Annotated in this window: 112 protein-coding genes (2 of these 112 running past the window's edge); 42 read left to right on the top strand and 70 right to left on the bottom strand. The window is 68.1% G+C overall.

The window, feature by feature from the left end:
- Positions 1-116, top strand: the 3' portion of a protein-coding gene (locus tag MOM01_RS05515; RefSeq protein WP_241384378.1) for a DUF3093 domain-containing protein. The gene continues 319 nt to the left of window position 1, outside the view; only the last 116 of its 435 coding nucleotides appear in the window; the start codon falls outside the window, past its left edge; the stop codon is at positions 114-116.
- A 179-nt stretch (positions 117-295) separates the two neighbouring features.
- Here MOM01_RS05515 and MOM01_RS05510 read toward each other — a convergent pair whose 3' ends face one another.
- Positions 296-598 (bottom strand): DUF4193 domain-containing protein, encoded by a 303-nt coding sequence (locus MOM01_RS05510; RefSeq protein ID WP_241384377.1) that lies wholly within the window; start codon positions 596-598, stop codon positions 296-298.
- A gap of 365 nt (positions 599-963) precedes the next feature.
- Between MOM01_RS05510 and cei the strand changes: the two genes are divergently transcribed.
- On the top strand, positions 964-1,647 hold the full coding sequence (gene cei / locus MOM01_RS05505; RefSeq protein ID WP_241384376.1) for an envelope integrity protein Cei: 684 nt from the start codon (positions 964-966) through the stop codon (positions 1,645-1,647).
- Positions 1,648-1,734: 87 nt separating this feature from the next.
- Here cei and MOM01_RS05500 read toward each other — a convergent pair whose 3' ends face one another.
- Entirely contained in the window at positions 1,735-2,652 is a 918-nt protein-coding gene (locus tag MOM01_RS05500; protein ID WP_374112260.1) for an inositol monophosphatase family protein, read from the bottom strand.
- A gap of 71 nt (positions 2,653-2,723) precedes the next feature.
- On the opposite strand from MOM01_RS05500, the gene ppgK reads away from it, so the two are divergent.
- Together ppgK and MOM01_RS05490 are read left to right on the top strand one after the other, a co-directional pair.
- Complete coding sequence (gene ppgK, locus MOM01_RS05495) at positions 2,724-3,509, top strand: polyphosphate--glucose phosphotransferase (protein ID WP_241384375.1); 786 nt, start codon at positions 2,724-2,726, stop codon at positions 3,507-3,509.
- 134 nt (positions 3,510-3,643) lie between these two features.
- A complete protein-coding gene (locus MOM01_RS05490) occupies positions 3,644-5,020 on the top strand; it encodes an RNA polymerase sigma factor (RefSeq protein WP_241384374.1) in 1,377 nt (458 codons plus the stop codon).
- Between the two features lie 78 nt (positions 5,021-5,098).
- Here MOM01_RS05490 and MOM01_RS05485 read toward each other — a convergent pair whose 3' ends face one another.
- Genes MOM01_RS05485 through MOM01_RS05475 form a run of 3 tightly spaced genes read right to left on the bottom strand, consistent with a single transcriptional unit; the run spans position 5,099 to position 7,195 of the window.
- Positions 5,099-6,313, bottom strand: a complete 1,215-nt coding sequence (locus tag MOM01_RS05485; RefSeq protein WP_241384373.1) for a cation:proton antiporter — start codon at positions 6,311-6,313, stop codon at positions 5,099-5,101.
- A 9-nt stretch (positions 6,314-6,322) separates the two neighbouring features.
- On the bottom strand, positions 6,323-6,805 hold the full coding sequence (locus MOM01_RS05480) for a cation:proton antiporter regulatory subunit (RefSeq protein ID WP_241384372.1): 483 nt from the start codon (positions 6,803-6,805) through the stop codon (positions 6,323-6,325).
- Positions 6,806-6,814: 9 nt separating this feature from the next.
- Entirely contained in the window at positions 6,815-7,195 is a 381-nt protein-coding gene (locus tag MOM01_RS05475; protein WP_241384371.1) for a DUF952 domain-containing protein, read from the bottom strand.
- A 258-nt stretch (positions 7,196-7,453) separates the two neighbouring features.
- Here MOM01_RS05475 and MOM01_RS05470 point away from each other — a divergent pair, with 258 nt between their 5' ends.
- Positions 7,454-7,648, top strand: coding sequence for a DUF7455 domain-containing protein (locus MOM01_RS05470; RefSeq protein WP_241384370.1), 195 nt, complete (start codon positions 7,454-7,456; stop codon positions 7,646-7,648).
- 116 nt (positions 7,649-7,764) lie between these two features.
- Here the strand turns inward: MOM01_RS05470 and MOM01_RS05465 are convergent, their stop codons facing one another.
- Positions 7,765-9,492, bottom strand: coding sequence for a DEAD/DEAH box helicase (locus MOM01_RS05465; RefSeq protein ID WP_241384369.1), 1,728 nt, complete (start codon positions 9,490-9,492; stop codon positions 7,765-7,767).
- Positions 9,493-9,702: 210 nt separating this feature from the next.
- On the opposite strand from MOM01_RS05465, the gene MOM01_RS05460 reads away from it, so the two are divergent.
- Positions 9,703-10,941 (top strand): YihY/virulence factor BrkB family protein, encoded by a 1,239-nt coding sequence (locus tag MOM01_RS05460; protein WP_241384368.1) that lies wholly within the window; start codon positions 9,703-9,705, stop codon positions 10,939-10,941.
- Here MOM01_RS05460 and MOM01_RS05455 read toward each other — a convergent pair.
- Positions 10,914-11,150: a DUF3039 domain-containing protein gene (locus tag MOM01_RS05455; protein ID WP_241384367.1), complete on the bottom strand. Its 237-nt coding sequence runs from the start codon at positions 11,148-11,150 to the stop codon at positions 10,914-10,916. The genes MOM01_RS05460 and MOM01_RS05455 overlap by 28 nt on opposite strands.
- A 73-nt stretch (positions 11,151-11,223) precedes the next feature.
- On the opposite strand from MOM01_RS05455, the gene MOM01_RS05450 reads away from it, so the two are divergent.
- From MOM01_RS05450 to MOM01_RS05440, 3 genes are all read left to right on the top strand, one after another.
- Positions 11,224-11,589, top strand: a complete 366-nt coding sequence (locus MOM01_RS05450; protein WP_241384366.1) for a DUF3099 domain-containing protein — start codon at positions 11,224-11,226, stop codon at positions 11,587-11,589.
- A 64-nt stretch (positions 11,590-11,653) separates the two neighbouring features.
- Entirely contained in the window at positions 11,654-13,132 is a 1,479-nt protein-coding gene (locus tag MOM01_RS05445) for a DUF7782 domain-containing protein (RefSeq protein ID WP_241384365.1), read from the top strand.
- Between the two features lie 207 nt (positions 13,133-13,339).
- Positions 13,340-14,302 carry a sigma-70 family RNA polymerase sigma factor gene (locus MOM01_RS05440; protein ID WP_241384364.1) on the top strand — a complete coding sequence of 321 codons (963 nt, stop codon included), beginning with the start codon at positions 13,340-13,342 and terminating at the stop codon, positions 14,300-14,302.
- Positions 14,303-14,408: 106 nt separating this feature from the next.
- Here MOM01_RS05440 and MOM01_RS05435 read toward each other — a convergent pair whose 3' ends face one another.
- Positions 14,409-17,159: a bifunctional acetate--CoA ligase family protein/GNAT family N-acetyltransferase gene (locus MOM01_RS05435; RefSeq protein ID WP_374112259.1), complete on the bottom strand. Its 2,751-nt coding sequence runs from the start codon at positions 17,157-17,159 to the stop codon at positions 14,409-14,411.
- Positions 17,152-18,423 carry an acetoin utilization protein AcuC gene (locus MOM01_RS05430; protein ID WP_241384363.1) on the bottom strand — a complete coding sequence of 424 codons (1,272 nt, stop codon included), beginning with the start codon at positions 18,421-18,423 and terminating at the stop codon, positions 17,152-17,154. Before MOM01_RS05430 ends, MOM01_RS05435 begins: the two co-directional genes overlap by 8 nt.
- A 103-nt stretch (positions 18,424-18,526) precedes the next feature.
- On the opposite strand from MOM01_RS05430, the gene MOM01_RS05425 reads away from it, so the two are divergent.
- Entirely contained in the window at positions 18,527-19,213 is a 687-nt protein-coding gene (locus tag MOM01_RS05425) for a metal-dependent transcriptional regulator (protein ID WP_241384362.1), read from the top strand.
- A 54-nt stretch (positions 19,214-19,267) separates the two neighbouring features.
- On the top strand, positions 19,268-20,260 hold the full coding sequence (galE, locus tag MOM01_RS05420; protein ID WP_241384361.1) for a UDP-glucose 4-epimerase GalE: 993 nt from the start codon (positions 19,268-19,270) through the stop codon (positions 20,258-20,260).
- A 41-nt stretch (positions 20,261-20,301) separates the two neighbouring features.
- On the opposite strand, the gene MOM01_RS05415 is transcribed toward galE, so the two are convergent.
- On the bottom strand, positions 20,302-21,438 hold the full coding sequence (locus tag MOM01_RS05415; protein WP_241384360.1) for a DUF4192 domain-containing protein: 1,137 nt from the start codon (positions 21,436-21,438) through the stop codon (positions 20,302-20,304).
- Positions 21,439-21,605: 167 nt separating this feature from the next.
- On the bottom strand, positions 21,606-22,328 hold the full coding sequence (locus MOM01_RS05410; protein ID WP_241384359.1) for a sensor domain-containing protein: 723 nt from the start codon (positions 22,326-22,328) through the stop codon (positions 21,606-21,608).
- 148 nt (positions 22,329-22,476) lie between these two features.
- Here MOM01_RS05410 and MOM01_RS05405 point away from each other — a divergent pair, with 148 nt between their 5' ends.
- From MOM01_RS05405 to MOM01_RS05390, 4 genes are all read left to right on the top strand, one after another.
- A complete protein-coding gene (locus MOM01_RS05405) occupies positions 22,477-23,457 on the top strand; it encodes a proteasome assembly chaperone family protein (RefSeq protein ID WP_241384358.1) in 981 nt (326 codons plus the stop codon).
- Between the two features lie 222 nt (positions 23,458-23,679).
- Positions 23,680-24,717, top strand: coding sequence for an alpha/beta fold hydrolase (locus tag MOM01_RS05400; protein ID WP_241384357.1), 1,038 nt, complete (start codon positions 23,680-23,682; stop codon positions 24,715-24,717).
- Between the two features lie 41 nt (positions 24,718-24,758).
- Positions 24,759-27,263: a DEAD/DEAH box helicase gene (locus MOM01_RS05395; protein ID WP_241384356.1), complete on the top strand. Its 2,505-nt coding sequence runs from the start codon at positions 24,759-24,761 to the stop codon at positions 27,261-27,263.
- A 31-nt stretch (positions 27,264-27,294) separates the two neighbouring features.
- Complete coding sequence (locus MOM01_RS05390) at positions 27,295-28,056, top strand: LysR family substrate-binding domain-containing protein (RefSeq protein ID WP_241384355.1); 762 nt, start codon at positions 27,295-27,297, stop codon at positions 28,054-28,056.
- 12 nt (positions 28,057-28,068) lie between these two features.
- Here the strand turns inward: MOM01_RS05390 and MOM01_RS05385 are convergent, their stop codons facing one another.
- Together MOM01_RS05385 and MOM01_RS05380 are read right to left on the bottom strand one after the other, a co-directional pair.
- Positions 28,069-28,998 carry a hydrogen peroxide-inducible genes activator gene (locus MOM01_RS05385; protein WP_241384354.1) on the bottom strand — a complete coding sequence of 310 codons (930 nt, stop codon included), beginning with the start codon at positions 28,996-28,998 and terminating at the stop codon, positions 28,069-28,071.
- 78 nt (positions 28,999-29,076) lie between these two features.
- Positions 29,077-29,829 (bottom strand): hypothetical protein, encoded by a 753-nt coding sequence (locus MOM01_RS05380; RefSeq protein ID WP_241384353.1) that lies wholly within the window; start codon positions 29,827-29,829, stop codon positions 29,077-29,079.
- A gap of 42 nt (positions 29,830-29,871) precedes the next feature.
- On the opposite strand from MOM01_RS05380, the gene MOM01_RS05375 reads away from it, so the two are divergent.
- Entirely contained in the window at positions 29,872-30,138 is a 267-nt protein-coding gene (locus MOM01_RS05375; protein WP_241384352.1) for a hypothetical protein, read from the top strand.
- On the opposite strand, the gene MOM01_RS05370 is transcribed toward MOM01_RS05375, so the two are convergent.
- On the bottom strand, positions 30,098-31,354 hold the full coding sequence (locus MOM01_RS05370) for an aminotransferase family protein (protein WP_241384351.1): 1,257 nt from the start codon (positions 31,352-31,354) through the stop codon (positions 30,098-30,100). The two genes, MOM01_RS05375 and MOM01_RS05370, sit on opposite strands and share 41 nt — an antisense overlap.
- Positions 31,355-31,415: 61 nt before the next feature.
- Between MOM01_RS05370 and MOM01_RS05365 the strand changes: the two genes are divergently transcribed.
- Together MOM01_RS05365 and hrpA are read left to right on the top strand one after the other, a co-directional pair.
- Positions 31,416-32,366 (top strand): TIGR03621 family F420-dependent LLM class oxidoreductase, encoded by a 951-nt coding sequence (locus MOM01_RS05365; RefSeq protein WP_241384350.1) that lies wholly within the window; start codon positions 31,416-31,418, stop codon positions 32,364-32,366.
- Positions 32,367-32,420: 54 nt separating this feature from the next.
- Complete coding sequence (hrpA, locus tag MOM01_RS05360) at positions 32,421-36,314, top strand: ATP-dependent RNA helicase HrpA (RefSeq protein ID WP_241384349.1); 3,894 nt, start codon at positions 32,421-32,423, stop codon at positions 36,312-36,314.
- Between the two features lie 3 nt (positions 36,315-36,317).
- On the opposite strand, the gene nrdR is transcribed toward hrpA, so the two are convergent.
- Positions 36,318-36,791: a transcriptional regulator NrdR gene (gene nrdR, locus MOM01_RS05355; protein WP_241384348.1), complete on the bottom strand. Its 474-nt coding sequence runs from the start codon at positions 36,789-36,791 to the stop codon at positions 36,318-36,320.
- Positions 36,792-36,984: 193 nt separating this feature from the next.
- A complete protein-coding gene (locus MOM01_RS05350; RefSeq protein ID WP_241384347.1) occupies positions 36,985-37,404 on the bottom strand; it encodes a hypothetical protein in 420 nt (139 codons plus the stop codon).
- 240 nt (positions 37,405-37,644) lie between these two features.
- Here MOM01_RS05350 and lexA point away from each other — a divergent pair, with 240 nt between their 5' ends.
- A complete protein-coding gene (gene lexA / locus MOM01_RS05345) occupies positions 37,645-38,352 on the top strand; it encodes a transcriptional repressor LexA (protein ID WP_241384346.1) in 708 nt (235 codons plus the stop codon).
- A 76-nt stretch (positions 38,353-38,428) separates the two neighbouring features.
- Here lexA and MOM01_RS05340 read toward each other — a convergent pair whose 3' ends face one another.
- From MOM01_RS05340 to MOM01_RS05330, 3 genes are all read right to left on the bottom strand, one after another.
- The gene (locus tag MOM01_RS05340) at positions 38,429-39,571 is read right to left on the bottom strand and encodes an acyl-CoA dehydrogenase family protein (RefSeq protein ID WP_241384345.1); all 1,143 of its coding nucleotides are present in this window, start codon (positions 39,569-39,571) and stop codon (positions 38,429-38,431) included.
- Between the two features lie 119 nt (positions 39,572-39,690).
- Complete coding sequence (locus tag MOM01_RS05335) at positions 39,691-40,983, bottom strand: uracil-xanthine permease family protein (protein ID WP_241384344.1); 1,293 nt, start codon at positions 40,981-40,983, stop codon at positions 39,691-39,693.
- Between the two features lie 39 nt (positions 40,984-41,022).
- Positions 41,023-42,087, bottom strand: a complete 1,065-nt coding sequence (locus MOM01_RS05330) for a DUF2776 family protein (RefSeq protein ID WP_241384343.1) — start codon at positions 42,085-42,087, stop codon at positions 41,023-41,025.
- 641 nt (positions 42,088-42,728) lie between these two features.
- Between MOM01_RS05330 and MOM01_RS05325 the strand changes: the two genes are divergently transcribed.
- Both MOM01_RS05325 and MOM01_RS05320 read left to right on the top strand, forming a co-directional pair.
- The gene (locus MOM01_RS05325; RefSeq protein ID WP_241384342.1) at positions 42,729-43,037 is read left to right on the top strand and encodes a hypothetical protein; all 309 of its coding nucleotides are present in this window, start codon (positions 42,729-42,731) and stop codon (positions 43,035-43,037) included.
- Positions 43,038-43,210: 173 nt separating this feature from the next.
- Positions 43,211-43,933: a YoaK family protein gene (locus MOM01_RS05320; protein ID WP_241384341.1), complete on the top strand. Its 723-nt coding sequence runs from the start codon at positions 43,211-43,213 to the stop codon at positions 43,931-43,933.
- Positions 43,934-44,154: 221 nt separating this feature from the next.
- On the opposite strand, the gene MOM01_RS05315 is transcribed toward MOM01_RS05320, so the two are convergent.
- The 7 genes from MOM01_RS05315 to MOM01_RS05290 form a co-directional block, all read right to left on the bottom strand.
- Positions 44,155-44,463 (bottom strand): ScnB, encoded by a 309-nt coding sequence (locus tag MOM01_RS05315; RefSeq protein ID WP_374112271.1) that lies wholly within the window; start codon positions 44,461-44,463, stop codon positions 44,155-44,157.
- 53 nt (positions 44,464-44,516) lie between these two features.
- Positions 44,517-45,212, bottom strand: coding sequence for a thiocyanate hydrolase subunit gamma (gene scnC, locus MOM01_RS05310; protein ID WP_241384339.1), 696 nt, complete (start codon positions 45,210-45,212; stop codon positions 44,517-44,519).
- A complete protein-coding gene (locus MOM01_RS23010) occupies positions 45,209-45,508 on the bottom strand; it encodes an SH3-like domain-containing protein (RefSeq protein WP_277609228.1) in 300 nt (99 codons plus the stop codon). Before MOM01_RS23010 ends, scnC begins: the two co-directional genes overlap by 4 nt.
- Positions 45,505-45,975: an SH3-like domain-containing protein gene (locus MOM01_RS05305; RefSeq protein WP_277609227.1), complete on the bottom strand. Its 471-nt coding sequence runs from the start codon at positions 45,973-45,975 to the stop codon at positions 45,505-45,507. Before MOM01_RS05305 ends, MOM01_RS23010 begins: the two co-directional genes overlap by 4 nt.
- 72 nt (positions 45,976-46,047) lie before the next feature.
- Positions 46,048-46,830, bottom strand: coding sequence for a CbtA family protein (locus MOM01_RS05300; RefSeq protein ID WP_241384338.1), 783 nt, complete (start codon positions 46,828-46,830; stop codon positions 46,048-46,050).
- The gene (locus MOM01_RS05295) at positions 46,821-47,015 is read right to left on the bottom strand and encodes a CbtB domain-containing protein (protein WP_241384337.1); all 195 of its coding nucleotides are present in this window, start codon (positions 47,013-47,015) and stop codon (positions 46,821-46,823) included. The genes MOM01_RS05300 and MOM01_RS05295 overlap by 10 nt, the downstream gene beginning before the upstream one ends.
- An 825-nt stretch (positions 47,016-47,840) precedes the next feature.
- Entirely contained in the window at positions 47,841-49,547 is a 1,707-nt protein-coding gene (locus MOM01_RS05290; RefSeq protein ID WP_241384336.1) for a phosphoenolpyruvate--protein phosphotransferase, read from the bottom strand.
- A 103-nt stretch (positions 49,548-49,650) separates the two neighbouring features.
- Here MOM01_RS05290 and MOM01_RS05285 point away from each other — a divergent pair, with 103 nt between their 5' ends.
- Genes MOM01_RS05285 through MOM01_RS05270 form a run of 4 tightly spaced genes read left to right on the top strand, consistent with a single transcriptional unit; the run spans position 49,651 to position 53,810 of the window.
- Positions 49,651-50,418: a DeoR/GlpR family DNA-binding transcription regulator gene (locus tag MOM01_RS05285; protein WP_241384335.1), complete on the top strand. Its 768-nt coding sequence runs from the start codon at positions 49,651-49,653 to the stop codon at positions 50,416-50,418.
- The gene (gene pfkB / locus MOM01_RS05280) at positions 50,415-51,404 is read left to right on the top strand and encodes a 1-phosphofructokinase (RefSeq protein WP_241384334.1); all 990 of its coding nucleotides are present in this window, start codon (positions 50,415-50,417) and stop codon (positions 51,402-51,404) included. Before MOM01_RS05285 ends, pfkB begins: the two co-directional genes overlap by 4 nt.
- A gap of 8 nt (positions 51,405-51,412) precedes the next feature.
- Positions 51,413-53,506, top strand: coding sequence for a PTS fructose transporter subunit IIABC (locus tag MOM01_RS05275; RefSeq protein ID WP_241384333.1), 2,094 nt, complete (start codon positions 51,413-51,415; stop codon positions 53,504-53,506).
- 46 nt (positions 53,507-53,552) lie between these two features.
- On the top strand, positions 53,553-53,810 hold the full coding sequence (locus tag MOM01_RS05270) for an HPr family phosphocarrier protein (RefSeq protein ID WP_241384332.1): 258 nt from the start codon (positions 53,553-53,555) through the stop codon (positions 53,808-53,810).
- 2 nt (positions 53,811-53,812) lie between these two features.
- On the opposite strand, the gene MOM01_RS05265 is transcribed toward MOM01_RS05270, so the two are convergent.
- From MOM01_RS05265 to MOM01_RS05245, 5 genes are all read right to left on the bottom strand, one after another.
- Positions 53,813-54,871 carry a hypothetical protein gene (locus tag MOM01_RS05265; protein WP_241384331.1) on the bottom strand — a complete coding sequence of 353 codons (1,059 nt, stop codon included), beginning with the start codon at positions 54,869-54,871 and terminating at the stop codon, positions 53,813-53,815.
- Complete coding sequence (hflX, locus tag MOM01_RS05260; protein WP_241384330.1) at positions 54,871-56,337, bottom strand: GTPase HflX; 1,467 nt, start codon at positions 56,335-56,337, stop codon at positions 54,871-54,873. The genes MOM01_RS05265 and hflX overlap by 1 nt, the downstream gene beginning before the upstream one ends.
- 94 nt (positions 56,338-56,431) lie before the next feature.
- The gene (gene dapF / locus MOM01_RS05255) at positions 56,432-57,298 is read right to left on the bottom strand and encodes a diaminopimelate epimerase (RefSeq protein ID WP_241384329.1); all 867 of its coding nucleotides are present in this window, start codon (positions 57,296-57,298) and stop codon (positions 56,432-56,434) included.
- A 10-nt stretch (positions 57,299-57,308) separates the two neighbouring features.
- Entirely contained in the window at positions 57,309-58,289 is a 981-nt protein-coding gene (gene miaA / locus MOM01_RS05250; RefSeq protein WP_241384328.1) for a tRNA (adenosine(37)-N6)-dimethylallyltransferase MiaA, read from the bottom strand.
- Entirely contained in the window at positions 58,286-58,999 is a 714-nt protein-coding gene (locus tag MOM01_RS05245) for a hypothetical protein (protein WP_241384638.1), read from the bottom strand. The genes miaA and MOM01_RS05245 overlap by 4 nt, the downstream gene beginning before the upstream one ends.
- A 149-nt stretch (positions 59,000-59,148) precedes the next feature.
- Here MOM01_RS05245 and MOM01_RS05240 point away from each other — a divergent pair, with 149 nt between their 5' ends.
- A complete protein-coding gene (locus MOM01_RS05240; protein WP_241384327.1) occupies positions 59,149-60,498 on the top strand; it encodes a DUF349 domain-containing protein in 1,350 nt (449 codons plus the stop codon).
- Between the two features lie 113 nt (positions 60,499-60,611).
- On the opposite strand, the gene MOM01_RS05235 is transcribed toward MOM01_RS05240, so the two are convergent.
- Positions 60,612-61,205, bottom strand: a complete 594-nt coding sequence (locus tag MOM01_RS05235) for an Rv2732c family membrane protein (RefSeq protein ID WP_241384326.1) — start codon at positions 61,203-61,205, stop codon at positions 60,612-60,614.
- Positions 61,193-62,722, bottom strand: a complete 1,530-nt coding sequence (miaB, locus tag MOM01_RS05230; RefSeq protein ID WP_308196965.1) for a tRNA (N6-isopentenyl adenosine(37)-C2)-methylthiotransferase MiaB — start codon at positions 62,720-62,722, stop codon at positions 61,193-61,195. The genes MOM01_RS05235 and miaB overlap by 13 nt, the downstream gene beginning before the upstream one ends.
- A gap of 223 nt (positions 62,723-62,945) precedes the next feature.
- Between miaB and gluA the strand changes: the two genes are divergently transcribed.
- The 4 genes from gluA to MOM01_RS05210 all read left to right on the top strand — a co-directional run bounded on the left by gluA (position 62,946) and on the right by MOM01_RS05210 (position 66,270).
- A complete protein-coding gene (gene gluA, locus MOM01_RS05225) occupies positions 62,946-63,674 on the top strand; it encodes a glutamate ABC transporter ATP-binding protein GluA (protein ID WP_241384636.1) in 729 nt (242 codons plus the stop codon).
- Positions 63,675-63,741: 67 nt separating this feature from the next.
- Positions 63,742-64,575: a glutamate ABC transporter substrate-binding protein gene (locus MOM01_RS05220; protein ID WP_241384325.1), complete on the top strand. Its 834-nt coding sequence runs from the start codon at positions 63,742-63,744 to the stop codon at positions 64,573-64,575.
- 109 nt (positions 64,576-64,684) lie between these two features.
- Positions 64,685-65,365: an amino acid ABC transporter permease gene (locus MOM01_RS05215; RefSeq protein WP_241384324.1), complete on the top strand. Its 681-nt coding sequence runs from the start codon at positions 64,685-64,687 to the stop codon at positions 65,363-65,365.
- Positions 65,362-66,270 (top strand): amino acid ABC transporter permease, encoded by a 909-nt coding sequence (locus MOM01_RS05210; protein WP_241384323.1) that lies wholly within the window; start codon positions 65,362-65,364, stop codon positions 66,268-66,270. Before MOM01_RS05215 ends, MOM01_RS05210 begins: the two co-directional genes overlap by 4 nt.
- A 3-nt stretch (positions 66,271-66,273) precedes the next feature.
- Here the strand turns inward: MOM01_RS05210 and recX are convergent, their stop codons facing one another.
- The 6 genes from recX to MOM01_RS05180 all read right to left on the bottom strand — a co-directional run bounded on the left by recX (position 66,274) and on the right by MOM01_RS05180 (position 70,563).
- Complete coding sequence (gene recX / locus MOM01_RS05205; protein WP_241384322.1) at positions 66,274-66,879, bottom strand: recombination regulator RecX; 606 nt, start codon at positions 66,877-66,879, stop codon at positions 66,274-66,276.
- Between the two features lie 98 nt (positions 66,880-66,977).
- Positions 66,978-68,021 carry a recombinase RecA gene (gene recA, locus MOM01_RS05200; RefSeq protein ID WP_241384321.1) on the bottom strand — a complete coding sequence of 348 codons (1,044 nt, stop codon included), beginning with the start codon at positions 68,019-68,021 and terminating at the stop codon, positions 66,978-66,980.
- Between the two features lie 213 nt (positions 68,022-68,234).
- Complete coding sequence (locus tag MOM01_RS05195) at positions 68,235-68,429, bottom strand: DUF3046 domain-containing protein (protein WP_241384320.1); 195 nt, start codon at positions 68,427-68,429, stop codon at positions 68,235-68,237.
- A 37-nt stretch (positions 68,430-68,466) separates the two neighbouring features.
- Positions 68,467-69,612, bottom strand: coding sequence for a glycosyltransferase (locus tag MOM01_RS05190; protein ID WP_241384319.1), 1,146 nt, complete (start codon positions 69,610-69,612; stop codon positions 68,467-68,469).
- Positions 69,613-69,652: 40 nt separating this feature from the next.
- On the bottom strand, positions 69,653-70,375 hold the full coding sequence (locus tag MOM01_RS05185) for a PIG-L deacetylase family protein (protein ID WP_241384318.1): 723 nt from the start codon (positions 70,373-70,375) through the stop codon (positions 69,653-69,655).
- A gap of 14 nt (positions 70,376-70,389) precedes the next feature.
- On the bottom strand, positions 70,390-70,563 hold the full coding sequence (locus tag MOM01_RS05180; protein ID WP_241384317.1) for a hypothetical protein: 174 nt from the start codon (positions 70,561-70,563) through the stop codon (positions 70,390-70,392).
- A gap of 243 nt (positions 70,564-70,806) precedes the next feature.
- Here MOM01_RS05180 and MOM01_RS05175 point away from each other — a divergent pair, with 243 nt between their 5' ends.
- Genes MOM01_RS05175 through MOM01_RS05165 form a run of 3 tightly spaced genes read left to right on the top strand, consistent with a single transcriptional unit; the run spans position 70,807 to position 72,705 of the window.
- A complete protein-coding gene (locus MOM01_RS05175; protein WP_241384316.1) occupies positions 70,807-71,403 on the top strand; it encodes a biotin transporter BioY in 597 nt (198 codons plus the stop codon).
- Between the two features lie 19 nt (positions 71,404-71,422).
- A complete protein-coding gene (locus MOM01_RS05170; protein ID WP_241384315.1) occupies positions 71,423-72,103 on the top strand; it encodes an energy-coupling factor ABC transporter ATP-binding protein in 681 nt (226 codons plus the stop codon).
- Positions 72,100-72,705 (top strand): energy-coupling factor transporter transmembrane component T family protein, encoded by a 606-nt coding sequence (locus MOM01_RS05165; protein ID WP_241384314.1) that lies wholly within the window; start codon positions 72,100-72,102, stop codon positions 72,703-72,705. Before MOM01_RS05170 ends, MOM01_RS05165 begins: the two co-directional genes overlap by 4 nt.
- A 2-nt stretch (positions 72,706-72,707) precedes the next feature.
- Here MOM01_RS05165 and pspM read toward each other — a convergent pair whose 3' ends face one another.
- The 4 genes from pspM to pgsA all read right to left on the bottom strand — a co-directional run bounded on the left by pspM (position 72,708) and on the right by pgsA (position 75,865).
- Positions 72,708-73,517 (bottom strand): phage shock envelope stress response protein PspM, encoded by an 810-nt coding sequence (gene pspM / locus MOM01_RS05160; protein WP_241384313.1) that lies wholly within the window; start codon positions 73,515-73,517, stop codon positions 72,708-72,710.
- Positions 73,518-73,579: 62 nt separating this feature from the next.
- Entirely contained in the window at positions 73,580-74,386 is an 807-nt protein-coding gene (locus MOM01_RS05155) for a PspA/IM30 family protein (protein ID WP_241384312.1), read from the bottom strand.
- A 200-nt stretch (positions 74,387-74,586) separates the two neighbouring features.
- On the bottom strand, positions 74,587-74,973 hold the full coding sequence (locus MOM01_RS05150) for a helix-turn-helix domain-containing protein (RefSeq protein ID WP_241384311.1): 387 nt from the start codon (positions 74,971-74,973) through the stop codon (positions 74,587-74,589).
- 205 nt (positions 74,974-75,178) lie between these two features.
- Positions 75,179-75,865: a CDP-diacylglycerol--glycerol-3-phosphate 3-phosphatidyltransferase gene (gene pgsA, locus MOM01_RS05145; RefSeq protein WP_241384310.1), complete on the bottom strand. Its 687-nt coding sequence runs from the start codon at positions 75,863-75,865 to the stop codon at positions 75,179-75,181.
- 82 nt (positions 75,866-75,947) lie between these two features.
- On the opposite strand from pgsA, the gene MOM01_RS05140 reads away from it, so the two are divergent.
- Positions 75,948-76,436, top strand: coding sequence for an amino-acid N-acetyltransferase (locus MOM01_RS05140; RefSeq protein ID WP_374112270.1), 489 nt, complete (start codon positions 75,948-75,950; stop codon positions 76,434-76,436).
- A 38-nt stretch (positions 76,437-76,474) separates the two neighbouring features.
- A complete protein-coding gene (locus tag MOM01_RS05135; protein ID WP_241384308.1) occupies positions 76,475-76,759 on the top strand; it encodes a YciI family protein in 285 nt (94 codons plus the stop codon).
- Here MOM01_RS05135 and MOM01_RS05130 read toward each other — a convergent pair.
- From MOM01_RS05130 to thyX, 6 genes are all read right to left on the bottom strand, one after another.
- Positions 76,749-77,735 (bottom strand): TerC family protein, encoded by a 987-nt coding sequence (locus MOM01_RS05130; protein WP_241384307.1) that lies wholly within the window; start codon positions 77,733-77,735, stop codon positions 76,749-76,751. The two genes, MOM01_RS05135 and MOM01_RS05130, sit on opposite strands and share 11 nt — an antisense overlap.
- 175 nt (positions 77,736-77,910) lie before the next feature.
- Positions 77,911-80,694 (bottom strand): DNA translocase FtsK, encoded by a 2,784-nt coding sequence (locus tag MOM01_RS05125; RefSeq protein ID WP_241384306.1) that lies wholly within the window; start codon positions 80,692-80,694, stop codon positions 77,911-77,913.
- A gap of 91 nt (positions 80,695-80,785) precedes the next feature.
- Positions 80,786-81,412, bottom strand: coding sequence for a TIGR03085 family metal-binding protein (locus MOM01_RS05120; RefSeq protein ID WP_241384305.1), 627 nt, complete (start codon positions 81,410-81,412; stop codon positions 80,786-80,788).
- 86 nt (positions 81,413-81,498) lie between these two features.
- Positions 81,499-83,304: a ribonuclease J gene (locus MOM01_RS05115; RefSeq protein WP_241384304.1), complete on the bottom strand. Its 1,806-nt coding sequence runs from the start codon at positions 83,302-83,304 to the stop codon at positions 81,499-81,501.
- Positions 83,304-84,209 carry a 4-hydroxy-tetrahydrodipicolinate synthase gene (gene dapA, locus MOM01_RS05110; protein WP_241384303.1) on the bottom strand — a complete coding sequence of 302 codons (906 nt, stop codon included), beginning with the start codon at positions 84,207-84,209 and terminating at the stop codon, positions 83,304-83,306. Before dapA ends, MOM01_RS05115 begins: the two co-directional genes overlap by 1 nt.
- A 60-nt stretch (positions 84,210-84,269) precedes the next feature.
- Complete coding sequence (thyX, locus tag MOM01_RS05105) at positions 84,270-85,025, bottom strand: FAD-dependent thymidylate synthase (protein ID WP_241384302.1); 756 nt, start codon at positions 85,023-85,025, stop codon at positions 84,270-84,272.
- A gap of 142 nt (positions 85,026-85,167) precedes the next feature.
- Between thyX and MOM01_RS05100 the strand changes: the two genes are divergently transcribed.
- Both MOM01_RS05100 and MOM01_RS05095 read left to right on the top strand, forming a co-directional pair.
- On the top strand, positions 85,168-85,731 hold the full coding sequence (locus MOM01_RS05100) for a hypothetical protein (RefSeq protein ID WP_241384301.1): 564 nt from the start codon (positions 85,168-85,170) through the stop codon (positions 85,729-85,731).
- A gap of 58 nt (positions 85,732-85,789) precedes the next feature.
- Positions 85,790-86,230: an SRPBCC family protein gene (locus MOM01_RS05095; protein ID WP_241384300.1), complete on the top strand. Its 441-nt coding sequence runs from the start codon at positions 85,790-85,792 to the stop codon at positions 86,228-86,230.
- Between the two features lie 28 nt (positions 86,231-86,258).
- Here the strand turns inward: MOM01_RS05095 and MOM01_RS05090 are convergent, their stop codons facing one another.
- From MOM01_RS05090 to MOM01_RS05075, 4 genes are all read right to left on the bottom strand, one after another.
- The gene (locus MOM01_RS05090) at positions 86,259-86,762 is read right to left on the bottom strand and encodes a flavodoxin family protein (RefSeq protein ID WP_241384299.1); all 504 of its coding nucleotides are present in this window, start codon (positions 86,760-86,762) and stop codon (positions 86,259-86,261) included.
- Between the two features lie 48 nt (positions 86,763-86,810).
- Positions 86,811-87,290, bottom strand: coding sequence for a hypothetical protein (locus tag MOM01_RS05085; RefSeq protein ID WP_241384298.1), 480 nt, complete (start codon positions 87,288-87,290; stop codon positions 86,811-86,813).
- 10 nt (positions 87,291-87,300) lie between these two features.
- Positions 87,301-88,035, bottom strand: coding sequence for a 4-hydroxy-tetrahydrodipicolinate reductase (dapB, locus tag MOM01_RS05080; protein ID WP_241384297.1), 735 nt, complete (start codon positions 88,033-88,035; stop codon positions 87,301-87,303).
- 102 nt (positions 88,036-88,137) lie between these two features.
- Positions 88,138-88,743, bottom strand: coding sequence for a TetR/AcrR family transcriptional regulator (locus MOM01_RS05075; protein WP_241384296.1), 606 nt, complete (start codon positions 88,741-88,743; stop codon positions 88,138-88,140).
- A 24-nt stretch (positions 88,744-88,767) separates the two neighbouring features.
- Between MOM01_RS05075 and zapE the strand changes: the two genes are divergently transcribed.
- Entirely contained in the window at positions 88,768-89,832 is a 1,065-nt protein-coding gene (gene zapE, locus MOM01_RS05070; protein WP_241384295.1) for a cell division protein ZapE, read from the top strand.
- Here zapE and MOM01_RS05065 read toward each other — a convergent pair.
- The 9 genes from MOM01_RS05065 to MOM01_RS05025 all read right to left on the bottom strand — a co-directional run bounded on the left by MOM01_RS05065 (position 89,781) and on the right by MOM01_RS05025 (position 103,482).
- On the bottom strand, positions 89,781-91,118 hold the full coding sequence (locus MOM01_RS05065; protein ID WP_241384294.1) for a M16 family metallopeptidase: 1,338 nt from the start codon (positions 91,116-91,118) through the stop codon (positions 89,781-89,783). The genes zapE and MOM01_RS05065 overlap by 52 nt on opposite strands.
- A 96-nt stretch (positions 91,119-91,214) precedes the next feature.
- The gene (gene narI, locus MOM01_RS05060) at positions 91,215-91,946 is read right to left on the bottom strand and encodes a respiratory nitrate reductase subunit gamma (RefSeq protein WP_241384293.1); all 732 of its coding nucleotides are present in this window, start codon (positions 91,944-91,946) and stop codon (positions 91,215-91,217) included.
- On the bottom strand, positions 91,943-92,626 hold the full coding sequence (gene narJ / locus MOM01_RS05055; protein WP_241384292.1) for a nitrate reductase molybdenum cofactor assembly chaperone: 684 nt from the start codon (positions 92,624-92,626) through the stop codon (positions 91,943-91,945). The genes narI and narJ overlap by 4 nt, the downstream gene beginning before the upstream one ends.
- Positions 92,623-94,302, bottom strand: a complete 1,680-nt coding sequence (gene narH, locus MOM01_RS05050; protein ID WP_241384291.1) for a nitrate reductase subunit beta — start codon at positions 94,300-94,302, stop codon at positions 92,623-92,625. Before narH ends, narJ begins: the two co-directional genes overlap by 4 nt.
- 52 nt (positions 94,303-94,354) lie before the next feature.
- Positions 94,355-98,047 carry a nitrate reductase subunit alpha gene (locus MOM01_RS05045; RefSeq protein WP_241384290.1) on the bottom strand — a complete coding sequence of 1,231 codons (3,693 nt, stop codon included), beginning with the start codon at positions 98,045-98,047 and terminating at the stop codon, positions 94,355-94,357.
- Entirely contained in the window at positions 98,044-99,312 is a 1,269-nt protein-coding gene (locus tag MOM01_RS05040; RefSeq protein WP_308196964.1) for a nitrate/nitrite transporter, read from the bottom strand. Before MOM01_RS05040 ends, MOM01_RS05045 begins: the two co-directional genes overlap by 4 nt.
- 194 nt (positions 99,313-99,506) lie before the next feature.
- Positions 99,507-101,792: a polyribonucleotide nucleotidyltransferase gene (locus MOM01_RS05035; protein ID WP_241384289.1), complete on the bottom strand. Its 2,286-nt coding sequence runs from the start codon at positions 101,790-101,792 to the stop codon at positions 99,507-99,509.
- Positions 101,793-102,125: 333 nt separating this feature from the next.
- On the bottom strand, positions 102,126-102,395 hold the full coding sequence (gene rpsO, locus MOM01_RS05030) for a 30S ribosomal protein S15 (RefSeq protein WP_006551263.1): 270 nt from the start codon (positions 102,393-102,395) through the stop codon (positions 102,126-102,128).
- Positions 102,396-102,513: 118 nt separating this feature from the next.
- Positions 102,514-103,482 (bottom strand): bifunctional riboflavin kinase/FAD synthetase, encoded by a 969-nt coding sequence (locus MOM01_RS05025; protein WP_241384288.1) that lies wholly within the window; start codon positions 103,480-103,482, stop codon positions 102,514-102,516.
- Between the two features lie 170 nt (positions 103,483-103,652).
- Here MOM01_RS05025 and MOM01_RS05020 point away from each other — a divergent pair, with 170 nt between their 5' ends.
- The 4 genes from MOM01_RS05020 to MOM01_RS05005 are packed head-to-tail and all read left to right on the top strand — an operon-like array spanning position 103,653 to position 106,911.
- Positions 103,653-104,528, top strand: coding sequence for a metal ABC transporter substrate-binding protein (locus MOM01_RS05020; protein ID WP_241384634.1), 876 nt, complete (start codon positions 103,653-103,655; stop codon positions 104,526-104,528).
- The gene (locus MOM01_RS05015) at positions 104,525-105,310 is read left to right on the top strand and encodes a metal ABC transporter ATP-binding protein (protein WP_241384287.1); all 786 of its coding nucleotides are present in this window, start codon (positions 104,525-104,527) and stop codon (positions 105,308-105,310) included. The genes MOM01_RS05020 and MOM01_RS05015 overlap by 4 nt, the downstream gene beginning before the upstream one ends.
- Entirely contained in the window at positions 105,307-106,209 is a 903-nt protein-coding gene (locus MOM01_RS05010; protein ID WP_241384286.1) for a metal ABC transporter permease, read from the top strand. The genes MOM01_RS05015 and MOM01_RS05010 overlap by 4 nt, the downstream gene beginning before the upstream one ends.
- A 9-nt stretch (positions 106,210-106,218) precedes the next feature.
- The gene (locus MOM01_RS05005; RefSeq protein ID WP_308196963.1) at positions 106,219-106,911 is read left to right on the top strand and encodes a metal-dependent transcriptional regulator; all 693 of its coding nucleotides are present in this window, start codon (positions 106,219-106,221) and stop codon (positions 106,909-106,911) included.
- A gap of 16 nt (positions 106,912-106,927) precedes the next feature.
- Here MOM01_RS05005 and truB read toward each other — a convergent pair whose 3' ends face one another.
- The 8 genes from truB to infB all read right to left on the bottom strand — a co-directional run.
- Positions 106,928-107,857, bottom strand: a complete 930-nt coding sequence (gene truB, locus MOM01_RS05000; protein WP_241384285.1) for a tRNA pseudouridine(55) synthase TruB — start codon at positions 107,855-107,857, stop codon at positions 106,928-106,930.
- On the bottom strand, positions 107,857-108,519 hold the full coding sequence (gene npt, locus MOM01_RS04995) for a 4'-phosphopantetheinyl transferase Npt (protein ID WP_241384632.1): 663 nt from the start codon (positions 108,517-108,519) through the stop codon (positions 107,857-107,859). Before npt ends, truB begins: the two co-directional genes overlap by 1 nt.
- Positions 108,520-108,560: 41 nt before the next feature.
- The gene (locus tag MOM01_RS04990; RefSeq protein ID WP_241384284.1) at positions 108,561-109,499 is read right to left on the bottom strand and encodes a metallophosphoesterase family protein; all 939 of its coding nucleotides are present in this window, start codon (positions 109,497-109,499) and stop codon (positions 108,561-108,563) included.
- Between the two features lie 5 nt (positions 109,500-109,504).
- Positions 109,505-110,836, bottom strand: coding sequence for an MATE family efflux transporter (locus tag MOM01_RS04985; protein ID WP_241384631.1), 1,332 nt, complete (start codon positions 110,834-110,836; stop codon positions 109,505-109,507).
- Positions 110,837-110,895: 59 nt separating this feature from the next.
- Positions 110,896-111,909 carry a DHH family phosphoesterase gene (locus tag MOM01_RS04980; protein WP_241384283.1) on the bottom strand — a complete coding sequence of 338 codons (1,014 nt, stop codon included), beginning with the start codon at positions 111,907-111,909 and terminating at the stop codon, positions 110,896-110,898.
- Positions 111,878-112,336 (bottom strand): 30S ribosome-binding factor RbfA, encoded by a 459-nt coding sequence (rbfA, locus tag MOM01_RS04975; RefSeq protein ID WP_241384282.1) that lies wholly within the window; start codon positions 112,334-112,336, stop codon positions 111,878-111,880. The genes MOM01_RS04980 and rbfA overlap by 32 nt, the downstream gene beginning before the upstream one ends.
- 52 nt (positions 112,337-112,388) lie before the next feature.
- The gene (locus tag MOM01_RS04970; protein ID WP_241384281.1) at positions 112,389-112,679 is read right to left on the bottom strand and encodes a DUF503 domain-containing protein; all 291 of its coding nucleotides are present in this window, start codon (positions 112,677-112,679) and stop codon (positions 112,389-112,391) included.
- 114 nt (positions 112,680-112,793) lie between these two features.
- Positions 112,794-113,978: the 3' portion of a translation initiation factor IF-2 gene (gene infB / locus MOM01_RS04965; protein ID WP_241384280.1), read on the bottom strand. 1,707 nt of this gene lie beyond the right edge of the window; 1,185 of the gene's 2,892 nt are visible here — the last part of the coding sequence; its start codon lies off the right edge, out of view — the gene reads right to left on this strand; its stop codon occupies positions 112,794-112,796.

Here is a 113,978-nt window from a genome sequence, read left to right as displayed (position 1 = left end):
TGGCTTTGATCGTGCTCGACGATCCGGAGGATCCCACGCCGTACTGGCTGGTCAGTACCCGGCGGCCGTCCGAACTGCTCGCTGCGCTCGGCTGCGGCGAGTCACCGGAGAAGTAGACCGCTGCAGACCAAGACACCGGCCCCCGCGTTGCCGGGGGGCCGGTGCATGCCGGAGGCTCCTGCGGAGCCGGTGTATACCTCGGGCACGCCGGGACGGCCTCACGGGCGACCACACCGAGGTGGTCGCCCGATCGCGTATCGAAGGCGTGTTCACGCCGCGCAACCGCGGCAGGAACTCATGCCGCGCAGTCGCGGCAGATCAGGACACCGTTCTCCTCGCTCGCGAGTCTGCTCCGGTGGTGCACCAGGAAACAACTCGAGCACGTGAACTCGTCGGCCTGCTTCGGAACGACACGCACCGACAGTTCTTCTCCGGAGAGATCCGCCCCGGGCAACTCGAAGGACTCGGCGGTATCCGATTCGTCGACGTCCACGACAGCGGACTGCGCCTCGTTACGCCGGGCCTTCAGTTCCTCGAGTGAATCCTCCGACACATCGTCACTGTCGGTCCGCCGCGGTGCGTCGTAGTCAGTCGCCATTTCCTCTTACCTTCTAGTACTCGTGCCGGTGGCCGGCCGGGACACGGACGGTGCTCCCGGCCAAGGCAACGCACGACCGTCCGTTGGAGTTCCCGACGGGTGTGCCGAACTCACACGACATACCCGAATTCACTCTGCTTTCTCGCCGTACCGCTGGTTCTTCCACGGTTCGGCCGCCGAACAATAGCCGACCGCGCGGGTGAATATGCAATCGATGGGCAGGACCGCCGGAAATTGTCGGGTAATCGTCATCAACGCCACAGCGGCTCGTGACATTTCCTTCGGGTCGGCGGTTCCCCTGCCCGAGGGCCGGACCTCTACAGTGAGTGCGACGATTCCGGCACCAGGACGAGAGGCAGGGCCGCGTGGTTTCCCTGATCACCGAAGGAAGCGCTACCGACGATCGCGGCCGCCCGTTCCGTCGGCGCCGCCTGGTCCCGGCAGCGGTCGCCGGCGCCGTTCTCGCTGCCGCCACGATCGTCGTGTGGACCTCGGTGTTCAGCAGTGCGGAACCCGTCACGACCACGGTCGCGTGCAACGCTCCTCCGAGCGAATCCACCGATCCGGACGGCCCCGTTCCGGCTCCCCTGGGCGATGTGGTGGACCGATCCACGCTGCTCGAGGTCGAACCGGCACCTCTCGCCGCGACGCGCGTGCGGGTCTTCAACGCGAACGGTGAACGCGGTCAGGCCACCCACGTGGCCGCCCAGCTGAGCGACTACGGGTTCTCCAGCCCACCGGACGTGCAGGCCGGAAACGATCCCGTCTATGTGGACCAGAACATGCAGTGCCAGGGTCAGATCCGGTTCGGCGAGGCCGGCCGGGCGGCCGCGTCGTCGGTGTGGCTCGTCGCCCCCTGTGCGGAGTTGGTGCAGGACACGCGTGAGGACGACACCGTGGACCTGGCGCTGGGCACGTACTTCCGGGACATCTCGCCCGGCGCAGACGCGGAAGAGGTCCTCCGGGCGCTTCGCGAGGTGCCGCCCGGCGAGGAGACCGCCCCCCTCGATCTCGATCTGCTCACCGCAGCCCGCTCCGCGCGATGCTGAAAGTATTTTCACAGACCATGCATTTTGTTTTTTGTCACAACGAGTAATGAATGTGCCACACATCAAATTCCGACAGTGACAAATCGGTCAATTCGGAATGTCGTTCGAGGCGCCGATTTCGTCGAGCAGAGTTTCGAATTCCGCAGCGATGCCCGGCGCGACGGCGACCGTGATCTCCCCGTCCTCCCCCCGCCCGGCGGGGAGCCGTACCACCGCACCTGCCTCCGCGGCGACGAGCGCGCCTGCCGCCCAGTCCCACGGGCTGAGTCCGTGCTCGTAGTGGGCGTCGACCCTTCCCGCCGCAACCATGCACAGATCGAGCGCAGCCGCACCGACACGGCGGATGTCCCGGACCCGGGGTAGCAGCGCGGCCACCAGCTCACCCTGACGCGCTCGCCGCTGCGCGGAGTACGAGAAACCGGTCGCCACGAGGGCGAGCCGGGGGTCGGTCACCGGATTGCAGCGCAGCGGGACCCGGCGTCCCTCCGTCTCGAGCCACGCCCCGGAACCTTCCGCTGCCGAGAAGGTCTCCCCCGAGGCGATATCGACGACGGCACCCGCCACCGAGCGCCCGTCGACCCGTGCGGCCACCGACACCGCCGAGGCGGGGAGCCCGTACACGAAGTTCACAGTCCCGTCGATGGGGTCGACCACCCAGACGACGCCGCTCCCGGACGTCCCTTCGTCGCCGCCGGTCTCCTCCCCCAGGAAGGCGTCACCCGGCCGCAGTTCCGCCAGCCGGCGCCGGATCAGCGCCTCGCTCTCGGTGTCGGCCGCCGTGACCGGATCGGTCGCCGTCGATTTCGTCCCGATGCGGGCGGCCTCCCCCGAACCGGGAGGGCCGAACAGCTCGACACGGCGGGCACGCACATAGACTGCGGCCTCTCGCGCGACGGTCACCGCAACATCCCTCAGGGCGGTCCACTCGGATTCTGACGAAGATCTGTCTGCGTGCACGAATCGATCCGAACACAGCGCCGATCGTTTCGCCAGTGAGGGCCGCATCGGGCTGCGCCAGACACTATCGTTGCCACACGGGCGAAGCAGCCGGCCGAATCTGCGAGAGGAAACATCTGATGGCACAGGACGTTCCCACGGGACGATCGAATCCGACCGATCTCGGGTTCGGTGTCGACGTCGGGGGAAGCGGCGTCAAAGGTGCCGTGGTGGATCTGAACACCGGAAGCCTGGTCGGCGACCGGATCAAGATCCTCACACCGCAGCCGTCCACCCCGGAGGCCGTGGCGCAGACGGTGGCACAGATCGTCGAGCGGGCCGGCTGGTCGGGCCCGGTCGGAGTGACCCTGCCGAGCGTGGTCACCGGTGGTGTCGCCCGCACCGCAGCCAACATCGACAGGTCCTGGATCGGCACCGACGCCCGAGCGCTCTTCACGCGGGCACTCGGCACTCCGGAGGTCTCGGTGCTCAACGATGCGGACGCTGCGGGGCTCGCCGAGGACCGCTTCGGGGCGGCGAAGGACACCGACGGTGTCGTCGTGCTCCTGACCTTCGGGACAGGTATCGGGTCGGCGGTGCTGCACAACGGCGACCTGCTCCCGAATACCGAGTTCGGCCACATGGAGGTCGACGGCAAAGAGGCGGAGCATCGTGCCGCCTCCTCGGTGAAGGAACGCCACGACCTGTCCTACAAGCAGTGGGCGAAAGAAGTCTCGCGGGTGCTCGTCCGGTTCGAGAACCTGCTGTGGCCCGACCTGTTCATCGCCGGCGGCGGAATCAGCCGCAAGCACGAGAAGTGGATTCCTCTGCTGACGAACCGCACCCCCGTGGTTCCCGCCGAACTGCGCAATGCGGCCGGGATCGTGGGAGCGGCCTATGCTGCGAAAACAGGCCTCACTCCCTGAGTCCGGCGCATCGCTCGGCCGAGGGATCGTTACAATGGTCCACAGCCGGCCGGAACCGGCCCTCATCCCGACAGACCTCTCCGCCGGAGCAACTCTGGCGCGACGCCGCACTACCTCGTCACGAAAGGGCGTACGTGGCAGCCACCGAAATCCACACCGCTGATTCCGCACACGAATCGGCACCCGTTGCTGACGCTTCCAGCGTCGCAGGCGCTGCGGACTCAGCGGAGGGCACCGCACCGAGTGCGAACCCGCCGGCGAAGAAGACCGCGGCCAAGAAGGCCCCCGCGAAGAAGGCAGCAGCCAAGAAAGCTCCTGCGAAGAAGACAGCAGCCAAGAAGACCACCGCGAAGAAGGCCGCTGCGAAGAAGGCCACCAAGTCTGCGGGTGCGGGCGAAGAGGACTTCGACGGGGCCGAGGAAGCGGATCTCGCCGATCTCGAGATTTCGGAGGGCGACCTCGCCGTCGCCGAGGATGTCGTCGTCGAAGACGACGAGCCCAGCGAGAAGGACAAGGCTTCCGGAGACTTCGTCTGGGACGAGGAGGAGTCCGAAGCGCTGCGTCAGGCACGCAAGGACGCCGAACTCACCGCCTCGGCCGACTCCGTGCGCGCCTACCTCAAGCAGATCGGTAAGGTCGCGCTCCTCAACGCCGAGGAAGAAGTCGAACTGGCCAAGCGCATCGAGGCCGGTCTCTACGCGACGTACATGCTGCAGCAGCTCGCGGAGAAGGGTGAGAAGCTGCCGGTCGCCCAGCGCCGCGACCTGAACTGGATCTGCCGCGACGGCAACCGCGCCAAGAATCATCTGCTCGAGGCCAACCTCCGCCTCGTCGTGTCGCTGGCCAAGCGGTACACCGGTCGCGGCATGGCCTTCCTCGACCTCATCCAGGAAGGCAACCTCGGCCTGATCCGCGCGGTCGAGAAGTTCGACTACACCAAGGGTTACAAGTTCTCCACCTACGCCACATGGTGGATCCGGCAGGCGATCACCCGTGCGATGGCGGACCAGGCCCGCACCATCCGCATCCCGGTGCACATGGTCGAGGTCATCAACAAGCTCGGGCGTATCCAGCGCGAGCTGCTCCAGGATCTCGGTCGCGAGCCCACCCCCGAAGAGCTCGCCAAGGAAATGGACATCACGCCCGAGAAGGTGCTGGAGATCCAGCAGTACGCGCGTGAACCCATCTCCCTCGACCAGACGATCGGCGACGAGGGCGACAGCCAGCTCGGTGATTTCATCGAGGACTCCGAGGCGGTCGTCGCTGTCGACGCCGTGTCCTTCACCCTGCTGCAGGACCAGCTCCAGTCCGTCCTGGAGACCCTGTCCGAGCGTGAGGCCGGCGTCGTGCGGCTGCGCTTCGGCCTCACCGACGGCCAGCCCCGCACCCTCGACGAGATCGGTCAGGTCTACGGCGTGACGCGTGAGCGTATCCGCCAGATCGAGTCGAAGACCATGTCGAAGCTGCGCCACCCCTCACGGTCGCAGGTGCTGCGCGACTATCTCGACTGACATCTCCACGAACACGAGCACGAGGGCCGTCCTGCGGGACGGCCCTCGTGCTCGTTCGGGATCGGTGGCGCAGAACCGCTAGAGAAGATCGGGTTCGTCACCGGGAATCCGTCGTTTCGTCGCTCCACCCGGCAGCCGTGCCGCCACCCCGCGCATCACGGGTTCGACGACCCGCGCCGCGATCGGGCCGAGCACCGCGGTGATCATCACGTAGGCGGAGGCGATCGCTGCGAGGCGGCTGTCGACGTGACCCGAGGTGACGGCGAGCCCGGCGATCACGATGGAGAATTCGCCGCGGGCGATGAGCGCGGCACCCGCGCGGGCTCGGCCCATCACTGCGATTCGATGCTGTGCGGCCGCGATCCACCCGGTGAGGAATTTCGTCAGCGAGGTCAGCACCGCCAGGAGAACGGCCCAGCCGAGCACCGGGGGTATCGCTGTCGGGTCGGTGTTCAGGCCGAAGAACACGAAGAAGATGGCCGCGAACAGATCCCGCAGCGGTTCGAGGACACGCACCGCGTTGTGCGCCGTCGAACCGGAGATCGCGATGCCCAGCAGGAACGCGCCGACGGCAGCCGAAACCTGCAGTGCGGAGGAGATCCCGGCGACGAGCAACGCCGCCCCGAGCAGTTTGAGCAGCAGCGTCTCCCGGTCGGGACTGTCGAGCACCACCGAGATGTACCGGCCGAACCGGAGTACCAGTACGAGCACCACGGTGACGAGACCGAGCGAGATCGCCACGGCCTCGAGCCCGCCGAGCAGACTCACGCCCGCGAGGATCGCGGTGAGCACCGGGAGATACACCGCCATGGCCAGATCCTCGAAGACGAGGATCGACAGCACGACCGGCGTTTCGCGGTTACCGAGGCGACCGAGGTCGGCGAGGACCTTCGCCACGATGCCGGAGGACGAGATGTAGGTGACGCCGGCGAGCACGAACGCACCGACCGGGCCGAGCCCCAGGATCAAGCCGACCGCGGCTCCCGGTGTGGCGTTCAGGGCGACGTCGATCAGTCCGGCCATCCGCGACCGGCGCAGGCCGGTGATCAATTCGTTTGCGGTGTATTCGAGTCCGAGAAGCAGAAGAAGCAGGACCACGCCGATCTCGCTCGCGACATGACTGAACGCGCTGATGTCGCCGAGCTGGATGAAACCGCCGTTGCCGAAACACAGTCCACCGATGAGATAGAACGGGATCGGCGACATGCCGATACGCGCCGCCAGGCGGCCGAGGACACCGAGCCCGAAGAACACCGCGCCCAGTTCGATGAGCGCGAGTGTCGTCGTGTCCATGTGGGCGGATCAGCCGTTGCGCAGGATCCTGGCGGCGGCGTCGAGGCCGTCCGCCGTGCCCACGGCCACCAGGATGTCACCTCCGGTGAGTACGAAGTCGGGTGCGGGAGAAGGCATGACCTGACCTGCCCGCATCACCGCCACGACCGAGACGCCCGTCCGGGTGCGCAGCGCCGTGTCACCGAGCACCGCCCCGTCGAAGCGGGAGTCCTCGTGGAGGTGGAGCTGAGCCGTGACGATGCCGGGCAGATCGCGGTGGTCCTCGCGCAGCTGGGTGACGAGTTGCGGCGCACCGAGCAGATTGCTGAGGGTGGCCGCCTCCTCCACGGTCAGCGGCAACGAGGCGGCACATGCGTCGGGGTCGCCGGCTTTCGAGATGATGAGGTCACTGTGCCCGTCCCGATGGGTGATGACTCCGATGCGGCGGCCGGAGGCCAGTTCGAAGTCCTTGCGCACACCGATTCCGGGAAGCGGCGTCACGTCGACGTTCATGCCGAAAGACTAGTCCTGCGGGCCGACCCCGTCCGCCCCTCGACGTTCGCAGGGCGCGAAACTGCCGTCCGCCCCGGGCTCGTAGACCGTGACCTCCACCACCGCATCCACGGGCAGCGGACCGTAGAGATGCGGGAATCGCATGGACTCCGGATCTTCGGGCACACCGGCTTCGTACCGGACCGGGTGGCCGAGCCGAGCCGGGTCGACGTGCAGCAGCAGCAGATCGGCCCGACCGGAATACAACCGGTTGGCCGGAAGGTGCACCTGGTGGGCGGTGGACAGATGCACGAAGCCCTGCGATTCGAGAGACGGGGGCGCGACGACCCCGTGGCGGCGGGCGCGCTCCCATTCGTCGCGGGAGATGATGTGCAGCAACGTCTCGGCCATAGCGTCATTGTGCTGTCCGAAGCGGCTCCGAGACCCGCGGGCGGGTCTTCCGGGCTGCGCTGTGAGCGAACACACCACGCGGAATACCGGCACGTCGCGGCCTTTTCGCAGCTCGATGCGTGAAACGCACCACCATTGGGCACTCAGGGGAACAACACGTGAATACGAATCGTCTGTCAGAGTAGATCCACCGCGCCAGCCGGTGCGGCGGACCAGACCCCGGCACCCGATGTGAGCGGTGGCCAGTTTGGAGGAGTCATGCCCGGTACGTTGACCAGCCCGAAGTTGACAGCTGCAGATCGCTGCGATCGGTGCAATGCTGCCGCCCGTGTCCGCGCCGTCCTTCCGGCCGGCGGAGAACTCTTGTTCTGCGGGCACCACGCCAACGAGCACACCGACCGCCTCCGTGAACTCGGAGCGACGATCGTGAGCGAGTCCGACGCCACCGTGTGATCCGCCGTCCGGAACCACGCGGTTCCGAGACCCGACCCTGCGAACGGGCGACCACCTTCCGGTGGTCGCCCGTTCGTCGTCGAGGGGGTCGCTCACCGGCTACCCGAGCGGGTCGCTCACCAGCTGCGCAGGATCGCGATCCGGTCGCGCAGTTGTTCGGCGGTGGCCAGCGCCGTCGGCGGTCCACCGCACTGGCGCCGTAGTTCCCCGTGGATCACCCCGTGCGGTTTCCTCGTCCGATGGTGAACGACCGCGACCAACGAGTTGAGCTCGCGCCGCAACTGGGCGAGGGTGTCGGCGGTCTCGACCCGTTCGGTCACCTGGGGTGGCGGGCTCGGCGCCGGCGGAGCCTTCGGCTTGTCGAGTTGCTGTTGCTGGCGCTGACGCAGGAGGGCCCGCATCTGCTCGGCATCGAGCAGACCGGGCAGTCCCAGATAGTCGGCCTCCTCGTCGGAGCCGGCGAATGTCGCCGTCCCGAACGAGGATCCGTCGTAGATGACCTGGTCGAGTTCCGCGTCGGCGCCGAGCGAGTGGAACGCTTTCTCGTCCTCCCCCGGTTCGTCCTTGCGGCGGTTGGCGTCGGCGAGCAGCTCGTCGTCGAAGCCTTCCTTGACCCGATGAGGCTTTCCGAGCACGTGGTCGCGCTGCGCTTCGAGCTGGCTGGCGAGGTCGAGCAGGACCGGCACGGAGGGCAGGAAGACGCTGGCGGTCTCCCCCTTGCGCCGTGACCGCACGAAGCGCCCGATCGCCTGTGCGAAGAACAACGGGGTCGACGCACTCGTCGCGTACACGCCTACCGCGAGCCGCGGAACGTCGACGCCTTCGGAGACCATGCGGACGGCGACCATCCACCGCTGGTTGCCGGCACTGAACTGCGAGATCCGCTCGGAGGCCGTGGGATCGTCGGACAGGACGACGGTGGGCATCTCCCCGGTCACCGACTCGAGAATCCTCGCGTAGGCGCGGGCAGTGGTCTGGTCGGTCGCGATGACGAGGCCTCCCGCGTCCGGCATCCCACCGGCGCGCAACTGCTGGAGACGGGTGTTCGCCGCGCCCAGCACGGCAGGTATCCAGTCGCCCTCCGGATCGAGGGCGGTCCGCCACGCCCGGGCCGTCTGCTCGGCGCTGAGGGGCTCTCCCAGGCGGGCGGTGAACTCCTCCCCCGCGCTCGTGCGCCAACGGGCCTCGCCGGAGTACGCGAGGAACACGACGGGGCGCACGACCCCGTCCGCGAGGGCATGGGCGTAGCCGTAGGCATGATCGGCCTTCGACTGCAGCAAGCCGTCCTCGTTCGGCTCGTAGGTGACGAACGGGATCGCACTGTCGTCGCTGCGGAAGGGGGTACCGGTCAGTGCCAGGCGGCGGGTCGCGTCACCGAACGCTTCGAGGATGCCCTCACCCCAGCTCTTCGCGTCACCACCGTGGTGGATCTCGTCGAGAATCACGAGGGTGCGTCGTGCCTCCGTGCGCACCCGGTGCTTGAACGGGTGCGACGCAACCTGCGCGTAGGTCACGACGACACCCTGATAGTCGCTCGACGTCTGCCCCGTGGAGTTGGTGAAGTTCGAATCGAGGGCGATTCCGACCCGGCCCGCAGCGCCCGCCCACTGGTGCTTGAGGTGCTCGGTGGGGGCGACGACGGTGATCTGGTCGACGGTGCGGTCGCGCAGCAGTTCGGAAGCGACCCTCAGCGCGAAGGTCGTCTTGCCCGCTCCCGGGGTCGCGACGGCCAGGAAGTCGCGCGGCTTCGTCGCGAGGTACTTGGTGAGGGCTCGGCGCTGCCAGGCACGCAACTGGGCCGCAGGGGCGGAGGTCGTAGCTTGTCCGACGGTTTCGGTGCTCACCGGTTTCTCGTGCTCCTTGTCCGCTTCGCTCGGGTCGGTCCCACCGCACTCGTCCGGGTTCCGACCGCCATGCAGCCTATCGCCTCGAGCCCCTCGGACCCGCCGAAGCCGCCGCGTCGGCGGGTTCCCCGGCCGCTGCGTGGCAGAATTCGGTGCACCCCACCTGCTTGTGCGCGCATGCGAGCGTGTCTTCAGGAATTCTGGAAGTAGATGAACGACACACCACGATCCCACGCACAGGCACCCCGCGGCCGGTTACGGCACGCGGTGGGCCGGGGCTGGAAAGTGGTCACCCACACCGCGTCCTCGGCATGGGATCATTCGATCTTCAGCAAAGCCGCGACGGCCGCCTTCTGGCAGACCCTCTCGCTCCCGCCGCTGCTGCTCGGTCTGCTCGGCAGTCTCGGTTACGTGGGCGGATGGTTCGGCCCGAACACGGTGGAGATCATCACGTCGAAGACCGTCACGTTCATCCGTTCCGTCTTCAGCGACAGTGTCGTCGACCAGATCATCGAACCGACGGTCGAGGACGTCCTCCAGCGCGGACGCGCCGACGTGATGTCCCTCGGCTTCCTGTTGTCGCTGTGGGCGGGCTCGTCGGCGATCGCGACGTTCGTGGACTCGATCGTCGAGGCGCACCATCAGCAGGACCATCGGCACCCCGTGTGGCAGCGGATCTTCGGTCTGCTGCTCTACGTGGTCTTCCTGATCCTCGCGGTGTTCACGCTGCCGCTCGTCGCCCTCGGTCCCACGCTGATCGGCCGATTGCTACCCGATGCGTGGTTCGACCTCGGCTCGCGGATCATCGACACCTTCTACTTCCCCGCGGTCGGTCTGCTGCTCCTGATCGGCCTCACGACCCTGTACAAGGTGGCCCTGCCGAAATCGCTGCCCTGGCACCGACTGCTCGGCGGCGCCGTCCTGGCCGGGGTGTTCTTCCTCGCGTCGAGCGTCGGTCTGCGGTGGTATCTGACCTGGATCGCCGGCACCGGCTACACCTACGGGGCACTCGCCGCGCCCATCGCATTCCTGTTGTTCACGTTCTTCCTGGGTTTCGCGGTGGTCCTCGGAGCCGAGTTCAACGCCACCGTGCAGGAGTTCTGGCCGGCGCGCGCGACCCGCATGGAGCAGTGGCGGGAGTGGCTGGCCGAGCAGACCGCACGCGATCCGTCGCCGGACAGCGGCCCCGTGACGAACCTCACGCGCCGCTTGACCGGATACACCATGATCCGGCTCTCCGACCTGGTCAAGCCCGGCGACCGCGAACCGGAATCGTGGCCGATCGACGGGAATCGGCCCGAACCCGAGTCCGACGAGCACGACGACGAGGCCGGGGGGTTCGACACTCCCCCGGCCGGGACATCGCCGCCGGACTCGCCCGGCACCGCGGCGGACGACGACGAGTCGTGCCGCCCGATACCTCAGTCGCCCTTACGCAAACCGTCGTAGACTTTCTTGCATTCGGGGCACACCGGCGAGCCGGGCTTCGGCGACCGGGTCACCGGAAAGACCTCACCGCACAACGCGACCACGTGGGTACCCATGACCGCGCTCTCCGCGATCTTGTTCTTCTTCACGTAGTGGAAGAATTTCGGGGTGTCGTCCTCGGTCGTCTCGTCGGTGGTGGTATCCGGCCGTTCCTTGATATCCGTGCTCACGTATCCATGATGCCGCACGGAGGAGCCGGATGCGTATGTGCGGGCGACGGCCCGTCGTGGGAAGGTGGAAGACATGGCAAGAACTCACGGTTTCGGCGGATCCCCCGACAACGGATCGCCCGACAACCCGGTTCTGATCACCGCAGCGGAGACGTCGCTCGAGGATCAGCACCGAGCACGGGTTCGCAAGTACCTCACCATCATGTCGTTCCGCATCCCCGCCCTGCTCTTCGCGGCGGTCGCGTACGGCATCTGGGAGAATCCCTGGCTGTCGATGGCGATCATCGGAGTGTCCATCCCGCTGCCGTGGATCGCGGTCCTGATCGCGAACGACAGACCGCCCCGCCGGAAGGACGAGCCGAGTCGCTGGGACGGCCGCTTCGACGCCGACGATTCGCGGGCCATCGAGTCGTCCCGCCCTCACGTGATCGACGGGTGAGCCGTCAGCACGTGATCCGCGGTTGAGTGGAAGAACCTTCGGGACGCTCTGCGAGAATGTCGCGGTGGATCGCGACCTTCTCCTGTCTCTGTGCCCGGCCCTGCGCACCGCCCTGCTGCGCTGCCACTACGACCTCGACACCGTGCGGGAGCTCCTCGGCCCGGAAGCGCATGCCGCGCTCGGCCGTAGTGAGCCGGTAGCCGCCCGGCGCATCGCTCGTGGAGCCGGCGATCTCGGCGTGCTCGTACGGTTGTTCCTCCTCCAGGACACTTTCCCGGAGCCGGAGGTCGCTCACGCATTGGAGCCCGTGACCGCGGACGAGGCGCTTCGCGCGGGCCTGCTCGAGCGTGACGGGGACGGAGTCCGGGCCGCGCTCGATCTGCGTCCCCTCGACGCGGGCACCGGAAGTCGCTGGGTGCTGTCCGATCTCGACGGCTCGATCCGGCCGGTCCCCACCCGGCCCGATCACGTCCTCGGTGTCGGGCAGGCCTCGCTCTCGTTGCTCCGGGCGACGCCCACCGATCGGGTCGGGACAGTGCTCGATCTCGGCACCGGCTGCGGTGTCCAGGCCGTTCGAGCGACCGATTACGCCTCGCAGGTGACGGCGACCGACATCAACCCGCGGTGCCTGACGCTGGCAGCCGCGACGGCCGCGCTCAACGAACTCGACATCGAGTTCCTCGAGGGTTCCTGGTTCGAGCCGGTGCAGGACCGCACCTTCGACCGGATCGTGGCGAATCCGCCCTTCGTGGTGAGTGCGGGGCGCGTGGAACACAGCTACCGGGATTCCGGTCTCGATCTGGACGGCGCCAGCAGGCTGATGATCTCGCAGGCGCCGGACCATCTCGCGATGGGTGGGACCGCCGCGATGCTCGCCTCCTGGGTGCACGTCGAGGGTGAGGACTGGCGGGCACGGGTCGCGTCGTGGCTGCCGGCACACGGCGTCGACGCCTGGATCGTGCAACGCGATGTCGCGGATCCGGCGCTGTACGTGGGCACATGGCTGCAGGACGGCGACGCCGACCAGCGTGATCCCGCGGTCGCGGTGCGCGCCGAGCAGTGGCTGGACCACTTCGAGCGGCACGGCGTGGAGGGGGTCGGCTTCGGCTTCGTCTACCTGCGGCGCACCGATCTGCCGTCGGACGTCCTCGCGGAGGACCTGCGGCACGCGTTCACCGACGCCCTCGGCGACGAGGCGATCGACTACTTCCACCGACTGGACTGGTTGCGCACGCACGACGTTCTCGAATCACGCCTCACGGTGCGGCCCGACACCGCACTCGAGCGGGTCCACCTTCCCGGCGCGGAAGGGTGGGAGCAGGTGGTCGCGAGAGTCCATCGCGGCGGTGGGCCGGCCTGGCAGCACGAGGTGGACGATCTCGCCGCCGCGCTACTGGGTGGGATGCGCGCCGACGGTCTGCCGCTCGGCGACCTCGTCGCTCTGCTCGCGGCGGCGCACGGTGAGGACGAGGACGAGCTCACCGCTCAGGCGGTCGGTCTCGTCCACGGTCTCGTGCGCCACGGCCTCGTAGAGCCCGCCTGAGCTGTCTCGTCGAGCTCCCCCGAGCTGTCTCGCCGAGCCTGCCCGAGCTGTGCGAGGCCGGGTTCCACGATTCGGTTCTCTCAGCAACTTCTCAGGAGCTCATCGGATTAGCGCAGGTCAGCGGGGTGGTACTCCGATCCGTACGGGAACTCCACGGGTTCGCCGGTCGTTGAACCCTGTGAGACACCACCGATGAGGAGGCACGTCATGGCACGCCCCGAAACAACCGCTCGCATCGATTCCGACCTCGACGGTCAGAGCCCTGCAGCCGATCTCGTTCGCGTATATCTGAACGGCATCGGTCGAACCGCTCTCCTGACCGCAGCCGACGAGGTGGAACTGGCCAAGCGGATCGAGGCCGGCCTGTATGCCCAGCACCTGCTGGAAACCAAGAAGCGCTTGTCGGCCGCCAAGAAGCGCGACCTCGCGGCCGTCGTCCGGGAAGGGCAGGCCGCTCGCAGCCACCTGCTCGAGGCGAACCTGCGCCTCGTCGTCTCGCTGGCGAAGCGCTACACCGGTCGCGGGATGCCCCTGCTGGATCTCATCCAGGAAGGCAATCTCGGCCTGATCCGTGCGATGGAGAAGTTCGACTACGCGAAGGGCTTCAAGTTCTCGACCTACGCGACCTGGTGGATCCGTCAGGCCATCACGCGCGGTATGGCCGACCAGAGCCGCACGATCCGCCTCCCCGTCCACCTCGTCGAGCAGGTCAACAAGCTCGCGCGTATCAAGCGTGAACTGCATCAGCAGCTCGGCCGTGAGGCCACCGACGAAGAGCTCGCCAACGAGTCCGGTATCCCGGTCGAGAAGATCGCGGATCTGCTCGATCACAGCCGCGACCCGGTGAGCCTGGACATGCCGGTGGGCAACGACGAAGAAGCCCCGCTGGGCGACTTCATCGAGGACGCCGAGGCGACTTCCGCCGAGACGGCCGTCATCGCCGGTCTTCTGCACAGCGACGTCCGCAGTGTCCTCGCGACGCTCGACGAGCGTGAGCAGCAGGTCATCCGGTTGCGCTACGGCCTCGACGACGGCCAGCCCCGCACTCTCGATCAGATCGGCAAGCTCTTCGGGCTCTCCCGCGAGCGTGTCCGCCAGATCGAACGCGAAGTGATGGCCAAGCTCCGCGAGGGCGACCGCGCCGAGCGCCTTCGCGCCTACGCCAGCTGACCGGGCGCGTCAGCGGTATCCGATCCCCGAGAACCGGGCTGGGTTCTCGGGGATCGTTGCCGTTCGGGGCCGACGTCCTCGGCTCGGACCGCCGCGGCGGATGTCGTCAGCGCAGACGTCTCGGACCGAGATCCAGAGGATGCGGTTCGGGTCCGATGCGCACATGCGCATCGGTCAGCTCCGCCCCCAGTGCCGAGGCGAGCACCGGCTCGCAGACGAGTTCGCGGACCTCGGGAAGATCGTCGGCGAGCGCGGAGATGCGCTGCACGAAGTCGACGAGGGCAGGCTTGTTCACCGGCGCGGCATTCCGGTAACCGGACAGCAGCGGAGCCGCCTTCGGAGCGTCGATCAACTCGACCGCCTCGTCCTCCGTCAGCGGGAGGACCCGGTAGGCGCGGTCACCGAGCAGATCCGAGATCACACCCGCGAGGCCGAACGAGATCAGCGAACCGAAGGACGGATCGTCCTGGACCCGGATCGCGCAGCCGATGCCCTTGTGCGCCATCCGCTGCACGTGCATGAGCGGTTCCCCGGACACCGCCGCCAGATCCCGGTACGCCACACCCACCGAGTCGGCGTCCACCAGATCGAGCCGGACACCGCTGAGGTCCGGTCGGTGCCGCCATTGCGCACCGGTGGCCTTGACGGCCACGGGGAAGCCGATCTCCTCGGCGGCCGCTACTGCCTCCTCCTCCGTCGTCACCACACGGAAGTCGGCGACATCGACTCCGTAGCAGGACAGCAGCAGCGCTGCCTCGGTGTCCGAGAGATACCGGCCTTCGGGAGTCGTCTCGAGCCAGCTCTCGACGAGCCTGCGGGCCCGTTCGGGATCGATACCCGCCGGGCGCACGACCTGCGAGGGCGGCCGGCTCCGCCACTTCGCGTACCGCCAGGCCCGCCCCAGGGCGAGCGCCGCACGCTCGGGGCCGGGATAGGAAGGCACCGACCCACGGACGGGAGTGCCGTCCGGTCCCCGGACCGCCAGCACGTCGGGAATGCCCTCGGTCGCCAGGAAGGTCGTGACCACGGGCTTCTCCGAGCCGGCGACGGCGTCGCGCAGCGCCTGGGCGTACGGCTGGACGTCCACGGCGACCGGTGGGACGAAGACCGCGATCACCGAGTCGACCTCGGGCGATTCGAGGGCATGCGCGACCGCCTCGGCGAACTCGCCGGGAGAGGCCTGCGCACCGAGATCCACCGCGTCCGGAGCCTGCAGCCCCTGTCCACGGGCGGCGTCGACCGCGAGAACCCCCAGCGCGGTGGAGTTGCCGACCACCGCGACGCGCGGACCGGCGGGCAACGGCTGGTAGCCGAACAACAGCGCCGAGTCGAACAACTGGCCGATGGACTCGACCTGAACGACGCCTGCCTGCTCGAACAGATAGCGCACGATCGTGTCGTCCATCTCGCCGGTTCGCGCCGCGAGCGCCGGAGGAACAGCGTGGCGGCCGCTCTTGACCGCGACGATCGGCTTGCTGCGCGCCACCCGCCGGGCGATGCGCGAGAACTTGCGCGGATTACCGAAACTCTCGAGATAGAGCAGCACGACCTCGGTGGCGGGGTCTGTGTCCCAGTACTGCAACAGATCGTTGCCGGAGAGATCGGCCCGGTTGCCGGCCGAGACGAACGAGGAGAGACCGACTCCGGTCTTGGCCGCCTCGTCGAGGATCGCGATGCCCAGGGCACCCGACTGGCAGAAGAATCCGACATTGCCCGTCGCCGGGAGTACGGGCGCGAGGGTCGCGTTCAGGCGGATCGCCGGGTCGTTGTTGGCGACGCCGAGAGCGTTCGGCCCGATCAGGCGCATCCCGTGGGAACGCGCGGCCAGCGCGAGCCTGCGCTCCGCGTCCCGTCCTTCCGGCCCGGTCTCACCGAAACCGGACGAGACGACGAGCAGTGCCTTGACCCCTTTGGCGAGACAGTCGTCGAGTACCGCGTCGATCGACTCGGCCGGCACCGCGGCGATGGCGAGATCCACCTCGTCGGGGATGTCGCGGACGGTGGGATAGGCACGCACTCCGCGCACCGAGCGGTTCTCGGCGTTGACCGGATAGACCGGCCCGGTGAAACCGCTGCGCAGCATGTTGACCAGGACGGCGTTACCGACCTTGCGGCTGTCGGTGGAGGCACCGATGACTGCGACGCTCGCGGGACTCAGGATGTTGCGCACACTGCGCGCCTCGGCGGCCCGTTCGCGCGCGTTGCGCACCGACACCAGCGCCTCGGTCGGGTCGATCGCGAACTCCAACCGGACGACGCCTCCTTCGAAGCTGCGGCTGACCTGGTAGCCCGCTTCACGGAAGACGGTGATCATGTGCCGGTTCTCGGCGAGGACCTCCGCCACGAAGGTGTGCAGTCCGTTCTCCGCCGCCGCGCCCGCGAGGTGCTCGAGGAGGATGGGCCCGAGGCCACGTCCCTGGTGGGCGTCGGCGACCGTGAAGGCCACTTCCGCGGACAAGCCGTCGCCCTCGTTCGGCAGTCCCTCGTATCGTCCGACCGCGATGATCTCGTCTCCGAGCACCGCGACGAAGGCCACCCGGGAATGGTGGTCGACCACCGTGAAGTTGAACAGGTCCTTCTTGGAGATGGTGGGATACGGGCCGAAATAGCGCAGATAGCGGGTGCGTTCGGACAGTTTCGCGTGGAAGGCGAGGATCGCGTCCGCGTCCTCCGGGACGATGGGCCGCAGGTGTACGACGCCGCCGTCCGAGGCCAGGACGTCGGCGACCCAGTGCCGCGGGTAGTCGCGTGCGCGGGCCAGCGCCCGTTCGCGAGCCGGGTCGGTCTCCGTCGCCGCAGCGGTACCCACGGCCGGGCTCGCGCTCGATCCCGACGTGGCATCGTGCTGTTCAGTCACGCGGATCCTCCGGGTCCAGGCCGAGGAGCGGGAAGGCCGCCCGCCTCGTGGCGATGATCGCGGAATCGATGCGGGTCAGTGCACGGTCGAGCGACGCGATACCCGTTTCCGGGGTGCCCCCGGGACCGTCCCACGGCAGATACGACACATCGGAGTTCTCCCCCATGCTCGTGGGCAATTCGACGCCGGGGGCGAGCGCACCGACACGCTCGCTCCAGTCGTCCGGGATCGGGGTGGCGAGGTCGATCTCGCGGTCCAGTGCGGTCGCGATCAGGTGCGTCCACGCGCGCGGAACGACCCGGACGAGTCCGTATCCACCGCCACCGACCGCGAGCCAGCGGCCTTCGCAGTAGCGATCCGCGAGTTCACGCATCGCGAGATAGGAGGCCCGCTGGCCGTCGACGGTGAGCGAGAGGTCGGCGAGAGGATCCTCGCGATGGCTGTCGGCTCCGCACTGGCTGATGAGGATCTGGGGACGGAACGCCGCGACGGCGCCCGGCACGACGGCGTGGAACGCCCGCAACCACAGGGCGTCGACGGTGCCCGGCAGCACCGGCAGGTTGATCGCCGTACCTTCCGCCGGACCCGATCCGATCTCGCTCGACCAGCCGGTGTTGGGCCACAACGTCGCCGGATGCTGATGCAGGGAGATGGTGAGGACCCGCGGGTCGCCGAGGAAGGCGTGCTGGACGCCGTCGCCGTGGTGGGCGTCGACGTCGATGTAGGCGATGCGGTCGTAGCCGTGGTCGAGAAGCCACGAGATCGCGATCGCGGCGTCGTTGTAGACACAGAAGCCGGCCGCCCAGTCGGCCATCGCGTGATGCATGCCACCGCCGATGCTCACGGCACGGCGCGCGCGGCCGCTCGCGATCTCGCGTGCCGCCGCGAGAGTTCCTCCGGCGAGGGTCGCGCTGGCTTCGTGCATGCGCGGGAAGATCGGATTGTCCTCGGTACCGAGACCGTGCGGCGCGTCGGCGGGAGGTGTCGTTCCCTCCGGCGCCGCACCGGCGCGTTTGACCGCATCGACGTAGGAGGAGGTGTGGATGCGCAACAGGTCGGTGTCGTCCGCCGGTGACGGACGGACCGTCTCGACGCCCTCGAGCAGCCCCAGACTGCGGGCCAGCCCCATGGTGAGGTCGAGGCGCGTGGGATTCATCGGATGTGTCGGACCCCACCGGTAATCCAGGTAATCGGGGCTCCACACCACAATCCGATCGCCTCTCAGCTGTGTCGTACCGCCCGCCGCGGTGGAGCTCGTGGTCATGGACACAGACGCTACTGGTCCGCTCCCGGACATGCGAGGTCGTCGGCCGCCCCCGCCGCCCTGGTCGCACGGTTAGAATCGGCGCAGACGAAGGGGTGTGAGAGTGAAGGACCTGGTCGATACCACGGAGATGTATCTCCGGACCATCTACGACTTGGAAGAGGAAGGTGTGGTGCCGCTGCGCGCGCGCATCGCCGAACGCCTCGAACAGAGCGGGCCCACGGTGAGCCAGACCGTTGCCCGCATGGAGCGGGACGGCTTGCTCCGGGTAGCCGGCGACCGGCACCTGCAACTCACCGAGAAGGGTCGCGACCTCGCGGTCTCCGTCATGCGCAAGCACCGGCTCGCGGAACGCCTTCTCGTGGACGTGATCGGTCTCGACTGGGAGAACGTGCACGCCGAGGCATGCCGGTGGGAGCACGTCATGAGCGAGGAGGTCGAGCGCCGGCTGGTGGAGGTGCTCAACAACCCGACGACCTCCCCCTACGGCAACCCGATTCCGGGCCTTGCCCAGCTGGGCCTGGACAGGTCGGTCATGACGGACGAGAAGCTGGTGCGGCTGACGGAGATCCCGCACGGCCGTCCGACGGCCGTCGTCGTGCGCAGGCTCGCGGAGTACGTGCAGTCCGACCCGGAGGTCATCGCCCGGCTGCGTGAGGCCGGTGTCGTGCCGGACGCGCGCGTTACAGTCGAGACGCGACCGGGCTCGGTGTCGATCACCGTGGCCGGTCACGACAGCTTCGAGCTTTCCGACGAGATGGCCCACGCCGTGCAGGTGAAGCAGGTCTGACCCAGACCCCTTTTCGCATGCCCGGTACGGGCGTGCGAAAAGGGGATGTCCAGCGTGAGACTTCTGGTGACCGGCGGCGCCGGGTATGTGGGCAGCGTGTGCACGACCGTGCTGCTCGAGCAAGGCCACGACGTCGTGGTCGTCGACGATCTGTCGACCGGAAACGCCGATGCGGTGCCGTCGGGCGCCGATTTCGTCGAAGGCGACATCGCGACCGTCGCCGACGATCTGCTCTGCGGAGACGGTCCGCGCTTCGACGGCGTCCTCCACTTCGGCGCTCGATCGCTCGTCGGCGAGTCGGTGGAGTTCCCGGAGAAGTACTGGCAGGGCAATGTGGTCACCACCCTGGCCCTGCTCGAGGCCATCCGCCGGTCGGGCACGCCCCGGCTGGTCTTCTCCTCCACTGCGGCGACCTACGGCGAGCCCGACAGCGTGCCCATCACCGAGGATGCGACCACACGCCCCACCAATCCGTACGGGGCGTCGAAACTCGCGATCGACCACGCCATCTCCTCGTATGCCCGTGCGCACGGGCTCGCAGCGACGAGTCTGCGTTACTTCAACGTCGCCGGCGCCTACGGCGGAGCAGGCGAGAACCGCGTGGTGGAGACCCATCTGATCCCCCTCGTGTTGCAGGTCGCCCTCGGTGCGCGCGACCACATCTCGGTCTTCGGCACGGACTGGCCCACCAAGGACGGCACCGCCGTGCGCGACTACATCCATGTCAAGGATCTCGCCGACGCGCACGTGCTCGCGCTCACGAAATCCGAATCCGGACGGCACGGCATCTACAACCTGGGCAGCGGTGAAGGTTTCACCGTTCGCGAGGTGATCTCCGCATGCGAACGTGTCACCGGGATTCCGATCGCGGCAGTCGACGCACCGCGCCGCGCCGGCGACCCCGCCGTGCTCATCGCGTCGAGCAGCCGGGCGATCTCCGAACTCGGCTGGAAGCCGGCCCACACCGATCTCGACGAGATCGTGGCGGACGCGTGGGAGTTCACCCGGTCCCTCGGCGACCGATTGCACGCCCTTCGCCGCAGCTGACCTGCCACCGCACCCGCGGTGAAGGCCTGCCGTGCTGCAGTTCAGCTGGTTTCGTCGTCGCGCGGGAGCACGACGCCCAGCCGGGCGGCGATCTCGTGGCCGGTCTCCGCGAGACCACGGATCGCCTCGGGTCGCAGCCCGGCCTGCAGCGCCTGGTCCAGCAGGTCCGCGAGCCGATGACGGGGGTCGGAGCCGAGGGCGGCGGTGAGTGCCACGCCCGCGAACGGTCCGTCGCCCCGCACGTACGCTCCGAAGCCGATCAGTGCCGCGGCGTCCGCGCGTTCGGGGTCGGGCAGAGCGCGGGCGAGTTCGGTCCACAGGCGTTCCGCGGGGCGGGCGAGAGGACCGGTCGCGAGTCCCATGACCGCGTCGCGCACCGTCCGGTTGGCCAGGAGTACCGCGATTTCGGCGCACTCGGCCGGGCCGGGTTCGACTCCCTCGGCGTACGCGCGGACGTGTGTGAGCACGGTGTCGAGCTCGCGACGGTCCGCGCGCTCTCCGCCACCCTCACGCGCCCAGCGCTCGTACTCGCGGTCGCGTGTCTCGACGACCTGGTCCAGGCACCGCGCGATCTCGTGCCGCACGGTCGGCGGATACGGTTCGAGCAGCGCTTCGAGTTCGCTGCGGGAACCGCGGATGGGACTGCCCTCGAACACGCGCGCCGCGGCGACGATCGAGGCCGAGGGGTCGGCGACGCTGCCGGTGACATCCTGTCCGGGCACGAACCACTCGGCCCCGCCGGTGATCTCGGGGACGGCGTAGACGCCCGACAGTTCGATGCCGGCCGTGTCGAGGACGTCTGCGAATTCGTCGACGAGTCTGCACAATTCGGCGATCTCCGGATCGTGCCGATCCGTCAGGCTCTCGTCCACGAGGACGGCCACCACGGAATCGGCTCCCTCGCGGGCGCAGACCGCACGGAAACGCCGGAACGCCGCCCGCATTCGTTCGGGCACCGGCTCTCCGTTACGGGGCACGACGAGGTCGTGGCGCATCACCGCGCCGATGGTCGCGACCCTGCCGTTCGGCCGGGTCGGCGTCTCACCGGTCGGTGTCAGGCACATCGCGACGATCGATCGCGTGGGCGGGAAACCCATCAGTGCGGGCAGTGCAGCGATGACCTCGCCGGCATCGGCGAGGCGGAGCGGATGTGAGGACGACGGTGTGGAAGTGGTCATGCTCCGACCGTCGCCTACGAGGACGAACGGGCACCCTCGCCCGGAGGCGTTCTGCGGGTTTCTGGGGATGAACCGGCAGGATGTGGACAACTCGCGCACCCGACGGCCGAACCGGTCGGGGCAGACGCCGTCCGTCGGCAGGGAATGCCGGTCTCGCCGCCCGTTCGTCAGGGCCGGGCGGCGTGGACGACGGCGTCGCGGAACACCCGGTCCAGAGTGCCCACGTCGGGCGGGGCCGCGTCGAAGGACATGTACGTCACCGTCACGCGTACGTCCGCGATCTGCGCGACGCGCGTGGTCATCGACTGGGTGACCCCCGCTGCGTCCCGGCCCGAGCGCACCGTGCGGGTGAGCGCGAGGGTCTGTGCGCCTGCGACGGGCGGGGTGGGGTCGTCTTCGGGGACGGTGACCACGGTGGAGGTGATTCCGCGGACGGTGGCCTCGACCCTGGAGCACTCCGAGAGGTAGGTCCGGTACTCCTCGAGGCCGGGGACGGACCTCGCGATCTCGACGCTGATCGTCGCGCGACTGGCGTCGTCCGTGCCGACGGCCATCGCGGTGCCGCCGGGTCCGTAGTCCTGGACCGGTGGCAGGCATCCGCCCGGATCGACCTTCGAGCCCGGTTGGATGCCGGTCAGGTCGGGCGCGGCCTGGGCGACGGCCGCCGCAGGGAGGACCACTGCGGGATAGGACTCGGGGAAACGCTCGGGCGGCAACAGCAGTTCGGCCGGTGGCCGGGCCCGGGACGGATCGGCCGCTGTGGCGGTCAGCGCCGCCGGTTCGGGTCGAGGATCTCCCGGGATCGTGCTCGAGCACGCCGGGACGAGAAGGGCGCACGCGAGGAGCACGGCGGACGTGCGGTGCCCCGGCCGGGCATCGCGATGGGTCACCCTGGACCTCCGTGGATCGTCGACGTCGGGCAGGGTGCGCACCCCGGAATCGGCCGTCGTGGCTTCAATTAGACTCGGACACCACCATGCCACGTCGGGAAGCCCCGGCGTCGATGCCGAGACGAAGTGTGATCGGAGTGGTTCGCAGATGGACGAGCAGTCCCGTATGTACGAGTTGGAGTTCCCGGCTCCTCAGCTCACCTCGTCGGACGGTGAGGGACCGGTACTCGTGCACGGTCTCGAAGGGTTCGCCGATGCGGGCCACGCGGTGCGCCTGGCGACCACCCACCTGCGAGAGAACCTGGAGACCGAACTCGTCGCCTCGTTCGCCGTCGACGAATTGATCGACTACCGGTCGCGCCGGCCGCTCATGACGTTCAAGGCGGACCACTTCTCCGATTACGCGGAGCCCGAACTGAATCTGTATGCGCTCATCGACGAGGCGGGTACCCCCTTCCTGCTGCTCGCCGGTGCCGAGCCGGACCTCAAATGGGAGCGCTTCATCACCGCGGTGCGTCTGCTCGCGGAACAGTTCGGGGTGCGCCGGACGATCGGGCTCAACGCCATTCCCATGGCGATCCCCCACACCCGGCCGCTCGCGGTGACCGCGCACTCGACGAACAAGGACCTCATCGCGGGGCATCACCGCTGGTCGGGCGAACTTCAGGTGCCCGCCGGTGTGTCCTCCCTGCTCGAATACCGGATGGGCCAGCACGGTCACGAATCGGTGGGCTTCTCGGTGCATGTGCCGCACTATCTGGCACAGACCGACTATCCGGCCGCGGCGGAGACGTTGCTGACGAACGTCGCCGAGGTCGGTGGACTGGAACTGCCCATGCAGGCTCTCGGCGAGGCCGCCGCCCGCGTCCGCGAGCAGATCGACGAGCACATCGAGGACAACGCCGAGGTCCTCGGCGTGGTGCACGCACTCGAGCGGCAGTACGACAGCTATGTCGCTGCCCAGGAGCAGCAGACCTCTCCCCTGCCGACCGACGAGAGTCTGCCCACCGGGGAGGAGCTCGGCGCGGAGTTCGAGCGGTTCCTCGCCGAGTACGACAGACAGGGCGCCGATCCCACGGAGGACCGTCCGGAACCCGAGGACGAAGGAGACGACTCCGGGCCGCGTTGACACGGCGCCCCCGCGTCGACACCGGCACCCCGCGGGCGCCGGTGTCGGTAACGGAGTCGCCGATAACGGGGACACCGGATGTTTCATGAACGTCACAATCGTCGTTGTCCGCGTCACATACAGGCGGTACGCTTCGGCGGCATGCCACAGTGGTAGTGGCGTCCGTACCCGGCGGGTCCGGACACGGACACCACGCGATCACCGATGTCGCAGGAGACGCACATGGTTCCACCGCGCGCACGGAAACTCCGACCGGTCCCGGACAACGAGCCGCGTATCGTGTTCCGGACCATCCACGGCTACCGGCGCGCATTCCGCATGGCCGGCAGCGGCCCCGCGCTGCTGCTCGTCCACGGCATCGGCGACGACTCGTCCACCTGGCAGGACGTGATCCCGCATCTCGCGGAGAAGTACACCGTCATCGCCCCCGACCTGCTCGGACACGGCCGATCCGACAAGCCGCGCGCCGATTACTCGGTGGCCGCCTATGCGAACGGTATGCGCGATCTGCTCTCCGTCCTCGGGATCGAGTCCGTCACCGTGATCGGCCACTCCCTCGGCGGCGGTGTGGCCATGCAGTTCGCCTACCAGTTCCCCCGCATGGTCGACCGGCTCGTGCTCGTCTCGTCCGGCGGCGTCACCAAGGACGTCCATCCGGCACTTCGCCTGATCTCGGTGCCGATCCTGAGCGACGCGCTCAAGATCCTCAGGCTGCCCGGCGCGATGCCGCTCCTGCGCGCCGCCGGCGCCGCACTGACACAGATCAACGGTTCACCGCTACGACCGGGTGCGCTGCTGCACGACACCTCGGATCTCGTGCGGGTGCTGGGCAATCTTCCCGACCCGACGGCCTACGAGGCGTACCTGCGCACTCTGCGGGCGGTCGTCGACTGGCGTGGGCAGGTCGTGACGATGCTCGACCGCTGCTATCTCACCGAGAACCTGCCCGTGCAGTTGATCTGGGGCGATCACGACAGCGTCATCCCGGTCGCGCACGCCTATCTCGCCCATTCGGCGATGCCCGGCTCTCGCCTCGAGATCTTCCGGGGTGCCGGCCATTTCCCGTTCCGCGACGATCCGTTGCGCTTCCTGCGCGTCGTCGAGGACTTCCTGGAGAACACCGCTCCCCTCGAATTCGACGAGGAGAGATGGCGCAGGCTGCTCGTGTCCGGCGTGAGCGAAGCGCAGATCACCGGCCGGCCGGAGACACGGATGGCCGTGCTGGGCGCGATGGGCTCCGACGAGCGCAGCGCCACGTGACCGGCGCGGACGGTGACTCCCCGGACGACTAGCCTGGAGAGGTGCTGCTTCCGGATCTGATACCCGACCCCGTCGACGACGACGCCTTGTTCGACGCGTTCACCACCTGGACGGCGGATCGGGGAATCACTCTCTATCCGGCGCAGGAAGAAGCGCTCATGGAACTCGTCGCCGGTTCCAACGTCATCCTGGCCACCCCCACCGGTTCGGGAAAGTCCATGGTGGCCCTCGGCGCACACTTCTTCGCCCTCGCCGAAGGAAAGCGCACCTTCTACACGGCCCCGATCAAGGCGCTCGTGAGCGAGAAGTTCTTCGCCCTGTGCGACGTCTTCGGAGCCGACAAGGTGGGCATGATGACCGGCGACGCGTCGGTGAACTCGGGGGCGCCGATCATCTGCGCGACCGCCGAGATCGTCGCGAATCTCGCGCTCCGCGAAGGGCCCGATTCGGATATCGGGCAGGTCGTGATGGACGAGTTCCATTTCTATTCGGAGCCCGATCGGGGCTGGGCATGGCAGGTTCCCCTGATCGAGCTGCCGAATGCCCAGTTCCTGCTCATGTCGGCCACCCTCGGCGACGTGTCCTTCCTCCGGAAGGATCTGACCCGCCGCACCGGCCGACCCACTGTGGAGGTCTCCGGCTCCGAACGTCCGGTGCCGCTGTCGTTCTCGTATTCCCAGTCCCCTATCGGTGAGACGATCGAGGAACTCGTCACCACCCACCAGGCCCCGGTCTACGTCGTGCACTTCACCCAGGCCGCCGCGCTCGAGCGTGCCCAGGCGCTCACCAGCGTGAACATGTGCACGAAGCCCGAGAAGGAAGCGATCGCGAACGCGCTGGGCGAGTTCCGGTTCTCGACCGGCTTCGGCAAGACCCTGTCGCGCCTGGTCCGTCACGGAATCGGCGTTCATCACGCGGGCATGCTTCCGAAATACCGGCGCCTGATCGAGAAACTCGCGCAGGACGGCCTGCTCAAGGTGATCTGCGGAACCGACACGCTCGGGGTCGGGATCAACGTTCCCATCCGCACCGTCCTGCTGACGGGGCTGACCAAGTTCGACGGAACCCGCACGCGGCAGCTCAAGGCCCGCGAGTTCCATCAGATCGCCGGCCGTGCGGGTCGAGCCGGCTTCGACACGATGGGCACCGTCGTCGTGCAGGCGCCCGAGCACGAGATCGAGAACGTCCGAGCCCTCGCCAAGGCGGGCGACGACCCGAAGAAGCGCCGCAAGGTACAGCGCAAGAAGGCACCCGAGGGATTCGTCTCGTGGGGCGAGGGGACATTCGACAAGCTGATCACCGCCTCCCCCGAGCCGCTGCAGTCGCGGTTCTCCGTGAGCAACTCGATGCTGCTCAACGTCATCGCGCGCCCCGGTAACTGTTTCGATGCGATGCGGCATCTGCTCGAGGACAACCACGAACCGCGTCCGGCGCAGCGCAGGCACATCCTCAAGGCCGTCTCGTTGTACCGCGGTCTGCTGCAGGCCGGAGTGGTGCAACAGCTCGACGTACCGGACGAGTTCGGACGCCGCGCCCGGCTCACCGTCGATCTGCAACGCGACTTCGCGTTGAACCAGCCGCTCTCGCCCTTCGCCCTCGCCGCGATCGAACTGCTCGACATCGATTCGCCCACCTACGCTCTCGATGTCGTCTCCGTGATCGAGTCGACCCTCGACGACCCGCGGCAGGTGCTCATGGCACAGCAGCACGCCGCACGAGGTGAAGCGGTCGCGCAGATGAAGGCCGACGGTATCGAGTACGACGAGCGGATGGAGTTGCTCGAAGAGGTCACCTGGCCGAAGCCGCTCGTCGAGATCCTCGAGCCGGCCTTCGAGACGTATCGTGGCGGGCACCCCTGGGTCGCGGAGTTCCCGCTGTCTCCGAAGTCCGTGGTGCGCGACATGATCGAACGCGCGATGACCTTCTCGGAGTTGGTCTCCCACTACGGCCTCGCCCGTTCCGAAGGGCTGGTCCTGCGCTATCTCGCGGACGCCTACCGTGCGCTGCGGCAGACCGTTCCCGACGCCGCCCGGACCGAGGAACTCGACGACATCACCGAATGGCTCGGCGAACTCGTCCGGCAGGTCGATTCGTCCCTGCTCGACGAATGGGAATCGTTGACCAATCCCGGCGCCGAAGGCGACGGGCAGCAGATCGCCTTCGGCTCCGATGCCCCGCGGCCGCTGTCGGCGAACGAGCGCGCGTTCAGGATCATGGTGCGCAACGCGATGTTCAAGCGGGTCGAACTGGCCTCCCGTAGACGCTGGGACGAACTCGCGACCCTCGGGGACGGTCTCGACGCCGAGGACTGGGAGGACCTGCTCGAACTGTATTTCGAGGAGTACGACGAGATCGGCACCGGTCCGGATGCGCGTGGGCCGGCCCTGTTCTCGGTCGAGACCGGACCCGACCTGTGGCGGGTACGCCAGACCCTGCACGATCCGCAGGGCGATCACGGCTGGGCACTCGTCGGCGAGGTGAATCTCGCGGAGTCGGATGCGGCCGGTGAGGTCGTCTTCGACGAGTTCGAGATCGTCGAGGGCTGATGCGGCGCGCGCGGGAAGTAACCTTGGTCCGGTGAGCGAACAGACCCCGCCGCCCTTCCGGCTGGCCTACGTCCCGGGTGTCACCCCTGCCAAGTGGGTTCGGGTATGGAAGGACCGGATGCCGGGGATCCCCATCGAACTCGTCCCCGTCGACTCGACGGCCGGGGCGGCTCCGCTGCGTGAGGGTGCGGCCGACATCGCCCTGCTCCGATTGCCGTTGCAACGGGACGGATTGTCCGTGATCCCGCTCTACACCGAGGTCTCGGTCGTGGTGGTCCCCAAGGAGCACGTGATCGCGGCGGTCGACGAAGTCTCGGTGGCCGACCTGGCCGAGGAGACGGTTCTGCATCCTCTCGACGACGTCCTGGACTGGGCGGCGTTACCGGGAGAGGAAGCCTTCGAGCGTCCCCCGACCACCGAGGACGCCGTCTCCCATGTCGCGTCCGAGGTCGGGATCCTCGTGACTCCCCAATCGCTCGCTCGCCTGCATCATCGGCGGGATCTGACCTACCGGCCCGTGGTGGACGCCCCGGCCTCCCAGGTGGGTCTCGTGTGGCTCACCGACCGCACGACCGAGCTCGTCGACGAGTTCGTCGGGATCGTCCGAGGGCGGACGGCGAACAGCTCGCGCGGCCGTCGGGAAACGCCCGAGTCCGAGGCTCCGGCCGCCTCCCGCCGAGGCGAACGGAAGGGTTCGGCACCGAAGAAGCGCGCACGGGAGACCGGGACGTCCGGCCGGACCGGCGCGTCGGCCCGCACTCGTCCCGGCCGGCCCCGTCGCGGGCGCCGCTGATCCTCGGCCTCGTCAGGCGACCGGTCGGCAGGTCACCGGAACGCAGCGACGGATGGTCTCGGCGAGGAGACGGTAGTCCACCCCTCGCGACGACGACGACCGGAAGACCAGTCCGATCCGGCGGCCGGGGGCCGGCTGCGCGAAGTGCGCGACCTCGAGATCTCCCCGGGCGGTTTCGACGGCTACCGCGGAGGCGGGGACGAGTGTGATCCCCAGTCGCCCGGCCACGCACCGCACCACCGTCGACAGCGAGGTCGCCCGCGTGTCGCCGAGGGACGGGCGCGCGGCGGCGGACCGGCACAGGTCGAGCGTCTGATCCCGCAGGCAGTGACCTTCGTCGAGCAGCAGCAACTGTGCGTCGTCGAGTGCCGAGACCGCGACATCCGCGCGTCCGGCCAGGTCGTGCCCGACCGGGAGGACGAGCACGAAATCCTCGTCGTAGAGGGGAACTTCGATCACCCCGGGTACCTCGGTCGGGAGCGCGAGGACGGCCACGTCGAGCGTCCCCGCACGCAGCGCGTCGAGGAGCCGCGCCGTCTGATCCTCGACGACCTGCAACGACAGCGCCGGCATCGCCTCGTCGAGCGCAGGCAGAACTTCGGGGAGCATGTACGGCGCGACCGTGGGGATCAGCCCCACTCGCAGCGGACCCGACAAGCCGTCCGACACACCGGCGGCTGCGTCGACGAAACCTTCGGCGGCGTCGAGCACGACCTCCGCGTAGGGCAGCAGGCGCGCACCCTCGGGCGTCACCAGCACGCGGCGGGTGCTCCGCTCGATGAGCCGGACACCCAATCCGTTCTCCAGCGCCGCCAGACCCTGCGACAGGGTGGGCTGACTGACCTCGAGGCGCGCTGCCGCCGTTCCGAAATGCCGATAGGTGGCGACCGCCACGAACGCGCGCAGTTGCGACAGGGTGGGCTGGTAACTCTGATCGGTCACGCCTATGAGTGTAGTGCGACCTATCACCTTATCCTTTTGTCAGCAGCGACAGGACATCTGCGCCCTCACGGGACGCGATCACGAGGGAGGCATCGATCCCGCGGCCCTGCCCGCAGCGAGATCCGCCGCCCCGAGCACGACCTCGATCTCCCCGCCGAAGTCCACTCCCGGAGCGAGCGGAAGCCGGTCACCGCTCCAGAACCGGCCGGGGTCGTACCAGTTGCTCCCCCGCCGTCGTTGCTGCAACAGCCCCATCTCCTCCATCGTCAACCCGACCACTTCCGCGCAGTACGCGCTCTCGAGCCGGATGTCGGACGCATCGGCGCGGCGACCTCGGCCGGAGGGCGCAGGAGTGCCGGCGCGACGCCGACGCGGCAGCCGGCCCGCCAGCCACCGCCCCGTGAGTCGCGCCGTCGACGGGAAAGGAGTGCCGTCGAGGCGGGCGATGGTGCGCAGCAACTGATCCTCCTGGTCGGCGGTGACCGCGACCGAGATCTGCCGCAACCAGCCGCGCTGCCCGTAGCGCGCACCCCAGACCTGGACCGCACTGCGCAGATCGTGCAGCTGGACGCCGCGCTGGTACCTGCCCGTCCACATGTCCGGCAGGCTCCGCCCCAGTTCCGCATGCCACATCAGCGGCGGCAGATCCGCGATCGCCACCGTCATCCCGACGTGGTTGACCGGGGCGTTGGTCAGCGTCCGGATCGCCCGGTCCGCAGGTGTCGCACCTCGGAAGATCCAGATGTCGCCCGTGCGTGTCGTGTCGACGGCCTCGTCGAGGGTGACCCGCGAACGCGCGGCGATCCGATCCGTTCCCGGCGATTGGTCCATGCCGTCAGCCTGCCATGCCCACCGGCCGATAGGGTCTGCCCCATGGCGTCGCGCGGTGGGAAGTGGTGGAAGCTCGTCGGACTCGCCGGGCTCGTGGGTGTGGCGGCAACGGGCGCGGTCGCCGCACGCAACGAGAGACAGCGCCGGAACTACAGCCCCGACGAGGTGCGTTCCGTCCTGCACGAGCGCTACGCGCGGTCGCTCGCCGCACGCGACGGGGGCACCGAACTCCCCCTCACCGAGGTGCGTCCCGGGCCGAAGGAACGAATCAGCCGAGTGCTGCGGCGATTCCGTCGGCGAGATCGGTGATCTGGTCGTCGGTCATGACGAACGACGGGGAGATCTGCATCGCTCCCTGACCCGCTGCCCGTCCTGAGATGCCGTGCTGCCGCAGTGTCTTGACGAATCCGAGTGCCTCGGACGGATCGGCGAGCTGGACGGCTGCGACCGCGCCGAGACCGCTGCGCACCTCGGCGACACGGGGATGTTCCGCGAGCGGTGCGAGCGTGTCGTGCAACGTCCTCTCGATCCGCGCGGCCTCCGCGAGCAGGTTCTCCCGCTCGATGATGTCGAGATTGGCGAGGGCGGCCGCCGCAGCCGCGGCGTGCCCTCCGTAGGTGTATCCGTGGCGCCACCACACACCTCCGGCGAAGAACGGATCGGCGACGTGCGGAGCGACGAACAGTGCCCCCATCGGCAGATAACCGGAGGTCAGCCCCTTGGCCGTGGTGATCATGTCGGGGCGCAGGTCGAACCGCGAGGAGGCGAACCACGAACCGCCGATCCGCCCGAACCCGGTGACCACCTCGTCGACGACGAACAGGATGCCGTTGTCCCGGCAGATGTCCCGCACCTCGGCGAGATAACCCTCCGGGGGCAGGTAGACCCCACCCGCTCCGATGACGGGTTCGCAGAAGAAGGCCGCGATGCTGTCGGCACCCACCGAATCGACGAGTTCGAGCAGCGCCTTGGCGTCGTCCCACGGCACCTGCGCGGTGTCCTCCCACAACGGGCCGTAGCCCTCACCGTTGACGGGGATGCCGGCGAGCGAGGTGCCTCCGACATGCATGCCGTGATACGCCTTCTCGCGCGAGACGAGAAGCCTCTTGTCCGGTCTTCCGACCTCCTGCCAGTAGCGACGCGCGAGCTTGGCCGCCGAATCCACCGAATCGGACCCACCGGAGGTGAAGAAGATCTTGCTGCCGGGCACCGGAGCCAGCCCGGCGAGCCGTTCGGCGAGTTCGAGCGCGGGCTCGGAGGTGAGGTCGCCGAAATTCGAATAGTGGGCCACCTTCGCGACCTGCGCGGCGATCGCGTCCGCGATCTCGGTACGGCCGTGTCCCACATTCGTGAACCACAGGCCCGCGGTGGCGTCGAGATAGCGACGTCCGGCATCGTCCCAGACGTACGCGCCCTCTCCGCGGGTGACGACGAAGGCGCCGTCCCGTTCGATCGCGCCCATATCGGCGAATCCGTGCCACAACGCACCCACGACAAGCTCCCGTCCACGACCGGCCACGACCATCGCATCGTATGCGGGTGGAACGACTCTGGTGCGAACGGCCCGCACCGTTCACTCTGGGTCCATGACCGAGTTCCGATTCTCCGTCAACATCTTTCGCCTCGGGTCTGCGCAGTCGTTCGCCCGCGACTGCCGGAAGGCCGAGGAATCGGGCTACGACGCGCTGTATGCAGCCGACCATCTCGGTGTCCCTGCCCCCTTCCCGGTTCTCGTCGCCGCTGCCCACGCCACCGAGCGGTTGCGGCTGGGCACCCTGGTGCTCAACGCTGCGTTCGTCAATCCGGTACTGCTCGCACGCGAGATCGCGACGGTGGACGTGCTGACCGGCGGCCGCCTCGAGGTCGGCCTGGGCGCGGGGCACATGCGATGGGAGTTCGAGGCGGCCGGGATCCCGTGGGAACGGTTCGACGAGCGGGCCGACCGGCTCGAGGACACCGTGGCGGAGCTGCAGCGAGCGTTCGCCGAGCCCGCCTACGCCGAGCAGGACGCCGCGCGCGAGGCGTTCGATCTTCCGGTGCTCGGCCCGCTGCAGCACCGCGGATTCGGTGGGCACGGCCCGCCGCTGATCATCGGAGGGACGGGCGACCGGATACTCACGCTCGCAGCGACCCGTGCGGACGTCGTGAGTATCGCGGGTGTCTTCCAGATACCGGGACGGCCGCCGGGGACGTTCCGCCTCGCCACCGCGGTCGAGGCCGACGAACGTGTCGCGTTCGCGCGGGCCCGGGCCGGAGCACGCGCCGACGACGTCGAGTGGCACACCCTGCTCCAGGCGGTCGTGGAGACGGAGGACCGGGCGGCGACCGCCGCCGCGCTCGCTGCCCGATTCGACCACGCGATCGACGCCGCGGACCTGCTCGACTCCCCGTTCGTGCTGATCGGCACGATCGACGAGATGGCGCGCCGGATCGTGCGCAACCGGGAGCGATACGGATTCACGCACGTCACCGTCCACGCTCCCTACAGGGACGTCTTCGCCGAGGTGGTCACTCGGGTGCGTGCGCTCGGCCGCTGAGTTCCGGGCCCGACCGGCCCCGATCGGGCCGTTTCGCTAGGCTGTCTGATCAGCATGTCCATCTCCCCCGCCCCGAACCGTCGCGAACTGCGCGCCGCCCTGTCCGAGGTCTCGCTGCGTGACGAGAACCGGCTCCGACGCCGCCTGGACCGGGCGCGTGACGCCGATGCCGTCGCCGCGGTGGCCGCCGAGATCGAGACCGCGCGCGGCCGGCTCGTCGCCCGCGCAGGCTCGGTCCCCGAGATCCGGTACCCCGAAGACCTACCCGTCTCGCAGCGCAAGGACGACATCGCGGCGGCGATCCGCGACCATCAGGTGGTGGTCGTCGCAGGTGAGACCGGCTCGGGAAAGACGACGCAGCTGCCGAAGATCTGCCTCGAACTCGGGCGCGGCGTCCGCGGCCTGATCGGGCACACCCAGCCGAGGCGCATCGCGGCGCGGGCCGTAGCCGAGCGACTGGCCGAGGAACTGGACACCGAACTCGGGGACACCGTGGGCTACACGGTCCGGTTCACCGATCACGTCTCCGATTCCACGCTCGTCAAGCTCATGACCGACGGCATCCTCCTCGCCGAGATCCAGCGCGACCGGCTGCTGCGGCAGTACGACACGCTCATCATCGACGAGGCCCACGAGCGCAGCCTCAACATCGACTTCCTGCTCGGTTATCTCGCCCAGTTGCTCCCGCGCCGCCCCGATCTGAAGGTGATCATCACCTCGGCGACGATCGACCCCGAACGCTTCGCGCGGCACTTCGCCGATGCGCACGGCACGCCCGCACCCATCGTCGAGGTTTCGGGCCGAACCTATCCCGTCGAGGTGCGCTACCGTCCACTGACCGTCGAAGTCGGGGACACGCTCGTCGACCGCGACCCCGTCGACGCGGTGTGCGAGGCCGTCGAGGAACTCCAGCGCGAAGGTGACGGAGACATCCTCGTCTTCCTCTCCGGCGAACGCGAGATCCGCGACACCGCCGACGCTCTGCACGATCGCAAGCTCCGCAACACCGAGATCCTCCCCCTCTACGGGCGGTTGTCCGCCGCCGAACAGCATCGGGTCTTCACGCCCCACACGGGCCGGCGGGTCGTGCTGTCCACCAACGTCGCCGAGACGTCCCTGACCGTTCCGGGAATCCGCTACGTCGTCGATCCCGGTACCGCGCGGATCTCCCGGTACTCGGTGCGCACCAAGGTGCAGCGACTGCCGATCGAACCCATCTCGCAGGCCTCCGCGCGGCAGCGGGCCGGACGATGCGGCCGTGTGGCCGACGGCATCTGCATCCGCCTGTATTCGGAAGACGACTTCGACAGCCGTCCGGAATTCACCGAGCCGGAGATCCTGCGCACCAACCTCGCCTCCGTCGTCCTGCAGATGACCGCACTCGGTCTCGGCGACATCGAGGAGTTCCCGTTCGTCGAACCTCCCGACCCGCGAGCGATCCGCGACGGTATCGCGCTCCTCGAAGAACTGGGCGCTCTCGAACCCGCGAAGAAGGACGAGGGCCCCCGCCTGACCGCGACCGGCCGCGAGATCGCCCGGCTGCCCGTCGATCCGCGGATGGCACGCATGATCGTCGAAGGGCACCGCAACGGATGTCTGCGGGAGGTGCTCATCATCGTCTCGGCCTTGTCCATTCAGGACGTGCGCGAACGCCCCGCCGAGTTCCAGCAGGCCGCCGACGAGAAGCATGCGCGCTTCGCCGTCGAGGGCTCCGACTTCCTCGCGTATCTGCGGTTGTGGGACTACCTCAAGGAACAGCGCCGGAGCCTGTCGTCGGGCCGGTTCCGCAGACTCTGCCGCGACGAGTTCCTGCACTGGCTGCGCATCCGCGAATGGCAGGATCTGCAGGGGCAGCTGCGGCAGATCACCGTAGGCATGGGCTGGGAAACACACCACCGCGAGGTGAACGCCGACGAGGTGCATCGCTCCCTGCTCGCAGGGCTGCTCTCGCACATCGGTCTCCGTGAGGGCGACAAGCGTGACTATCTCGGAGCCCGCGGGGCGCGATTCGCGATCTTCCCCGGCTCGTCGCTGTTCAAGAAGCCTCCGCGCTGGGTGATGGCCGCCGAACTCGTCGAGACCTCCCGCCTGTGGGCACGGACGGCCGCACGGATCGAGCCGGAGTGGGTGGAGAAGCTCGCCCCACATCTGATCAAGCGCACCTATTCCGAACCACACTGGTCGACGCGACGCGAATCGGCCATGGCGTACGAACGCGTGACCCTCTACGGCATTCCGCTCGTCGCTGCGCGGCCGGTCCCCTACGGCCGGATCGATCCGGAGGTCTCCCGGGAACTGTTCATCCGTCACGCTCTGGTCCAGGGCGAATGGCGGACGCAGCACACGTTCTTCCACGACAATCGGGCATTGCTCGAGGACGTCGAGGAACTCGAGCATCGGGCGAGGCGCCGCGACATCGTCGTCGACGACGAGACACTGTTCGACTTCTACGATCGGCGGATCGGGCCGGAGGTGGTCTCGGCCCGGCATTTCGACACATGGTGGAAGAAGACACGGCGGACGCAACCCGACCTCCTGACGTTCACACCGGAGACGGTGGTCAATCAGGACGCCGCCTCGGTCCTCGAGGGCGACTATCCGGATGCCTGGCGGCAGGGCGAGATCCAGTTCCCCCTCACCTACCAGTTCGAGCCGGGTACGGAGGAGGACGGCGTCACCGCCCGTGTCCCCGTCGCCCTGCTCGCGAACCTGCGCAACGTCGGGTTCGACTGGCTGGTGCCCGGGATGCGCACCGAACTGGTGACCGCTCTCATCAAGACGCTGCCGAAACATCTTCGGCGTCAAGTGGTTCCCGCTCCCGACTTCGCCGCGGCCGCCCTGGCGTCGGTGACCCCGCGCTCCGAACCCCTCGTCAACGCGATGGCGCGCGAACTGTCGCGGCTCGGCCGGTGCACCATCGAACCGTCGGACTTCGATCCGAAGGCGCTCCCCGGCCACTTGCGGATGACCTTCGCCGCCGTGGACGAGAAGGGAAAGGTGCTCGGGCGCAGCAAGAGCCTCGCCGCACTCCGCACGCAGTTGTCGTCGCGAGTCGACGCCGAGGTCTCCCGGGCAGCCTCGGGGACCGAACGCGCCGCCGCGGTGGTGTGGACGGCCGAGACTCTCGGGAGCCTGCCCGCCACCGTGACCCGCGAGGTCGGCGGCCAGCAGGTCACCGGCTATCCGGCGCTGGTCCCCGAAGGGGACGGCGTGGCCGTGCGGGTGCTCAGTACGCCGCAGGCCCAGCAGAACGCAACCCGCCGAGGACTGCGCGCCCTGCTGCTCGCCTCGGCGCCGACGAAGGCGAAGGCCGTCACCTCGGGTCTGACGAACATGGAACGACTCGCCCTCGGCACCAATCCGGACGGTTCGTTCGACGCTCTGATCGAGGATTGCCGGGCCTGTGCGGTGGACGACCTGATCGCTGCGCACGGCGCCGCCGTCCGCACGCCCGAGGAGTTCGAGCGGCTCGCGGCGACCGTGCGGTCTCAGCTGCCCGGACGGGTCGCACGACTGCTGAAAGCGCTGGTGCCCGTGTTGTCACGCGGCCACGAAGTGGGTGTCCTGCTCGACCGGCTCACCGGCGAAGCAGCCGACGACGTGCGCGAGCAACTGCAGTCGCTGCTGTTCCCCGGATTCGTCACCGAGTTGGGTTCGCGTCGTCTCGCCGATCTGCCGCGCTATCTCGCAGCCGCCGCGCAGCGCCTGGAGGCGTTGCCTGCGAGCGCCCACCGGGATGCCGCCGGGATGGACGTGCTCGACCGGGTCTACGGGGCGTACGACAAGCTGCTCGCACGCCTGCCCGAGGAACGACGCACCGCCCCTGAGGTGGTCGAGATCTACTGGATGATCGAGGAACTGCGCGTGAGCCTGTTCGCGCAGGGGCTCGGCACCCGGATTCCGGTGTCGGAGAAGCGCGTCCTGAAGGCGGTCGACGCGATCCGGTGACGGTCAGTCGGTGTCGGCGGCGGACCGGGAGCTCTGCTGCTGCCGCAGTTCCCGGATCTCGCGTTCGAAATCCTCGGCAGAGCTGAAGGACCGGTAGACCGATGCGAACCGCAGGTAGGCGACCTCGTCGAGATCGCGCAGCGGCCCGAGAATCGCCAGCCCCACCTCGTGACTGGGAATCTCGGGCGACCCCTTCGCACGCACCGCATCCTCGACCTGCTGCGCGAGCTTGTTGAGCGCGTCGTTGTCGACATCGCGGCCCTGGCATGCGCGCGCGACACCACGCACGACCTTCTCGCGGCTGAACGGCTCGGTCACCCCGCTGCGCTTGACGACGGACAGCACCGCGGTCTCGACGGTGGTGAACCTCCGGCCGCATTCGGGACATGCCCGCCGGCGACGGATCGCCGCGCCCTCGTCTGCCTCGCGCGAATCGACCACCCGGGAGTCGGGATGGCGGCAATACGGGCAGTACATGTAGGTTCCTTCGTCGTGCCCGTGCAGGTCGCGGCGTCGGCGTCGAAGCAATGCCTCCCGACCGGAACCGTCTCCACCCGCGGGTGGACCGACACCGCCGCGGCCACACGGAGTGGTGTGACTGACAGTGTTAGACAATACCCGCCTGTCCGGTTCGGGCGTGGGGTGCGGGTCGCTGCGGTTCACGGCACCGTCATCCCCGGCCGGGCCCCGTAGGTGTGTCCGCCTCGCGGACGATCGTCGCGTCGACGCCGGCGGTCCGGGTGATCACCTGTTCGGTGCGCACGTGCGCGAGCGTGAGGAGCATGATCGTGGCCAGGGCGGTGAGAAGCAGTGTCGCCACCACGTGCCGCGGGCTCGCCCCCTCCTCCGCTCGGCTCGACCACCTGATCTGCGACCGGCGGTGGAGTGGTTCACGAGAGGGTGCGGCGGGATACGCCCTCACTCGCGGGGTGCCCGGGGTGGGACCGCAGGACGCGGAGGCCACGATCCGCGGGACGTCGCGCACGCCGGCGTCGAGCCGCATCGTGACCGCCCGGGTCGGCACCCACACGTCCACCTGACCTGCCGCCTTCGCCGGAACTGCTGGGTGCATTCGAACCGCTCTGCTCATCGGAAGCCTCCGTGTCGCCGTGCGTGATCTGCGCCTGCGCTGGGCGTGTTCTGCGACTGCGCCGATCCTTCGATCATCCGTTCGAACGAATGTGTGTTCGAATTTTCTACCACGGGCCGCGTTCGCGCGTCAGCACTTCCCGGGGTGAATGTCGAACATCTGTTTGATATACGCGCGCGATGTCGATAGATTCGAAAGACAACTTGCAACCCATCCGACACTCGCCGCACGGAGGTCACGATGAAGGCGGACGGAACATCCACAGCCCGCCGGGGCGGGTCCACGACCGACGACTCCACGGGCCTCACCGAGCGCCAGCGGCGCGTCCTCGAGGTCATTCGCGATTCGGTCAGCGAACGGGGTTACCCACCGAGCATCCGGGAGATCGGCGACGCCGTCGGCCTCAATTCGACGTCGTCGGTGGCACACCAGTTGCGCACACTCGAGCGCAAGGGCTTTCTGCGACGGGATCCGAACCGCCCTCGCGCGGTCGACGTGCGAGGACTCGAGCCATCCCCCGCCGTCGAGGCATCCCCCGAGGTGCTCGCCGGTTCGTCGGCGGACGAGATCCCGTCCGCTGCAATGGTTCCCGTCGTAGGGCGAATCGCGGCCGGTGGTCCGATCCTCGCCGAGGAATCGGTCGAGGACGTCTTTCCCCTACCCCGCGAACTCGTCGGCCAGGGCTCACTGTTCCTGCTGAAGGTCGTGGGTGAATCGATGATCGACGCCGCGATCTGCGACGGCGACTGGGTGGTCGTACGCCAGCAGAACGTCGCGGAGAACGGCGACATCGTCGCGGCGATGCTCGACGGCGAAGCCACCGTCAAGACCTTCAAGCGGGTCGACGGGGACGTCTGGCTGATGCCCCACAACCCGATGTTCGATCCCATCCCCGGCAACGACGCCGTCGTGCTCGGCAAGGTCGTCACGGTCGTCCGCAAACTCTGATCCCGCTGCTCTCCGGGACGAACGAGGCCGGGGTGGCTCCGCGCTGCGGAACCACCCCGGCCTTCTCGCACACCGATCAGATGTTCAGACCGCGTCCGATGACTTCCTTCATGATCTCGTTCGTGCCGCCGTAGATCTTCTGCACACGTGCGTCGAGGTACGCCTTCGCGACCGGGTACTCACGCATGTAGCCGTAGCCTCCGTGCAGCTGCAGGCAGCGGTCGATCAGCTCGACCTGCTTGTCCGTCGTCCAGTACTTGGCCATCGCGGCCTCCTGGACGGTGAGCTTCTTCTCGTTGAGCAGTTCGATGCACCGGTCCACGAAGACCCGGGCCAGCTGGGTCTCGGTCGCGAGCTCCGCGAGCTCGAACCGGGTGTTCTGGAACTTGCCGATCGGCTTGCCGAAGGCCTTGCGGTCGCGGCAGTACTGGATCGTGTCGTCGAGCACGCGCTCCATCGCGGCAGCCGCGACCACCGCGATGGCGAGACGCTCCTGCGGCAGGTTCTGCATGAGGTAGATGAAGCCCATCCCCTCCTGTCCCAGCAGGTTGGCCGCGGGGACGCGCACGTCGTTGAAGCTGAGCTCCGCCGTGTCCTGGGCGTCGAGGCCGATCTTGTCGAGGTTGCGTCCACGCTCGAAGCCGGGCATGTCGCGCTCGACGACGAGGAGCGAGAAGCCCTGCGCGCCCTTCTCCGGATCGGTGCAGGCCACGACGATCACCAGATCCGAGTGGATGCCGTTGGTGATGAACGTCTTGGCGCCGTTGAGGACCCAGTCGTCACCGTCGCGTACCGCGCGAGTCTTGATGCCCTGCAGGTCGCTGCCGGTGCCCGGCTCGGTCATCGCGATCGCCGTGATGAGTTCGCCGGAACAGAATCCGGGCAGCCAGCGCTGCTTCTGTTCCTCGGTCGCGAGTTCGAGCAGGTACGGGGCGACGACATCGTTGTGCAGCATGAACCCGAGCCCGCTGAAGCCCAGCTTCGTGGTCTCCTCGGCCATGATGGCGTTGTAGCGGAAGTCGTCCATTCCGCCGCCGCCGTATTCCTCCGGCACCGCCATGCCGAGGAAGCCCTGCGCGCCGGCCTTCTTCCACACCTCGCGGTCGACGATCTTGTCCTTCTCCCACTGCTCGTGGAAGGGGGCCACCTCCTGTTCGAGGAACTTCCGGTACGACTCCCGGAAGAGTTCGTGCTCGGGCTCGAAAAGGGTGCGTTCCATCTGCGCTCCTGTGTGAGAGGTCGTTCGACATACTCACGGTATGCAGACGAGCGGGCGGTGACGCTGACAGTATCGAGCGAGTTTTGTGACCCGGACGACCCTCGCCCGGATCATCCCTCTCAGCGACGCAGGTCGGCGAGGCGACGCAGGAGCGGGTACGCCACGAGAATGCCGATCGACCCCCAGGCGATGCCGCCGAGTTGGACGGATCCGATCCACAGTGTGAGATCGCCGATGCCGGCGACGAGCGCGGCCGCGGCGACCGTGAGGTTGACCGGATCGGTGAAGTCGACCTTGGCGTCCGTCCAAATGCGGACACCGAGGATGCCGATCAGCCCGTAGAGCACGAGAGTCGCTCCCCCGAGGACGCCGTCGGGCACCGTGAAGACCAGCGCGCCGAACTTCGGCGAGAAGGCGAGCACGACCGCGGTGACGGCGGCGACGGCGTACGCCGCGGTGGAGTACACACGCGTGGCCGCCATGACGCCGATGTTCTCCGCGTAGGTCGTGGTGCCCGAACCGCCACCCGCGCCGGCCAGGGTGGTTGCGAGTCCGTCCGCGATCAGCGCGTTGCCGGCCATGTCGTCGAGATTCTTGCCGGTCATCGCGGCTACCGCCTTGACGTGCCCCACGTTCTCCGCGACCAGCACGACCACGACCGGCAGGGCCAGCAGCACGACGGACAACTCGAAGGTCGGCGCACGCAGTTCCGGCAATCCGAACCACGCCGCGTCGCGCATGGCGTCCACCCGCTCGGACGAGATCGCCCCGGTGAACGCGGCGAAGACCCAGCCGACGATCACACCGACGAGGATGCCGAGTCGGCCGAGCATGCCCGGGCCCACGACGGTCACGACCAGCGTGACCACCAGGGTCACCGTCGCGACGAGAGGCTGCGCCTCGAACGAACCCGTCGCGGTGGGCGCGAGATTGAGGCCGATGAGTGCGACGATCGCGCCGGTGACCACCGGCGGCATGACCGCGTCGATGACGCGGGAACCCGCGGCCCTGACCACGACGCCGATCAACGCGAGCACGACGCCGACCGCGACGATTCCGCCCAGTTGCGCCGCGGGACCGGAGCCCGCCGAGGCGGTGAGCGGAGCGATGAATGCGAAGGACGAACCGAGATAGCTGGGCACCCGCCCGCGCGTGATGACCAGGAACAGCGCGGTGCCGATACCCGAGAACAGCAGCGTCGTCGTCACAGGGAAACCGGTGATCGTCGGCACGAGGAGGGTGGCCCCGAACATCGCGATGACATGCTGCATGCCGATGCCCACGGTGCGTGGCCACGACAGTCGCTCGTGTGGCGCGACGACCGCACCGGGGTTGATACGACGTCCGTCGCCGTGCAGCGTCCATCCCAGGCCCGCAGCTGTGCGCCCGGTCCGCTTCGCTCGTTCAGTCACGAGACGACATGGTAGGCCCCACCGCGCGCCCGGTCCTCGCTACCCGGACGACGTGCCGCTCTCGAGAATGCTGACGATCGAATACAGCGTGAAGCAGACCGCACCCAGCCCCACCAGCACGCGGGCGGCGATGTAGACCGACGGATCGGCGACGGCCGCCTCGAACACGAAGGCCGCGAGGAACAGACAGGACAGTGCGGTGACGATCGGGACCAGCGGCACCCGGTTCGCCAGCGCGAACGTGCGGCGCCAGACGAGAGCGAGCAGGCCGATCTTGCTGAGGATGCTGAAGCAGACCAGCCCCAGCCCGATCACCACCAGACCGGGCGTGCGGTAGTAGCTCTCCCGGTCCAGGATCAGCAGGACGACACCCCAGACGAGCGCGAGCGAGCCCAGCGCGATCACCAGCCAGGGCCACACGAGCCGTTCCCGCGGCTCGTAGGAATTCTGGACCTGGCGCAGGATGCTGAGCACCAGTCCGATCAGAGCTGTGCAGACCATCGCGATGCCGGCGAGCACATGGCCGGCCGTGAACCGTGCCGAGGTGGCCGGCAGGACCAGATTCGTGATCGCGAACACCCATGCCACGAGCGCCAGCACGACCGGCGCGGTGGCCATGGCCACGAAGGCACCCGGACGAAACGCTCCGGAGGGCGGCTGCCGGTCGCCCTCCGGTCTCACCGAATTCTGCGGGATGAGAGAGAATTTCGTCGACGCCGTGGCGACCGTGGCGACGCACCCGCTGATCAGGCCCAGCCCGAATACCACGTGCCCTGCGACGTAGTGATCCGTGTGGGGCCTGGTGCTCGAGGAACCCCACAGCAGCGCCAGACCGTAAGCCACCGTGCCTGCCGCAAGGGTGTACCCGAGCGTCGGATACAGCACTGCGTCGGTCCGGGTGAACCGGCCGATGAGCTGGCGGATGATGGTCGCCGCGGTAGCGAACAGGCACAGGCAGATCGCAGCGAGGAAGGTGACGACTGGGCCGGCCACCGAGCTCGACGCGTCTGCCGTTGTGGACCAGATGTCGACGCCGTAGCCGAGGCACACCACCATCATGGCGAGTGGAATCGCCCTGAAGACGACGCTCACCCAATAGTTCACACGAATCACGACCTCGGGGCGGTGCAGGGCCTGTAACCACTCGATGGGATCAGTACAGCACGACGCAACCGACGACTCCGTCGGATTCAGCCGTTGCGTGACCGCTCCCGCCGCACCTGCGCGTGCGTCGCGGGCTGAAAGTCCGAGGAGGCCGGGTGCCAGGGATCGGACAGTGCAGCCGCCTGCGCCGACGTCCTGTCGAGCGAGACCATGATGCGCGGTACGGAGAGCACCGTGTATGTGCGTGCCCATGCCGAAGGTTCAGCGCTTCCGGGAGAGTATGCAAACGCACCTTTCATCACAGTCGAGGGTCGATCACCGACGTCGTCGATGCGTCTGCGGCCTTACGATTCTTTCCCGAAGAGCACCCGGCCCGAGTATCGTTGCCAGGACTGGAGTTGGAATAAGGAGGGCGATCCCGCCCCTCGGTTCCAGCCGACGAACCTGTCGAGGTCCGCGAACAGTCAGCCCCCTTCGGGAATTCGGTCTCTGACGCCCGTGCGGCGACCATCCCCGATACGACCACAGCACCGGGCTTCCCGGGCGTCTCGACGGGAGCGGCGTCCGCAGCTGGGCCTCCCGAAAACGCTCATCCGCGAAACCATGTCCGGAAGCATCACAACCGAACGGATGGAGGACCGATGACATTCGAGAACCGCCTCGCCTGCGTGATCGCGGCAGACGGCACCATCGCACGCGGCTACCTGATTGCAGACTGCGAGTTGGCCGGAGAGAACGAATATATCCTGACCTGGAAAGTTCCGCTGCAGGGAGACGCCAAGACCAACTTCGCTGGGACCATCGGCAGCGCAATGACCGAGCCCGTCGAACCGGGCCTCATCACGGTGTCACTGGACGAAGATCCCAACCGTATGAGAGTCCACACCTACGACGTTACGGGAAAGCCCGCCGCCCGCCCCTTCCACATCGCCTGCTTCCGCGATCACTGAGCGGATCCGGTCCTGGGACCCGAACGACGCGTCGCCTGCGCGGCCGAGGCCCGATTGGAAGCCGAAACAAGTTCCTGCCCCGAACCGCGGTGCCCGAGTATCGTCCGGCGGACGACGAAGGCGCCACCCTGTGCAGGGCAGCGCTGACGGACCGACCGAAGGATTCGGTGCAGGTGACCAGAACGATGGCTCGTGTGCGCTCCTCGGACGTTCTGCTCGGCGTCTGGCTGCTGGCGCTGGGCGGCTTCGTGGACGCAATCGCCTTCGTGGTACTGCAGGGCAGCTTCGTGGCGTTCATGTCCGGCAATACGACAATCCTCGGCTCGTCGACCGCGACCGGCCAGTGGTCCCTGGCGGGCCTGTCCGCCCTGCTGATCTGTCTGTTTTTCACCGGATGCCTCACCGGAGCCGCCATCGTGCGGTGGATCGGGTCGGCCGCCCATCGGGTGCTGATGGCCTCGGTCACCCTCATGACCCTGGCCGGTGCGATCGTTGCGAACACGACCTCGACGTGGTTGGGAACGCTGCTGCTAGCGGTTGTCGGAGGACTGACCAACTCGGCACTCGCGACGAACTCCGACGTGCACGTCGGCCTGACCTACGTGACCGGCACCCTGGTCAAGGCCGCGCACCAGCTCGTGGCCGACATCCGCACCACGCATCCGTGGAGCTGGCTCGCCACCATCGGATACTGGTTCGCCTTCGCCGTGGGCGCGACCCTCGGCGGCCTCTCCTTCCACCGGCTCGGTCCAGCAGCACTATGGGTCGCACTCGGATTGGCTGTGGTTGCCTGCACTCTGCCCTCCCGAGCCGAGGTCACCGAGACATCGATCCGCGCAAGTGCCGACGATGCCTCGTCGAGCACGTCGACGAGCGAGCCCCCCCAGCAGCCCTGAACCACCGCCGCCTACACCGCGAGCTCGAGCTGATCCTCATCCCATTCACAAATCCCGCAGGAAACCCGAAAGCGTGAACGAGCCTCCACCGACACCGAACTCGGCGCTCGGCGTGCGCACGTTCACGCGCATACTCCGAGCACGCCCTGTCCGCACGGACTCGTGCCCGCGCCTCGACCCGGCCGAAGAACCGGGTCGAGACAGGCGACAGTGCCGGGGGTTCAGTCACCTTCGAATCGAGCTCGAACCTCCCGCATCTTCGCCTGCAGTTCGTCGGGGCTGATCACTCCTCGCTCGAGCAGCGTGTGTGTTGTGGCGATCGCCGACCGGGTGTGGACAGGGAAATCCCGGTAGATCGTCTCACCCAGGGCGTCCTCCGTATGCCGTCGTTCGAGGTTGTCCCACACGCTGTGCCAGGACAGGCACTCACAGGTCGCCTGCATGCTCGACTCCCACGGTGCAGGCGTCCGGTCCAATTCCGGTAGAGATTCTTCCCGGACGGCGTCGTTCGCAAGTAGCGACAGGATGATCTCGTTCGGCTGGGCCGACTGCTGTCGCTGGCGCCCGACCGGCTTGTCGACCGTCACTGTGGACCACCTCCGACTTGGGACGGGGGCTTCTCTGCAGTCCAATCCGGGTGCGGCAGAGCGACACCGATCATGGTGTCACGTGTGACGATCTCCGCGAGCTGGTCCTCGGTCCAACCCTCCGTGCCTTCCGGACGCATCGGCATGACCATGAAACGCGACTTCTGGTTGGAATCATGCACGCGAACTTCGACATCCGATGGGAAGTGCAGGCCGAACTCTGCGAGTACCTCACGCGGGCGCCGCACCAGCCGCCGCCGGTAATTCGGCGTGCGGTACCAGTCGGGCGACATGCCCAGGACCGGCCGGGGATAACACGAACACAGCGTGCAGACGATCACGTTGTGCACCTGAGGCGTGTTCTCGAGCACGTAGAAGAACGTGTAGTCACTCGGAGTGCCGGTCCCGGTGGGATCCAGCCAGTCGACACCCACCGCTTTGGATGCTTCGGTGGCGTCTTCGAGGAGATGCTTCTTGAATTCCGGATCGAGCCACGCTTTGGCGACGAGCCGAGAGCCTTTCGCAGGACCGATCGACTGGGCCCATTCGGAGAAGCGACGGTGGTCTTCCGATGAGAACAAACCCTTTTCGATGGCCAGCTCCCGGACAGCGGCCTCGAGGACTTCGAACTCGCCGACCTCCGGTGATGCCTGGATCGGGTCGTGGCCGCTATGGCTGTGGGTGTCGGTCATGTCGTTTCCTCCTGGGCCGGCTCGAGCCAGCGTTCCGAAAATTCACTTTCGAGGGTGTCGACGTCGAATCCGGTGTATCTCTCCCACAGGTCGTTTTGGTTGAACCGGACGACGTAGAACGGTTCGGTACGCCCGTTCTCGAGACGATCCCATGCCTCGTCCTCGGGAATCACCCAATCCGGTCGGTATTCGACGACCACTCCGGTGTGGCCGCGTGTGTATGACTGTGTGCGAGTGTGGAACATCGACGTGGCATCCTTGACCGTGACGCGGTCGCCGATCTGAAATTTGGTCATGATCGCTCCTCAATCATGCGCGCACGGACGGCGTCCACCTTGGCCGCCAATTCATCCGTCGTGATCAAGCCCTTGCTGACAAGGACCTTGGTCGCCACTGTGATCCAGCGGGCGTAATACGGGAGGCCGTAGTACAGGGTCGCTCCCAGGTCGTTCTCGGCCCGACGTCGCATCTCGGAATTCCACGCGCCACGCCAGCCCAGGCATTCACACGTGACGTAGGTGTTCATCTCCCAGTCTTCTTCGACCTTTTCGGTGTATTCGACGGGGACATCGGGTTGCCCGCCTACATCGTGGAGTACATGTCGCAGTGCTGCGTACCGGTCGTTCGAGAGCGTGTATGGAGAGTCCTGCACTTCGTGTATCGCCGGGGCGATTTGGGCGACGAGTTTCGAATAGGCGTCGAATTCCGCACTCGCGGTGTGCGCCTTGGCCGGTGCGTTCGACTGCGCTTTGGGTGAGCTCATGGTGGTTTCCGATCCGGTGGTGTCGGGGGGGTTCCTCGGACGAGGCCACCTCCGTCAGGAGTGGTGTGGATATCACATGGCCGACATTGCGGACCTCTCGCGCACCGACGGTCGGGCCGAACGGTCGGACAGGTAGGCGAATATCAGGCCGAGGCTCACCCACAGGGTTGTCTGAGTGGCGAGCGTGGACAACCGGAATTCCCACAACAGTGTGGCGGGGAAACCGTCGGCCACTTCGTCGACAGTCGGCAGCAGAACGCAGCCCACGGTCGCGACGACGACGAACGTCATGATGGCAAGCGCGATACGCGCGCTGGGGTAGCGGAGCTTCGCAGATACTGATGCCACGTACGCAGCCCCGGCTACTGCGGCCAGTCCCACGACTATGGCGGCGAGCCACAGCAGCGTGCGCTGATTGATTGTCTCGGGATCACCGACGGATGGCGGACTCGGCGGATATTTCAGAAAGGGCACGACGACGACGGCGAGCCACGCCGCGGCGGCAAGCCCCAGACTCAATGCGTTTGCCGAGACCGGTACGGCCCGCCGAACAGCGGACGCCACCGTCGCGAAGATCGCTCCCAGCGCTGCGCCTGCCAGGCTCGTGGCGAGGAACAATCCTGCGCGCTGGCCTGTGCGAGTGACAAGCGGTTCGTCTTCTTCGTGCGTATGGCCCACGGTGGGATCCGAATCGGTGTGGGAGTGCGGTTCGGAAACAGTAGTTTCCAGCTCCACTGCGGCATCGATCTGCGGTTCCCCGACAACGAAGCCCATCGCGCCCGCGATCAACCCGGCAAGCAGTCCTGCCAACAACCCGCGAGCGACGAGGCGGCCGTACCTCCCTGTCAGTGGCATGGCAGAGCGAGGAGATGACGACCATCGTGCATGAGTTCGTGCAAGAACATGCCGCTGCGCGAAATTGCACCGTTGTCGAACCCGACGAGATAGAGCGTGAGTAACGCAAGGAGGACGATGCCCGCCGCCATGAGGGCGGCGCCGATGGCTTCGGTTGTGCGCGCGGGCGCTGCAGTGAATGTCATGATTTTCCCCTGGGGTGGGTTCCAGTTGGTCTGTTCGATCGTCGGAGGATCGTTCGAAGAAGTCGATCGTCGCAGATGCGGCCACGGTCGCAGATACGGCCACGTACGGAATTCGAGACTTTCCGACTTTAACACGACAGAAATTCGCGGAGACATGTTTCCGGATCGACGGCAGCTCTCGCACGGGGACAAAAGTGATCTACGCACGATCCTGGATATTTCTCCGAAATCATTGCTTTATCAAAGGTTTTGATGATCAAGTCTTGTCGCTCATGCCTGTCGTCGGGACGGGCATGGGTATCAATTTTCGAGCGGTTACGTACGGCTTTACATAGCGTTCCGCGCCTGCGCTCGGATACCGATCGATTCCTCTCGAACGGGACGAATCCGAATATGTGCGTTTTGTAGACGAGTATGCCGCGAACGTTATTACTCGGACATGTCTCGTGCGAGGCGCAAAAGGGGCGAACAGCGATCGGCTGGAGAAATTTTCGGATCCGGACTCGGCAGGTACACAACCCATCCCAGGAAGGCATGACTCACGTAGCCTTTCGACGCGTGACGGACGGGTGGACCGTAGATTCCGGCCCTCGTCATCAGCGCCGAGATCAACCGTGTACTACACGCGATACTCGACGCCATGGCCGGTTCGACCTGGCCGGCCCCTGCCGCCACAGTCCGATCGCCCCACATCGGCCGTCGCTTGCGTAGGCAGTAGCACAGTCCACACGAACCACTGCTTCGGAGCGGTGCAGGGGCCCCTGTAACCACTCGATGGGATCAGTGCAGCCGACGCAACCGACCGCTCCGTCGGATTCAGCCGTTCTACTCCGCGGACCCACCCAGACAGCGCAGAGCCGCGGCGCGTGCGGTCGCCGGATCGGCGGTCTGCAGCACGGCCTCGGCAGCCGACCGGCACTGGTCGATACTCACCGACGCCAGGCGCGCACCCACGAAGGTGATCGCCGATGCGGCACACGAGAGCGAGGTCACCCGCATTCCTGCCAGTACGCACGCGAGCAGCGGGTCCGCGGCGGCCTCGCCGCACACCCCGACCGGCTTCCCCACCTCCGCACCGGCGCGCGCGGCACGGGCCACGAGCTCGAGGACGGCCGGCTGCCAGGGATCGGTGAGCGCGGCCAGCTGGGGCGACATCCGGTCGGCCGCCATCGTGTACTGGGCCAGGTCGTTGGTGCCGATCGACAGGAAGTCGAGATGCTCGAGCAACCGGTCCGCGAGCAACGCTGCGGACGGAACTTCGATCATGACGCCGGGTGACAGACCACGCTCCCGCACTCGAGCGGCGAAATCGGCAGCCTCGGCCACCGTTGCCACCATGGGCGCCATGACCCACGGGCGGGTCCCGGTGCGCTCGGCCGCCAGGGCCACCGCGTCGAGCTGACGGTCGAGGACCCCCGGCGCCGAGGCGGCGATGCGGATCCCGCGGACACCCAGCGCGGGGTTGGCTTCCTCCGGGTGGTTGGCGAAGCGGAGCGGCTTGTCGGATCCGGCGTCGAGGGTGCGCAGGACCACCTTGCGGCCGCCGAAGGTGTCGAACACCTCCGCATAGATGTCGGCCTGCTCGTCGACGGTGGGCTCGATGTCGCGGTCGAGGAAGCACAGTTCGGTGCGGAAGAGGCCGACTCCCTGCGCGGGTGTCCGGCTCGCCGCCCGGGCTCCCGGCCCGTCCTGCACGTTGGCGAGGATCTCCACGGGAGATCCGTCTGCGGTGGCACCGGGACCCGCCCAGGATGCGAGGCGCTCGCGCTCGACGCGGTCGCGGGCGACCTCCGCATCGGCTTCGGCGCGGTCGGGTTCGATCACGACGCGGCCCGTGGCACCGTCGACCAGGACGGGGGTACCCGCGGGCACGTCGTCGAGGCCGGCGACGGCGACGACGCACGGGATGCCGAGCTGCCGGGCGATGATCGCGGTGTGACTGGTCGGCCCACCGAGCGAAGTGGCCAGGGCCACGACCATGGACGGGTCCAGGCCTGCCGTGTCGGCCGGGGCGAGGTCGGTGGCCAGGAGCACGGACGGCACCTCCGGCATTTCCAGCCCCGGTTCGGGAACGCCCTGCAACTCGGCGACGACCCGATCCCGGATGTCGAGCAGGTCGGTCACGCGTTCGGCCTGCAGTCCGCCCATCTTCTCGAACAATCCGGCGAACTGCTCGATGGCGGCGACGGTGGCTCCCACCGCGTCGGTACCGGAGCGGATCCTCGTCGCGGCGGCACCCCTCCAGGCCCTGTCCTCGGCGAGCACCGCGGTTGCCTGCAATACCTCCGCAGCGGCACCCGACGCCCGTGAGGCCCGGGCCCGCAACCGGTCGGCCACGACCGCCACGGCGTTCTCGAATCTCGCGAGTTCGGCCTCGCGTGCGGTGTCGGGGACGGAGGTGACATCGGCGGGGACGACCGGTCGGGCGACGGGACGGGTCACGGGCCCGTATCCGACTCCGGGAACCACAGGGGTGCCGTGCAGGGCGGATGCCGACTGGTCCATGGAGATCTCCTCACCACCGTAGGTCATGTGATCTACATTACTCATAGCCCTTGACATGTCAACATACCCGGGCGTAAAACAACATAAAACAACATTACTCCCCACGAATCGGGCAGCCGGAGGAACGACGGTGTACGCAGAGGAACGGCAACAGGCGATAGCAGGCCTCGTGGCGGCCCGCGGCCGCATGTCGGTCACGGCACTTGCCGACCGGTACGGCGTCACCACCGAGACCGTCCGCCGCGATCTGGCCCACCTCGAACGTCTGGGCCTCGTCCGGCGTGTACACGGTGGCGCGATTCCGGCCGCCTCGCTGACAGTGGCCGAACCCGCCCTGTCCGAGCGTGAGCACACCCGTGCCGAGTCCAAGGATCGGATCGCCGCCGCAGCGACCACCCTTCTTCCCCCCACCGGCGGAAGCGTCCTCTTCGACGCCGGCACCACCACCGGCAGGATCGTCGCGGCGCTGCCACCCGAAACCGATCTCACCGTCGTCACCAATTCGGTACCCATCGCCGCGCGCCTCGCCGCGATGAGCGCCGTGCAACTGCATCTGCTCGGCGGGCGCGTCCGCGGAGTCACACAGGCCGCTGTCGGAGCCGAGGCACTGAGCGTGCTGTCGACACTGCATGTCGATGTCGCCTTCATCGGCACCAATGCGCTGAGCATCGAACACGGTCTGTCCACACCGGACGCCGACGAAGCTGCGATCAAACGCGCCATGGTCGGCGCGGCCGATCGAGTGGTCGTCGTCGCCGACTCGACGAAGATCGGTCGACGGAATCTCGTGAGTTTCGCCTCGCTCGACCCCGTCGACGTCCTCGTCACCGACACCGACCTCGACGAGACCGACTGCCGACAACTCATCGAACACGGAATCGAGGTGATGACGGCATGATCGTCACGCTCACAGCCAATCCCAGTCTCGACCGCACGGTCGATCTGACCGGGCCCCTCGAACGCGGAAAGGTACACCGGACCGAGAGGTCGACGGTCGACCCGGGCGGGAAGGGAATCAACGTCGCACGGGTCCTCCACGCCGCCGGCACCGAGGTGGTCGCGGTCCTGCCGGCCGACAGCGGGGATCCCCTGCTCACCGCGTTGAGCGAGCAGGGGATCGTGCACCGCGCGGTGCCCACCTCCGGCCCGACACGCAACAACATCACCATCGTCGAACCCGACGGCACCACGACCAAGCTCAACGAGCCCGGAACGACCTGCACGGCAATCACATCGGGCGAGCTGCACGCGGTGCTGCTCGAATGCGCACAGGATGCCGCCTGGGCCGTCCTGTCGGGCTCCCTACCCCCCGGCGTGCCCGACTCGTGGTACGCCGATCTCGTGAGCGCCCTGCGCAGCCTGGGATGCCGCGTCGCCGTCGACACCTCCGAGCGGCCGTTGCTCGCTCTGGCCGAACGGTTCCCGGCCTCCGCCCCGGATGTCGTCAAGCCGAACTCCGACGAACTGGCCCAGCTCACCGGGGCCGACGCCCACGCGCTCGAATCCGCCGCCGAGACAGGAGATGTCACCGCGGTGGTGGAGGCGGGCCGACTTCTGGTCGGTCGCGGCGTCGGAGCCGTCCTCGCCACCCTCGGCGGCGCCGGGGCCGTCCTCGTCACCGATTCCGGCGCCTGGCGCGCCACCGCCGCGGATGTCACCGTCCGCAGCACGGTCGGCGCGGGCGACTCGTCCCTCGCCGGATATCTCCTCGCAGAACAGGACGGCCTCGCACCCGCGGAATGCCTGCGACTCGCCGTCGCATACGGGACCGCGGCCGTCGCGCTGCCGGGCACCGCCGTGCCCGCCCCCGATTCGGTGGATGCATCCGGCGTCCACGTCACCGACGTCGACCCACGCCGCCGACCACTCACCCCCCTCTCCTAAGGAACGTCATGTCCGACACCACTTCCGGCCTCGCAGGCGGTTCCTCGATCATCACTCCGGAACTCGTCGCGCTCGACTCCGACCTCGGGGCCGACAAGAACTCCGTCATCGCAGCGCTCGCCGGACGACTCGCGGCGGCCGGGCGTGCCTCGGACGCCGAGGCACTCACCGCAGCCGTTCTCGAGCGGGAAGCGAAGTCCGCCACGGGACTGCCCGGTGGCATCGCCATCCCCCACGCGCGTAGCGAAGCAGTGCTCACCCCCTCCCTCGGCTTCGCCCGGCTGTCCCCGAAGGCCGACTTCGGAGCACCCGACGGCCCCGCCGATCTGGTCTTCCTGATCGCCGCGCCGGAAGGTGCGGGCAGCGACCACATGAAACTGCTGACCGCACTCGCCCGCGCACTGGTACGACCCGACTTCGTCGCGTCGTTGCGCGCCGCATCCTCTGCGGACGAGGTGATCGCGCTCGTCGAAGGCGTCCTTCCGGAGCGCCCGGCGTCCCAGGAACCCGCCGCCCCGGAACCCGCCCCTGCCTCCCCTGCGACCGGTGCACCCGTCGGCGCACCGGGAGCGGTCGCACCACCACCGCAGGATGCGGACCGGTCCAGCAGAGGTCGCACGATCGTCGCGGTGACCGCGTGCCCGACAGGGATCGCGCACACCTACATGGCCGCCGACGCACTGGTCGCGGCCGGTGAACGTGCGGGTGTCTCGGTCCGGGTGGAGACCCAGGGATCGAGTGGCAGCACTCCCCTGCCCGACGACGTGATCGCCGGCGCCGACGCCGTGATCTTCGCGACCGACGTGGGAGTCAAGGGCCGGGAGCGTTTCTCGGGCAAACCTGTCGTCGCCTCGGGAGTGAAGCGGGCCATCAACGAACCCGACACGATGATCGAGGAGGCTCTGCGGGCATCCACCGATCCGTCCGCGCGCACCGTCGAGGCAGCATCGGGCGCGCCGGCGAAGGAGAAGGACACCGGGGACCTCGGCTGGGGCACCCGCGTGCGGCAGATCCTGCTCACCGGCGTGAGCTACATGATCCCGTTCGTCGCGGCGGGCGGTCTGCTCATCGCCCTCAGCTTCCTGCTCGCCGGCCCCGACATCACCGATTCCGCGTCCGCGATCGTCCTCGACAACACCCTGACCAACCTGCCGGACGGCGGACTGGGGACCTATCTCGGTGCGGTGCTGTACCAGATCGGCTCGCTGGCCTTCTCGTTCCTCGTCCCGGCACTCGCCGGCTACATCGCCTTCGCGATCGCCGACCGTCCGGGCCTCGCACCGGGCTTCACGGCGGGTGCGGTCGCCGTCTTCGTCGGCGCCGGCTTCATCGGTGGTCTCGTCGGTGGCATCATCGCGGGCTTCGCCGCCCTGTGGGTCGGCCGCATCCCGCTACCGACCTGGGCGCGGGGACTGATGCCGGTGGTGATCATTCCGCTGCTCGCGAGCCTGATCGTCGGCGGCCTCATGTTCCTGCTGCTCGGCCGCCCGCTGGCCGCGATCACCACCGGACTCACCGACTGGCTCAACGGTCTGTCCGGCGGATCCGCAGTGCTCCTCGGCGTCATCCTGGGTCTGATGATGTGCTTCGACCTCGGCGGACCCGTCAACAAGGCCGCCTACGCCTTCGCCGTCGCAGGTCTGGACGTCGCCAACACGGCCTCGCTCGAGATCATGGCCGCGGTGATGGCGGCAGGCATGGTCCCGCCGCTCGCCATGGCGCTGTCGTCGCTGCTCCGTCCCAGCCTCTACAGCACGGCCGAACGGGAGAACGGCAAGGCCGCCTGGCTGCTCGGCGCCTCGTTCATCTCCGAGGGTGCCATCCCGTTCGCGGCCGCCGACCCGGTCCGGGTGATTCCGTCGATGATGCTCGGCGGAGCGCTGACCGGTGGCATCGTGATGGCCGCCGGCGTGACTCTCACGGCTCCGCACGGCGGACTGTTCGTACTGTTCGCGATCGACCACGTCGTGTGGTTCCTGGTCGCCCTCGCGGCCGGCACGGTACTTGCTGCGCTCGCGGTCAGCATCGCCAAGTCCGTCACCCGGACCGAGAGTGCGTCCGCCGACACTGGCGGCGCCCGGCCCGCACCCGTGCGGTCCTGACCGTTCCGCCTCTGCTTCCGCCGTCCCCATCACGAAGGAGATCCACATGCCCAGCACCACCGTCGCCGTCGGTTCGTCCATCGGGCTCCACGCCCGGCCCGCAGGGATCATCGCCGAGGCCGTCGTCGCGGCCGGTGTCCCCGTCACCCTCGCGGTCGACGGCGGCGAACCCGTCGATGCGGGTTCGGCTCTGATGATCATGACCCTCGGAGCGTCCCAGGGCACCCCGGTGACCGTCACGTGCGACGACGATGCGGTCCTCGCGCAGGTCGCGGAGCTGGTGGCGGCAGATCTCGACGCCTGATCTCACCGGGTGCGGCGACGTCCCCGGCGACGCGCAGCGAATCCGACCACGCCGAGCACGAGTACCGTAGCGACACCCGCACCGGCGATCGGCAGTGCCGCGGACGAACTTCCGTCCGCGGCATCGTCGTCGGGAGGGGTGAACAGATCGGTCACACCCCGATGGATTCGGAGGGGCGGATTCTGCGCGGGTGTCCCTCCGTTCGCCGCTGCTCGCTCCGACGCGGTGATCAGATCGCCCTCCGCGGTGAAGGCCACCGCTTCTCCCTGCGGTTCGTCCGGGACCGGAATCCGGAATCGAGGGCCTGCGACCAGCGCCGCCGCGAGGTCACCCTCGGTCACGGGGAACAGATACACGTCGGTGTAGGTCCGGACCGCGGCCACGGTGCCGTCCGCGCTGACAGCGCCACCGGTGATCAGGGTGGAGGATGCCCCGGGGATGGGGCCGCCGGGGGTGTCCGACGGGCCGAGCACCAGCGTTCCGACCTTCTCGAGGGCCGTCGGCCCCGGCGCCGGGAGATCTCCGATCCCGAGGCCGCGTGCGGGCCGGTAGACGTTGCTCGCCCCGAACAGTGCCTTGGTCACGATCACCGGCTCCCCCGCGGCCGAGACGAGCAGTGTCTCGGCGTCCCGGGGACCGTCGGGATACGTCACGCGGTGCAGGTCCCCCTCGCCGGTGTCCGGATCGAGCGAGATCAGCGCGACCGTCTCGCGCACCCGGCTGTTGTCACCGAGATCGCCCAGCCACAACCGCCCGTCCGGCCCGGCCGCGAGATCCTCGACGTCGTACGGGTCCACGGGCGACGGAATCCGTTGCCGCACCGAGCAGTCGGGGCCGAGTTCGACGATCCGCTCGTCCTCCCCCGCATCCGGAGCCGCGAACATGCGCGATCCGAGCAGCGCCAGACCCGACAACTCCTCGAGAGCGGAATCGTCGGGGGTGCACAGGATGCCGGAGGGGAGGTCGGCGACCGGGATCTCCGCCTCCTCCGCTCCGACGGGTGAGGCCGGCACGAACGCCGCGACGGCAGCGAGCAGCGCCGCCCGGCGCACGACCCGCATCAGGCCGCGAAATCGACCAATGCAGAGGCCAGCGCCGCGGGCACCTTCGCGTGGACCCGGGTCCCGTCCACCTCGTGCTCGGACGACAGGATCTGCCCGTCGGAGTGGATGCGCGCAAGGAGATCACCGCGGGTGTACGGCACCAGCAGCTTCACCTCGACGTCCGGATCCTCGAGCAGGGTCGCCAGGTGAGTCTGCAGATCGTCGACTCCCTCACCGGTGTGCGCGGACACGAACACCGCGTCGGGGATCAGGCTCCGCAACTGTGTGAGGGTGACGGGATCGGCAGCGTCGATCTTGTTCACGACGATCAATTCGGGCGGCGGAGGCGCATCCGATTCGCGCAGGACCTCGGTGACGACTTCGCGTACTGCCTTGATCTGCTCGGTGGGCATCGGGTCGGAACCGTCGACGACGTGCAGGAGCACGTCGGCGTCTGCCACTTCCTCGAGCGTCGAGCGGAACGCCTCGACCAACTGGGTGGGCAGGTGCCGCACGAAACCCACGGTGTCGGTGAGGACGTACTCCCGCCCGTCGGGGAGGCTGGAGCGGCGGGTCGTGGGATCGAGGGTCGCGAACAGTGCGTTCTGCACCAGCACCCCGGATCCGGTGAGCTTGTTCAGCAGACTCGACTTGCCCGCGTTCGTGTACCCCACGATGGCCACGGACGGGACGCCGTTGCGCAGCCGCCGGGTGCGCTTGGTGTCGCGTGCGGCCTTCATCGCCTTGATCTCGCGCCGCAGCTTCGCCATCCGCTCGCGGATGCGTCGCCGGTCGGTCTCGATCTTCGTCTCGCCGGGGCCACGCAGACCCACGCCGCCGTTGGTGCCCGCGCGACCACCCGCCTGCCGCGACATCGACTCGCCCCAGCCGCGCAGACGCGGAAGCATGTACTCCATCTGGGCGAGCGAGACCTGGGCCTTGCCCTCACGGGAGGTCGCATGCTGCGCGAAGATGTCGAGGATCAGCGCGGTACGGTCGATGACCTTGACCTTGACGACCTTCTCCAGTGCCGTGAGCTGCGCGGGAGTGAGTTCGCCGTCGCAGATGACGGTGTCGGCGCCGGTGGCCAGGACGATCTGCCGGAGCTCGTCGGCCTTGCCGGATCCGATGTAGGTGGACGCGTCCGGTCGGTCACGCCGCTGGACGAGACCCTCGAGGACCTCCGAGCCCGCGGTTTCGGCAAGCGCGGCGAGCTCGGCCAGGCCGGCTTCGGCTTGCGCTGCCGTTCCGCCCGTCCACACTCCCACGAGCACCACTCGCTCGAGCCGGAGCTGGCGGTATTCGACCTCGGTGATGTCCTCGAGTTCGGTGGACAGACCGGCCACACGCCGCAACGCGCTGCGGTCCTCGAGTTGCATCTCGCCGACGGAGGGATCCTCGGCGGTCCAGCCATCGGGCGTGTCGAACGCCGTCGATGAGCTGTCTTCTGTGGTGGCGCGGCGCGTGCGCTGTGTGTTCGTCATACACCTCCATGGTGTCACGAAGCCCGAATCGGTGCATTCGAGTTTTTCCGTCACGCCTGCCGCAGTCGCACCGGGTCGCCGATCCCGGAGGGGATCAGTACGGCGCCGACCACCACGACTCGTCGAGTTCACCGGTCGCGACCAGCACCGACGGCCCCCGGAGCCAGGCCCGCCCGTCCTCGATGCGCACCTCCACCGAGCCACCCGGGATCCGCACGCGCACCACACCGTCGGACACACCGTCGAACCGCAGGGCTGCCGCGGCCGCGGCCACGGTGCCGGTGCCGCACGAACGGGTCTCTCCCACTCCACGTTCGTGGACCCGCATGTGGACCGTTCCGGACGTGATGGGGGTGAGGAACTCGATGTTGACACCCTGGGGGAAGAATCCCGGATCGAAGCCGGGAGACGTGAGATCGAGAGCGGCGAGGGCGGCCTCGCTCAGATGCGGATCCACACAGGCCAGATGGGGGTTACCGACGTCGATCCCGAGACCCGGATAGACCCGCCCGTCGATGGTCGCCGCCGACTCGCCCAGCGCACGCACGACTCCCATGTCCACCGTCACCTCACCGAGGACCGGCCCGGTCTCGTGCACCTGGACGGGCTTGCCACCGGCCCGGCTCCCGACCACGAACTCCCGCCGGGACTCGAGGCCACGCGCGGTGAGATAGTGCGCGAACACCCGGACGCCGTTGCCGCACATCTCCGCCACGGACCCGTCCGCGTTGCGGTAGTCCATGAACCAGTCGTCCGCGTCGGTGCCCTCGGGGAGTTCGCCCAGCGTTCCGGCCGACACCAGCGCGCCGGCCTTCGCCACCCGGAGCACGCCGTCGGCTCCGAGACCGCGACGCCTGTCGCACAGGGCGACGATCCGTTCGGCGTCGAGGTCCAGACGGGCATCGGGATCGGGAAGGATCACGAAATCGTTCTCGGTACCGTGCCCTTTGCTGAACTCCATGGCAGACACTTTATCCCGCAGGTGGGACGGTCGAGGTCCGCGTGTCCTGCACGACCCGCAGGGCCGATTCGAGCAGGCGGGGATCGGCGCCGTCGAGCCAGTGGATGCGGGGGTCTCGGCGGAACCACGAGCGCTGACGCCGCACGTAGCGGCGCGTGCCGATGAACGTTCGCTCCCGGGCGGCGTCGCGGTCGTACTCCCCGTCGATGTACGCGAGGACCTGCGCGTAGCCGATCGCCCGACGCGCGGTGACACCCTCGCGCAGTCCCGCGCCGATCAGTTCGTGCACCTCGTCGACGAGGCCGAGCTCGAACATCAGGTCGGTGCGACGCGCGATGCGCTCGTCGAGTTCCTCGGTGGCGCGGTCGACGCCCAGGACGACGGTGCCCCAGCGGGGGTCGCCGATGACCGGTTGCGAGGCGGCGAACGGCTGTCCCGTCAATTCGACCACTTCGAGTGCCCGCACCATACGGCGGCCGTCGGTGGGCAGAATGGTCGCGGCGGCGGCGGGATCGGCGTGCCGGAGCGCCCGATGGATCGCGTCGAGCCCCTCGGACTCGAGCATCGCCTCCCACTTCGCCCGGACCTGCGGGTCGGTTGCCGGGAACTGCCACTCGTCGAGCAGAGCCTGCACGTACATCATCGACCCGCCGACGACGATCGGGACGTGTCCCCGTTCGAGGATCGCCTCGACGTCCGCGGTCGCGGCCTGCTGGTACCTCGCCACGGTGGCCGTCTCGGTCACGTCGAGGACGTCGAGCTGGTGGTGCGGGATACTGCGACGTTCGGCCGGCGAGAGCTTGGCCGTCCCGATGTCCATGCCGCGGTACTGCTGCATCGCATCGATGTTGACGATCTCACCGCCGAGCGTCTCCGCGAGAGCGAGTCCGAGATCGGACTTCCCGGTCGCCGTGGGGCCGACGACCGCGATCGGCCGGAGGGGGAGCCTGTCGGGTCGGTGGGTGTGCTCGCCGGAGGTGTCCGTCCTCACGGTGTCCAGATCCCCACGTGATAACCCACGCCGTAGGGCGCGGCACAATAGGTGACCTGCGCGGACCGCGGCGGGGCCGGGAAGGCCCCGGCCAGCACGTCCCAGGCGGCGCGGCCGTCGAGGCGGATCTGCGAGCACAGGTCGGCGTCGAGCGCCCCGAGAGCCACCGGATCACCGGTTGCCAGTGCGTCGGCGAGCGCCGCTTCCACGTCCCCGGACCGGGGATCGTATGCACCCGGAGCCTTCGCCGTGAGGGTCGCCGCTCCGTCCGCCACCACGAGCAGCGCCCGGGGCAGATCGTCGCCGTCGAGACGCGCGCGCAGCGACCGGCCGAGCTCGGAGCAGTGCGAGTTGTCCGAATCGGTCGCCACCACGTGGGTGGTCACCCGCACGTGCGGTGCCGTACGGTCGCGGATCCATCCGGCCACCAGCGCCGGCAGCGGCAGGCCGGGGTCCGGTTCGCCGTCCGCGTCGGGTCCGAGGCGCACGGGGACGTCGGCACCGAAACCCGAGAAGGTGCCGCAGGCGGTGGACGGAACGGTCTGCTCTACCTGTTCGGCACCGACGACGATCCACTCCACGGTGCCGGACAGGCTGCGACCGGCGTCGAGAATCGCGGCTCGCAGGTCGTCGGTCTCGGCTGCCGAGAGACCGTTCAGCTCGGGCACGAGCAGCGGTGGGGAGGGCACGAACGCCGCGGCGGTCAACACATCGGTCACCGTAGTCCACCGGACCCGGCGTCCTGTATCGGCACGACCTGTTTCAATAGGGGGCGGACACGATCGCGGAGCCCCGGGGTCGACCTGCGGTAGACCCATGCGACCAGGCAGCCGTGCCGCGCGGCAGAGATGAGGTATCGATGAGCGACCCGAACGCACAGGACCGAACTGTCGAGCCGACGCGGAGGCCCGTCCCGCGTCCCGGCCCCGCGGCTCCCCCCAAGCCACACCCGGTGGCAGCCCAGACCCATCCGCACGCACCGGCCGTGCCTGCGAGCGATCCGAGCCGGTTCGGGCGCGTCGACGAGGACGGCACCGCGTGGGTGCGTACGAGCGAGGGCGAGCGGTGCATCGGATCGTGGCAGGCCGGCGACGCCGCCGAAGGCCTGGCCCATTTCGGGCGCCGCTACGACGATCTCGCCACCGAGGTCGCGATACTCGAGACCCGTCTGGCGTCCGGCACCGCCGACGTGAAGAAGACCCGCGCCGCCGCCGAGTCGCTCGCCGAGTCGCTGCCGACGGCGGCGGTCATCGGCGATCTCGACGCGCTCGCGGCGCGGCTCGCGTCGATCATCGAACACTCCGAGGAAGCTGCGGCTCTCGCCAAGCAGGAGAAGGAGAAGCGCCGCGCCGCGAGCACCGCCCGCAAGGAGGAACTCGCGGTCGAGGCCGAGACGATCGCCGCGGAGTCCACCCAGTGGAAGGCTGCCGGCGACCGGCTCCGCGAGATCCTCGAGGAATGGAAGACGATCCGCGGCGTCGACCGGAAGGTCGACGACGTGTTGTGGCGTCGGTATTCCAAGGCGCGTGAGGCCTTCAACCGGCGGCGCGGCGCACACTTCGCGGAACTCGATCGTGAACGGGCGGCAGCCAAGAGCCGCAAGGAGGAGCTCGTCGCGCAGGCGGAGGAACTGCAGAACTCCACCGACTGGGGCGCCACGGCTGCCGCCTTCCGTGATCTGCTCACCGAGTGGAAGGCCGCCGGACGGGCACCGAAGGATGCCGACGACCAGCTCTGGAAGCGTTTCAAGGGCGCCCAGGACGTCTTCTTCGCGGCCCGCAACGCCGCGAACGCCGAACGGGACGCCGAGTACGAGGAGAACGCCCGGGCGAAGGAAGCACTCCTCGATGCGGCCTCCTCGATCGATCCCTCCACCGACCTAGAGGCGGCGCGGGCGCGTCTGCGTGAGCTGCAGGAACAGTGGGAGGCGATCGGCAAGGTGCCGCGCGAGCGCATGCACGACCTCGAGAGCCGCTTGAGGGCGGTCGAGAAGACGGTGCGCGAGGCCGCGGATTCGGAGTGGCGTCGTACCGATCCCGAAGCGCTCGCGCGTGCGGCGCAGTTCCGTGAGCGGGTGCGCCAGTTCGAGGAGCAGGCCGCCAAGGCGACCGCGGCGGGACGGGCGAAGGAAGCCGAGAAGGCGCTGGCCCAGGCGGCTCAGTGGCGCGAGTGGGCCGACGCCGCCGAAGGTGCCGTGGGCGAACGCTGAGTTCCCCGGGTGCCCCGGATGTGACGATCCCCCTCTCTCCGCGCGGAGAGAGGGGGATCGTCGCGTTCGGAGCCGGGGGTCAGGCCCCGGAATCGGTCAGGCGCCGGAATCGGTCAGGCCCCGGAGTCGTCGCGCATGAGACGGGGACGTTCGGTCTGTGCGGCCACCTTCCGCAGTTCCGCTTCTGCTTCGAGCTGGGCGGAGGTCCGCGACCACACCACCCGGGCCCAGTGGAAGACGATCACCATCACGGCGAACCAGCCGATCAGGAGGCCGAAGCCCGGGCCCGCGGCCGACGACTCGACGGGCAAGGTCTGGCGGGACCAGATCGCCAGCATGCCGAAGACGATCGTCACCGCCGATCCGGCCAGCGCCACCCAGGCGGGCATCCACTTGCGCGTGACGAGCGCGAGGATCGAGCCCAGACCCGAGAAGACCAGCGCGAACCACAGGAACAATCGTGAGGGGAGACCGATCTCCTCCGCGGCCGCGTCCGGCGCGGACGACAGCACCTCCCACCCGTTGACGGCACCTGCGTGGGGCAGGGCGAACGAACCCAGCAGCACGAGAACCGCGATCGCGACGAACATCGCCCGGGCGCCCGGATCGATGACGCTCGCCACCTCCCGTTCGGCGGCTTCGAGCTCGGCACGTTCGTCACCGCCGGCATGGTGATCGTGCGGCTTGTCGGTGCTCATGCGTTGCATCCCATCTGTGGCGGCAGTGGCTCCGGAACGCCGATGCTCGGCAATCCGAGTCCGACACCGATCGGCGGTGTCTTGGGGAGCCGGCCCTGTTCGAAGTGGTCTCCGGCGCGTGTGCGCCGGTGCGTGAGGATCGGCGTGTCCGCGACGAGGTGGTGCGGAGCGGCGTCGCTCACGACGATCGTGATGACATCACCCGGGCGTACCGCGGTGTCGACGGCACCTTCGGGACGGAAATGGACGAGGCGGCCGTCTCGGGCGCGTCCGCTCATCCGGGCGGTCTCGGCGTTCTTGCGGCCCTCCCCCGCCGCGACGAGCAGTTCGACCTCGGTCCCGACGAGCTTGCGGTTCTCCTCGAGGGTGATCTTCTCCTGGAGGGCGATCAGCCGCTCGTAGCGCTCCTGCACCACCGCCTTGGGGACCTGTCCCTCCATGTCGGCGGCCGGCGTCCCCGGGCGCTTCGAATACTGGAAGGTGAAGGCGCTGGTGAACCGGGCCTTCTCGACGACCTCGAGGGTCTGCTGGAAGTCCTCCTCGGTCTCCCCGGGGAACCCGACGATGATGTCGGTGGTGATCGCCGCATGTGGCATCGCGGCACGCACACGGTCGATGATGCCCAGGAAGCGTTCCTTGCGGTAGGAACGGCGCATCGCCCGCAGGATCCGGTCGCTCCCGGACTGCAGCGGCATGTGCAGCTGTGGGCAGACGTTGGGGGTCTGCGCCATCGCCTCGATGACGTCGTCGGTGAACTCCGCCGGGTGCGGGGAGGTGAAACGCACCCGTTCCAGACCGTCGATGTCGCCGCACGCACGCAGCAGCGACGCGAAGGCTCCGCGGTCGCGGGGCTGGTCGGGATCGGCGAAGGAACGGCCGTAGGAATTGACGTTCTGACCGAGCAGCGTCACCTCGAGCACACCCTCGTCGACGAGTGCTTGTACTTCGGCCAGGATGTCGCCGGGACGGCGGTCGACTTCCTTCCCGCGCAGCGACGGCACGATGCAGAAGGTGCAGGTGTTGTTGCAGCCGACGGAGATCGACACCCATCCGGCGTACGACGACTCGCGCTTGGCCGGCAGGGTCGAGGGGAAGGCTTCCAGCGCGTCGAGGATCTCGACCTCCGCCCGGCGGTTGTGCCGGGCACGTTCGAGCAGCGCGGGGAGGTTGCCGATGTTGTGCGTGCCGAACACCACATCGACCCAGGGCGCCTTCTTCACGACCGTGTCCCGGTCCTTCTGGGCGAGACAGCCTCCGACGGCGATCTGCATGTCGGGGTTGTCGTCCTTGACGGGACGCAGATGACTCAGATTGCCGTACAACTTGTTGTCGGCGTTCTCCCGCACCGCGCACGTGTTGAAGACGACCAGATCCGGGGACGAGCCCGCTTCCGCCCGGGTGAAGCCGGCGTCCTCCAGCAACCCCGAGAGGCGCTCGGAGTCGTGTACGTTCATCTGGCAGCCGTAGGTGCGGACCTCGTAGGTCCGGCTACCGGCGCGGGGGGCTTCTTCGTCGATCAGTGACACGTCTCAGGGTATCTCACGCCGGGAGTCGGCCTTCCCCGCGCCGACCCCACCGGAGCCGCCGGTGGCGACCGTTACCGGATCACTCGTAAAAATCGCGTGACGCAGGGCACGGGTGTCCCGAAATGCGAAGAATTACGGACCGGACGGCATAGGGTCTGCAGACATGACATCAGCGGCAGCCGGAACGGATCGTCCGTCCGAGGAGGCGGGCACCGCCTCGTCCATGATCTCGATGACCGGGGTGAACAAGCACTTCGGATCCCTGCACGTCCTGCAGGACATCGAGCTCGAGATACCCCGGGGACAGGTCGTGATCGTGGTCGGCCCGTCGGGTTCGGGGAAGTCGACCCTGTGCCGCACCATCAACCGCCTCGAACCGATCGACACCGGCGAGATCCGTGTCGACGGCGCCGTCCTGCCGGCTGAGGGGCGCGCGCTGGCCCACCTCCGCGCGGACGTCGGAATGGTGTTCCAGTCGTTCAACCTCTTCGCCCACAAGACGATCCTCGAGAATGTCATGCTCGGGCCCGTCAAGGTGCGCAAGATCAAGAAGGACCAGGCACGAGAGTCGGCGATGCAGTTGCTCGAGCGTGTCGGGATCGCCAACCAGGCCGACAAGTACCCGGCTCAGCTGTCGGGTGGCCAGCAACAGCGTGTCGCGATCGCCCGGGCGCTCGCGATGAACCCGAAGGTGATGCTGTTCGACGAACCCACCTCGGCGCTCGACCCGGAGATGGTCCAGGAGGTCCTCGACGTCATGACCTCCCTCGCGAAGGAAGGCATGACCATGGTCGTGGTCACGCACGAGATGGGATTCGCCCGCAAGGCCGGCGATCGCGTGTTGTTCATGGCCGACGGCCGCATCGTCGAGGACACCGAGCCCGACACCTTCTTCACGGCGCCCGAATCCGACCGCGCCAAGGACTTCCTCGGCAAGATCCTCAGTCACTGAACATCCCGTATCCGACGAGCGGACCCGCACGTCGTTGTCCACGCCCGACCCGTACCGGAGGTACTCGATGAAACTGTCCCGCTCGATCCGCCTGGGCATCGGCGCCGTTGCCGTGGCGGTGGTCGCTACCGCATGCGGCGGCGACGAGACGCGCAGCGTCTCTCAGTCCGCCGAGAACGGCACCCTCACGGTCGGCATCAAGTTCGATCAGCCGGGTCTCGGCCTGCGCAATCCGGACGGTTCGTTCAGCGGGTTCGACGTCGAAGTCGCCAAGTACGTCGCCGAGCAGCTCGGTGTCCCGGAGGAGAACATCGAGTTCAAGGAAGCGCCGTCCGCCCAGCGTGAGACGCTCATCCAGAACGGCGAGGTCGACTACGTCGTCGCCACCTACTCGATCACCGACAGCCGCAAGGAGAAGGTCGACTTCGCCGGACCGTACTTCGTCGCCGGCCAGTCGCTCCTCGTCCGGGCGGACGACACGGAGATCACCGGACCCGACTCCCTCAGCGGCGGCAAGCGCCTGTGCTCGGTGGCGGGTTCGACTCCGGCCCAGAACGTGAAGGACAACTACGCGCAGGACGTTCAGCTCCAGGAGTTCGACACCTACTCCCTGTGTGTCGAGGCGTTGCGCAACGGCGCGGTCGACGCGGTGACCACCGACGACATCATCCTCGCCGGATACGCAGCACAGAGTCCCGGCGACTTCAAGGTCGTCGGTGAGCCGTTCACCACCGAGCGCTACGGCATCGGCCTCGCCAAGGGTGACGACGAATCCCGCAACGCGATCAACGACGCGATCGACGAGATGATCGCCAGCGGTGCATGGGAGACGGCGTTCCAGGAGACGGTCGGCGTGTCGGGCTACGAACTCCCCGAACAGCCCACCGTCGATCGCTACTGAGCCCTACGTTCGACCCTTTCGTCCGTCGGTGCGGCCGGTCCGTGAGAAATGCGCGGACCGGCCGGACCGTTCCGGACTCCGCCCCGTCCCCTCGATCCCGGAGTGACCTGTGGATCTGTTGAGCAAGTACGGCAGCCAACTACTCGACGCGTTCTGGACCACGATCCAGCTGACCGTCGTGTCGGCGATAGGCGCGCTGATCCTCGGAACGATCCTCGCTGCGATGCGGGTGTCCCCGATACCTGTGGCGCGCGCCGTCGGCACCGCTTACGTGACGATCTTCCGCAACACCCCGTTGACGTTGATCATCATCTTCTGTCTGTTCGGGCTGTCCCAGACCCTCGGCATCAAGCTGGCCTCCGAGTCGTCGCCGACCTTCCTGGTGGACAACAACTTCCGGCTCGCGGTGCTGGGACTGAGCGTGTACACCGCCGCCTTCGTGTGCGAGTCGCTTCGTTCCGGCATCAACACGGTCTCGCTCGGCCAGTCGGAAGCAGGCCGCTCGCTCGGGCTGACCTTCAGCCAGAATCTGCGGTTGATCGTGCTGCCTCAGGCCTTCCGGGCAGTCATCGCCCCGCTCGGATCGGTTCTCATCGCACTGACGAAGAATTCGACGATCGCCTCGGTGATCGGCGTGTCCGAAGCGTCGCTGCTGATGAAGACGATGATCGAGAACGAGGCGGCGATCTTCGCCGTGGGCGGCATCTTCGCGCTCGGCTTCGTCATCCTGACCCTCCCCACCGGATTGTTGTTCGGCTGGCTCAGCAAGCGATTCGAGGTTGCCCGATGAGTGCCCACGGAACCGTTCTCTACGACGCCCCCGGCCCTCGCGCGAAAGCGATCTACCGGATCCTGTCCGTCCTCGTCGTCGCGCTCCTCGTCCTCGTCGGCTGGATCGTGTACCGGGCGCTCGACGCCAACGGTCAGCTCACGGCCGCGAAGTGGGAGCCCTTCCTCGAATCCACCAGCTGGACCACCTATCTGCTGCCCGGTATCCGCGGCACGATCGTCGCGGCCGTCGCGTCGATCGTGCTGGCGCTCGTGCTCGGCACGGTGCTGGGTATCGCTCGACTGTCCGATCACCGCTGGGTCCGCGCAGTCGCCGGGACGATCGTCGAACTGTTCCGGGCTGTGCCGGTTCTGATCCTGATGATCTTCGCCTACCAGGTGTTCGCCGAGTACCGCGTCTTCAAGTCCGAATATCTGGCGCTGGCGGCGGTCATCACCGGCCTGACCCTGTACAACGGCTCGGTGATCGCAGAGATCGTCCGCGCCGGAATCCGGTCGCTGCCGCGTGGGCAGGCCGAGGCTGCTGCCGCGGTCGGTATGCGGAAGAACCAGATCATGCGGCTGATCCTGCTGCCGCAGGCGGTCACGATCATGCTGCCCGCCATCGTGTCGCAGATGGTGATCGCGCTCAAGGATTCGGCACTCGGGTATCTGATCGGCTACGTCGAAGTGGTCCGTTCCGGCCAGCAGCTCGGCGCCTTCTTCGCCAACTATCTGCCGGCGTTGCTGGTGGTCGCGGTGATCATGATCGTCCTCAACAGCGCGCTGACCAGATTCGCGATGTGGCTCGAGAAGCGCCTGCGCTCCGGCAGGCGCAAGAAGGGCGCGATCGGGGCCGAAGACCCCGACAACCTCCCGACGATGGAGGTACCGGGCCTGGATATGGCGGGCGAGCGCCGCCCATAGCGCTCAGTCGTGCGGGAGGTCGCTCGCGTCCGCTCCGAAGGTCGCGAGCTCTTCCCGCACGACGTCGAACGCCATCCCCTGCGCGTAGCCACGCCGCGCGAGCATGCCGACCAGTCGCCGCACCAGCTTGTCGCGTTCGGCAGCGATCTCGCGGCGATCGCCCTCGGTGGGCAGCGGCGACTGGCTCCGCAGCTTCTTGCGGACCAGTTCGACCGCGCGTTCCCGCTCGTCGGCAGGATCGATCTGTTCGAGCGCGGCCTCCGCGTCGGCGGCGTCGATGCCCTTGCGCCGCAGTTCGAGTGCGATCGCGCGCTTGCCTTTTCCTGCGTGCAGGTGCCGTGAACGCGCCCACTGGTCGGCGAAATCGGCGTCGTCGATCAACCCCACCTCGGTGAGCCGATCGAGCGCGCGCTCGGCGACCTCGGACGCGAACCCCTTCTGCTCGAGCTTGGCCGCGAGTTCGGACCGGCTGCGGGCACGATCCGTCAGCAGCCGGAGACAGGCGTCCTTGGCCTGCGCTTCCGTTCCGCCACCGGGCAGCTCCTGCTCGGCCCGAGCAGGACGCCGGCGCGCGCGCCGTGCGGGTCGTCGTTCGTCGGGGTCGTCCATGAGGCGCACAGTAACCGGCCCCACCGACAGCACAGCCGGACGCCACGGGGCGCGGACGAATGCACCGTCCGCGCCCCGTGTGTTCGTCGGAGTGGTGACTAGAAGTCGGCCGGCTCCTCGGCGTCGCTCGGGTCGGTGAGCACCGCACCGATACCGAGCTTCTCCTTGATCTTCTTCTCGATCTCGTCGCGGATGTCGGTGTTCTCGAGCAGGAACTTGCGGGCGTTCTCCTTGCCCTGGCCGAGCTGATCGCCCTCGTAGGTGTACCAGGAGCCGGACTTGCGGATGAAGCCCTGATCGACACCCATATCGATGAGCGAGCCCTCCTTCGAGATGCCCTGGCCGTACAGGATGTCGAATTCGGCCTGCTTGAACGGCGGCGACACCTTGTTCTTGACGACCTTCACGCGGGTACGGTTGCCGACCGCGTCGCCACCGTCCTTGAGCGTCTCGATCCGTCGTACGTCCAGGCGGACGGAGGCGTAGAACTTCAGAGCTTTACCGCCCGTGGTGGTCTCGGGCGAACCGAACATCACACCGATCTTCTCGCGCAGCTGGTTGATGAAGATCGCGGTGGTGCCGGAGTTGTTGAGCGCACCCGTCATCTTGCGCAGCGCCTGGCTCATCAGCCGGGCCTGGAGGCCGACGTGACTGTCGCCCATCTCGCCCTCGATCTCGGCGCGCGGCACGAGTGCTGCCACCGAGTCGATGACGATGATGTCGAGTGCGCCCGAACGGATGAGCATGTCGGCGATCTCGAGCGCCTGCTCACCGGTGTCGGGCTGCGACACCAGCAGGGCGTCGGTGTCGACGCCGAGCTTGCGTGCATAGTCCGGATCCAGAGCGTGCTCGGCGTCGATGAACGCCGCGATTCCGCCGGCGGCCTGTGCGTTCGCCACCGCGTGCAGGGCCACGGTCGTCTTACCCGACGACTCCGGGCCGTAGATCTCGATGACGCGGCCGCGCGGCAGACCGCCGATGCCGAGCGCCACGTCGAGTGCGATCGACCCGGTGGGAATGACGGCGATGGGAGGACGTACGTCCTCTCCCAGCCGCATCACCGAGCCCTTGCCGAAGCTCTTGTCGATCTGCGCGAGGGCGAGTTCGAGCGCCTTCTCGCGGTCGTGAGCCTGTGCTGCCATCTTGGTCCCCTTAATCGAATCTCGTCCTTGTTGTCGACGACGTTAGAACCCGGCACCGACAAGTTGGCTGCCGCGACGGCGGAAACGCCGCGCCTGTGGATGGAATCACCGCCTGTGGACGACAACCCTCCCGATGGCCCCAGCATAGCCGAACACGTGTTCGAAGAGGGGATTCGTGAAGATCTCCCGGCACCGGCCGAGGACAGGCAGGAGCTATCGCCGCACCGGTGGCACGTCGAACTCGTCGCAGAGCGCCCGCCAGACATCCCGGGGCTCGCGCCCCGCCTCGATGGCCTCGGCAGCGGTCCGCCCGCCGAGCGAGAGCAGCACGTGGTCGCGCAGGAGCGCATCTCCGTGCATCTGCCCGAATTCGTCGCGGACCACCTCGTAGAACTCCGTCAACCGCACCCCGACCACGGTAGTCGCGGGAGACGGGCTGCGACAGTCAGCCCGGCACGGACTCGCACACCGCGACCGGATCCCGCATCCCGCGCGCCCCGTCCGCAGCCGCACGGGCCGCCGCAGCGAAGTCCGGCGACGACAGCACCTTCCCGATCGCGGCCCGGATCGAACCGGCGTCGAGCGGGCGCACCACCACCGCGCTCCCCTGCCGCGCCGCGCGGTTCGCCAGTTCCCACTGATCGCCGCCTCCCGGCACGATCACCGCGGGCACCCCGGCAGTCAGGGCCTTCGCCAGCATCCCGTGCCCGCCCCCGCACACGACGACGTCCGCATGCCGCAACAGCACGTCCTGCCGGCCGCGACCGGCGACGGCCCACTCCGGCAGCGACTGCTCCGGCGGGTCGAGCATCGTCGCGGCGACACGCATACCGGTCCCGTCGAGGGCATCGCAGACGGTCTCGACCATCCCTGCGACACCGGTCGTCGCGGTCGACGGCGCGACCATCACGACGGGCCCGTCGCCGGGCGGAGGGTCGAGGATCTCCTCGGTCGGCTCCCACAACAACGGGCCGACCAGATGCGCGTGGTCCGGCCAGTCGGGCCGGGGAACCTCGAGCGCCGGCAGGGTGGCGATCAGGCGCGCCCGCGGACCGGGGTCGCGAGCGGGCAGTCCTATCCCGATGCGGGCGGCCGAACGCTCTCGCTCCCCCTGTCTCAGGGACCGTGCGGTCATCGCGCGCAGCGCGGCGTCCCGCAGCCGGCCTCGCACGCCGGTACCCACGGCGAGACCGCTGCCGATGGGCGGAAGACCACGCGACGGGAGATAGAGCGGGTGCGGCGACAATTCGATCCACGGGATTCCGAGCGTCTCGGCAGCCATTCCCCCACCCGCCGTGAGCACATCCGCCACCACGAGGTCCGGTGACAGGTCCTTGAGATCGGCGAGGATCTCACTCGCGATGTGGGCGGCGCGCGCGTGGATCTTCGCTCCGGCATCGCCGTCGTCGTCCTCGCGCCGGGGCGCGAGCCCCTTCAACTCCGCGATCCTCGCACCGGGCACGTCGGCTCCGAGCCAGCGCGCGCCCGTGAAGACGACCGCGTCGTGCCCGGCATCGGTGAGACGCAGCGACAACGCGATCGCCGGAATCGCATGGCCCGCATCGGGCCCGGCCACCACCGCCACTCGCACGGCGCCCAGCGTGCCACACACCGCCCTCGCGGGACGTCCCCTATCCCGCGAAGGTGTACAACTCGAATCCCGAAGCGCGCTCGGCCGCGAAGCCGGCGATGGGCGCCGACACCTGCTCGACCTGCTCACGCGCCTGCGTCTCGACCGGTCTGCCGTCCAGAGCTTCGAGATAGCGCCTGTGTGCGGCGAGGGATTCGACCGCGATGTCGACCGTCTCGGTCACGTCCACCGCATGAGTGGGAGACGAAGGCGGACACACGGCGACCCATCGCACGCCGCGCCACGGCTCGAGGCCGCGCGCGGTGAGTTCCGGGAAGATCCATTCGTTCGCGGCGTCGGACACGCCGTCGACGACGCAGATTCCGAGCGCCCGATGGTCGGCGCTGTTGATCCACCCGGGCCGCGGGCTGAGAGCGAAGGCGAGCGTGACCACCATTTCGGGCCGGTGACGCCGGATCGCGGCGGCGATGTCGCGGCGTAGATCGAGCCCCGCGACCAGTTGCCCGTCCCGGTAGCCGAGGAACTCGACAGTCTCCACCCCGACGATCCGTGCGGATTCGCGCTGCTCGGCTTCTCGCAGCGGAGCGCTCTGTTCGGGCGGCAGACCGGCGATGCCCGCCTCACCCCGGGTGGCCAGGACGTATCCGATCTCCTTGCCCTGCCGGGTCCATCGCGCGATCGCTGCCGCGGCACCGTATTCGATGTCGTCCGGGTGGGCCACGACGACCAGTCCGCGGCGCCAGTCCTCCGGTACCGTCTCCATGGACACCCCTCGTTCTACAGTCGTGTCAGATCGTGCTTGTCACCTCCCGATACTGCCTTGTACAGCAGGTATCCGCCGAAGATCACGGCGCCGAGTACGAGGATGCCGAACAGGTTGTCGAGCAGGGCGCCGATCACGGCCAGACCCACCCACACCACGGCGACGATTCCTACGATCTTCCAGAACATGGCCACTCCCTCTCTCGCCCCGGCCACTGCTCGCCGGGATCCGTTGCTCGACACCCCTCGATCGTGACAGGTCGGACCCGGAAAAACAGCAGGTCAGAACGGATATCAGGGAAAGATCAGGGGACTCCCCGAGGCGCACCCCGGACGAGACGGGACGCGTCGGGGTGCGGGTCGGTGACGCACGGCACGCCGGTACGGCTTAGGCTCTACAGGTTCACCACCCATACCAGAAGGCTGAGAATCGTGTCCTCGTCCCGCCGTATCCCCGCGCGCGACCTCGCGCAGATCGCCGTCTTCGCCGCGTTGATCATCGCCCTCGGACTGCCCGGGCAGATCAGCATCGGATCGTCCGGCGTGCCCATCACGCTGCAGACTCTCGGGGTGATGACGGCGGGTGCCCTGCTGGGTGCGCGCAAAGGTGTGCTGGCGGTGCTCACCGTGATCGTGCTCGGTCTGGCACTGCCCGTTCTGGCAGGAGGCCGCACGACCCTCACGTCGCTGGCGGGGCCCACGGTGGGCTTCCTCATCGGCTGGATTCCGGCCGTCGCCGTCATCGGCTGGCTCAGTATGCGGATGCTGCCGCGCTACCGGACGCTGCCCGGCGTGGCCGTGAACGTGCTGGGCGGCATCGTCGTGCTCTACGCCTTCGGTATCGCCGGCATGGTTCTGCGCACCGATCTCACGGTCTGGGCCGCGGCCGCGGCCAATGTCGCCTTCCTCCCCGGCGATCTGCTCAAGGCGGTCGTCGCCGCCGTGGTCGCCGCTCAGGTGCACCGCGCCTACCCCGCTCTGGCGGCGCCGCGCTTCGCCCAGCGGTCGGCGGCGGATCCTGCCCACTGATGCCGGCGACCGACTGCCGATGAGCGAGATCCGGTTCCGCGAGGTTCGGCACGCCTACGGCGACCGCACCGTGCTCGACGGTGTCGACGTCACCCTCACCGAGCGACGTATCGGCATCGTCGGCGCCAACGGCAGCGGCAAGTCGACGATGGCGCGGATGATCAACGGCCTGCTCGTACCGACGTCGGGTTCGGTGAGCGTGGACGGGCTCGACACCGCACGCAAGGGCCGGCAGGTGCGCAGAAGGGTCGGATTCGTGTTCACCGACCCCGACCACCAGATCGTCATGCCGACCGTCGCCGAGGATGTGGCCTTCTCCCTCCGCCGCAGCGGGCTCGGCAAGGAGGAGCGGGCCGCGCGGGTGCGGCAGGTGCTCGACGATTTCGGGCTCGCGGGGCATCACGACCACCCCAGTCATCTGCTCTCGGGTGGCCAGAAGCAGTTGCTCGCCCTCGCGGCGATCATGGTCACCGATCCCGCGGTGCTCGTCGCCGACGAGCCGACGACGCTGCTGGATCTGCGGAACACCAAGCTGATCGCGCGCACCTTCGCCGGCCTGCCGCAGCAGGTCGTCGCCGTGACCCACAACCTCGACCTTCTCGGGGATTTCGATCGTGTGCTGGTGGTGGATGCGGGCCGGATCGTCGCGGACGACGAGCCTGCACCGGCCCTCGCGTTCTACCGGGAACTGATCGGGTGAACACCTTCGGTCTCTACCATCCCGGCAGCTCTCCCCTGCATCGCGCGCCGGCGGGTGGGAAGCTGATCGCAGCGGCCCTGACCATCCTCGTATTCACCCTGTGGATACGGCAGCCCTGGCAGGTACTGCCCGCCGCCGCCCTCACCCTTCTCGCGTATGCGATCGCCCGGATCCCGGCGCGTCTCGCCGCGGTGCAGTTACGCCCGCTGGTGTGGATGCTGTCGATCGTCGCCGTGTTCCAGGTCCTCGTGGCCGGCTGGGAGCGAGCGGTGGTGATCTGCGGATCGCTCCTGGTGGCTGTCGCACTGGCCGCGCTGGTCACCCTCACCACGCGGACGACCGACATGCTCGACACGATCGTCCGTGCGGCACGACCCCTGGCACGAGTGGGCGTCGACCCCGACCGGGTCGGCCTCGTCCTGGTGATGACGGTGCGAGCCGTTCCGCTGCTCGGCACGGTCGTCACGCGGGTGACCGAGGCCCGGAAGGCACGGGGGCTCGGGTTCTCGCTGCGCGCCCTCGCCGTCCCGGTGGTGGTGGGAAGCCTGCGGACGGCGGAAGCGATGGGTGAGGCACTCGCCGCCCGCGGCGTGGACGACTGACGTCAGTCCCGGAAGCGCTGCTGGATCTGTGCCACCTCACGCCAGGACTGCGCCCAGCTCTCGAGCTTGTCGGAGGTGGCGATCAATTCGGCGCGCTGCCGGTCGAGCATCGTGAGCGAGCGGTTGCCCTCGGCGGTGGCCGCCAGACGCGCAGCCGCAGCGACGAGTTCCTCGAACTGGTCGACACCGGCCTCGAGACGGCCACCCGCGTCGCTGATCGCGCCCGACAGATGGGCCTTCGCGGCGGCGCTGCCGCGGGCTGCCGCTTCGAGGGCGACGACGTCCTCGACGACGGCGTCGAGGGCCGACGAGGCAGCTCGGGCTGCGTCCTCGATCTCGGCGAGATCGTCGGCGGCCACGGAGTTCGACCGGACGAGGACACCGAGCAGACGAGCGAGGCTGTCCTCGTCCGCGGCGAGACGTTCCATCGGGGCTCGGGCGACCGACCCGCCGGGCGGGAGCGAGCGGCGTCGCGGAGGCGGTGGTGGTAGAGGCATCGCGTCGAGACGACGGAAGGTACGGAAGGCGAGAACAGCCGGCACCGCCAGCACGGCTGTCGCTCCGCCGGTCGCAACGAAAGTCCAGTCCGGAGCCGACGCCGCGACCAGGGCGGCGGTGCCGACAGCCGAGGTGCCCGAGGTGGCACCGAAGAACGAGGCACGGCGCCGGGCACGACGCTTCTTCCGCCGCAACCTGGCCGCAGGATCGCGCCATCTGCGTGCGGCCTCCACCGCGGCCCCCGTGACATCGCGGAGGGCGGCACCGGCCGAGCCGGAGATGTTCCCGGCCCGGCCGTGTCCGGAGATGTTCATGGCGATGTCACGTTCCCGGTCGTCGATGGGTGGTCCTCCGAGCTACGCGAAGACGGGAGCAATCACTGGCCGGTGGTGCCGGCGGCGCTCGGCGGCTCCTTGCGGGTGTCGACCGCCGGATTGGTGGCCGCACCGGGGAGCGCTTCGCCCTTCATCGAGGCACGGATCTGCTCGAGACGACTGTGACCGGCCATCTGGACGGTGGCCTGCTGCACCTCGAGCATGCGTCCCTGAACGGAGTTCTGGGCCAGTTCCGCCGAGCCGAGGGCGTTGGCGTAGCGGCGCTCGATCTTCTCCCGGACCGCGTCGAGGCTCGGAGTGGAGCCCGGAGCGGCGAGGGTCGAGTCCATCGAGCGCAGGGACTCGCTCACGCGTTCCTGCATCTTGGCCTGCTCGAGCTGGCTGAGCAGCTTCGTCCGCTCGGCGACCTTCTGCTGCAGTGCCATGGCGTTCTGCTCGACCGCCTTCTTGGCCTGCGCGGCGGCCTGCAGCGACTGGTCGTGCAGCACCTTGAGGTCCTCCACCGACTGCTCGGCGGTCACGAGCTGCGCAGCGAACGCTTCGGCCGCGTTCGTGTACTGGATCGCCTTCTCGGTGTCGCCGGCGGCGGTGGCCTGATCGGCCATCATCACAGCCTGGCGTGCGCTCGCGTTGAGCTTCTCGACCTCGTCCAGCTGCCGGTTGAGCTTCATCTCCAGCTGCCGCTGATTACCGATGACGGAAGCCGCCTGCTGCGAGAGCGCCTGATGCTGACGCTGAGCGTCCTCGATCGCCTGCTGAATCTGAACCTTCGGATCGGCCTTCTCATCGATCTTCGAGTTGAAAAGCGCCATGAGGTACTTCCAGCCCTTGACGAAAGGATTAGCCATGGGTGTGATCCTGCCTCCATCTGGTACGCCGCGCCGAACGCGACCCGGTGCGCGGCCCTCGCGCCCCGGTTCGAAGATCGCCGGTGCGCTGTACCCCCCGACGACCCCACCTGCCCTGCCCGGGTCCGTGCACGCGCCACGGCCCGGGCGATGTCGCTTCCGCCCGCATCCGGCGAGGCCGGCACGGTTCCTGATCCATGTTAGGCGGCTGCCAGCGCCTGCGCGGCCGGTGCGGGAATGACCATCCGCGGGTCCTGCGCGCGCAGGCCGGACTCGCCGACGGCACCGTCGTCGGATCGGTCCGCAGATGCGGTTGCGGAGGCAGCAGCCCCCACGCCTGCACGACGGTCTCCCCTGTCCGCCAGCAGACCGCTCACGTCGAACAGCACGTCGGACAGCGGGACGTCCAATGCATCGCAGATGGCCGCGAGCAGTTCGCTCGAGGCCTCCTTTCTGCCGCGCTCGATCTCCGAGAGATAACCGAGGCTGACCCGGGCGCTGCTGGACACTTCGCGCAGGGTGCGGCTCTGCGAAACACGGGTGCGCCGAAGGCTGTCACCGAGTGCCTCACGCAACAACAGCGCCATCCCATCCTCCTTCGTCCGTCGTGCCGACACCTCGACAACGCACGACGACGTCACGAGGTTCCCGCAGATCGATCGGACCTCGATACTGCGGTGTCCAGACATTACAACGCCGACGGCCACCGCAGTCGCGCGAGTAGCCCCGACACAGCGGTGTCGACCGCACCGAGGCGGATACCCGATCGGTCACCGACGGATCGAGGCCGCGTCACCGCGCGTCCTCACCCACGGGGTGGTCGTCCTCTGCATGGGCGTGCTCGCTTCGACGCACACCGGTGCGCAGCCGCACCGCCTGCACCACGTAGTCGAGTCCCGTCACCACCGTCAGGGCGACGGCCAGGACCATCAGGGCGATCGCCACGGGTGCGACCGCCTCGGGCAGTGGCAGCAGGTAGATGCCGATCGCGAGTGTCTGGACCAGCGTCTTGGCCTTGCCCCCGCGGCTCGCGGGAATCACGGCGTGGCGCAGCACGGCGAAACGCAGAGCGGTGATTCCCAGTTCGCGGGCAGCGATGATCCCGGTGACCCACCACGACAGGTCACCGAGCAGCGACAGTCCGACCAGGGCCGCGCCGATGAGTGCCTTGTCCGCGATGGGATCGGCCATCTTGCCGAAATCGGTGACCAGGCCGTGCCGTCGGGCGAGTTGACCGTCGATCCGGTCGGTGATGGCGGCGATCGCGAAGACGCCCGTCGCCGCGAGCCGCCACGCGGTGTCGTGCCCGTCGCCGACGAAGAGCAGCACCAGGAATACCGGCACCAACGCGATCCGGCCCACCGTCAGGATGTTGGCGATGTTCCACAAGGGCACGGGTTCGTGCGGGATCCCGGCGTGCGGTCCAGGTGCGGCGCCGCTCCCGCCCGACGCGGTGACATGCTGGCGGGGCGTGCTCATGTGCCCCACAATATCGCTAGGCGCACGCGCTACTGTTCACCGCATGACGACACCGGCGACGAATCACGACTCGACCGATCGAATGGTCGTGCGGCGCGCCCGAACCTCCGACGTGCCCGAGATCAAGCGGCTCATCGACATCTACGCGGGTCGGATCCTGCTCGAGAAGAATCTGGTGACGTTGTACGAGGCCGTCCAGGAGTTCTGGGTGACCGAACTCGCGGGCCGGGTGGTGGGCTGCGGCGCCCTGCACGTCCTGTGGTCGGATCTCGGCGAGGTTCGCACCGTGGCCGTCGACCCCTCGGTCAAGGGCCGCGGCGCGGGGCACCTGATCGTCGCCCGTCTGATCGAGGTCGCCCGCGAACTCGAACTGGAGCGATTGTTCGTGCTCACCTTCGAGGTGGACTTCTTCTCGCGGCACGGATTCACGGAGATCCACGGAACACCGGTCACGGCCGAGGTCTATGCCGAGATGTGCCGGTCGTACGATACCGGCGTCGCCGAGTTCCTGGACCTGAGCTACGTGAAGCCGAACACGCTCGGGAACACCCGGATGCTGCTCACCCTCTGAGAACCCGGCACCGCCGACATCACGAAAGCGAGGAACCGATGGCCCTGTTCGCTGTCGAGTACACCTATTCCGACGCGACCGCCACGGCGCGCGACGAACACCGCCCGAAGCACCGGGCCTGGCTCGCCGATCTCGTGGAGCAGGGCATCGTCCGGGCCACGGGCCCGTGGACCGACGGCTCCGGCGCACTCATCCTCGTCGACGTGGCAGACGAGGCCGCGGCGCGCGAACTGATGTCCCAGGACCCGTTCGCGCAGCGCGACCTCGTCGATGCCGTACGCATCACCGGGTGGAACCCGGTGATGGGCGTGTTCAACGCTTGACGGGCTCGTCCTCCTCGCCTCGCGTCTTGAGCAGGCTGGCCACCGTCGTCACGACGAGCACACCGACGATCACGGTGAGCGACAAGCCCGTCGAGATCTCCGGAACGGCCACGTGTTCGCCACCGTTGATCCAGCTCAGGGTGTTCTCGTGCAGCGCGTGGAGAACGAGCTTCACGCCGATGAACGCCAGGATGACCGACAGACCGTAGGACAGGTAGACCAGGCGCTCGAGCAGACCGCCGATGAGGAAGAACAGCTGCCGCAGACCCATCAGGGCGAAGGCGTTCGCGGTGAACACCAGATACGGCTCGGAGGTCAGACCGTAGATCGCCGGGATCGAGTCGAGCGCGAAGAGGATGTCGGTGAAGCCGATCGCGATGAGGGCGAGCAGCATCGGGGTGATCATCTTCTTGCCGTCGATACGGGTGACGAGCTTGTCGCCGTCGTACTCGTCGTGGACGGGCAGGAACTTCCGGACGATCTTGACCATCCGGTTCTCCGAGACGGCCTCCGGTTCCTCACCGTGGTCGCGGATGAGTTTGATCGCCGTGTAGATCAGGAAGATGCCGAAGAGGTAGAACACCCAGCTGTACGCGTTGATCGCCGCGGCACCGACCGCGATGAAGGCGCCGCGCATGGCCAGGGCCAGGACGATGCCGATCGTGAGTACCTTCTGCTGGAACTCCCTCGGCACCGCGAAGGTCGCCATGATGATGACGAAGACGAACAGGTTGTCGACCGACAGCGCCTTCTCGGTGATGTAACCGGCGAAGTATTCACCGCCGTAGGTCGGTCCCCATATCGCGAAGACGATGACACCGAAGACGATCGCGATGGCGATGAACACCGCCGACCAGAATCCGGATTCGCGCAACGTCGGCGCATGGGGTTTGCGGACGTGGGCGAAGAAGTCGAAGACGAACAATCCGAGGATGACGGCGATCGTGATCAACCAGGTCGTCAAACTTACGTGCACGGGCTTCACAGCCTTCCGGTAGGTTCTTCTCGTACCTGCCGGAGGTCTCTCCCGCCCGGATGTCTTCCCGGACCGACGGCCCCGGGACGGCTACGGTGCCGCACGTGCTGACGAGACCGCCGCGGATTAGGGGATACTCCCCTCCACAGCTGTCCCCGATTGTGCCACAGGCGAACTACTCGGCACCGGACGCCCCCTCCGCGGCATCTCCACCACCGCGGATCGAATACAGCAGACCGTCGAGTTCTTCGGGCTTGACCAGCACTTCGCGAGCCTTGCTTCCTTCGCTGGGACCGACCACTCCGCGGGTTTCCATCAGATCCATCAGACGGCCCGCCTTGGCGAAGCCGACACGCAACTTGCGCTGCAGCATCGAGGTGGAGCCGAACTGGCTCGTGACGACCAGCTCGACAGCCTGGAGGAAGACGTCGAGATCGTCGCCGATATCGGGGTCGACGTCCTTCTTGTCGCCGGCCTTCGGCGCGGTCACACCCTCGTTGTACTCCGGTTCGGCCTGATTCCTGGCGAAGTCGACGACCGCCGCGATCTCCTCGTCGGTGATGAATGCGCCCTGCATACGCACGGGCTTGCCCGCACCCATGGGCAGGAACAGTCCGTCACCCATACCGATGAGCTTCTCGGCGCCCGGCTGGTCGAGGATGACGCGCGAATCCGTGAGCGAGCTCGTGGCGAAAGCGAGCCGCGACGGCACATTCGTCTTGATCAGACCCGTGACGACGTCCACCGAGGGCCGCTGCGTGGCCAGCACGAGGTGGATGCCCGCGGCGCGGGCCTTCTGCGTGATCCGCACGATCGCATCCTCCACGTCGCGCGGGGCCGTCATCATCAGGTCGGCGAGCTCGTCGACGATCGCGAGAATGTAGGGATACGGCCGGTAGACCCGTTCGCTGCCGAGAGGGGCCGTGATCTCCCCCGATTTCACCTTGGCATTGAAGTCGTCGATGTGGCGCACCCGGTTCGCCTGCATGTCCTGGTAGCGCTGCTCCATCTCCTCGACGAGCCACGCAAGTGCCGCAGCCGCCTTCTTCGGCTGCGTGATGATCGGCGTGATCAGATGTGGGATGCCCTCGTAGGGGGTGAGCTCGACCATCTTGGGATCGATGAGGATCATCCGCACCTCGTCGGGCGTCGCCCGGATGAGCAGCGAGACGAGCATCGAGTTGACGAAGCTCGACTTGCCCGAGCCCGTGGAACCGGCGACCAGCAGGTGGGGCATCTTCGCGAGGTTGGCGGAGACGAAGTCGCCTTCGATGTCCTTGCCGAGGCCGATGACCAGCGGGTGGTGATCACGGCGAGTCGACGGCGCCGCCAGAACGTCCGACAGCCGGACGAGTTCGCGGTCGGTGTTGGGGACCTCGATACCGACCGCCGACTTGCCCGGGATCGGCGCGAGCAACCGCACGTTGTCGGTCGCGACGGCGTAGGCGATGTTCCGCGCGAGCGCGGTGATCTTCTCGACCTTCACGCCGGGGCCGAGTTCGACCTCGTAACGGGTGACGGTCGGACCGCGGGTGAAGCCGGTGACCGCGGCGTCGATCTTGAACTGTTCGAGGACCTCGGTGATCGCTTCGATCATCTGGTCGTTCGCCGCCGAGCGGGTCTTGGGCGGGTCGCCCTTGGTGAGCAGGGCGAGCGAGGGAAGCGTGTAGTCGCCGTCGACCTCCCGGTCGCGGACGAAGGTCTCGGCCGGTTCCGGTTCCGATGTCTGGTCGACGGGTTCGGGCGCGGGAGCGGGCTTCGTCTTCCTGCGTGCCGGCGCAGCGGGAGCCGCTGCGGCCTCGGCCTCCGTCACCGACGGCATCTCCAGGGTGGGAGGCGGGGTGCGCGGCGCTTCGGGTTCGGGCGTGTCGCCGTCCCAGAGTGGAAGCACCTCGGTCTTCGCGTCGCCGTCGAACTCGTCGGGCGGGTAGTTCTCGGCCGGGGTGCGCCGGCGCCGGGACCGCTTCGGCGCGGGCTCGTCGTCGACCGGGTAGCCGTCCGCATCGAACACCGGCGGCTCGTCGTCTCCGTAGTCGTCGTAGTGGCCGTAGCCGTAGTCGCCGTACTCGTCGTCGTCGCGGTAACCGATCCCGAAGTAGTCGCGGAAGAGGTCGGGCAGTTCACGAACTGTAGTGCCGGTGAGCAGCAGGACTCCGAACCCGGCCGCGAGCAGCATCAGCGGCACGGACAGCCAGACGGTCAGACCCGAGGTGAGCGGACCGCCCACGGCCGCCCCCACGAAACCGGCGCCTTCGGCGCGTCCCTCCGCGTCCGTCGGGGAACCGGACGCGATGTGCCACAGTCCGAGCGCCGCCAGGCCCACGAGCAGCCCACCGAGGACGAGCCGAGGCCGGATCTCGGGTTGGGGTTCGGTGCGCATGAGCGTCACCGCCACACCGATTCCGACGAGCGGAAGCACAGCGCTCGCGCCACCGGTGACAGCGCGGACCGCCGTTTCGACCCACTCCCCCACCGGTCCACCGACCCCGAACCACACCGTGCCGGCGATGATCACCCCGATCGAGATCAGTCCGAGGGCGATCCCGTCGCGGCGGTGTCCGTGTTCGATCTCGGTGGCGCGACCCATCGTGCGGGTCGCGGCTCCGACCGCGCGGGCCGTCACGACCCATCCGGCACCGATCGTGCGGCCGACCGCGGTGAGGATTCCTCCGGAACTGCGCCGGGGACGGGGCGGCGCGGGCCGCCGACCGCCGGCCGGGGCCCGACGCGCGGTACCGCCGGTGCGACGGCTCGCCGTCGAGGCTGCTGTGCGGGGTTTGCGGGCGGCGGTGGATCTGCTCGCGGTGGAGCCGGAGCCCTTCGACGAGGCCGACGTTCTCCCCCTCGACGACGAGGCGCCCGTGGTGCGGGCCGTGCTGCCGCCCGACCTCCGCGTCCCCGTCCGCGACCGAGAGGTCGTAGACGACGTTCCGCGGCTGCCCGACGACTTTCCTGCCATATCCGTCAGGGTAGCCGCACCGACCACTCATGAACCATCAGCAACACGGGTACCGACGGCGGCACTGGTCACAACGGCCCCTGAGGGGGCCTCACACTCCGCGCTTCGAGCTCGTCAGTTCGGAGACGGCGGATTCGTCCCCGTCGGTCTCCAATCGCACCTCGTCGCGGCCGAAGGCATGCAACAGGAGTTCGGACGGTTCGCCGCGCAGGACCACGGTGCGGGGGCCACGCTTGCGCACCGTGGCGTTCTCCCCCGTGCCGGCTCGTTCGAACACGACGGTGACGTCACAACCGCCGTAGCTGTTGCGTCCGATCATCCGCGCGACCCGCCAGAGGTGGTCCTGGTCGTCCGACGACAGCGCCCGCGGCTCCCAGCCTGGTTGCGCGCGACGCACATCCTCGTGATGAACGAACATCTCGGCGGCGTTGGCGACCGAATCGAGCAGGTACAGCGGGGACCACTTCGGCGGGCCGGAGTCGAGGTCCGCGAGCAGATGTGCCCACTGCCGATCGGTGGCGGCACGGCGCACCTTCTCGGTGTGCCCGGCGAAAGCAGGGACGACGATGCCCGGCATCGTGTCCACGCGCCGCTCGCGGACGAGCAGGTGGGCAGCGAGATCCCGGACCGACCAGTCGCCGCAGAGCGTCGGCGCGTCGGGTCCGACCTCGGACATGGTGCGGACGAGGGCATGTCGTTCGCTTCGGGCGAGGCTCATTCCGCCACTCTAGCGATCGACGCTCGCCACGCCCATCACGCGAGCGTGCGTGTTCCGGGGCCGCACGCGGCGGCCCCGGAGGACGCTCAAGAGACCGCGATCACCGTGGGGACGATCATCGGGCGACGGCGATAGGTCTCCGCGACCCACCGGCCGACGACGCGGCGGATGCCCTGCGCGATGCGATGGGTCTCCGTCACACCCTCGGCTGCGAGTTCGTTGAGCGCCTTGTCGACGAGCTGTGCCGCCTCGTTCAGCGCGCCCGGATCGTCGGAGAATCCACGCCCGGAGACCTCCGGCGTGCTCACCGCACGCCCCGTGCCGGCGTCGACGGCGACCGAGATCGAGATGAAGCCACCTTCGCCGAGGACGAGCCGATCGGACAGGGTGGACTCCCCCACGTCGCCGACCGACAGGCCGTCGACGTAGACGTGTCCGACCGGGACCCGGCCGACTATCTCGGCAAGCCCGTCGACCATGTCGACGACCACGCCGTCCTCCGCGAGCACGATCCGGTCGCGGGGAACGCCCGTCGCCTCGGCGAGCGCGGCGTTCGCGCGCAGGTGCCGCCATTCGCCGTGCACCGGCATGGCGTTGGTCGGGCGCACCGCGTTGTACAGATACAGCAGCTCACCGGCCGATGCGTGACCGGAGACGTGCACCTTCGCGTTCTGCTGGGTCACGACCTTCGCTCCACGCTTGGCGAGACCGTTGACGACCGCGAACACGGAGTTCTCGTTACCGGGGATCAGCGACGAGGCGAGCACGACGAGGTCGTCGGCGCGGATGTTGATCTGACGGTGTTCGCCCCGCGCCATCCGCGACAGGGCCGAGAGCGGCTCGCCCTGGGAACCGGTGGAGACCAGCACGACCCGGTCGTCGGGCATGCTCGCGGCGGTGTCGATGTCGACCTCGAGGCCGTCCGGCACGTTCAGGTAACCCAGATCCTGCGCGATCTGCATGTTGCGGACCATCGAGCGGCCCACGAACGCCACGCGCCGGTTGTACCGCTCGGCGACATCGACGATCTGCTGGATGCGGTGCACGTGGCTCGCGAAGGACGCCACGATGACGCGGTTGGTGGCCTTGCCGATGACGTTGTCGAGTACTCCGCCGATCTCGCGCTCGGGAGTGACGAAGCCCGGCACCTCCGCGTTCGTCGAGTCGACGAGGAACAGGTCGACGCCCTCGTCGCCGAGCCGGGAGAAGCCGGCGAGGTCGGTGAGCCGGTTGTCGAGCGGCAACTGGTCGAGCTTGATGTCGCCCGTGTGCAGCACGACACCGGCGGCCGTGCGGATCGCGACGGCGATCGCGTCGGGAATGGAGTGGTTGACGGCGAAGTACTCGCACTCGAACGGGCCGTGGGAGGTGGTCTGCCCCTCGACGACCTCGACGAGGTTGGGACGCTGCCGGTGCTCACGGCACTTGGCTGCGACCAGCGCGAGGGTGAACTTGGAACCGACGACCGGGATGTCCGGGCGAAGACGCAGCAGGAACGGCACGGCACCGATGTGGTCCTCGTGACCGTGGGTGAGGACGATCGCTTCGATGTCGTCCATCCGGTCCTCGATGTACCGGAAGTCGGGAAGGATCAGATCCACGCCGGGCTGCTGGTCTTCGGGGAACAGCACACCGCAGTCCACGATCAGCAGACGGCCCTGATGTTCGAAGACCGTCATGTTGCGGCCGATCTCCCCGATACCGCCGAGCGCGACGACGCGCAGGCCGTTGCGGGGCGCCTTCGGCGGCGGCCCCAGTCTTTCGGTCGGGTCGACGACGCGTGCGTCGGGACGCTGCGGGGAAGCGGAATTCTGGGCCACGCGGCGGGGCGGGCGGGTGGGCGGACCGGCGTTACGGGTCGCGCGGCCACGGCTACGGTTCGGACGACTCATCACAGCACCCCCGCGGTCTGCAGATCGGCTGCGAGAGCGTCGATCTGCGCAGCCACCGGCGCGACCTGCGGCAGACGTGGCTCTCCCACATCGATACCGAGCAATCGCAGACCGGCCTTCGATGCGCTCACCCCGCCCAGTCGTGCGACAGCGCGGTAGATGGGCACCATGGACAGATTGATGCGGCGGGCGAGTTCGAGGTCTCCGGCGGCGAAGGCCGTGTGCAGCTCACGGAGACGGCCCGGCACGAGATGACCGATGACACTGACGAACCCGACCGCACCGACCGACAGCCAGGGCAGATTCAACGGATCGTCACCCGAGTAGAACTGCAGCTCGGTGGTCCCGATCAGTTCGGCTCCCGCGTTCAGGTCTCCCTTGGCGTCCTTGACCGCGAGGATCCTCGGGTGTTCGGCGAGCAGGCGCAGGGTGTCGGTCTCGATGGGCACGACGGAACGCGGCGGGATGTCGTAGAGCATGACCGGCAGATCGGTTGCATCGGCCACGGCGACGAAATGCGCGTAGAGGCCGGCCTGCGGGGGGCGCGAATAGTAGGGCGTCACCACGAGCAGGCCGTGCGCTCCGGCTCGCGCGGCGTCGCGGGCGAGCTCGACGCTGTGGGCGGTGTCGTTGCTGCCGGCCCCGGCGATGATCTTGGCGCGGTCGCCGACGGATGCGAGCACGGCCCGCATCAGTTCCATCTTCTCGTTCTCGGTGGTGGTGGGCGATTCGCCGGTGGTACCGGCGAGAACCAGTGCGTCGCAGCCGCCGTCGACGAGGAAGTTCGCCAGACGCACACCCGCATCCACGTCGAGCTTGCCATCGGCAGTGAACGGGGTCACCATCGCAGTGGCGACGGTGCCGAACGGAAGCTCGACAGCAGTTGCGGAATCACCGTTGGTCATGGTCAGAAGGCTACCGCGTGGCTCTGCCGCTTCGACACACGCCCGCCCCTCTGCGGAGGATCAGATATCTGCGGCGAGAGTGGGCACCGCGATCTCGCTGCCGTCCGCCAGGGGGCTGATCGCGAAGTCCGAGAAAGCGTGGGGTGCCGCGTCCGCGAGCTGACGCACACATTCGACGGCGAGCCGCCGGATCTCGACGTCGGCATGTTCGGTGGCACGCATGGCCACGAAGTGCCGCCACGAGCGGTAGTTGCCGGTGACCACGATGCGGGTCTCGGTGGCGTTGGGAAGCACCGCCCGGGCGGCCTCCCGGACCTGCTTGGCACGCAGTGGGCCCGCAGGAAGATGCGACAGTTTCGCGTCCAGTGCCGCAAGCAACGCCAGATAGGCCTCGCGGCTGCGCTCGGCGGCTGCGAAGAACAGCTCCTCGAGTTCTGCGTCACCCTCGATGGCCGGCGGTACCACCACGGGCACATCGCCGTCGGCGACGAAACGCTGGGACAACTGCGAGAACGAGAAGTGCCGGTGCCGGATCAGCTCGTGCGTGCACGAGCGCGAGATCCCGGTGATGTAGAAGGTCGCCGTGGCGTGTTCGAGGACCGACAGGTGGCCGACCGTGAGCAGATGACGGAGATAGCCGGCGTTGGTCGCCGTCCGGGGGTTCGGCTTCGACCAGCTCTGGTAGCACGCTCGGCCGGCGAACTCGATCAGAGCTTCCCCGCCCTCGGCGTCGGTGTCCCAGACGACGTCCTCGGGAGGGTGGAACTCCGTCGTGGCGATGAGCCGGACCTTCGGGTCGGCGGGTTCGGGCGCCATCGTCTCCTCCTCGCCTGTCGTCGTCGCGCACCCCGGAAGGCACGGTCGTCTCGTCCGCACAGTAACGCGGCCCGATCCACACCGGACGATGACATCATGGTGACGCCTTGCACGACATCATTTGTGACGTCACACTGACGCTATGGATATCGACAAGTACACATCCGCCATCACCGACTCGGTGATTTCCGCGGCCGAACTCGGGGACGAGCAGACCCGCCGCACCGCTGCCGCCCTGGCGACCGCCATCGCCGCTCCGGTTCGCCTGGCCGTGCTGGCCGCGCTGTCGGACATGGCCAACGAGATCAGCGACGAACTGGGCGACCGCACCGTCACCGTGCGCCTCGACGGCACCGACGCCGTGCCGGTCGTGCACAGTGACCCCGCTCCGCCCCACCAGGATCCGACTCCCTCGTTCGAGGAGATGACGGGTGACATCAGTCGCGTGACCCTGCGTCTCGTCGAGCAGATCAAGACGAAGGCGGAGGAAGCCGCGCAGCAGAGCGGCCTGTCGCTCAATTCCTGGATGGCGCAGGCCGTGCAGGGGGCACTGCGGGAGCAGATGCGTTATCAGCGCCGGGCCGACGAATGGCGTCGCCAGGGCGGGTGGACGAAGCCGTCTCCGTCCGCACCCACCGAGCAGCAGCCGCCCGGGAAGGAGGAGACCACCGGCCCCGGCGATACGGATTCCGACGACCGGACGTGAGGCAACTCACTGCAGGATAGAGTGCCGAGGCACACATCCCGGGCGAGACGGAGGTCGCATGGCGGTCAGCAGTACCAGGAGTTTCGATATCGATGCGACCCCCGAGCAGGTGATGGCGGCGCTCGCTGCAGTCGAACGCCTGCCGGAATGGTCGTCGACCCACAAGTCCGTGACGGTCGAATCCACCCACCCCGACGGACGCCCGAACCGTGTGCGGATGATCGTCTCGATCGTCGGCATCACGGACGAGCAGGTCGTCGAATACTCGTGGAACGGCGACGAGTCGATGTCGTGGACCCTCGTCGAGAGCAGCCAGCAACGTCAGCAGGACGGCACCTACGCCCTGGCCTCCAAGGGGGCCGGTACGGCCGTCGAGTTCTCGCTGACCATCGATCCGAAGATCCCGGTCCCCGGCTTCCTGGTCCGGCGCGCGGAGAAGATGGCACTCGAAACCGCCGGGAAAGGCCTCACGTCGTTCACGGAAAAACACTTCCGCTGATCGCGGAGCGAAACACGTCCGCTGATCCTCAGATCTCGCCGGCTGCGGTCGCCGCGACGACGGCGCCGAGTTCGTAGCACTGTTCGCGCACCTTCGCGTCGACCGGGCCGGTGATCTCGAGATCGGCGGCCGCCTGCACGAGGCCCATCCCGGTGACCAACCGGCGAACGGACGACACGGCCCCGGCCGTGTCGTTGTTCCCGTGCACCCACAGGCCGTAGGGGCGGCCCGCCACCGCGTCGAGGCACGGATAGTAGACGGTGTCGAAGAAGTGTTTGAGCGCACCCGACATGTAACCGAAGTTGGCCGTGGTGCCGAACAGGAAACCGTCGGCCGACAACACGTCGGGCACCGTTGCGCCCAGCGCAGGCACCACACGCACGGCGACACCCGGGATCTCCGGATCCCGCGCTCCGGCCAGCACCGCTTCGAGGATCTCACGGGTGGACGGCGACGGCGTGTGATGGACCACCAGCACCGTGCGCGCTTCCTCCGACCGGTCGGACGTCTCGCTCTGCGCCTCGTCTGTCACATGAGCAGGCTGCGTCACCGGCAGTGTGTTGTCAAAGCCGCTCGCAGCTCAGGAACCCGAGTGCCCGTCCCGTTCGAGTTTCTCGAGGGCGACGGCCCGCCGCATCGTCTCGCGGGCGCGACTCCGGTCTCCGGCGTAGTCGTAGGCACGCGCGAGTCGGTACGAATTGCGCCAGTTGTCGGGGTCCGCCTCCCACTCCTGCTTCACCACCGCGAAGAGTTCGTCGGCGGCGTCCCGCTCGATCCGGCCGGACGGCATGCGCGGCAGACCGTCGACGTCGAGTTCGAGCCCTTCCTCGTGGATACGACGGGCGAGACGCTGATGCTGCAGCCCGGCGCGGATGGTCGCGTAGACGATCCAGGCACCCACGACGGGGAGGATGAGGATGCCGATTCCGAGTCCGATCGCCGCGATCTCACCGGAACGGACGAGTTTCACGCCGGACGAGCCGAGCAGAACGAAGTAGAAACCCAGCGCCACCACGATGAACGCGATGGGCACGAGGACTTTCAGCAGGCCGGTTCTCACAGGTTCGGGCTCACAGATCCAGGAGAGGATCGATGCCGAGGGTCAGCCCCGGGCGCCCACCGATCTCCCGCACTCCGAGCAGCACCCCGGGTGCGAAGGAGGAGCGGTCGATCGAGTCGTGGCGGATGATGAGTGTCTCGCCCTGGGTGCCGAGCAGCACTTCCTGGTGGGCGACGAGACCGGCGAGTCGCACGGAGTGCACTCGGACACCGTCGACGTCGGCGCCTCGTGCCCCCTCCAGTTCGGTGGTGGTGGCATCCGGGCTCGGGGCCACTCCGGCCTCGGCTCGCGCCTGCGCGATCAACCGGGCGGTGCGGTAGGCCGTACCGGACGGGGCATCGGCCTTGTTGGGATGGTGCAGCTCGATCACCTCGACCGAATCGAAGAACCGGGCAGCGGCCTGCGCGAAGCGCATCGACAGCACCGCACCGATCGCGAAGTTCGGCGCGATGAGCACGCCCACCTCGGGTCGGCCGGCCAGCCAGCTGCGCACCCGGTCCAGGCGCTCGTCGTCGAAGCCGGTCGTACCGACCACGGCATGGATGCCGTTCTCGACGAGGAAACGCAGGTTGTCCATGACGACGTCGGGATGGGTGAAGTCGACGACCACCTGGGTCTGCGAACCGACGAATGTGTCGAGAGAGTCACCCTTGTCGACGGTGGCGACGAGCTCGAGGTCCGGCGCGGCTTCGACAGCGGCACAGATCGCCTGACCGACCTTGCCCGCAGCACCGAGCACACCCACCCGAACCTTTGTTGCTTCCACTGCGTCGTCACGCCCTTTCGTTGCCGTCTCCCGGAAATCCTACGCAACGACCAGCGGATGTCCCGAGCGGGGCGAGCGCCGCTACCGAGTCGCGCGGAGGGTGTCGATCCACCGGCCGACGATCGAACGGATGTCCTCGCTGCGCGATGCCCGAGGACCGGAGGAAGTGTGGGCACGTGTGCCGTGGGTGTAGTCGAAGACCACCCCTTCGAGCAAGGTCACCAGATCTCGCGCTGCGGCCTCCGGCTCGTGCGCGCCGAGGTCTCGCATCAGATCGGTCGCTGCGGATACCGAGAACATGCATGTCGACAGCGCCGCGGCCAGCTCGGGAGCGGACTGCGCGTCGGTCGCGAGTGCGTACCGGGCGAGCACGTCGTTCCGCCGGCGGGTGAGCAGACGTTCGAGGTAGGTCGCGATCGGACGGGCAGGATCGGGCGGGCCGTCCTCCGGTATCCCGGAACGCAGAGCAGCGAAATCCGCCCGCGACCGTTCCGTGAGGTGGGTGATCGCCGCCGAGACGAGCGCATGGCGGGTGCGGAAATAGTAGGAGGTCGACCCTTTGGGCAGACCGAGGTGGGTGTCGATCCCCTGATGTGTCACCGCGTGGTTACCGCCGCGGGCAGCCAGTTCGAGTGCGGCATCGCAGATCGCCGACCGCCGGGAGGAGGATTCACGGGAGATGGTCACTCTACGATGATAGAGTCCGGCCTCGTGAGGTTGCGACGCCGACGAGTGTCCCCTGCGTCGAACCCGGTCCCCCGCACCGTGTTCGAGGACGCCGCCCGGCTGCGGGGCTTCGTGCTGGATCCCGCGCAGCACGAAGCGATCGAGCAGCTGTGCGCTCCCGGGTGCCCGAACATCTATCTGTGGGGACCACCGGGGCGAGGGAAGAGCTGGCTGGCGGAGATGTACTGGTCGGCGTTCCCCGGCACGAACAAGGTCCGCGTCCATTTCCACGAGTTCTTCCGTGATCTGCACGCTGAACTCCGCCGGCACCACTTCGATCTCGAAGCCTCGCTCGACCGCCTGATCGGCAGCGCCGAACTCGTGTACTTCGACGAATTCCACGTTCACGATCCCGCAGACGGCACGTTCGTCGCCCGGCTCGTCCCCGCCCTCCTGGCACGCCGGATACGCCTCGTCGTGACCTCCAACTATCCGCCCCGGGAGCTGCTGCCCAATCCGCTCTTCCACGACGACTTCGTCCCGACGATCGAACTCCTCGAGCGCTGCGCGACGGTCGTCGCGCTCGACGGTCCCCTCGATCACCGGGTCCACTCGGACCACACGCGCGGGTTCGCATCGGGGACATGGGCGACCACCCCGTCCGACCGACAGCTACGACAGCTGGGGATCGAGCGACCGGCCCCGCCCGAACGCCGCATCCTCGTCCCCGCCGGCCGCCCCCTGCGCGCTCTCCGGGCACGGGAGGACTGCCTGTGGTTCGACTTCCACGACCTCTGCGGGCACATCACGGCACCCGCCGACTATCTGGCACTGGCGGAGAACTGGCCGGAGTGGGTGATCGACGGAATTCCGAACCTGCTGGTCGCCGGGCGCGAACCCGCCCAGCGCTTCGCCAATCTGGTGGACGTTCTCTACGACCGTGGCGTGCGGTGCGTGTTCGTCTCGGATGTCGCGGTCCCCGAACTCGTTGCGACGGCCGGCCCCGTCGAACGCGACATCGATCGACTGAGGAGCCGGCTCACCGAGCTGCGACGGCTTCAGGACACGAGTTCGCGCACCGAGGCCGGAAGATCGCGCACACGCCGGTAAGGACCGGCGACCGCGACGGCGAAGGGCCGGTGCAGCAGGTCCACGGCGACGCTGCGCACTTCCTCGGCGGACACGGACGAGATCCGTTCCAGGGTCTCGGTGAGACTCCAGTGCTGCCCGTAACTCAGCTCGCTGCGGCCGATCCGGTGCATGCGCGCCCCCGTGTCCTCGAGCCCGAGAACGAGACCGCCGCGCAGCGACCCCTTGGCCCGAGCACATTCCGCATCGGTGATGCCGTGTTCGGCCACATCGGTGAGCACCTCCCGCACGACGGCGGCGACCTCACCGAGATTCTCCGGCTGGCAGCCCGCATACACGGAGAAGGCACCGGTGTCGGCGAAGGTGTCGGTTCCCGAATACACCGAATAGGCCAGGCCACGCTTCTCGCGCACTTCCTGGAACAGCCGCGAACTCAGGCCACCGCCGACGGCGGCGTTGAGCACCGACAGCGCCCACCGGCGACCGTCGTGGCGACCGAAGGACCGCACCCCGAGGGTGAGATGGGCCTGCTCGTTGTCGCGTTCGACGATGCTCATGGTGGGCGCGGTCCGCAGTTCGAGCCGCCCGTTCCGGCAGGGCGCGGGAACCGCGGCATCGTCGAGATGCCCGGCGAAGGCTCGTCGTACCAGTTCGACGGTATGTCCGTGATCGACATTGCCGGCGACCGCGACGACCATCCGGGGCGGGGTGTAGCGGCGCACGTGGAAGGAATGCAGTTGGGTCCGGCTCATCGACTCGATCGACTCCGCGGAACCGATGATCGGGCGGCCGAGGGGGTGATCGCCGTACAGGGCCGTGAGCAGCGAGTCGCCGAGCAGGTCCTCGGGATCGTCGTCGCGCATCGCGATCTCCTCGAGCACCACCTGCCGTTCCACGTCGACGTCCGTGCTCAGGCACCGGCCGCGCAACACGACATCGGCGACGACGTCGACGGCGATGGGCAGGTCGTCGTCGAGCACGTGCGCATAGAAGCAGGTGTGTTCTTTGCTGGTGAAGGCGTTGAGCTCACCGCCGATCCCGTCCATCGTCTCTGCGATGTCGAGGGCGGTGCGGGTCGGGGTCGCCTTGAACAGCAGGTGTTCGAGGAAGTGGGCGGCACCTGCGACCGATCGCTGCTCGTCGCGCGAGCCGACACCGACCCACACGCCGACGGCGGCCGAGCGCACTCCGGGGACGTGCTCGGTGACGACTCGCACTCCCCCGGGTAGAACCGAGCGGCGGACGCCGGTCTCCGCAAGGGGTACGGGAGTCGAAGCATCGTTCTTCACGTGGGAACTGGCAGCCATGGGGATCTTCGGTGGTCCTGACAGGTCGGGAGGGCGCGGAACATTTCACAGTACACCCGACCTCCGGGCCCTCCACCTACGGCAGGCTGCGCGTGCTCACCATCCCCGTCGCCGCGGTTCCGAACCCACGAGTCGTCCGGGAGGGGCCTCGTCGCGACTGCGATAGACGATGTACGGCCGGAACAGATAGGCCACCGGCGCACTGAACGCATGGACCAGGCGCGTGAAGGGCCAGATGGCGAACAGCACGAGACCGACGAAGGTGTGCAACTGGAAGGTGAACGGCGCCTCCGCCATGAGGTCCCCGCGGGGCTGCAGCACCCAGATCGACCGGAACCACGGCGACACGGTCTGCCGGTAGTTGTGTTCTTCACCCACGGCGCCCGCACCCAGGAGGGTCGTCGCCAGTCCCACCACGATCGCAGCGACGAGCACGACGTACATCATCTTGTCGTTGAGGGTGGTGGCGGAGAAGACCGGTCCGTTGGTGCGGCGGCGGTAGATCAGCAGCACGATCCCCACGAGGGTCGAGAATCCTGCGATCGCACCCAGGACGAGTGCCTGCACGTGATAGGCGTGCTCGTCGATACCGATGGCGTCGGTCCAGGACTGCGGAATCACCAGACCGATGAAGTGCCCCACGATCACGACCAGGATCCCGAAATGGAACAGCGGGCTGGCGATACGCAGGATGCGTGCCTCGTACAGCTCGGACGACCGGGTGGTCCACCCGAACTTGTCGTAGCGGTACCGCCACCAGGTGCCCACCACGAGAATCGCCAGTGTCACATACGGCACTACGTCCCAGAAGATCTCTCCTGCGGTCATGATTGCGAGGTTCCTTTCGGCGGCGTCCGGCCGGTCCGGGGTGGCACCGTCAGCGTGAACGGCTGGAGACCGATCGATTCGCGGGGCGGTCCCGCCTGCGCGAGGCGCCGGGCCCGTTCCTCCTCCTGGTCGGTCGCCGGCGGGAGGGTCGCACAGACCGCCTCGACGACCTGCGCGTACGGGGAGCGCGCGTCGCGCAGGGAAGCATGGAGCACATCCAGCGCCACCCGATAGCGAGTGAGGAGTTCCTCTCCGGAGGTGGGATCGACGTTCGCGGTGAACTCGAGGACCACCGGGAGATGGTCGGGTGACTCGTCGGCAGGAGGCACGACACCCGCGGCACGATAGACACTCGCGAAGGCGTGCATCTCGGCTCCACGATTGCGGGTGTCCCCCGACGTCCAGTAGGTCAGGTACATCGTCGAACGCCGCCGCAGGTCGAAGGTCTCGACGTACTGCTGCGCCGTGGAGAGAAGGTCTTTCGCGCCCAGTTCACGAGCAGCCGTAGCCAGCATGTCCTTCTCGGGCCCGGTGATGTGCTCGAGAAGCTGCTCGACCGTGCCGAGCCGTTCGCGGTGCTCCTCGTCGGGATAGGCGAGCAGCAGGGACGCGGACTGACGGACGAGACGATGGTGCAGGGCGCGATCGGAGGCCGCGCGTCGTGAACGCAGCAGTCTCATCGCCCGTCCCCGTCCCCGTTCCCCTCACGTCCACCCGGGAACATGCCGGTCGGCACGCCTTTGCCGTCCCAGTTGAGCAGGTTCACCCGCGAGGGATTCGACGCGTTCGCTCCGAGGCCTTCGCTCGTCTGCCGCTGGGCGAGAGCGTGGAAGGTCTCGACCGCCACCGGGACGGGGGTGCCGCTGGCCTCACCGAACGGACCGGAGGAGTCGTACATCCCGGGTCCACCCTCGTAGGACAGCGCGCAGTCCGTCGCGGTCTCCTCCAGCCGATGGCCTTCGGCCGCGTACGCGGTCGGGATGACGTACCGCTCGTCGTACTTGGCGAGTGCGAGGAGCCGGTACATCGCGTAGATCTGCTCTTCGCTCATGCCGACGGATTCGGGGATCTCGGGACGGGTCTCGCGTCCCAGATTGATGTCACGCATGTACGAGCGCATCGCGGCGAGCCGACGCAGCACGGCCTCGACGACACCGGTGTCTCCGGCCGTGAACAGTTCCGCGAGGTACGCGACGGGGATGCGCAGTGCGTCCAGGGCGCCGAAGAGATTGCCGATGTCCTCGCCGTCGTGCCCCTCGCGGCTCACGGCGTCGACGACGGGCGAGAGCGGCGGCACGTACCAGACCATGGGCATCGTCCGATATTCCGGATGCAGGGGCAGCGCCACCCGGTAGGTGCTGATCAGGTCGTAGACGGGTGAACGCTGGGCGGCCTCGATCCACTCGTCGGAGATCCCTTCGGCGCGGGCGCCGGCGATCACGTCGGGATCCTTGGGATCGAGCAGCACGTCACGTTGCGCCGCGTACAGGTCCTTCTCGTCCTCCACCGAGGCCGCCTCCAGCACGCGGTCGACGTCGTAGAGGACGAGCCCGATGTACCGCAGCCGTCCCACGCACGTCTCCGAGCACACGGTGGGCAGGCCCACCTCCACCCGGGGATAGCAGAAGGTGCACTTCTCGGCCTTGCCCGTCTTGTGGTTGAAGTACACCTTCTTGTACGGGCATCCGGACACGCACATCCGCCAGCCGCGGCACCGGTCCTGATCGACGAGCACGATCCCGTCCTCCGAGCGCTTGTAGATCGCACCCGACGGGCACGACGCCACACACGACGGGTTCAGGCAGTGCTCGCAGATCCTGGGCAGGTAGAACATGAAGGTCTGCTCGAACTCGAGCTTCACCTGCTCGCCGACCTTCTTCAGGATCGGATCGTCCGGGACGACCGCCGGGGAGCCACCGAGGTTGTCGTCCCAATTCGCCGACCACTGCACCTTCATCGGCTCACCGGAGATCAGGCTGCGTGGCGTCGCCACCGGGATGTGCTCTCCGAGCGGAGCGTTGGTGAGGTTGTCGTAGTCGTAGGTCCACGGCTCGTAGTAGTCCTGGATCGAGGGCATCTTCGGGTTCGCGAAGATGCGGGCGAGTTTGGCGAATCGGCCGCCGTCCCGGAGGCGTACGCGGCCCTTGGAGTCCCGGATCCATCCGCCGCGCCAGCGTTCCTGATCCTCGTAGGTTCGCGGATAACCTTGCCCCGGACGTGTTTCGACGTTGTTGAACCACACGTACTCGGTACCCGACCGATTGGTCCATGCCTGCTTGCAGGTCACCGAGCAGGTGTGGCATCCGATGCACTTGTCGAGGTTCATCACCATCGCAAGTTGTGCCATGACCTTCATGTCCACCTCGCTTCCTGCATCGCACTCCGCCCGGCTGTTCGCTCGACGAACATCAGTAGACGACCTCCTGCGATCTGCGCCGCACGATCGTCACCTCGTCGCGCTGGTTGCCCGTGGGGCCGAGATAGTTGAACGCGTAGGCGGTCTGCGCGTATCCCCCGGCCAGGTGGCTGGGCTTGATGAGGATGCGCGTCAGCGAGTTGTGGATACCGCCGCGCGTACCGGTGGTCTCGGTCCGTGGCACGTCGATGACGCGATCCTGCGCGTGATAGACGAAGACGACGCCCTCGGGCATGCGGTGGGAGACGATCGCCCGGCACACGATGACACCGTTGCGGTTGACCGCCTCCACCCAGTCGTTGTCGCTCACCGAGATCTTCGCGGCATCGGCGGCCGACATCCACATCGTGGGCCCGCCCCGGGACAGGGAGAGCATGAACAGGTTGTCCTGGTATTCGGAGTGGATCGACCACTTCGAGTGCGGCGTCAGATACCGAACGGCCAGCCCGATTCCGTCGCCCGTGCCGACGGCCGGTTCGTCGAACAGTCGCGACATGTCCAGTGGGGGCCGGTAGACGGGGAGCTGCTCACCGAGTTCCTCCAACCAGTCGTGGTCGAGGTAGAAGTGCATCCGTCCCGTCAGGGTGTGGAAGGGTTTGAGCTCCTCGATGTTCACCGTGAACGGCGAGTACCTGCGCCCTCCCGTCTCACTCCCCGACCATTCGGGACTGGTGATGACGGGCGTGGGACGGGCTTGGGTGTCGGCGTAGGTGATCCGCCTTTCCTCGCTTCCCTCCGCCAGGTGCACGAGCCTGCGGCCGGTACGTTTCTCCAGTTCGCGGAACCCCTGGACCGCCAATCTCCCGTTGGAGGTGCCGGACAGTGCAAGAATGGTGTCGGCCATACGCTCGGCGGTGTCGATCGCCGGACGACCCTGTCCGGCACCGGAATTCATGACACCGAACTTCTTCGCAAGTTCGGCGACCTCCCGATCCGGCCGGGTGGTCACGCCCTTGGTGTTGAGCCCGAGCGTCTCGACGAGCGGTCCGAGCGTGGCCCACTTCTCCGCGATCGCACCGTAGTCGCGTTCGACGACCGTCAGCGGCCCCATCGTCTTCCCCGGAACCGGCACCTCGCCCGTCGATCGCCAATCCCGCTCCGTACCGGAGGGATACGCCATCGCTCCCGGGGTGTCGTGCTGCAGGGTTCCCATCACGATGTCGGTGCGGGTTCCCAGGTGCGTGCGCGCCAGGCTGCTGAACACCTTCGCGATGGCGCCGAAGGCGTCGTAGTCCGAACGGGTCTCCCAGGGCGGATCGACTGCCGCGGTGAACGCGTGGAGGTAGGGATGCATGTCGGTACTCGACAGATCCCCCTTCTCGTACCAGGTGGCAGCGGGAAGCACGATGTCGGAGAACAATGTCGTCGACGTCATGCGGAAGTCGATCGACATGAGCAGGTCGAGTTTCCCGTCGGGGACGTCCTCTCTCCAGGTGACCTCACCCGGCCGCAGGTCCTCTGCCGCAGGGCCGGCCTGCACGTTCGCATCGGTGCCGAGCAGGTGCCGGAGGAAGTATTCGTTGCCCTTGCTGGACGAACCGAGCAGATTCGACCGCCACACGCTGAGCACCCGGGGCCAGTTGCGCGGGTCGTCGGGATCGGTGATCGCCAGCTTCAGATTTCCGTCGGCGAGTTCCTGCGCGACATGCTGCGGGATCTCCCGGCCCGCCGCCTTCGCTTCCTCGGCGACCTCGTGGGTACTGCGGTCGAACTGGGGGTAGAAGGGCGACCACCCCATCGCCACGGCAGACGTCATCACGTCCATCGTGTGCTTGCCGCGGAACCGCCCTCGCCCCAGGGGACTCGACAGCGCGTCGGCGCGGTAACCGTCGTAGCGCCACTGCCCCGTGTGCACGTACCAGTAGGAGGTGCCGGCCATCTGCCGCGGTGGACGGCTCCAGTCGGTCCCCATCGCCAAGGCGGCCCATCCCGTGACGGGACGGCATTTCTCCTGTCCGACGTAGTGTGCCCATCCGCCTCCGTTTCGACCCATGGACCCGGTGAGCATGAGCAGCGCCAGGACGGCACGATAGGTCGCGTCACCGTGGAACCACTGGCAGATGCCGGCGCCCATGATGATCATCGAGCGCCCGCCGGATTCCTCGGCGTTGATCGCCAGCTCCTTGGCGATGCGGATCGCTTGTGCCGCCGACACTCCGGTGATCGATTCCTGCCAGGCGGGTGTGTACGGGGAGGTGGAGTCGTCGTAGCCGCTCGGCCATCGTCCCGGAAGGTCGAGTTCGGGACGGTTCACCCCGTACTGCGCGAGCATCAGATCGAAGACGGTGCACACGAGGTGCTCGCCGATCCGTCGCACCGGCACACCCCGCTCGATGCTCTCGCCGTGCCCGTCCAGGGTGTCGAAGCTGGGCAGATGCACGGCCACGCGCTCCCCCGCCCCGCCCGCAGACGCGACCGTCAGAGCAGGGACGAGATCGCCGAGTTCGAGGTTCCACTTCCCGATGCCGTCGTCGCCGTACCGGAATCCGAGGGAGCCGGGAGGCACCACCACCGTGTCGGTGGCGCCGTCGACGAACGCCGGTTTGACGGCGGCGTTCTCGACGTCCTGTCCGAGATCGGCCGCGGTGAGGTTCTTGCCGGGCACGAGTTTCCCGTCGCGTTCCTCGAGCCGCACCAGGAACGGCAGGTCGGTGTACCGGCGGACGTAGTCGGTGAAGAAGGGGACACGTTGCTGTACATGGAACTCGTTCAGCAGCACGTGGCCCATCGCCATCGCCAGCGCACCGTCGGTGCCTGCCGCGCACGGCATCCACTCGTCGGCGAACTTGGTGTTGTCGGCGTAATCGGGACTGACCGCGACGACCTTGGTGCCGCGGTACCGCACTTCCGTCATCCAGTGGGCGTCCGGTGTGCGCGTGACCGGCACGTTCGAACCCCACATCATCAGGTAGGAGGCGTCCCACCAGTCGCCCGACTCCGGCACGTCGGTCTGATCGCCGAAGACCTGCGGCGAGGCCACCGGCAGGTCGGCGTACCAGTCGTAGAAGGACGTCAGCACGCCGCCGAGCAGTTCGATGAAACGCGACCCCGCGGCGAACGACACCATGGACATGGCCGGGATCGGAGAGAACCCGGCCACCCGATCGGGCCCGTACTCCTTGATCGTGTGGACGTGCGCGGCGGCGATCATCTCCGTGGCCTCGGCCCACGTGACCCTCACCAACCCGCCCTTACCGCGAGCACGCTGGTAGCGGCGACGCCGTTCGGGATCGTTCTGGATCTCGGCCCACGCGAGCACCGGGTCGCCGAGACGCTGCCGGGCCTCCCGGTACATCTCGACGAGCAGTCCCCGGGCATAGGGATACCGCACGCGCGTCGGGGAATAGGTGTACCAGGAGAAGGCCGCACCGCGCGGGCAGCCGCGCGGCTCGTATTCCGGCCGATCGGGACCTACCGTCGGGTAGTCGGTTTCCTGTGTCTCCCAGGTGATGATCCCGTCCTTGACGTAGATCTTCCACGAGCACGAGCCGGTGCAGTTCACTCCGTGGGTGGACCTGACGACCTTGTCGTGGCTCCATCGATCGCGGTAGAAGATGTCGCCTTCCCTGCCGCCCTGCCGGGTGACGGTGCGCGTGTCGCCGGATTCCTTGCCCGAGGTGAAGAAGCGTCCGCTCCGCACGAGCAGTTCTTCGGCGCGGCCTCCGATTCCTACGGTGTCTGTCACGGAGTCTCCTTACGTATCTCGGAGCCGCGGTCGGCGCGGTTCCTCGATTCCCCGGCTTCCGGGTTCGGCTGTTCGTGTGCGCGCAAGCGGAACGCGGTGTACAGCAGGCAGACCACAGCTGTCGCGGCGAGCAGGAGCAAGCCGACCGTGTAGTTGTTGTCCTCGGCGTTGTAGGTCGCGCCCATCACCAGAGGCGGGAAGTAGCCGCCCAGCCCTCCCGCCGCGGCCACGATGCCGGTGACACTCCCCACCGCGTGCGTGGGCGCCCGCCGGGCCACCCAGGCGAAGACGCCGCCGGTTCCGATACCGAGGAAGATCGCCAGCATGATGAAGGTGACGGCCGACCACAGATCCGCCGGTGGCTTGAAGGTCGCGATCACGGCCATCACCGCGGTGCCGGCGAAGGAGGTGAGCACCACGTATTTCGGGGGCACCCGATCCGACAGTGCTCCACCCACAGGCCGTGCGAGGACCGCGGCCACCGCGAAACCGGCGGTGCGTGTTCCGGCGTCGACGGTGGAGAAGTCGTAGATCGTCTTGATGTAGGTGGGCAGGTAGGTGCTGAACGCCACGAACCCGCCGAATACGACGGCGTAGAGGAACGACATCTCCCAGGTGACACGGAGTTTCGCCGCGACGGCCAGTTTCGGCAGGACCGGATCGGTGTTGGGGGTGAAATACGGTGCGTTGCGCATCACGAGGATGCAGACCACCGCCGTCACCGCGAGGGCCCCCGCGACCATCAGATGCGTGGGAACCAGCCCGAACCAGTTCACGAAGCGAGGGGTGAAGAAGGCGGACAGCGCGGTGCCGACCATGCCGGCGCCGAACACGCCGGTCGCGAAGCCCCGGCGGGCGGGTTCGTACCAGTTGTTGGCGAACGGGATACCGACGGCGAAGATGGTGCCCGCGATGCCGAGAAAGAACCCGCAGACGAGCAGGAGCGGGAAGGATCCCGCTTCAGCGGCGAACCCGACCGCGACGACGGGCACGATCGACAGCAGCGAGATGGCGATGAACATCGCCCGCCCGCCGTACCGGTCCGTCATGGCGCCGACCGCGATACGACCGACCGAACCGACGAGGACCGGCGTGGCCACCAGCATGGACGCTTCGGTGCTGCTCAGCGACATATCGGCGGCATAGGTGGTCGAGAGCGGGCCGATCATGTTCCAAGCCCAGAAGTTTATGGCGGACACCCAGGTCGCGAGCGCGAGGTTCGCCCCCTGTAACCGTCCGACATCCGAGGGAGTGGCCGTGGTCACACCTCAAGGGAACCACTCCTCGGACCGGATCGGACCCACTTCGGCAGATCCCTCACCGTTGCGGCATCCGGCCGTTGCACGCCGGTAACCACCCTCCCGCGAAACGACCGCACCCGTGGGGCCCGACCGGAGTCGGGCGCCACGGGTGCGTGTCCCCTCGGCCTACCGGAAGTCCGGCCGGCCGAGGTCGAGGATCAGGACTCGGTGTTCTCGCCGGTCGCGGTGGCCTCGGCCGTCTCGTCCTCCACCGGAACGAGGCTGATCTTGCCGCGGTTGTCGATGTCGGCGATCTCGACGCGGATCTTCGAGCCGACGTTCACGACGTCCTCGACCTTCGCGATGCGCTTGCCGTTGCCGAGCTTGCTGATGTGCACGAGACCGTCACGTCCCGGAAGCAGCGACACGAAGGCACCGAAGGCCGTGGTCTTGACGACCGTTCCGAGGAAGCGCTCGCCCACCTTCGGCAGCTGCGGGTTGGCGATGGCGTTGATCTTGTCGATCGCGGCCTGCGCGGACGGGCCGTCCGCAGCACCGACGTAGACGGTGCCGTCGTCCTCGATGGAGATGTTCGCGCCGGTCTCCTCGGTGATCGAGTTGATCATCTTGCCCTTGGGGCCGATGACCTCACCGATCTTGTCCACCGGCACCTTGATGGTGGTGATGCGCGGTGCGAACTCGCTCATCTCGTCGGGCGTGTCGATGGCCTCGGCCATGACCTCGAGGATCGTGGACCGGGCGTCGTGTGCCTGCGAGAGCGCACCGGCGAGCACCTGCGAGGGGATACCGTCGAGCTTGGTGTCGAGCTGCAGGGCGGTCACGAAGTCCTTGGTGCCGGCGACCTTGAAGTCCATGTCGCCGAAGGCATCCTCGGCACCGAGGATGTCGGTGAGGGCGACGTAGCGGGTCTCGCGGGAGCCGTCCTCGAGCTCGATCTCGTCGGACACCAGGCCCATCGCGATGCCGGCGACGGGCGCCTTGAGCGGCACGCCCGCGTTGAGCATCGACAGGGTCGAGGCGCAGACCGAGCCCATCGACGTCGAGCCGTTCGAGCTGAGAGCCTCGGAGACCTGACGGATGGCGTAGGGGAACTCCTCCTGGCTCGGCAGGACCGGGACGAGCGCCCGCTCGGCGAGTGCACCGTGGCCGATCTCACGGCGCTTCGGCGAACCGACGCGGCCGGTCTCACCGGTGGAGTACGGCGGGAAGTTGTAGTGGTGCATGTAGCGCTTGCTCGTCTCGGGTCCGAGCGAGTCGACCTGCTGCGCCATCTTCACCATGTCGAGCGTCGTGACGCCCATGATCTGGGTCTCGCCGCGCTCGAACAGAGCGGAACCGTGGGCGCGGGGCACGACCGCGACCTCCGCCGAGAGCGCACGGATGTCGGTGACACCGCGGCCGTCGATGCGGAACTGGTCGCGCAGGATGCGCTGGCGCACGAGCTTCTTGGTGAGCGAGCGGAAGGCCGCGCCGATCTCCTTCTCGCGACCCTCGAAGTTCGGCGCGACCTGCTCGAGAACCTCGAGCTTGATCTCGTCGGTGCGGTCGTCGCGCTCCTGCTTGCCGGCGATGGTGAGCGCCTCGGCGAGCTTGTCGGAGGCAGCGGCCTCGACAGCGGCGTAGACGTCGTCCTGGTAGGCCGGGAACAGCGGGAAGTCGCCGGTCGGCTTCGCGGCGGCGGCAGCGAGCTGCTGCTGCGCGATGCACAGGCGGGCGATGAACGGCTTCGCGGCCTCGAGTCCCTCGGCGACGACGGTCTCGGTCGGAGCCGGGGCGCCGCCCTCGACGAGTGCGATGACGTTCTCGGTCGCTTCGGCCTCGACCATCATGATCGCGACATCGGCGGTGTCCGGGTTGTCGGCGCCGCCGACGATGCGACCGGCGACGACCATGTCGAAGACGGCGTTCTCGAGCTGCTCGACGGTCGGGAAGGCGACCCACTGGCCGGCCTTGCTCTCGTCCGAGGTGATCAGCGCGACACGCACGCCACCGACCGGGCCGGAGAACGGCAGGCCGGCGATCTGGGTCGACGCCGAGGCGGCGTTGATCGCGACGACGTCGTAGAGGTCGTTCGGGTTCAGGCTCAGGACCGTCACGACGACCTGGATCTCGTTGCGCAGGCCGTCGACGAAGGACGGGCGCAGCGGGCGGTCGATGAGGCGGCAGGTGAGGATCGCGTCGGTGGAGGGGCGTCCCTCGCGACGGAAGAACGAGCCGGGGATGCGGCCGGCGGCGTACATGCGCTCTTCGACGTCCACCGTCAGCGGGAAGAAGTCGAAATGTTCCTTGGGCTGCTTCGAGGCGCTGGTGGCCGAGAGCAGCATGGTCTCGTCGTCGAGATAGGCGACGACCGAACCGGCGGCCTGGCGTGCGAGACGGCCGGTCTCGAAACGGATGGTGCGGGTGCCGAAGGCACCGTTGTCGAGCGTTGCGACGGTCTCGTAGACACCCTCGTCGATCTCGACGGCGGTAGTGCTGGTCATATGTATGTCTTCTCTTCCCTCTTCGTCTTCTTCGTCTTCGCCGTACCCGCGCGGGCGCCGCGACCACCGTGGCCGCGGCTGCGCACCGACTCACGGAGGCGGCCGTCGATCGAAACCCTCCGGCGGATTCGGGATACGACACCCGAACGAACCGGAAGGTCACTACCGAGGACCGACACCGTCGGTGCATACGGAACACCGCCACTGGGGGCGGTGGAGTGGGCCGGCCGAACCGGCACGAACACCGACAGCCGACGAGGCCCAGTGTAATGGGTACCCCGCCGGCTGTCGGAAAAGATCAGCGAATGCAGATCGGGTCGCGTTCCGTCGGCGTCAGCGACGCAGACCCAGACGCTGGATGAGCGAGCGGTAACGCTCGACGTCGACCTTCTCGACGTACTTCAGCAGCCGGCGACGACGACCGACCAGCAGCAGCAGGCCGCGGCGGGAGTGGTGGTCGTGCTTGTGCTGCTTGAGGTGCTCGGTCAGATCCACGATGCGCTTGGTGAGCAGGGCCACCTGCGCCTCGGGAGAGCCGGTGTCGGTCTCGTGGAGACCGTACTCGCCGAGGATCTGCTTCTTCTGTTCGGTGGTCAGAGCCACTGGGTCACTCCTGTACAACTGACGTCCGCGTGACGGAAGGCGGACGATGTCCGCCCGGTGCGGCCACCGCGAACCGCAGCGCGCACCGACGTTCCAGGCTACCAGAGGCCGGTGGCGCTCAGCCCTCCGCCCGGAGCAGCACCTCCCGGGCACGGTCGGCGTCGCGGTGCATCGCCGAGATCAGCGCCTCCACGGAGTCGAACTTCTCCATGCCGCGTAGTCGCTCGACGAAATCGACCGCCACGTGCTGGCCGTAGAGATCGGCCTTCTCGTCGAGCACGAACGCCTCCACCGTGCGCTTGCGGCCGGAGAACGTCGGGTTGGTGCCCACGGAGACGGCCGCACGGTAGCGTTGGCCGGCGGTCATCCCCTCGACGGGCGATCCGGAGTCGAGCACCGTGAACCATGCGGCGTACACACCGTCGGCGGGGATCGCCGCATAGATCGGCGGTGCCACGTTCGCGGTCGGGAAACCGAGGCCGCGTCCGCGGCCGTCCCCGTGGACGACGACACCTTCGACGCGGTGCGGCCGGCCGAGCGCATCGGCCGCCGCCGCGACGTCGCCGGCATCCACGCAGGAGCGGATGTAGGTCGAGGAGAAGGTCACCGCGTGCTCGGCGACGAGCGTGAGTCCCCGGACCGCGAAGCCGATGCGCTCACCGATGGCGCGCAGCATGTCGACGTTGCCCGCGGCCTTCTTACCGAAGGTGAAGTTCTCCCCCACCACGACCTCGGCGACGTGCAGTCGCTCGACAAGGATCTCGTGGGCATAGCGCTCGGGTGAGAGCTTCATGAATTCCGGCGTGAACGGCATGACGCAGAAGACGTCGATGCCGAGTTGCTCGGCGAGTTCCGCTCGGCGCGCGAGGGTGGTCAGCTGAGCCGGGTGACTGCCGGGCCGCACCACTTCCATGGGGTGGGGATCGAAGGTCATGAGCACAGCGGGCACGCCGCGGGCACGGGCCGCTTCCACGGCACGCGCGATGAGCTGCTGATGGCCGCGATGTACGCCGTCGAACACGCCGATCGTGAGTACACACCGACCCCAGTCCGCAGGAATTTCGTCCAGACCTCGCCATCTCTGCACATCGGCAGCCTACGGCGCGGGCAGCGGCCGGGCACGTCCGGATACGCCACGGCGCGCCCCCTTTGTCATCGACGGGTCGGCGAATGCATAATTTCGGTGTGCCGAACTTTTTGCCGAGAGCCTGCAGAACCCCGTCCGCACGCCTGAGCGCGACCCGCGCCGTCGCCGTGATGGCGGCCACGGCCTGCGCCGCAGCGCTCGCCGGATGTTCGACCTCCGACGCAGCGGACGAACGCCCCCTCGTCCTGACCACGTTCACGGTGCTCGCCGACATGACCCGGAACATCGGCGGTGAACATGTTCGGGTCGAATCCATCACCAAGCCCGGGGCCGAGGTCCACGGCTACGAACCCACCCCGGGCGACCTGAGGTTCGCCGCGGATGCCGACCTGATCCTCGACAACGGTCTCGGTCTCGAACGCTGGTTCGAGCAGTTCGTCGCGGACGTGGACGCCGAACACGTCGTCGTGAGCGAAGGCGTGGAACCCCTGCCGATCGGCGAGGGCGCTGCCACCGGCCCGTACAACCCCCACGCCTGGATGTCCCCGCTCGCCGCCCGCACCTACGTCGACAACATCGCTGCGGCGCTCACCGACCTCGCGCCCGAGCACTCCGAGGACTTCGCCGCCGAGGCCGAGGCGTACAAGACCGAACTCGACGGGCTCCACACCGAGCTCGTCACGTCCCTCGAGGGTGTCCCCGAGAATCGGCGCGCACTCGTGACCTGCGAGGGTGCGTTCAGCTATCTCGCCCGCGATGCCGGACTCCAGGAGGCCTATCTGTGGCCGGTGAACTCCGACCAGCAGGGCACTCCCCAGCAGATCGCCCGTACCGTCGATTTCGTCCGTACCAACGAGGTCCCGGCAGTGTTCTGCGAGTCGACCGTCTCCGACAAGGCACAGCGTCAGGTCGCCGCGGACACCGGCGCGGAGTTCGGCGGTGTCCTCTACGTCGACTCCCTCTCCGAGGCCGACGGTCCCGTCCCCACCTACCTCGACCTGCTGCGGCACGACATCGACGTCATCACCACAGGGCTCGGATCATGACCTCGGCACCTGCCGATCCGGCACTCGTCGTCGACGACGTGACGGTGCGCTACGACACCGTCGTGGCCCTGCAGAACGTCACCTTGAGGCTCCGGCCCGGCCGCGTCTGCGGACTGGTGGGAACGAACGGTTCGGGCAAGTCGACGCTGTTCAAGACGATCATGGGACTGGTCAAGCCCACCTCCGGGCAGGTCACCATCTGCGGGACGAACCCCGCCGTGGCACGTCGCCGCACCCAGGTCGCCTACGTGCCCCAGGCCGAGGCGGTCGACTGGAACTTCCCGATCGGCGTGCGTGAGGTGGTCATGACCGGCCGCTACGGTCACCAGGGTTTCCTGCGTCGCCCTCGCCCGGCCGACCACGAGGCCGTCGACGCCGCCCTCGAGCGGGTGGGCATGACCGCGCTCGCCGGACGGCAGATCGGGCAGCTCTCCGGTGGCCAGCGCAAGCGTGTCTTCGTGGCGAGGGCCATCGCACAGGGCTCGCCGGTGTTGCTGCTCGACGAGCCGTTCGCCGGAGTCGACGCGACCACCGAGCACGCGTTGACGGGGCTGATCCGCGAACTCGCGGCGGGCGGTCATGCGATCCTGGTCGCCACTCACGATCTGGCCGGTCTCGCTCGACTGTGCGACGAAGCGGTACTGCTGCAACGGCAGGTGCTCGTCCACGGAGCACCCGACGAGATCCTGCGCCCCGAGAATCTCGCGCGCGCGTTCGGCGCTCCACCACCCGTGAACAGCGTGCAGACCGAGTCGTACGCACAGGAGAGGGCACGCCGATGATCGACCTCCTGATCGAACCGCTGCAGTACGGGTTCATGCAGCGCGCCCTGCTCGTCGCCGTGGCGGCGACGCTGGTGTGCGCCCTGCTCAGCTGCTGGCTCGTCCTCATCGGCTGGTCGCTCATGGGCGACGCGGTCTCGCACGCCGTGCTGCCCGGCGTCGTACTCGCCTATCTGGTGGGAGCGCCCTTCGCCGTGGGAGCGCTCGCCTTCGCCGGGATCGCGGTGGCACTGATCTGGCTCGTACGCGGAACGAGCAGGGTGAAGGAGGACGCCACCATCGGCATCGTCTTCACGACGCTGTTCGCCCTGGGCGTGGTGCTGATCTCGAAGAATCCCAGTCAGATCGACCTGCACCACGTGCTGTTCGGCAATCTGCTCGGCCTGGCCACCGGCGACGTCTGGCAGGTCTCGATCCTCGCAGCGGTCGTCCTGGTCGTCCTCGTGGCCAAACGCCGCGATCTGACGCTCTTCGCGTTCGACCGCGTGCAGGCCCACGCGCTGGGCCTGTCGCCTGCCGCCCTGTCGGCACTGCTGCTGTCGCTGCTGGCCGTGACGATCGTCAGCGCGCTGCAGGCGGTGGGCGTGATCCTGGTCGTCGCGATGCTCATCATCCCCGGCGCGACCGCCTACCTGCTCACCGATCGCATGGCACGGATGCTCGTGATCGCGCCGGTCCTCGCGGTGACCGCCTCCGTGGTCGGTGTCTACACCAGTTACTACACCGATGCCGCCACCGGCGGTGTGGTGGTGCTCGCCCAAGCGGTGGTCTTCACCCTCGCGTACCTGTTCGCGCCACGCCAGGGCGTCGTCACACGTCTGGTCGTGCGCCGCAGGGCCCGCCGGGACGGAAAGACGGGAACCGGCGCGCGAGGTGATTCCCGGGTGACGGTTACCTAAGCTGGACGCGTGCCTGAGAGGAACGAGACCACCGCGACCGAGATGCTGTCCTCGGTAGCGCAGGACTATCTCAAGATCATGTGGACGGTCCAGGAGTGGTCCGGAGAGAAGATCTCCACCAAGTTGCTGGCCGAGAAGCTGGGGGTATCGGCCTCCACCGTCTCCGAGGCGGTGCGCCGGCTCGCAGACCAGGGACTCGTCGACCACGCCCGCTACGGCGCGATCTCCCTCACCGAGGAGGGCCGTCACGCCGCGGTGGCGATGGTCCGCCGTCACCGGCTGATAGAGACGTTCCTCGTGCGCGAGCTCGGCTACGGGTGGGACGAGGTGCACGACGAGGCCGAGATCCTCGAACACGCGGTCTCCGAACGGATGGTCGCCGCGATCGACGCCAAACTCGGCTATCCCGAGCGCGACCCGCACGGCGATCCGATTCCGTCACCGGACGGCCGTATCCCGGCACCGCCGGCGCGTCCGCTCAGCGCCTTCGACGCCGGAGAGCGAGGACACGTGGCCCGGATCTCCGACTCGGACCCGGCGATGCTGCGTTACTTCGACGAGGTGGGGATCTCGCTCGACACCGACATCGTCGTCGTCGAACGCCGCGATTTCGCAGGCACCGTCTCGATCCGCGTGGGCGGCGACGGCGGGAGCACCGTGGATCTGGGTACTCCCGCCGCCGACGCCATCTGGATGGTCTGAACCGGCCGGAGCGGACTCACATGTTCGCGGGACGCACCACGAACACGGCCGAGGCGCGGGCGCCCTTCTCCTGCAGCAGGGCGGCGGCCCGGCCACGGGAGTCGACGGCGGCGTAGACGCCGCGCAGTCCGACTGGCTCGAGCCACCGGCCGTGCGCGAGCAGACCGACCTCCTCGTCGCTGACGGTGCGGCACTCGAAGGCCGTGCGCACGGCGGCGTCGATGCCGAGGCTCGGTGTCGGATCCTCCGCGAGCTGTTCGAGCGTACGGGCGTGTTCGAGACCGAAGGGGCCCACCTTCGTGCGCCGCAGGGAGGTCAGATGCCCGCCCACGTCCAGTGCGGCACCGAGATCCCGCGCCAGCGCGCGGATGTACGTGCCGGACGAGCAGTCCACCTCGACGTCGAGGTCCACGAAACCGCCCTCGGGTACGTCCCGGCGCGCACGGACATCGAACCGCGAGACCGTCACCGGCCGCGCTTTCAACTCGACCGTCTCACCTTCGCGCATACGGGCGTAGGCGCGCTTACCGTCGATCTTGATCGCGCTGACACTCGCGGGTACCTGCTCGATGTCGCCGGTCAGTGCGGCGACGGCGAGGGCGATCTGCTCGTCGGTCAGGTGCGTGGCGTCGGTCGTCGCGGTGGTCTCCCCTTCCGCGTCGTCCGTGACGGTGCTCTGCCCGAGGCGCACGGTCGCGGTGTACGACTTGGTCGTCAGCGCCAGGAGACCGAGCAACTTGGTGGCGCGTTCGACACCGAGGACGAGCACACCCGTCGCCATCGGATCGAGGGTGCCCGCGTGTCCCACCTTTCGGGTACCGAGCAGGCGACGACAGCGGGCCACCACGTCGTGACTGGTCATCCCGGCGGGCTTGTCGACGACGAGCAGTCCTGCGCGGGCGAGGGCCGGGTGCTCGGCCGGGATCGGCTGTGCGGTGTCGTCCATCAGCGCACCGTGACGGCGGTGAGGACGAGCCCGTCGGTGACGAGCCATCGCCCGTCGAAAGCCGTCAGGGGTGGGCCGTCGAGAGTGTCGCCGGGAACCAGCAGGCGTGAACGGAAGGTGCCGGTCGTCGCCTCGGACGTCGTATCGCGCTCGAAGGTGATGTGGGCGTCCTCGAATCCCAGCCAGCGTTGTGTGAGCGGGAACCAGGCCTTGTAGGTGGCCTCCTTCGCGCAGAACAGCAAGCGGTCCCAGTGCAGGTCGTCGCCGGCCGAGGCGAGCCAGTCCCGTTCGGCGTCCAGACTCACCGCAGGGAGCACGCCCTCGGGCAGAACGTCGTGAGGTTCGGCGTCGATGCCCAGGGAGCGCACCTGCAAGGAGTAACCCAGCACGGCACCGCGGTAGCCGTCGCAGTGGGTGAGGCTGCCCACGAGGCCGCGCGGCCAGACCGGATCGCCCTTCTCTCCCCGCAGCACGGGTCCGGGCTCGACCCCGAGCGTCCGCATCGCCTGTCGGGCACAGTGGCGGGCCCCCGCGAACTCGCGGCGCCGTTTGTCCACCGCACGCGCCACGAGCGGTTCCTCCTGGGGATGAGGTCGCAGCCCCGGCGGATCCTCGAACAGCTCGGCGGCAGCGACGCCCTCGGGAACGATGCGCGCGATCAGCGCCTCGCGCGTGTCCGTCGGCCGGCCGGTGTCCGGTTCGGTCACCGCAACTCCTTCTCTCGTTGAGCCCGCATCTTCTCGGCCTCTGCTTCCATCTCGGGGGTGACGGTGAAGTGTCCACCCCACTTGTTCAGGCTGCCCGGCGGGTAGTCCGGCACGGGCAGGATCTGCCGCAGCGGCTGTGGGGGCAGCCCACGGCGTTGCCATTCGCGCGGGTAACCGACCGAGACCTCCTCGAACCGCACCCCGTCGTAGTAGGTGGTCCGGGGAATGTGCAGGTGGCCGTACACGCTGCACAGTGCCCGGTAGCGCAGGTGCCAGTCGGCCGTCTCGGTGGTGCCGCACCACAACGCGAACTCGGGATAGAACAGCATCCGGGTCGGTTCGCGCACCAGCGGGAAGTGGTTGATCAGCACGGTCGGCAGGGCCGGATCCAGCGCGTCGAGCCGCGCGCGGGTCTGCTCCACACGCACCCGGCACCAGGTGTCGCGGGTGATGTAGGGGTCCGGTTTCAGCAGGAACTCGTCCGTGGCGACGACGTTGCGCTCACGTGCGAGGGCGAGCCCGTCCGCCTTCGTCGTGGTCCCCTCCGGCAGGAACGAATAGTCGTAGAGGAGGAACATCGGGACGAGCACCACCGGTCCGCCCTCGCCCTCCCAGACGGGATACGGGTCCTCCGGGGTCAGGACGTCGAGTTCTCGGCACATCGTCACGAGATAGTCGTAACGCGCCACGCCGAACATCTGCACCGGATCCTTGGCGGTCGTCCACAGTTCGTGGTTGCCGGGCACCCAGACGACCTTCGCGAACCGGCTCCGCAGGAGCGACAGAGCCCACCGGATGTCGTCCGTCTTCTCCGATACGTCACCCGCGACGATCAGCCAGTCGTCGGGTGACTCCGGGTACAGATCCTCGGTGACCGGACGATTGCCCCGATGGCCCACATGGATGTCGCTGATCGCCCACAGCTTCGCTGCCACCGGCACTAACCTCCCGACTCGTCGTGCGCGCGCACCTGCCGGTCCGCGCCCGTCACCGCCCACCGTCCGGACGACGTTCGCCATACGACGGCGATCATCCGGAACACGATGAACACCGTAAGCCCCGTCCAGATACCCGCCAGTCCCCAGTCGTACGCGAGGGACAACCAGATGAGGGGCAGGAAGCCGAACAGCGCCGAAACCAGTGTCGCCGTACGTAGGAAGGCGGCGTCACCGGCCCCGAGCAGCACCCCGTCGAGTGCGAACACGATTCCTGCGAGCGGCATGATCGCGACGAAGAACCACCATGCGACGTCGATCTGCCCGAGCACCGCCGTGTCGCTGGTGAACAGGCCCGGGATCACGTCCTTGCCGAGGAGGAAGACCACCGCGAGCGCACCGGCGAAGACCGCCGACCACCCGCACACCCGCCACGCGAGCCGCGAGGCCCCCCGCCGGTCGGCCGCTCCGAGGGCGGCACCGACGAGCGCCTGTGCCGCGATCGCCAGCGAATCCAGCGTCAGCGTCACGAAGTTCCACAGCTGCAGCACCACCTGGTGGCCGGCCACCGCCGCCGCACCGAACCGCGACGCCACGGCCGCCGCCGACAGGAAGCAGGCCTGGAACGCGAGGCTGCGGGCGATCAGATCCCGTCCGAGACGCAACTGTGCGCCGATGACCGCCGGACGTGGGCGCAGCGGTACACCGGAACGCATCAGCGCGCGGACGAACAGCACCGCCGAGACGAACTGACCGATCACGTTGGCGACGGCCGAACCGACGAGTTCCCAGCGAGGAGCGCCCAGCAGGCCGTGGACGAGTACGGGGCACAGCACCGCGGACAGGGCGAGACCGGTGACGACATAACGCAACGGACGAATCGTGTCCTGGATGCCGCGCATCCAGCCGTTGCCGGCGAGTCCGACGAGGATGAGAGGCGCCCCGAACAAGGCGACCCGTAGCCACGACACGGCAGCCTCGGCGATGTCCTCGTCACCCGCGAGCAGACGCGCGACCGGCCAGGCAGCGAGTTGGCCGGCCAGCAGGATCACGAGCCCGACACCCAGTGCGAGCCAGGTCGCCTGCACTCCTTCACCGACCGCGTCGTCGTGCCGGTCCGCTCCGTGGAAACGCGCCGCGCGCGCGGTGGTCCCGTACGACAGGAAGGTCAGCTGGGTGCTCACCTGTGCGAGGATCAGCCCCCCGATCGCGAGACCGGCCAGGGGCAGCGCACCGAGGCGGCCGACCACCGCGATGTCGAAGAGAAGGTAGAGGGGCTCGGCGGCGAGGACCCCCAGGGCCGGTACCGCGAGCCCGAGGATCCGCCGCCCCGAGATCGTCGAGGCGGCGGGCTCACCGGCCGAAGGCTTCGAGGCGGGGGGCCCGCCGGGCACCGTCAACCGAGCGCGCCGCGGAGTGCGGCCACGATCCGATCGGTGTCACCGTGCGCGGTGTACCCCGCTGCGAGGCGGTGTCCTCCGCCGCCGAGGGCCGTGGCGACGGCCGAGACGTCCACGGACGTCTTCGCGCGCAGCGAGACGGTCCACTCCTCCGGGGCGACCTCCTTGAACACCGCAGCGACCTCGGCTTCGGCGGTGGTCCGCACGATGTCGATCACGCTCTCGACCTCCTCGGGACCGAGATGCGCGGCGTCGGCTCGCCGGACGAACGCGTAGACCAGTCCCCTGCCCTGCGCGGCGTCACCGTCGAGCGTGGCGGAGGCGAGCACCGACGACAGCATCGGCAACCAGCCGAAGGGATGCGTGTCGAGCAGGGTCCGGGTGATCGACGTGCCGTCGATCCCCGTGGCGAGCAGACGCGCGGCGAGGCCGTGGGCCTCGGGGCGTCCCCATCGGAACGAACCGGTGTCGGTCACGAGTCCTGCGTAGAGGCAGTGCGCCAGCTCGGCGTCGATCTCGACGCCCCACACGTCGAACAGATTCGCGAGCACCACCGCGGTGGCCTCGGACTCCGGATCGATCAGGTTGTCGGTCCCGAATCGGGTGTTGGACAGGTGGTGATCGATCACCAGACTGCGCGGAGCGGTCTCGACGCGGTCGCGCAGGACCCCGAGGCGTCCCGCGGTCCCGCAGTCGACGGTGACCACGAGGTCGGCGTCGCGGCGCACCTGCGCGACCGGTGTGACGAGATGCCCGCCGGGCAGCGACCGCATCGACGCCGGTACATCCGCGGGCGTCCCGAAGGCGACCTGCACGGCGACACCGCGGCGTTCGAGGGCGAGGCCGAGCGCCAGCCCGCTGCCGAGCGTGTCGGCATCGGGATTGACGTGGCACAGCACCGTCACAGTGGACGCCGCGTCCAGCAGAGCGACGGCACCGTGCAGGTCCACGGAGCCGCCCGGGAGAGGCAACGGTCCGCTATTCGTGGTCGTCACCGGCATCGCGTTCATGGGGCTCCTTGTAGGGATCGGCATCACCGGCCGGGAGGGCACCCTCACGGGCGCGGGCGACCTCGTCGTCGGCGGCGCGGGCGCGCGCGAGGAGTTCCTCCATGTGCCGCGCTGTGTCGGGCACCGTGTCCGTCACGAAGGTCAACGTCGGGGTGAAGCGCACACCCGTGCCGGCACCGACCTTGGAGCGGAGCACTCCCTTGGCCTTCTCCAGCCCGGCAGCCGCGGCGGCGTAATCGGGTTCGGTGTTCAGATCCGCTCCGCGGACGGTGTAGTACACGGTCGCATCGTGCAGATCCGCGGTGACCTTCGCATCGGTGATCGTCACGAACTCGAGCCGTGGATCCTTGATCTCGAAGTCGATCGCGGTAGCCACGATCGTGGCGATGCGCTTCGCGAGGCGGCGAGCCCGTGCTGGATCGGCCATGTCGTTCGTTCCCTTCTGTGGCCGCCCGAAAGCGGCCTGTCGTGCGGCCGGATCAGTCCTCCGGCCCGAACAGCCTGCGCCTGACGGACAGCAGGTCGAGTTCGGGTCGCTCGGCGACCAGCCGCTCACACTTGTCCAGTATCTCCCCGACGTGCGCGAGATCGGGAGCGACGACGGCCACTCCGATCCGCGCCCGGCGGTACAGATCGTGTTCCCCGGTTTCGGCGACGGACACCCCGAGCCGGCGCAATTCTGCGATCACCGGGCGGATCGCCGATCGTTTCTGCTTGAGCGAATGCACGTCACCCAACAGCAGGTCGAGTTCGAGTGCTCCCAGGTACATCCGTTCCTCCCGTCGACGGCCCTCCGGTCGGCCGTATCCCCGGCCGAGCCGGACAGCCCGACACACCCGTGGCGGCGAACGACGAATCGTTCACCGCCACGGACGTGGGTGGATCTAGTCGCGCGGCTTCTCGCGCAACTCGTACGCCTCGATGACGTCGCCCACCTTGATGTCGGAGTAGGTGACCGTCATACCGCACTCGAAGCCCTCGCGGACCTCGGTGACGTCGTCCTTCTCGCGACGCAGCGACGAGATGGTGACCGTCTCGGCGACGACGTTGTTGTCGCGGATGAGGCGGGCCTTCGCGTTGCGCCTGACGATGCCGGACTGCACGAGGCAACCCGCGATGTTGCCGATCTTCGACGACTTGAAGATCGCGCGGATCTCGGCGCGGCCGAGCTCGACCTCCTCGTAGATCGGCTTGAGCATGCCCTTGAGGGCCTTCTCCACCTCGTCGATCGCCTGGTAGATGACCGAGTAGTAGCGGATGTCGACACCCTCGCGGTTCGCGAGCTCGGTGGCCTTGCCCTCGGCGCGGACGTTGAAGCCGATGATCACGGCGTTCGACGCGGCAGCGAGGTTGACGTTGGTCTCGGTGACACCACCGACACCGCGGTCGATGACCCGCAGGCGCACCTCGTCGTCGACCTCGATTCCCATGAGGGCCTCTTCGAGGGCCTCGACGGTACCCGAGTTGTCGCCCTTGAGGATGAGGTTGAGCTCGTTGTGCTCCTTGAGCGCGGCATCGAGGTCTTCGAGGCTGATGCGCTTGCGGCTGCGAGCAGCGAGTGCGTTGCGCTTGCGCGCATTGCGCCGATCCGCGATCTGACGCGCGATGCGGTCCTCTTCCACCACGACCAGGTTGTCACCGGCGCCGGGCACCGAGGTGAAACCGACGACCTGAACCGGACGGGACGGGAGTGCCTCGAGAACGTCCTCGCCGTGCTCGTCGATCATGCGGCGCACGCGGCCGTAGGCATCGCCGGCGACGATCGAGTCGCCGACCCGCAGGGTGCCGCGCTGGATGAGCACGGTGGCCACCGGACCACGACCGCGGTCGAGGTGCGCCTCGATGGCGACGCCCTGCGCCTCCATGTCGGGATTGGCGCGCAGGTCGAGCGCTGCGTCGGCGGTGAGCAACACCGCTTCGAGCAGTTCTTCGATGTGCAGGTTCTGCTTCGCGGAGATGTCGACGAACATCGTCTCGCCGCCGTACTCCTCGGCGACCAGCCCGTACTCGGTGAGCTGCTGACGGATCTTCTGAGGGTTCGCACCCTCCTTGTCGATCTTGTTCACCGC

The organism is Rhodococcus sp. CH91 (assembly GCF_022554085.1).
In the GTDB taxonomy this organism is placed as follows: domain Bacteria; phylum Actinomycetota; class Actinomycetes; order Mycobacteriales; family Mycobacteriaceae; genus Rhodococcus.
This window is presented reverse-complemented; position numbering and strand designations above follow the sequence as displayed.

What these genes read in the sequence shown, in the direction of transcription:
- MOM01_RS05510 (WP_241384377.1), bottom strand. Translation starts at nt 598, where the DNA reads ATGGCGACTGACTACGACGCACCGCGGCGGACCGACAGTGACGATGTG.
- MOM01_RS05500 (WP_374112260.1), bottom strand. Translation starts at nt 2,652, where the DNA reads ATGCGGCCCTCACTGGCGAAACGATCGGCGCTGTGTTCGGATCGATTC.
- ppgK (WP_241384375.1), top strand. Translation starts at nt 2,724, where the DNA reads ATGGCACAGGACGTTCCCACGGGACGATCGAATCCGACCGATCTCGGG.
- MOM01_RS05485 (WP_241384373.1), bottom strand. Translation starts at nt 6,313, where the DNA reads ATGGACACGACGACACTCGCGCTCATCGAACTGGGCGCGGTGTTCTTC.
- MOM01_RS05480 (WP_241384372.1), bottom strand. Translation starts at nt 6,805, where the DNA reads ATGAACGTCGACGTGACGCCGCTTCCCGGAATCGGTGTGCGCAAGGAC.
- MOM01_RS05475 (WP_241384371.1), bottom strand. Translation starts at nt 7,195, where the DNA reads ATGGCCGAGACGTTGCTGCACATCATCTCCCGCGACGAATGGGAGCGC.
- MOM01_RS05470 (WP_241384370.1), top strand. Translation starts at nt 7,454, where the DNA reads ATGCCCGGTACGTTGACCAGCCCGAAGTTGACAGCTGCAGATCGCTGC.
- MOM01_RS05460 (WP_241384368.1), top strand. Translation starts at nt 9,703, where the DNA reads ATGAACGACACACCACGATCCCACGCACAGGCACCCCGCGGCCGGTTA.
- MOM01_RS05450 (WP_241384366.1), top strand. Translation starts at nt 11,224, where the DNA reads ATGGCAAGAACTCACGGTTTCGGCGGATCCCCCGACAACGGATCGCCC.
- MOM01_RS05440 (WP_241384364.1), top strand. Translation starts at nt 13,340, where the DNA reads ATGGCACGCCCCGAAACAACCGCTCGCATCGATTCCGACCTCGACGGT.
- MOM01_RS05430 (WP_241384363.1), bottom strand. Translation starts at nt 18,423, where the DNA reads ATGACCACGAGCTCCACCGCGGCGGGCGGTACGACACAGCTGAGAGGC.
- MOM01_RS05415 (WP_241384360.1), bottom strand. Translation starts at nt 21,438, where the DNA reads ATGACCACTTCCACACCGTCGTCCTCACATCCGCTCCGCCTCGCCGAT.
- MOM01_RS05405 (WP_241384358.1), top strand. Translation starts at nt 22,477, where the DNA reads ATGGACGAGCAGTCCCGTATGTACGAGTTGGAGTTCCCGGCTCCTCAG.
- MOM01_RS05400 (WP_241384357.1), top strand. Translation starts at nt 23,680, where the DNA reads ATGGTTCCACCGCGCGCACGGAAACTCCGACCGGTCCCGGACAACGAG.
- MOM01_RS05380 (WP_241384353.1), bottom strand. Translation starts at nt 29,829, where the DNA reads ATGGACCAATCGCCGGGAACGGATCGGATCGCCGCGCGTTCGCGGGTC.
- MOM01_RS05375 (WP_241384352.1), top strand. Translation starts at nt 29,872, where the DNA reads ATGGCGTCGCGCGGTGGGAAGTGGTGGAAGCTCGTCGGACTCGCCGGG.
- MOM01_RS05370 (WP_241384351.1), bottom strand. Translation starts at nt 31,354, where the DNA reads ATGGTCGTGGCCGGTCGTGGACGGGAGCTTGTCGTGGGTGCGTTGTGG.
- MOM01_RS05365 (WP_241384350.1), top strand. Translation starts at nt 31,416, where the DNA reads ATGACCGAGTTCCGATTCTCCGTCAACATCTTTCGCCTCGGGTCTGCG.
- hrpA (WP_241384349.1), top strand. Translation starts at nt 32,421, where the DNA reads ATGTCCATCTCCCCCGCCCCGAACCGTCGCGAACTGCGCGCCGCCCTG.
- nrdR (WP_241384348.1), bottom strand. Translation starts at nt 36,791, where the DNA reads ATGTACTGCCCGTATTGCCGCCATCCCGACTCCCGGGTGGTCGATTCG.
- MOM01_RS05350 (WP_241384347.1), bottom strand. Translation starts at nt 37,404, where the DNA reads ATGAGCAGAGCGGTTCGAATGCACCCAGCAGTTCCGGCGAAGGCGGCA.
- lexA (WP_241384346.1), top strand. Translation starts at nt 37,645, where the DNA reads ATGAAGGCGGACGGAACATCCACAGCCCGCCGGGGCGGGTCCACGACC.
- MOM01_RS05340 (WP_241384345.1), bottom strand. Translation starts at nt 39,571, where the DNA reads ATGGAACGCACCCTTTTCGAGCCCGAGCACGAACTCTTCCGGGAGTCG.
- MOM01_RS05325 (WP_241384342.1), top strand. Translation starts at nt 42,729, where the DNA reads ATGACATTCGAGAACCGCCTCGCCTGCGTGATCGCGGCAGACGGCACC.
- scnC (WP_241384339.1), bottom strand. Translation starts at nt 45,212, where the DNA reads ATGACCGACACCCACAGCCATAGCGGCCACGACCCGATCCAGGCATCA.
- MOM01_RS23010 (WP_277609228.1), bottom strand. Translation starts at nt 45,508, where the DNA reads ATGACCAAATTTCAGATCGGCGACCGCGTCACGGTCAAGGATGCCACG.
- MOM01_RS05305 (WP_277609227.1), bottom strand. Translation starts at nt 45,975, where the DNA reads ATGAGCTCACCCAAAGCGCAGTCGAACGCACCGGCCAAGGCGCACACC.
- MOM01_RS05300 (WP_241384338.1), bottom strand. Translation starts at nt 46,830, where the DNA reads ATGCCACTGACAGGGAGGTACGGCCGCCTCGTCGCTCGCGGGTTGTTG.
- MOM01_RS05295 (WP_241384337.1), bottom strand. Translation starts at nt 47,015, where the DNA reads ATGACATTCACTGCAGCGCCCGCGCGCACAACCGAAGCCATCGGCGCC.
- MOM01_RS05290 (WP_241384336.1), bottom strand. Translation starts at nt 49,547, where the DNA reads ATGACCTACGGTGGTGAGGAGATCTCCATGGACCAGTCGGCATCCGCC.
- pfkB (WP_241384334.1), top strand. Translation starts at nt 50,415, where the DNA reads ATGATCGTCACGCTCACAGCCAATCCCAGTCTCGACCGCACGGTCGAT.
- MOM01_RS05275 (WP_241384333.1), top strand. Translation starts at nt 51,413, where the DNA reads ATGTCCGACACCACTTCCGGCCTCGCAGGCGGTTCCTCGATCATCACT.
- MOM01_RS05270 (WP_241384332.1), top strand. Translation starts at nt 53,553, where the DNA reads ATGCCCAGCACCACCGTCGCCGTCGGTTCGTCCATCGGGCTCCACGCC.
- MOM01_RS05265 (WP_241384331.1), bottom strand. Translation starts at nt 54,871, where the DNA reads ATGCGGGTCGTGCGCCGGGCGGCGCTGCTCGCTGCCGTCGCGGCGTTC.
- hflX (WP_241384330.1), bottom strand. Translation starts at nt 56,337, where the DNA reads ATGACGAACACACAGCGCACGCGCCGCGCCACCACAGAAGACAGCTCA.
- dapF (WP_241384329.1), bottom strand. Translation starts at nt 57,298, where the DNA reads ATGGAGTTCAGCAAAGGGCACGGTACCGAGAACGATTTCGTGATCCTT.
- MOM01_RS05240 (WP_241384327.1), top strand. Translation starts at nt 59,149, where the DNA reads ATGAGCGACCCGAACGCACAGGACCGAACTGTCGAGCCGACGCGGAGG.
- MOM01_RS05235 (WP_241384326.1), bottom strand. Translation starts at nt 61,205, where the DNA reads ATGCAACGCATGAGCACCGACAAGCCGCACGATCACCATGCCGGCGGT.
- gluA (WP_241384636.1), top strand. Translation starts at nt 62,946, where the DNA reads ATGATCTCGATGACCGGGGTGAACAAGCACTTCGGATCCCTGCACGTC.
- MOM01_RS05220 (WP_241384325.1), top strand. Translation starts at nt 63,742, where the DNA reads ATGAAACTGTCCCGCTCGATCCGCCTGGGCATCGGCGCCGTTGCCGTG.
- MOM01_RS05210 (WP_241384323.1), top strand. Translation starts at nt 65,362, where the DNA reads ATGAGTGCCCACGGAACCGTTCTCTACGACGCCCCCGGCCCTCGCGCG.
- recX (WP_241384322.1), bottom strand. Translation starts at nt 66,879, where the DNA reads ATGGACGACCCCGACGAACGACGACCCGCACGGCGCGCGCGCCGGCGT.
- recA (WP_241384321.1), bottom strand. Translation starts at nt 68,021, where the DNA reads ATGGCAGCACAGGCTCACGACCGCGAGAAGGCGCTCGAACTCGCCCTC.
- MOM01_RS05185 (WP_241384318.1), bottom strand. Translation starts at nt 70,375, where the DNA reads ATGGAGACGGTACCGGAGGACTGGCGCCGCGGACTGGTCGTCGTGGCC.
- MOM01_RS05180 (WP_241384317.1), bottom strand. Translation starts at nt 70,563, where the DNA reads ATGTTCTGGAAGATCGTAGGAATCGTCGCCGTGGTGTGGGTGGGTCTG.
- MOM01_RS05170 (WP_241384315.1), top strand. Translation starts at nt 71,423, where the DNA reads ATGAGCGAGATCCGGTTCCGCGAGGTTCGGCACGCCTACGGCGACCGC.
- pspM (WP_241384313.1), bottom strand. Translation starts at nt 73,517, where the DNA reads ATGAACATCTCCGGACACGGCCGGGCCGGGAACATCTCCGGCTCGGCC.
- MOM01_RS05155 (WP_241384312.1), bottom strand. Translation starts at nt 74,386, where the DNA reads ATGGCTAATCCTTTCGTCAAGGGCTGGAAGTACCTCATGGCGCTTTTC.
- MOM01_RS05150 (WP_241384311.1), bottom strand. Translation starts at nt 74,973, where the DNA reads ATGGCGCTGTTGTTGCGTGAGGCACTCGGTGACAGCCTTCGGCGCACC.
- pgsA (WP_241384310.1), bottom strand. Translation starts at nt 75,865, where the DNA reads ATGAGCACGCCCCGCCAGCATGTCACCGCGTCGGGCGGGAGCGGCGCC.
- MOM01_RS05140 (WP_374112270.1), top strand. Translation starts at nt 75,948, where the DNA reads ATGGTCGTGCGGCGCGCCCGAACCTCCGACGTGCCCGAGATCAAGCGG.
- MOM01_RS05135 (WP_241384308.1), top strand. Translation starts at nt 76,475, where the DNA reads ATGGCCCTGTTCGCTGTCGAGTACACCTATTCCGACGCGACCGCCACG.
- MOM01_RS05125 (WP_241384306.1), bottom strand. Translation starts at nt 80,694, where the DNA reads ATGGCAGGAAAGTCGTCGGGCAGCCGCGGAACGTCGTCTACGACCTCT.
- MOM01_RS05120 (WP_241384305.1), bottom strand. Translation starts at nt 81,412, where the DNA reads ATGAGCCTCGCCCGAAGCGAACGACATGCCCTCGTCCGCACCATGTCC.
- MOM01_RS05115 (WP_241384304.1), bottom strand. Translation starts at nt 83,304, where the DNA reads ATGAGTCGTCCGAACCGTAGCCGTGGCCGCGCGACCCGTAACGCCGGT.
- dapA (WP_241384303.1), bottom strand. Translation starts at nt 84,209, where the DNA reads ATGACCAACGGTGATTCCGCAACTGCTGTCGAGCTTCCGTTCGGCACC.
- thyX (WP_241384302.1), bottom strand. Translation starts at nt 85,025, where the DNA reads ATGGCGCCCGAACCCGCCGACCCGAAGGTCCGGCTCATCGCCACGACG.
- MOM01_RS05100 (WP_241384301.1), top strand. Translation starts at nt 85,168, where the DNA reads ATGGATATCGACAAGTACACATCCGCCATCACCGACTCGGTGATTTCC.
- MOM01_RS05095 (WP_241384300.1), top strand. Translation starts at nt 85,790, where the DNA reads ATGGCGGTCAGCAGTACCAGGAGTTTCGATATCGATGCGACCCCCGAG.
- MOM01_RS05065 (WP_241384294.1), bottom strand. Translation starts at nt 91,118, where the DNA reads ATGGCTGCCAGTTCCCACGTGAAGAACGATGCTTCGACTCCCGTACCC.
- narI (WP_241384293.1), bottom strand. Translation starts at nt 91,946, where the DNA reads ATGACCGCAGGAGAGATCTTCTGGGACGTAGTGCCGTATGTGACACTG.
- narJ (WP_241384292.1), bottom strand. Translation starts at nt 92,626, where the DNA reads ATGAGACTGCTGCGTTCACGACGCGCGGCCTCCGATCGCGCCCTGCAC.
- narH (WP_241384291.1), bottom strand. Translation starts at nt 94,302, where the DNA reads ATGAAGGTCATGGCACAACTTGCGATGGTGATGAACCTCGACAAGTGC.
- MOM01_RS05035 (WP_241384289.1), bottom strand. Translation starts at nt 101,792, where the DNA reads ATGACCAGCACTACCGCCGTCGAGATCGACGAGGGTGTCTACGAGACC.
- MOM01_RS05020 (WP_241384634.1), top strand. Translation starts at nt 103,653, where the DNA reads ATGGCGGCCACGGCCTGCGCCGCAGCGCTCGCCGGATGTTCGACCTCC.
- MOM01_RS05015 (WP_241384287.1), top strand. Translation starts at nt 104,525, where the DNA reads ATGACCTCGGCACCTGCCGATCCGGCACTCGTCGTCGACGACGTGACG.
- MOM01_RS05010 (WP_241384286.1), top strand. Translation starts at nt 105,307, where the DNA reads ATGATCGACCTCCTGATCGAACCGCTGCAGTACGGGTTCATGCAGCGC.
- truB (WP_241384285.1), bottom strand. Translation starts at nt 107,857, where the DNA reads ATGGACGACACCGCACAGCCGATCCCGGCCGAGCACCCGGCCCTCGCC.
- MOM01_RS04980 (WP_241384283.1), bottom strand. Translation starts at nt 111,909, where the DNA reads ATGAACGCGATGCCGGTGACGACCACGAATAGCGGACCGTTGCCTCTC.
- rbfA (WP_241384282.1), bottom strand. Translation starts at nt 112,336, where the DNA reads ATGGCCGATCCAGCACGGGCTCGCCGCCTCGCGAAGCGCATCGCCACG.
- MOM01_RS04970 (WP_241384281.1), bottom strand. Translation starts at nt 112,679, where the DNA reads ATGTACCTGGGAGCACTCGAACTCGACCTGCTGTTGGGTGACGTGCAT.